Below are 115343 nucleotides of genomic sequence, written 5' to 3' on the forward strand. Positions count from 1 at the left end.
ATATTTGAGGTGTACGGATGGACCTCTTCGACCGAAATAATAAGAAAAGTCGTGAACATAATTAGGAGCTGTTTCGAGTGCCGTACCGTCTATTACCAGATCGGATAGATCTGCGAAAAATTCACCGCTTTTGCTGATTCCCTGTAGATCTATTCTTAAATAACCGGGTCGATCTATTTCAAGAAGATTAACTACAGGTACAATTGTCCAGTCCTTACTCGATAAATTGACCGGATAACTTTTGCCTGCTATTGTTACCTGTATCTTGGTATCGGGTGCAAATGCTTTGGCTCTGAGCGAAAGGTTTATTTTGCCCTTTTGATTCATTCTGAACCAAGAGGATATAACCGTCTTCAGGCCTTTCCAGTTCGATACTCCATTATCTGAGATTTCGGCACCATCTACATGTTGAGTGATATACGCATTGCCTCCCAATGGAATGTTAATAGGAGCCGCTAGAGTAGTAAAGGCAGATAAGAATAGTAATACAGCTCCAAGGCTTAAATTTCGGATAAAATTAAGTTTGTTTTTTGTGTTCATTATAGTATAAGGTTTAAAGTTTAAGTTCGCAGAACTATTTATTATTTTGACAAGCAAAACAGCGATAGCTTATTATGCCTTTAAAATGTATCATTAAATATTTCTATTTACTTAATGGTAAAGATAGTAGTTTTAGAAATACCGATTCAATAGCTTCTTCTAATTATTTTCATGTGATGCAGCATTTCACTTATTTTGCATCTATCATTTATTACATTAACTTAAAAAATGAAAATACCTATGAAATTAAAACAAATCTTATCCTATCTGTTATTCGCATTAATCATTGGATTTACTTTTACGGCTTGCGATAGTGATGATGCTGACAGTCCAGTAGTGAGTGAATGGGAATTCACCGGATTTACTTTTAATGTACAAACTACGGATCCTAGCCTGAAGCAAAGTATACTTGATCTGCTTAAAAACTCTTCGTGGTCATCTGTCGGAACTTATACTTTTAAAGAAAATGGTACTTGTACGAGCCGTTTGACTCCTTGGTGTGGGACAGGTATGGAATATCCAAAGGATTTCTTTACTGAAGGAACATATAAATTGAAAGGTGACAGCATTTATTTAGACGGGCGTAATGTTGCCTATCAGTTTTTTAAAGGCGATAGCCTTTATGCTTATGGATTCGGAAATAAACAAGAAATTGCCGAATACCTGAAGATTGATGTTGCGAAGATTATTCGTGCCGAGACCATGCTTGTATATAAAAAAGTGAAGTGAAATACTGCAAATACGATTTGCTTTATCTGATAAATAAAAAGCTGCTCTTTACGGGAGCAGCTTTTGTTATATAATTTAGTTTTTATCATTCGATTATTTATCGCCAACCAATGCACCCGAAATACACCAGTAACTACGACTCGATCCTTCGGGGTCACCTACCGGAATAGCTACTTTAAGTTGATGTTCGCCTGCTTTAATGTCCCCAATGTGAACATAAACCGGATAGCTAACCATTCCCGGACACCATCCCGAACGGCTAAGATCGGAAGACGAAAGTCCATTCGAGAAATTACCCGAAGCAGGATTCAGTTCTCGGTAGCTGCCGCAGTCTTCACGCCATGGAGTATAAGCTATGATGCGGTTATTATCCAGAAAAAGTTCGTTCAGCTTAGGGTTAAACTCATCGCCGCCGCCCCAGCCTCCATGACCGGTAGAGATGTAACGAATGTAAGCATTTTTCAGATCGGTATCGGTCTTGAAAGTAACAGTCAGCGAATCGTTACGAAACATTCCTTCGGGATAAGCCTGTCCTGCCATTTCCATAATATTTACTGTTGCAAATAATGGATACACTTCTTTTGGTTCTTTCTTTTCGTTTGGATAATATTTGATTTTAAGAGAAACATTATGTCCTTTTTCCGCATAATTTCCGATCCAAGTACCTACCCATACTTCGCCTTTCAATTCTTTGGCGTAATCGGTAATCTCTTGCTTGAATACTACCGAGTCGGGCCAATTATAATCGGCAACTTGTATATGATTAAATCCTTTGACACCAAAAGACGTATAAAAGCGCATCAATTCGAGAGGAGGTAGGTAATCGTTGGTCACTGTCATCCCTTCGTACTTTGTACCCTGCTTGTCGGTATATTGAGGAAGTGCCTCTTTTCCTTTCAACAGACCATCTAAGAAAGATTGTTTGCGGTTAGTTGGTACAATAAATACCGATCCCGTGCGGTCGTATGCATCACCTTCGGAATGCTGAGATAGTTCTGCGAAAATAGAGTAGTCCGCATTATCGGCAGGCAATGTAACCTTTTTCAGTACAATAGAACCGTTGGCAAACTGAAGTACTTCTGTTGTATTTACATCATTCGGTTTAGGAATGTCTCTAAAGTAAATGCTTTGCTTATCGAATACATTTACCGATATTACTTTGCTTTGCTGTATCTTGTAATTATAAGCAGGAGCAGATAACTGAGAGCCCGTAAGAGAGGGGAGTAGGTTTGTTTCCTCTTTCAGAAGCTCTACTTTTGTGGCTTTTTCTTCACGTTGTCCGTTGCGTACAATTTTCAGAACAACACCTTCGGGTATAGCCGTACCCGGTTGCATCGAACCCATAACGCCCAATTCGGTAGTATACCATATTTCGAGCCTATTTGAGTTGATACTTGCTGTTACTTTTTTACAATTATATCCTGCTATTTTTTCGGTTTCAGGTTGAGGGGTAAGACCTTCATTGATTGTGAAAGTTCGTATTGTATAAATGGTTTCTCCACCATTTAATTGAGCAACTTTTATTTCTTTATTATTGATATAATCGAGATAAATGTTCTGAATCACATCATCTTTTTCCTGACGGGTAGATGTTGAGTTAATCCTTGCAACATTGTCGGATATCTCCATCACCGTTGTCAGCGTAGAATCGGGTTTATTATTAAAACTGATTTGGTACGTAATTCGTACGGTTTTAAAATCTTTTTTATCTTTAGCTTCTATTTGAATAACGAGACTTAGAAGCAGTAAGAGTAACAGGCTTTTTTTCATTAGATTTAATTGAATGAGAGTTCTAGTTATTTATACAAAAATATGAATATTCTATTGACGATAAAAAGAAATTGTATAACAATTCTAATACAATAATCCAGTACTATGAAGAAATTTTGTTTTATTTTCGGTTTACTTGTCTTGGCTGTCATTAAATTATCGGCTCAAGATAATGATCTTACCTCCAAATCGTTTTTTAATGTGGGTTTGTGGTATAGATTATCTACCAATGGCGAATTAACTGATTCGACTACCAATAATGTTTCTCTGGCTTTGGTTTCGAGTATCAATAAAAATACCAATGGGTTTTCGTTTTCACTTTTTAATATCGTGAGATCGTCGATGAAGGGCGTACAAGTTGGTCTGTATAATGAAACGCAAGCTTTGTCGGGTTTGCAGCTTGGGGGATTTAATAAAGCGAAAGTAATGCGAGGGATGCAAATTGGTGTAGGTAATGGTACCATGTCCGGCAACGGAGTACAAATAGGCTTTTTTAATGGAGCTCAGCAAATGTCAGGTGTACAAGTGGGATTTTTTAATGAGTCAAAGAAAATATCAGGTGTGCAAATAGGTCTTGTAAATAGTGCCGAGCATAACGATTTTCCGGTTGGGCTCATTAATATCATAAACGATGGGGAAATAGCTGTTGGGCTTACTGTAGATGATATGGCTGTTACTTTGGCTTCTTTTCGTTCGGGCGGTAAATATTTGTATGGAATTGTTGGATTAGGATATAATTTCGATTCGCCTCATCATCATATGGTATTAGAAGGTGGTCTGGGTTTGCATATACCTTTTTCCGGAAAATTTAGATTCAACACAGAATTAATTGCTGATGTGATGAGTAAAACAAATATTAAAGTAAATTGGGGGGGCGAGAAAGATGACAAAGATGATGACTATGATTATAAAGAAGCTTATCGTTATGCAATTCGCTTTATGCCATCCTATAAGATAAGTCGCAAAATAGAGGTTTTTGGAGGACCTTCAATTAATTATCTTACGACCCGTTCATTAGATAATGAGGCTTTGTTTCCTACGCATCGTATCTGGAAAAAGTTTGATTCTTCTTCTTTTAAACAGATCTATTGGGGATGGACATTTGGTTTGCAATATAAATTGTGATAGTGAGGATATGAAAAGTAAACGGTATTATTAGAAGCATAATCGCGATTGTTTTTTATACTTTTGTTTTTAATTAAAATAGTTTTATCTTTGTCCTTGTAAAATAACTCTTTACGCAAATAATGACAGCAGAATTAACAACCATATTTTTTTACAATACCTTAAAATTTAACTATTTGAGTTTGGATATGTGTGTTGAAATGTTAGAGAGAGAGAGAGAGAGAGAGAGAGAGAGAGAGAGAGAGAGAGAGAGTAATATATAATCCCTCCTCGTATTTAAAATATTACTTTTCCCTAAAATATTCAAGTAAAATTATTTTTTCATCATATGCATTGCTTCTTTTTGACGCAATGTTTTCCCTTTTTGAATATTCCTCAATTAAATTTAATAATCTTAGTGTTGCCGATAAAGCCTTTCGTGTAGGGAGTTTCTTTATTTGTTGTCGTTTAAAACCGTCACGATTAAAGGCTTGTCTATGGCAAAACTATATCTGGCAGTGGTGTGTAGTGATTACATGCTACTGCCTTTTTTATGTTTATAGACCAACATTAACTAATATATTACTTATAAATTAAAAACGATGATGATGAGTAAAAGGTTTTTTTTATTGATTCTGATTTCAGCTTTATTTAGCACTCTCTATGCTCAGGTGGGTGTTAATACTGAAAGTCCTAATGCATTAACAGAACTCGATGTTCGGAATATTGTAAATGGCACAGATACGATTCCCAAAGGAATTGTAATCCCTCGTTTGCGTACTATTCAGAGAGACCAGATCGATATTTCTGATGTGAATTTAGGGAATGGTGTAATGATTTATAATATCGATGAAGATTGTTATAATTATTACAATAAAATAGAGGGCGAATGGAAAAGTATCTGTGGTAAAATAGGTAAAGCAACCTTTACTATCGACTGTTCAGCTCTGAAAGTAGTCGGTGAATACAAAAACGGACAGGAATTGGGAGGAGCCAACTATCTCTCCATTGCAGTTACGGTAACTAAACCCGGAACATACTCAATTACAGCAACAGTAACCGATCCGGTCAATGAAAATGGATATTATTTCACAGCTTCGGGCGAATTTCTATCTAATGGAACATATACTATAATGGTTCCGGGTATGGGAACACCTATCAATTATACAACTCCTAACTTCGATAATTTTACGGTCGCTCTTAATGGAGTTCGTGCCAATGGAGATGATAGTGCCTGTACATTTAATGTGGAAGTGAAAAATTCGGCAATAAGACCTCGCTATACAATGAACTGCTCGGGAACTAAAGTATACGGTGAGTATTATGAAGATGTACAGCTTGATGCATCCAATTATATTGAAGTTGTACTTAATGTCGAGCCAACTTCGTATGGAGCTACTTACGAAATAGAAACGAGTGAGGTAGATGGTATAAAATTCAAAGGCAGCGGAATATTAAATGCTTCACCTCAGGTGGTGAGGTTGTATGGTGAAGGCACTCCCTATAGTACCAATGATAAGCGATTATATATCAAGTCGAACAGCGAGTCTTCTACTGCTACATGTGTGGCTACAGTATATATTATCATTCCTCAAAAAAGGGTAATGACTATCGGAACAAGTGCTGATTACGGATATAATTTAGGACGTGTGGGATCGGCTTCCAATACAATGTTGACAGACTTGAATAACTTCGGTCCCTATCCGCATAGCATTATAAGATATTCCGGTTTTAAGAATGCCGGAACAGCGTATGACAGTAACCGAAAAACATCGGGTAATAATACCGGATCTATTGTGACTTTTTGGGATGCCGATTTAGCTTCCGCATCGAGTGATGCCATGTTTAGTAATTATTTACTCGGTACAAATGGTTATACCAAAGTCGATATCGTTACAATCGGTTATGCTTGGAATGGTATAAATGACAATAAAGCACAGGCTCTTGTTGATTTTCTCAATGCCGGAGGAATTGTTCTAATGTTTTGTGAAGAACCGGCATCCAATAGAACATTCTTGAGAAAATTATTTAATAAATCAGATATCGATATCTCAGCCGGAGGCCCTCCGGGATCTATTTATAGATATGCTAGTATTACCGATCCTATATTAAACGGTCCTTTTGGGAATTTGACGGGATTGACTTGGGGAGAGGATGCATCTACAACCTATTATGCTACCAATCTGCCTTTGGAGGAGGTTACTCTTTATTCATCTAATCAGAATATATCCGGAGCGGGGGCATCCTCTACTTTGGTTGAGAACTCTGCTACAGCATTCCGACACAATACACTTCCCTTTGTTTGGGTTGGAGACGGAGGTTTTAATTCCAATAATACATCTACGGCAGCATCAACCATTTGTCCTTTTAAATTGACTTCAAAAACAATCAGCGGACAGGTTTATGCAAACTTTCCTTCGTATCGTGCCCGATTTGGCCCTACTGCGGCAACACAGACATGGAATGTTTATAATGCTATATTTACGGCAAATTCTATGGCATGGTGTATAAAAAGAGCTGAAGAGTTGAAAAGAGCTCAAAAAGAGCAATAATAAATAGAATATATTTTTGCAAAATAGAGCCACGCAACAATTGTATTGCGTGGCTTTACTTTTTTCACGAAAACATATTGCCTTTGTATCTTTAGAATACCTTTCCTCATGATTTACTAAAGTCAGTAGGCAGTACAATTGGTTTTATCTTTTTATCTTTTCCTCATTGGCACACTCTCTGAATTCGGAAGGACTCATACCAAACTTCTCTTTAAACAATTGCGAAAAAGTATTCCTATTCTTAAATCCCGCTTCAGTATATACTTCTTTGATCAGTATATTGTCTTCATTTAATAATAAATCTCGCGCATAATCAATTCTGAAATTATTGATAAACTCATTGAAACTCATATTAGCATTATTTGATATAGCATCGATGATATACTGTCTGTTTGTTCCCAGTTCTTTAGCTAATGATTCGCGCGAGATCGCCGAATCTGTATATTGCCTGGATGTTTGCAGATATTCAATAATTCGTAAATAGAGAGTCTGTTCAGTATTTTCTGATATTTCTTCTTGTGATGCTTCCTCTTTCCTGTTTATTACAAAAGGTATAGTAGATGATTGATTCTTCTGTTGTTTAAATAAGAGTTGGTTTTTTTTCTTTAATTTTCTGTTGGTTACCACAAAATAGATGAGGAGAATGGCAGAGATAAAAATAATGATACTGGTGCTTATTGCTATAATTCTGACTTTCGACTCGCTATTTTCTTTGGCTTGCTGTGCTTTGTCTACTTCAAAAGTAGCCCATAAAGAACTGACTTCTTTATCGGTATTTGCTCGGTTTATGGAGTCGGTAAAGTGTAGCTGATCTTTAAGTGCGGAGTTGGCTTCTTTATAATTACCCAGCTTTTCATTAATTAGAGCCTCCCATTTAGGGGTATTCTTATAATCTGGAGTCAAAGCAAAAGGAATTGCCAGTTCCTTATTTTTATTCAAATATTCCATTGCTTTAGCATAGTCTCCTTTTTGATAGTTATAAACCATATTTACCCAGTTTTTTTGAGCTAAAAACTGGTCTCTTGCATTGTCCGGATAGCCTAATATTTTTGCCTTTGGAAAAATTGCTTCCAGTTTTCCGAGCATTACTAGTGCTTGTTCAAATTTTTTTGTTGATGAATAAGCAACCGATGTCATTGCATAAAAGTCTATCAAAGCCAGATTATAGAAATTTGATCCAAGTTCGGGTTGAAATTTATCGGGAATATTGTGGGTATATGAGAGGATTGAGTCACAATATACCAAGCTGTTTTGAAAATCACCCAGTATATAATAGCTTTCTGCAATTTCCGAAGCAATACATACTTTCAGTTCAAATGCAAGTTTGTGTGTATTTGCTTGATTTAGACCTGTCTTTCCGGACTCGATTGCCTGTTTGTGATTACCTGTAGTTCTGTAGATTTGTACCAATCTCAGATATGTCCAGAGGTTATCATTGAGTTTTCTAATCGAATTATATTCGATATTCTGTTTTAGCGTATGAATAGCAAGTTCTGAATAGCTATTATTAGAGCACCAAGCAACAAAATGTCCTCGTAGTGAATTGATGAGTAGCGTAACGTCTTCATGACTGTTTAAGTATTGATTATCAGATTTCTTGAAATAATAATATATACTATCCAGATTATTGGGGGATGTATCTTTATACATGTATTTGTACATGAGTATCTGATATTCTTCTCCAAATAATTTTTTCTGATTGAAGAACTCAGCCATAGCATCATATTCACGTGATTTATTAGCCATTGTCATCATCGAGATTTTCAGTTTCTGATCAAGTTTTAATAAATTCTTATTACATGAGTCTATCTTGGATATTAAAGCTTCCTTCATTTGAAGTACATCTTGAGACTGGGCAACAATAGAGAATGGTATAAATGATAAGAAAAACAAGGTTAAGATTAAACCTCTTTTTGTTTTGATATTCATAATAACTAAACTTTGTTTGCTTTTTTGTTGGTTCGATACAAAATTATCCCAATTACCTCTCTTTTCCCTAAAAATTTATTCTTATTAAGGATTTTTGCGTATAGATGACATGGTTTTGCATATGAATGACATCTGTTTGAGTAATATGAAATATTTTTGTGCCTGGTTTTCTTGGGCTTATGTTTTAGTCTGGGGATAAACGATAAACGACACTAATTTAGACAACATTATAAAAGGGAAGTAATTAATCGCTGCTAAACAAAATATCTTCTTTGTGGTATATTAATTAACAATTAGGCATATTGTTAATCCGTTTAGCGCTTAATCTGCAAAATAAATTTACTGACTTATGCACCATATTATATCGGAAATGCCTTGTATTACTTTATTGGATTATTGTTTAGGGATATTTCTTTATTGTTGTCGTTCCCCATTTTCCCTCAAATCCAATAAGCTGCAATTGTATTATATGCAGCAAGGTTCAGAGATTGCACTTTGCTGTATACCGGTATAACTTAACTAACTAACATGAAATGATAATGAAAAAAAAGCTTTTAATCTTGATAGGACTTTTTGCCTTTAGCTTACTACAGGCACAAGTAGGTATCAATACAACGGTTCCCTACACAAAAAGTGTATTCCATATTGATGGAAAAGGTAATAACGTATCGGCGGGCACTGTTTCTCCAGCTGAAGCTGCCGATGATATTGTTATTGATAGCAAGGGCAATATGGGGGTTGGAGCTGTTAATCCTACAACGAAGTTGCATATAGATGCCACACAAGGAAGTCTCAAAGCTATTCGAATTGCCGATGGGTCGGAAGGCCCCAATCAGTATTTGTTTTCTGATTTTGAGGGAAAGGTTACTTGGAAGCCTAAACCGATGCCTCAAGGAGTAGTTTACTATACGAAAACGCCCCAAACGTTTACGAAAGGTGTTTTTACGAAAGCACTTGTAGAGGTAAATTCCGAGAACAACACTGATATCATTATACCTTATGAGGGGAGTTATATAATAACAGTACGTTGGTGGGGGTCAGTATCTATTGCGGAGAATACTACTACAGGAGAATATCGAATTGTGCCCGGAGAATTGGAATTGCATCGAAAACGGAATGGAATCTCTACTCTAGTCGATAATACTGTAATATACACACCTGTTCAAGATCAAGGGGCAACCGGCAGTTCTCGTATGACATTCACAACAAGTTTGTTTGCATCTGGCTTAGAAGCCGGAGATATTCTGGAGGTATATGTAAGACCAACCGGACCTAATGATTGGACTGTTGGAGCTGGGCTGACTTCGGATCAACAGGGTATGGTTGTTTATTACCCCAGTATTATGGTGTATAATATTTAAAAAAAAAAAGCTGATGATGAAGAAAAATATAATATTACAAGTTTGTATATGGATGGTTGTGATGTCCGTATTTTCACAAGTTTCTATCAATACACAAAACCCAAAAGGAGTTTTTTATATAGATGCCTCTGCAGATAATAATAGTGCTTCTGCAGACCGATTCGGAAATGATGTAATGGTTGATACTAACGGTTCGCTTGTAATAGGGCAGAATACTGCTACTCCTGCGGGTAAGGCGAAGGTTGACATAACTTCTTCGGAGCCTTACGGGGCTATGCGTTTTCAGGATGGGAACGAAGCCGAAGGTATGGTATTATTTGGAGACAAAGATGGATATGCAAGTTGGGGAATGATGAAAGGAAGTGGAGGATATATGGAATCTGTTGTAGCCCCGATAGGAATTATGGCGTCAAGAGTAAACTATCCATTGTGGTTTACTTTGTATAGAAACTACATTCCTGTTTTAGACGATGGTAATTATTTGGTAATGATTCGTTCTGCAATGACTTATACAGGAACTCCTATTCGAATGAGCGGTTATTTCTATTTATGTAAAAATGATCCGAATCCGGCTACCTCTGCTATAGATACTTATGAGTTTTATACAAATGTAATTGATAAACAAAAATTTTCAGTCTATACTGTACTTCGGGCAATAAATGTAAAAGCTGATGATAAACTGTATGTGGTTACAAGTCCTCAATCTGTAGGTATCTCATGGATTATGGATTTGTCTGCAACACAGGTGTTTGTGTATCGTGTATAATCATAAAAAATAAAAACGATGAATAAAATTTTATTAATACTGTTAAGTATAAGCTGTGGGTCTGTATTGGTTTATGGGCAAATTGGTATTAATACAGAATTTCCTTTGGGCATATTTCATGTAGATGGTGGGCGAGATAACACATCACTTATCCCCTCTGAAACACAGGAAGCAAATGATGTTGTAGTAACAGCTGCCGGTAATTTGGGCATAGGCACAAAAGCTCCTATTGTTAAAGTTGATTTAAAAAAAGATCCGTTATCAACAGTGTCGTCGCTTCGTATTCAAGATATCTCGGGGTTGTTGGAGAATAAAGTGCTAGAGTCTGGTACTGACGGAATAGCTTTCTGGTCGCAGCAACCTCCATCTATCACGAAAACATATGCGGCTATACCGGCCCAAAAGTTTATAACTCGTGTGCGTGCTCGTCTAGTAACAGACTCTGATATGGTAATACCTCAGAATGGAAAATATTTGCTCACATTGCGCTGGTGGTCATATTATAGATGGGATAATAGTCCATCTAAAAAGGTAAGTATATATGTGTACGTAGTTAAGCGCGGGAAAACAGGGGATCTGGATCAAATTGAATATTATTTGTTGGCAAATCAGAATCAGGTAATAACTTTTACAACCTCTCTGTATTTGGGAGATTGCATAGCGGGCGAAATAATAGATGTTGAGATATTTCCCTCTATCGGAGGTTCTGGTGGAGATGGGCAAGTCCATTATGAACTGTATGGTAACGCTACTCGTCCCGATCTGATGCCTCAAGTTATTTTATATTCTATTTAAGCTAAATTTTAACAAAAAAAAGGAACAAGGTCACATTAAGTTATCGTATAGTGTGACCTTATTTTAGTGCGTAGATAGAATGGAGAGGATTTGCTCTCATAAATTTATATTACTCTTATTTTAACGATAAAATTGAACTTTGACTTTTTATAAATTTTAGGTTAAATAGTTCTTTAATCTAATAATATTCATATCTTTGCAAAGTATGAATGCGAGATATTTAGTATAAATGACAACAAAATTAACAAACATAATTACTGATAATAATCTAAATTTTAACTATTTAGGTTTGGTTATGTGCGTTGAAATATTAGAGAGAGAGAGAGAGAGAGAGAGAGAGAGAGAGAGAGAGAGAGAGTAATATCTAATCCCTTCTCGTATTTAAAATACTACTTATTTTTTAAATTTTCAGGCAGAGTTATCTGTCTTTTTCTATTATTGTGTTTAAAGTACGCTATGTATTATTCTTTAGAACATTTTCCCCATAAATATATGGATAGTTGTTTAGGCAAACGCTTTCGTTCAGCCGGTTTGTTTTGTTGTTGTCGTTCAAAATCGGCACGAAACATCCGTTTACCTATGTCACAACTATGTCCGCAGTAGCATGTAGTGATTACATGCTGCTGCTTTTTATTTTCGAACTAACTAATATCGAACTAACTAAATAATAAATGATGACGACAATGAAAAACTGTTTTTTCTTAATTTTTATTCTCCTGAGCATAGGCATATGCCAATCGCAGGTGGGGATTAATACGAAAAGCCCGTTTGGAGCTTTTCACATTGACCCTAATTCAAATACAGGAGGCACGTCATCATCGCCCACCAACGATAGCGATGATGTAATTGTTGATATGAAAGGTAATGTAGGAATCGGAACGGCCAATCCCACCGCATCTTTGGATTTGAGAGGAACTATTCGGATTAATGATGGCACACAAGGCAGTGGTAATATTTTCACTACCGACGGAACAGGATTAGGATATTGGGATTCCGAATTTAAGTTTAAGATCATAAGTGGCACTATCTCTAATGGAATTTTATTAGGAGTAGGCTGGTCTGTCGTTAGTTCTCAACCACTGACAATAACTGCCGGAAAATGGTTGCTGAGTGCGCGGATTGTGACCAAAAACTCAACCGAATCGAGCTATTATAAATGGGTGCAGATTTACGATAAAACCTCAGCCGTGGCAATCAATGCAGCAGGAGCACGCCCCTCATACGACAGCTCTTTGTACTGTGTTGTTCAAACAGCAGGGGTTGTAGAGGTTGCTGTGGGGCAGACTAAACAAATAGAGCTGCATGCACAAAATCACTCCTTATTTGCTTCCACTTCGGGTGGTATCGGAGGCTCATATCTGTATGCAATAAAATTGATGTAATAATAAAGAAAGAACAATGAAAATAAGAAAATATATAGCTGTTTGTTGTTTACTTGCGTTGCCTGTCTGCTTGTTGAGATCGCAATCGGTTACAATAAATAACAGTGCAAGCTCAGTGCTGCTAATAGATCCGTTGAAAAATACAAGTGGTATAACCGGAACAGCAGATGATGTAGTGATTTTATCGAATGGAAATGTAGGTATAGGTACTCATACGCCAACCACGAGACTCGATATCAGAGGAACCTTACGTATTGCCGATGGCACTCAAAGCGAAGGTGCATTTTTGGTATCGGATGAGAATGGAATAGGTACATGGTATGATTCTAACTTTATAGGTCGGAGAGTAGTCTGGGGAACAATTGTGCCGACAAAAAATCTGACAACAGCTTATCAGGATATAACCTCTGTACCATTAGATTTAACAGGAGGTCTGTGGATGATTGTTGCCAAAGCCGATGTCGTAGGTACGGTTTCGAGCACAACATTATCTACAGCCGAATATGTATGGCTCAAAATCGTACAGGAAACAACCGATGCTGGTGGCGCAAAAACATATACTGATGTGAGCGAAGGAGGACTGCCTTATTCTATTCGAAAAGGTGTATATCAGAAATATTACAGCACGCCTATGGTACAAGGTTTTATATCTATTCCCGTAGAGGGACTTGCTCAAAAACAACGGAAGTATTTTGTTCAGATTAAAAGTCCGTCCTCTACTTACCTGAGCCCGCAACTAACGTCCGATCTTACAGGTGCATATTTTTATGCGATTAAACTCCAATAAAGGGTTATTTACCTGAAGTTGATAATAATTGAAACGCATATATTAATTATACATATTATAAAATATAGACATAGCCTTATGTTAAAATATCGAATTTCGTATCTAAGCATTATTATATCACTTATAATAACATTGCCATCTTATTCTCAGATAGGTATAAATACAGAGAATCCCAAATATCTGCTTCATGTCGATGGAGCAAAAAATAATCCGACCTCGGGTGTTGTATCCGCTTCACAATTATTGGATGATGTAATTGTGGATAATAACGGAAATGTAGGTTTGGGAGCTATCCCGATGAGTTCCGTAAAGCTCGAAGTCAATGGTGCGCTTTTTCTTGCAGGTACTAGTTTAGAACCGGAGATGAGGCTGATATCCAATGCCAATGGCTATGCAACATGGAAATCAATTGATAATTTGCTGAAACCGATAGAGGCAGTAGCAAAAGGATTGCTTTATGGCGATCCGACCGGGTTGGCAGATCCGAATGCTGCCGATCCGGCAAGAAGCTATACTTGGTCTGCAAGCCAGATTAATACTTGGACTAATCTGACACGCACATCAATAAAGGTTACTCCCGGAACATGGCTTGTTTATGCTTCTATGGGATTAACGGGTACTCCGAGTGCAATCGGTAATAACTTTTTTTGGATGCAATTGAGGAATAAAACTACCGGAGCTATTCTCGAAACTGTTGGTAATTTACATGAGTTTACCGGAGGAGGATGGGCGAAACCTCAGTTTATGAAGCTGATCGTGTTTTCTCAAAATGCAGAACTCGAAATATGGGCAGGTAATGAAGCAGCCGGTACCGTGAATAACAGATATGGAGGAAGTCATTTTGGTGCAATTAAAATATTGTGATTTACGATAGAACTGAATTGTTGATCTATTGCTTTAAGGGACAAATTATTTTTGTCCCTTAGATTAAATAATTGAAATTTGTGATAATTTGAAATTATTCATTACCTTCGTCTCTGTAAAATAACTCTTTACACTGAAAATGACAGTAAAATTAACAACCGTATATTCTGATAATAATCTAAAATTTAACTATTTAGGTTTGGATATGTGTGTCGAAATATTAGAGAGAGAGAGAGAGAGAGAGAGAGAGAGAGAGAGAGAGAGACTAATCCCTCCTCGTATTTAAGATATTACTTTTTATTAGAATTTTCAGGTGGACTTATCTGCCTTTTTTTATTATTGTGTTTAAAATACGCTATACTTTATTCCTTAAAATATTTCCCCAATAAATATATCAATAGTTGTTTAGGTAAACGGTTTCGTGCAGTCGTTTTGTTTTGTTGTTGTCGTTCAAAATCGGCACGAAACATCCGCTTACCCATGTCACAACTATGTCCGGCAGCAGCATGTAGTGATTACATACTGCTGCTTTTTCTAGTCAACAGTTTTATATTCAGCAACAAACACATATAAATAATTACGACAATGAAGAAAGTTTTTTTATTCATCTTTTGTTTATTATCCATCGGGCTAAGCGTAGCTCAAGTGGGTATAAACACCAAAGTACCTCTTTCGGGAAGCGTGCTGCATATCGATGGGGCAGGAGATAATACCTCGGCTTCTTCGGTGACAGTGGCTCAGGCATCAAATGATGTGATGATTGATGCAAAAGGCAACGTAGGCGTTGGTACAGTAGCCCCGTCTGCCAAATTGCATATTGTCACTACCGTAGCAACTCCCGCTATGCGCATTGCAGACGGCACCCAGGGATTAAATAAAATCTTGCGTACTGATGCCAATGGTAATGCTTCGTGGGTAACAGCTCCGACTACCGATGGAGCTATTTATAACATCACAGGTTCAACTACTACTTCTTACCCAAACGGCACATACAGCTTGTTAAAGGCAATTCCTATAAACAATACAGGGAATTTTCTGGTGACTATCAGATGGTGGGGAGTGTCCAGTTCAATGAATGCAGCTAAACAAACATCGGCTGTCTTTCATGTATTGCAAAGTTCTTCATCGGGAAATACGTGGAGTGCCGACAGTCCCAATGTGCAAGATCAGGTCGAATATTATGTGATGCCTCCCGGCGACACGGGGCGATTTTGTTTCAGTACATCACTCTTTGCCCGGGTTGTTGCCGGAACTTATCTCAAAGTATACATCCGAGTTGCTATCGGTGGCCCTTGGGTCATAGGTACGGCTTCTGCCGGGAGTGGAACATTGAATCCAAGTATTGTTATTTATAGAGTTTAAAGATTATGAAAAAATACATTCTTCTTTTTACAGCTTTGCTAACGGGGGCTGTTACTTCGGCACAAATCGGTATCAATACCGAAACGCCTCAAAAACTGTTCCATGTGGATGCCGCTCGAAATACATCGGGTGCAAACAATATTTCGGACGATATGATAATTGATGCTTCCGGTAATATGGGGTTGGGAACGCTTTCGCCTACCGCCAAACTGCATATTACAGGCGATGGTATAACTCCTGCTTTACGTATTGTAGACGGAACACAAGCTAATACGCGTATTTTACGTTCCGATGCTTCGGGTAATGCAACCTGGGCCGATCAACCTGCATCGGGTGGATTTATTTACAATGTTTTGGGAAGGATCAATTATCCCCGAGGTCGTGTATCATTGGTGAGAGCTATGCAGGTTGCCGATGCCGGCAATTATCTGGTAGTTGTGCGTTGGTGGGGTACAACTACAATCGCAGGGACTACTAATAGCGAAACCAGTGCTTATTTTTTTCTGGATCAGGGAACCGACGGATCAGCTAGCAGAGGTACAAATAAAGATGCCATTGAATACTATGTGCGTACCATAGCAAATAGTCCGTTTTGTTTTACAACCAGCCTTTATGCTACAGTTCCTGCCGGTAGTTGGCTCAAACTTTTTATACAGCCGTCTATCGGAGGTGATTCGTTTAACTGGACGGTTGGCACTGCTTCGACAACCAATTCGAACTGGAACCCTAGTATTATACTGTTTAAAATTTAAGTTATGAGAAAGTGTATTTTCTTTTTTATTATCATATCATCTTTTACCACTTTATTTGCTCAGGTAGGTGTTAATATTGCAAGTCCGACAGGAGTTTTACATATCGATCCCGGTAAAAATAGTCCCACAACGGTAACCGATGATGTGGTTATAAGTACTGCCGGTAATATCGGTTTAGGTACGCTCGCACCCGCAGCTAAAGTACATATAGCTGCACCTGTCGGCAATGTGGCTTTCAGAATGACGGATGGTTCGCAGACTGCCGACCGTATATTGATGTCGGATGCCAATGGCAATGCCTCATGGGGAGTTATAAAAGGGAGTGGAGGGTATGCGTTTAGAGTAACGGCTGCAAAAACATTCCCTAATGCATCGGGGGCACTTATGCCTCTGGAAGGTAGCAGTACACAAATAAATATAGTCAGTGCAGGAAACTATCTGATAACTATACGTTGGTGGGGAGCTACTTCGGCAATAGGTGGATCAGGGGCTGTAAGTGCTTACTTTTATCTCCGTAAGAATGGAACTAATGTTGATGCGATAGAATATTATGTTCCTGCAACGGCTAATACTCCTTTTACCTTCACTACGGTATTGATGGCTGCCAACTGTTTGCCCGGTAATTATTTACAGGTGTATGTTACCCCTTCGGTGGGTGGGCAAGCGTGGACTATTAATGGTAGTGGAATGATTAATCCTTCGATAGCAGTATTCAGAATGTAAAAAGAAATGTTATTTAACAATATTTTAAGTAGAAGCAATAAAAGGTCAGATTTTGTTAAAAGAATATGGCCTTTTGGTGTGTTTTAAATCTTAAAAAAGAGTTTATCGTTTGTTTTAATAATCTTTTTGTCTACATTTGCCCTCACGGAATAACTCTTTATCCTAAAAAATGACAACAGAATTAACTAATATTTCGGCTATTTTTAATCTGAATTTTAACAATTTGGATTTGCTTTATTGCTTTGAAATATTAGAGAGAGAGAGAGAGAGAGAGAGAGAGAGCATCTAATCCCTTTCCGCACATAAAATATTCTTTATTCCTGAAGTTTACAGGCAGAAAATTCTGTCTTTATTGTTTGTTGCATCTTATATGCTCATTTGTTTTGAAAAATTTCTCCCAAAAATATACTAATAGTTGCCTGGGTAAACAGTTTCGTGTAAACGGTTTATCTTGTTGTTGTCGTTCAAAATCGGCACGAAGCATTTGTTTACCTCTGTCACAACTATGTCCGACAGTAGTATGTAGCGATTACATGCTGCTGTTTTTCTCCGTCAGTATACGCAGGCTTACTCAAATAGCCTTTTTTATGAAGTATATCTTCCACATCCAATTGCAACATAAAATTTATAAAGACTTGCACAACAGATTTTTATTGAAAGAAACACTAATAACATGTATATAATAGATGAAAAAAAGAATCGTATTGAGAAGTAAGCTATTATGGATATTTAGTATATCGTCACTCTTGGCACAGGCACAGGTGGGGATAAATATTAAAACGCCCAATACCGGAACCTGGTTGCATGTAGATGCCAAAGGGAATACTTCGGGCTCCTTAAACACATCCGATGATGTCGTAATCACGAAGGATGGCAATATCGGTATAGGTACGCTGTCGCCCAAGGCGAGGCTCGATATTGTAACTACTGCAACTACTCCTTTTATGAGAATCGTGGATGGTAAGCAGGGGGCAAATAAAGTTCTTAGATCCGATAATGCAGGTAATGCTTCGTGGGTCAATATGCCTACAACGATGGGAGCCAACTATAATGTAACCGGATCACTGATCAGTTATGCAAATAATGCCTACACATTGGTTAAAGCAATTCCGGTATCGGGTGCCGGTTATTATCAGATTGGAGTTCGTTGGTGGGGAGTGAGTACTGCCTCTAATGGAAATAAATCGACGGCAGCTATATTTTATTTGGCCACATCAACTAATACGGCTAATAACTGGACGGCAGATCAGGCTAATGTCAAAGATCAAGCCGAAAAATATGTATATCTCGATAATGGTGAAACATTTTGTTTTGCCTTGCCTCTTTCTGCAAAAATTACTACAGAAACGTATCTGAAGCTTTATATCAGAGTAACAGTCGGGGGGCCTTGGCGTATCGGTACTGCAAGTACTACAAATGCCACCTGGAATCCGAGTATAGTTGTTTACCGTATATAATAGAAAACGAATGAAAAAATATGTATTCATAGCTGCAATCGTCTGTTTCGGTTGTCAGTTACAAGCACAAATAGGTATCAATACCGAATCGCCTCAGGGTGTTCTTCATGTTGATGCAAAAGGCAATACATCATCGTCAACCAATGTTTCGGATGATGTAATGGTTAATAAAAGTGGAAATATGGGGGTTGGTACAATTTCGCCTGCAACCAAGTTGCACATCGAAACTGCCGGTACGGGATTTCCGGCTATGCACTTATCCGATGGAACCGAAGGGCTTAACAAAGTTTTAGGCAGTAAAGATGCTAATGGAAATATGACTTGGCTTGCACCTCCCTATTCTTGGGCAAGAGCATTCTATCTAACGGGATCGAGATCTTTCCCGAATGGATCGGAATCTTTCTTATTCTCGACCCAAATACCCAAGGCCGGAACATACGTGGTGGTTCTTCGCTGGTGGGGAAGGGCAAATGTTTCCTATCCCATAATCAGCGCTTATCTGTATACACGTGAAGGAACAACCGGTACAGCCTCTTCTTCTGATATTGGTCGCGATGCTGTTGAGTATTATGTGAAATATCCGACTAATAATGGAGTGTTTTCGTTTACCACTATTTTTCGTGTTACAATATCTAAAGATAATAACTGGTTGAAGATGTACATTACGCCATCAACGCCTATAAGTCAAAGATATAATTGGATAATTGGAGGTAGTGGAACAGATCGTAACTATAACCCAAGTGTTTTGGTTTTTAAAATTTAAGTAGGATGAAACAATTTACAATAATACAACTATTTATATTATTATTTAGTTTTGGTTTGAATGCACAAGTCGGGATTAATATAGCCCAGCCAACAGGAGTTTTTTATATTGACCCGGGAATCAATAGCCCGTCGGTTACAGCAGACGATGTGGTTGTGGATGTCAACGGTAATCTGGGATTGGGTACAATATCTCCAACAGCTAAAATACATTTGAATGTTCCCACAGGAAGTACAGCCCTGCGTATTGTAGATGGTAATCAGGGCGAAGATCGCGTTTTGCTTTCGGATGTTGCCGGTTATGCCTCATGGGGAACTATGCCCGGTAGTGGTGGACAGCAGATTCAAATGATGACGGCAGCTACCTATAATGCAGGCGTTATAACTAAATTGCCCCTATCATCTAATACGCGATATAATTTGACTGCCGATGGAAATTATCTCGTATTTATTCGATTTTGGGCAAGGTCAACAGCTATTGGTGGTACAGGTTCCGTAAACGGATTTTTGTTTCTTTATAAAAATGGTGTTGAGGTAGATTCTCTGGAGCATTATGAACCGGTTTATAATACGTCTACCTATTTTACATTTAATACAGTTTTGCTGGCAGCTAATTGTAAAAAAGGAGATTATCTGGAGATAGGGCTTAGACCTCAGGTTGGAAACTGGACAACCGCGACAACTGCACATACCAGATGTACAATTGCATTTTTTATGATGTAATTATTTCACACAACTCATCTTTGAGTCTATTATAGCAAATGAGGGGCTGATAAGCCCTTCATTTATTTATCGAATGCTAAGATATTATCACTTCCCGATTCTTACTTCTTTCTGTAATTTATTTGTCTGTTAAAATATATTCTATATATTTGCCCCTGTAAAATAACTCTTTGCACTAATAATGACAATAAAATTAACAACCACATATCCTGATAGTGATCTAAATTTTAACTATTTAGGTTTGTCTATGTGCGTTGAAATATTAGAGAGAGAGAGAGAGAGAGAGAGAGAGAGAGAGAGAGTTAACTAGCAACCGTGCTGGTAATAAAAATATTTTAGGCGGATTATTCCGTCTTTTTTTGTTTCTGTGTGTTGTTGACACAGGATCTTTTCTGCAAAAATATTTCCCCAATAAATATATTACTGGTTGTGTCGGTAAACACTTTCGTGTCACCGATTTGTTTTTTTGTTGTCGTTCAAAATCAACACGAAACATTTGTTTACCTCTGTCACAACTATGTCCGGCAGTAGTGTGTAGCGATTACATGCTGCTGCTCTTTTTATTCAGTCAGCTAAAACAACTAACTATATTACAAATAACATAACAATGAAAAAAAAGTTTTTAATACTGCTTGGGATTTTTTGTGTAGGCTCGATTTATGCACAAGTAGGGGTGAATACCAAATCGCCTTTGGGAATTTTCCATATAGATGCATCGGGCAATAACTCGGCTATTCCTACGGCAGCCCAGTTAGCTGATGATATTATTGTAAAATCGGATGGAATGGGCGAAGTAGGTATAGGCATTGGAGCTATACCCGCAAAAGGAGCTTCTGTCGATTTAATATCTTCGAATAAAGGGCTTCAACTAAATGTTGTAGCATTAACCGGAACGGACGATTTGCTAACTGTACCCTCTCCGGTACGTGGGATGATAGTATATAATACCACCAACAATAGCCAATTATATCCCGGTATCTGTGTATTTAATGGTCAGACCAATAAGTGGGATCAGATGGCTTTTACCAAAGAGACCTTCGATGTGAAAATAGCCATTTCGTTACACGATGTTACCACTATCGGAGCAACGTCAGCAGTTATATCAGCTGGAGGATACGATGGGGTCTCTATTCCATTTGCACCCTTGGGTTCTACTACAGCAGGTATAAAGATAACTGAGGACGGAACTTATGCTTTTGCTTTAAATTTGATGGGGATGGTCAATACAACAGAAACAAGTGAAGTTCACATGTATTTGTTTATGATGCGCAAATCGGATATGGTTATCATGGATGCTGCTGCATTGGGTACGTTAGCGATGAATAATCCGCCGCAATACAAGCAGTCGGCTACCGCTATTTTATCTTCGATATTGAAAGCCGGTGATGAGTTAGACTTTTTGATTTGTCATAATATAGACACTCCTTATCCCTGGACGCTGTTTGGTGGAGCAGCTACTACTTTCGGCAGATACAATAAAACATCTTTAAGTTACTGGAAATTATGAAATATGCATATATTATAAGTGTCCTTTTTCTGATGAGTACGATATCTGTAGCTCAGATAGCCATCAATACCGATAAATTGGTGTCGGGAACTATTTTTCAGGTCGATCCATTAAATAACAGTACAAACAGCGGAACAGGGCTTGCCGATGACATGATTGTAACTCTCGATAATCAGACATCGACCTTTGGCTTGGGGTTAGGCAAGAAAGTATTACCAAATGCACAGCTCAATTTAGGATCGAACAAAAAAGCTTTGAAAATGAATGAGGTAAAGCTCCAATCATTGACCGATATTGTAACTGTGCCTAATCCCCGAGCCGGAATGGTGGTTTATAACACGACTGCCATAGCTTCGGAAGAGGTTGAAATAGGCTGGTGTTATTTCGATGGAGTAAAGTGGAACAGGATAATGGAATCAGAGAGAGAACCTACTTTGAAAAATGAATTCTCGATACCCTATCTGCCGGCGACAGATGTTATTATACCCGGCGTAAGTTATGCCGATGCTACTGCCGGTATCTATTCGGCGGCTATAAAGATGCCTTTTATGAACAGCGAAACAACCCAGATAAAAGCAAAAACTGATGGAACTTATGTGTTTGCCTTGCGTTTTTATTTCTATTCAACTGTTTCAGATCCGGCCGTGCCTGCTACTTATGATTCTCAAGCTTTATTGTATGTTTTTATGGTTTCTAAAACACAAAATAAAGTATTGGAAAAAGCTCTTTTGACGTTTCCTTTTATGCAAAAAGCTCGGAGGTATTATTCGTATCGCTTAGTAATGGGTACGCCTCTGAATAAGGATGAGGAGGTGGAGTTTTATATTGGTCGTGGGCAAGCACCCGACTTTGAAGATTGTCCTTTGAATATACGAGTATTGGATACAGGCGATGTGTCGGTAAAATCGGCAGCCAGAACAAGTCTGGTATTTTGGAAACTATAACGAAAAGAATGTATAACAATGAATAAAATATTTATAATATTAACGTTTTGGGGATGTTCTGTTTATGCATCATCACAAGTAGGCATCAATACCTTATTTCCGATAGGGAATTTTATAATAGATACTAACGGTGATAATATATCGGCTACGCCAACACCCGCACAATTAAAAAACGATGTAGTGTTCAGCAAATCTACCGATAATGAAGCCATATTAGGGGTAGGGGCTATGCCCTACAATAGTGCCCAATTGTATTTGAATTCGAACAATAAAGCATTAGGACTAAATAAAGTAACTCTTGCTAGTAGCTTTGATGTAGTAACAGTACCCAATCCTACCGATGGAATAGTTGTATATAACAAAGATGCAGCAATAGATGATGGAGTTTATTTCTTTTCCGATACTCAATGGGGCAAAATGGCTACTAATATATATGCAGGATCATTCATCAATCTGTTGAATTTATCATCGCCCGATGTTGTAACAAAGCCTATTACCCCCGCACAATTATCAGCAGAGTTGTATTCTTCTGGGGTAGAGCTGAAATTTGTAACCAAAGAAAATGGATCCATCGAGATTTTAGAAGACGGAGCATATTCCTTTAATATGCATTTGTCGGGATATGTATCAACAGGAAGTTCGGAGTTTGCTTACTATTATGTGTTTTTGGTCAACGATACCAATCATTCTGTTGTCGATTCCTATACTGTAGCTTTGCGTCCTAATAGCAATGCAGAGCAAACTGCATCCGTATTTTTAAATGCCAACTTTAAGAAAAACGATGTCGTGAAGATTTACGTTTGTCACGAAAGTGCAACTAATAGGGTTTGGTCTCTTAAAAGTTCTGCACCCGGAAGTAATAATTTGGTGCGTAGCTATATGGTTTTCTGGAAATTATAAGAAAGAAAAGTGTAATTTCGATAAAGCAGCATGTTTTATATCTTAGACAAAAAATATGTATTGTTGCAGGCTTCTTTTGCAAACTATTGGCTGTGCGAACTGATTAGCTAGGGGTATTAGTAATATTTTTTCAATAAAATTATTAACAAAACTTGCGAAGAATATATTTTTGATTACCTTTGCATCGCATTTAAGCAAAAGGGCAGTTACCAGAGTGGCCAAATGGGTCTGACTGTAACTCAGATAGCGTAAGCTTACGGTGGTTCGAATCCATCACTGCCCACTTTTGATGATGCAATTGCGGAAGTAGCTCAGTTGATAGAGCATCAGCCTTCCAAGCTGAGGGTCGAGGGTTTGAGCCCCTTCTTCCGCTCCAAGGAGCAAAAAGCGATTACGTTAAGTAGTCGCTTTTTTTATATATAAGATTGAGGTTATCTTTCATTTCGATTGTATCTTTGTCCGCCAAAGTATACAGATCAATCCTTGTTAGGTAGTTGAATGTATCTAATAATACATTTACGATTGTAGGGATGAGCTTATGTCTCTTCATCAGATATATGACAGAATCGTTGGTCTGTGCCCCTGTATCAAAGCCATAAAAAGGTCAGAGACCATAAATTATATTTAAAATTATTCTTAATGCAAATTAGAATAAAAAGTTTTACTATTAAACTGAATATGTGTATGAAAATTATTTCGTTTCTCGGTTCATTCGTGTTGTTATTTGTTTTTGGTTTTAATCTGCAAGCACAAACATCGAAAGTAGATCTGTCTGAATTTAGACTCAGCTACGATGAAATGTATAAAATAGCTAACCCTAATTTGCTGAAACACCGCATTTTTTATCAAGAACCCTCTCAGGGACCCGATGCTGTATGGTTTGATGCTGTAAAGAGAGGAAACTTGGAGGATATCAAAAAAATGGTAGCGGCAGGTCAGAACATCGAAGCAAAAGATACTGCCTCATTAGGGCAAACAGCCTTAGGATGGGCAGCCTTTATCGGTTATATGGATATTGTGGAATATTTAGTGGAACAAGGTGCAGATATCAGAGCAACAGACAAGGCCGATGTTTATAATACATTAAAATCGGCAGTATTGGGTAATAATGTAGAGGTTGTAAAATACCTTTATAATTTGCTGAAAGACGAATCGGACTGGGATGCGGTGGAGTCGGATGGAGAAACTCTATTTATGGTAGCGGCAGTAGATGGTCGGTTGGAAACGGTTAAATTTATATTGCAATTTAATCCCGATTTAAATGTCATAGCTCCTAAATTTAATGTAAGCCCATTAAGTGGAGCTTGCGATAGAGGTTTTGATGATGTAGCCCAATTGTTGATTGAAAAGGGAGCTATTAATCATAAAACAGGTAAATCGAGCTGTGAGTAATTATATAATATAAGCAACTTGGTTTGTAATGATCTATTTTCCGAGGATAGCCATATTGGGTCTGCCCTATAACAAAGTAATAAAAAAGGTCAGAGACCTCAAAATAGATAACAAAATATCCTAATGAAAGGAAATGGTATTCAGAATCTTACCGAAGGTAAGATATTCTCAACTCTTATACGATTGGCTTTACCCCTTATGGGGACAAGTTTCCTGCAAATGGCATATACCCTGATGGCTATGTCGTGGGTAGGGAGATTGGGGGCAGATGGAGCTTCCCATGTTGCCACAAAATCCGAAGCTGCCATCGGTGCTATCGGTATGCTGTTGTGGCTTACAGCATCGGTTGCTTATCTGGCGATGATAGGAGCTGAGGTGGCAGTGGGGCAATCTATCGGTGCAAAAAAGATGAAACAGGCAAAAATATACGCCTCTCATACATCTACCGTAGCATTGTATCTCGGTATAATCTGGTCGCTCATTTTGTTTGTGTTTGCCGAACAGATTTTATCATTCTTCAAACTGCCTGCTGATATAACTGAGGAAGCTGTGCTTTATTTACGGATAATGACCATTTGTTTACCGTTTCAGTTTCAGTCTTATAACCTGTCGGGAGTATATAATGGGGCGGGGCGTAGTTTTATCCCTTTTCGTAACAATGCCTGCGGATTGGTGCTGAATATGATTCTCGATCCTATACTTATGTTCGGTTTCGATATGGGATTGCATGGTGCAGCCGTGGGGAGTGTTATCTCGCAAATATTTGTATTCGGACTGTTTTTCTATCAGATCAAATCGGCTAACCGTATTTTGGGGAATTTTAGGTTTATCATAAAACCCCGTATGGTCTTTTTGAAGCGTGTTTTTTATCTCGGAACACCAGTTTCGTTGATGAATTCGTTATATGCCATCATTAACATGAATCTGGCACGGGTAGCAGCTATATATGGAGGACATTTGGGGTTGATGACTCAAACTACAGGTGGTCAAATTGAGGCTGTTACATGGAATACTTCGCAAGGTTTTTCTACGGCTTTAAGCGCTTTTATGGCTCAGAATTATGCAGCCAATAAAATAGAACGTGGTAAAAAAGCCTATTTCTACACCCTTCGTATAATGGTGTCGGTAGGTATTGTGGTGAGTGTTGCCTTTATCTTTTTCGGAGGCTCTATTTTCGGACTGATAGTTCCCCATCAGGATGCTATAGATGCCGGCTCGCAATACCTGATGGTAATGGGGCTTGTGCAGATTTTTATGATGCTTGAGCTTACTACACAGGGGATGTTTAATGGTATCGGCCGAACTGTAGAACCTGCCATCATAAGCGTTGTTTTCAATGCGTTGCGTATTCCTCTGGCTTATTATCTGGCATCCGAAATGGGAATTGTAGGTGTTTGGTGGGCAATTGCCATATCGAGTATCTGTAAAGGAATTATATTGCCATTATGGTTTTCGTTTCTTTATAAAAAGGTAAAGAAATAATATCGAGCCCATTTTTATTTGTTAAATAGATTATTATTTATCCGTTTTGTATAAAATAACGAACCTATCAACAGGAAGCTGATAGGTTGTCTTTTTGTTGTCGTTTAACTTTTCGGGTAATAAGGCTTACCTATGGCATAACTATGTCCGTGATGCGGTGCAAATAAATGCAATAAAAATATTTTTTGTGATTGTGCAAAAGTATTACATTATTATGTGTTTTGCAACATAAAATAAAAAAAAGAGAAAAATGTTAGTTTTTTAATGGCTTTGTAGGTTTGCTTATATGGATTGAAATGTTAAGAGAAAGAAAGAGAGAAGTGCATATGTTTATATAATTACATTCTTTAAAAAAAAAAATAATTCTCAGAAATTCTTTTTTGAGATCCATTTCTATGTCCATATACGGAGTTAACCTCAACTGCATTATACTTTTTTCTGTCGTTTGGGGAGATAAAAGTTATTATTATTTGATATTTAATGTTAAGTTAGGTTCTTATTATCCTGAAAAATACGTACTTTTGTCCTACCAAAAAAATATTTTTGTATATATAAAGCATTTTGAATACTTAAAACGACGATTAATCTTCACTGCTTTATATAACGTTTTTTCCTTGTTTTTATTGAACTATTGTTCTAATAAAGTTAGAATTATGAAAATTATTGTATGGAGATTTCTGTCTTCGACTTTTGGGTACTTTAATAAATTTGACATTTCGAGTTGGGTAAATATAAAACACTTTTTTGTTCTGTTCCATGCAGATAAGATATGTAGTGACGATCTGGTACCCAGTGAGGCGAATACTGCAACAAGCTTGCTTGAAAGCTCTTTAGATAGTGCAACCTCTGACTATTATAACCTTAATAATGACCTATATATGAGAAAACCTGCGATTGATATATCCCTTAATGAAAAATCTTCCAATAACTTATTATCCCGGATAATTCTATCCATATATCATCAATATCGGAAATACATTGTCTTCACTTATTCTTGTCGATACGAATCTTCTTTTTGTTGTCGTTTTGCCCCGTATTAGCTAAGACTAAGCTGCATTGTATGGTGTAGCAAAAAGTCGTGATTATTTCTTGCTACACTCCGTTATTTATAAAATATTTTTTGAAACAAAAACGATAATAATAGATGTGTTGCCGCGAATTTTTTTGAATTGTTTTTTCAGACAATCAAACAAAAGGATGGTAACAGATTTAACTAACATATACATAACAATGAAACAGTATTATATATTGGTTTTGACTTTATTTACTTCAATACCTTTTTATGCTCAGATAGGAATTAATACTGAATTCCCGAAAGCAACATTAGATGTTAAAGCGAGTCTCGTAACAAGCCATATAGCCGGAATGCAGGCTCCACGACTCACTCTGGCGGAGCTATCATCGAAAGGTAACTCGTTGTATGGAGCATCTCAAGTGGGTGTTATTATTTATATAACCAGTATCTCAGGTGGTGATAATAGCGGACAAAGAGCAAATATTACTGTGCCGGGTTATTACTATTTTGACGGAGCATCATGGCAAAAACTCGGAGCTTTTGACTCATCCGATATATCATCCGAAATAGTAGGAGATATCAAATACTCATTTAGCACAGGCGATCATGACGGATGGTATTTGCTGGATGGAAGAGCTGTTTCGGGACTATCGCCATCTGCGAAAATATCAGCAACTGAACTCGGATTTACAACTAACTTACCTGATACCCGAGACCGTGTTTTGCAAGGTAAAGCTGATTCCGAAGTGTTAGGAAATAAGGGTGGATCCAATACCTTGTCAATCGTTAAGGAAAACCTGCCTAATATATCTCTGCCCGGGACAATAAGTGGTACTTCGGGTAGTGGTGGAACTGCCCATACACATACCTTCAGTGGTGCTTCGGCCATCGGTGGAGTTGCCCATACACATGCTTTTACTGGAACTTCTGCTAATGGAGGTGCTGCCCATACACACACCTTTAGTGGTACTTCTGCTAATGGAGGAGCTGCCCATACGCATACCTTTAGTGGGACTTCTGCCAGTGCAGGTGCTCATACCCATACTTTTAATAACCCACCGAGACAAAATTCTTTGCATAGAGGAAACCCCAGTGCTTCAGCTATTAGCGTAGATTCTGATCAAACGAGATCAACTAGCTCTTCGGGCGCTCATACGCATACTTTTAGTGGGACTTCAGGTAGTAATGCTCATACTCATACTTTCAGTGGGGCTTCGACGAGCGAAAGCCATACGCATACTTTTAGTACTGGTTCAGCCAACACAACTCATGCACACACCTTTAGTGGGACTTCGTTAACAGGTGGAGCACATACTCATACTGTTACCGGAGCGGCAACAGTTCCAACAGGTGGATCTGGTACTGCTTTAGATAACAGATCTCCTTTTTTGACAGTAAATACTTTTGTTTATCTTGGATTGTAAAGAAAAAGGCAGGAAACAGCAGTATTAAATGTATAGAAGAATAAAAACGAAAGAGACTTATTGATAATGAAACAAATAAAAAGAAATTTCTTTAATATATTGCTTTTAGGCTGTATATTATTTACATATAACACCACTGTTTCGGGACAGGTTGGTATTAATACTTCAACCCCAAAATCAACTCTGGATATTACATCTCCGGGTTCGGCTACAACCGATGTCGCAGGGGTGCAGGGATCTCGCCTCGATCTGGCAGAACTTACAGCTAAAGGAAACACGCTGTATGGTGCCGACCAAACGGGAGCAATTATTTATATAACGAATGTTTCGGGAGGTAATAATACAGGACAGAGGTTAAACATTACTGCTCCGGGTTATTACTATTTCGATGGAGCATTATGGCAAAAATTAAATACTCCACAGCCTGTTGTTCGAGATGGCGATATAATGCAATCGTTTAAAGCATCTGATTATGACGGATGGTATTTGCTGGATGGAAGAGCTTTGTCGAGTTTGCCTGACAAAGCAAAAGCAGCAGCCGTAAGCCTCGGGTTTACTACTAATCTCCCGGATGCCAGAGACCGTGTTCTTAAAACAAAGGATACATCTGAGGGACTAGCCAGTATCGGTGGTACAAACTCGATGTCGATTACCAGAGCAAACCTTCCTGATATATCTTTATCTGGAAGTATAACAGGAACTCTGGCTTCGGCGGGAGCCCATACGCATACGGCAAGTTCTACCCTCGATGCCGGAGGAGCACATAACCATACAGTCAATGGTAATCTTGCTGCCGGAGGAGAGCATAGCCATATTACCAGCGGTAATCTTGCTGCCGGAGGTGCACATACCCATGCTTTCAGTGGAACACTTGCATCAGCAGGAACACATTTACACGATTTGTCTCCGGTAATATATGTAATGCCTGGTACTGCTAAGGATGTAGATAGAGGTTATGGTGCAGGTACGTTGTGGAGTTATATCGCTACCTCTACTTATACTACTAGCAGCTCGGGTAATCATAATCATACGATAAGTTCGACTCTTGCAGCCGGAGGAAGACATACGCATCCTGTTAGTGGAACTTTAGCTTCGGCCGATGGTCATACGCATGCTGTAACCGGAGCACTTGCTGCAGATGGAGCTCATGCACATGAGGTTACAGCTTCTTTAGCTTCTACCGGAGCCCATACGCATACGGCAAGCGGTAGTGTTACACTCCCGTTGGGTGGTGCTCAGGCAGCTATGGATAACAGATCTGCTTATTTGGTGGTGAATACTTTTATTTATCTCGGATTATAAACCGATAAAGTATATAAGGCGGTATATTATTTTGATAAGCAGTTAAATACTTCCTTTTATTTATTAAAGAAATAGTGTAAAATCATGAAACAAAGAAAACGAGTTCTTCTTACTCTAAAAATATTTTTAAGCCTGTTGATTCTGAATAATACCTCTGTTTGGGGACAGGCCGGTATCAATACATCGACACCTCATTCAACTTTGGATGTAACGGCAATAAAAAATGCAAGCCATATTGCCGGAATTATAGCTCCCCGTCTTACTTTAACTCAACTGGCCGATAAAGGCAATACGTTATATAAGGCCGATCAAAAAGGTACTATTATTTATATCACAGATATATCGGGTAATGGCAATACGGGACAGAGAGCCAATATTAAATCGGTTGGTTATTATTATTTTGATGGTGCGGAATGGATTGGCTTTGGCGTCTTTACCGCAGCACAGGCATCGGGCAGTATTAAAGAATCATTCAAAACTACAGACCATAACGGCTGGTATCTGTTGGATGGTAGAGCGGTTTCTAGCCTTCCTGCCAATATCCGTGCTATAGCTGTAAGCTTGGGGTTTTCATCAAATTTACCAAATGCAAAAGATAAGGTGTTGAAATCAAAAGCAGGCTCGGAGGTGTTAGGAAGTACCGGAGGTTCTAATACGCTGACTATTACTAAGGATAATTTACCCAATGTTTCCTTAGCAGGTACGTTTACAGGTACAGCTGCCAGCGGAGGAGCACATACACACAGCCTTAGTGCTACATCATCGAGTACAGCTCATACCCACTCGCTTAGTGCGACGTCGAGTAATACAGCACATACACACGGATTGAGTTTGACCTCTACCGATTCGTACCATACTCATAGCTTTACTGCTACTACGACTACCAATGGTGCTCACACTCACACTTATGTAATGCCTACCAGGGTCAATGGGTCATTTGCTGGTACATTCAATTCTCTTTATAACATGAAAGCTGAACAAACAGGCAGAGCGACCACCTCAGCCGGAGCACATACCCATACCTTTAGCGGAACTTCAGCCAGTGGTGGAGCAGCTCATAATCACACCGTAACAGGTACGGCAGCCAGTGGCGGTACGGCTCATAATCATACCGTAACCGGTACTGTTGCCAGTGATGGTGCAGAGCATACGCATACTTTCAGTGGTACTTCCGATAGCGGGGGAGCGGCACACACCCATACTATTAGTGGTACAGCATTAGTAGATACAGGAGGAACCAGTACTGCTTTGGACAACAGAGCAGCTTATATGGCAGTAAATACCTTTATCTATTTAGGGCAATAATATACAATGACTTTATATTGAACCTGCATATTCCAATATTCAAAAGAGCAGATAAATTCAGATTTGTCTGGTTTTTGGAATATTGAAATGAATCATTAGCTAGTTTCAATTTTGGAAAAAGAGCTTGATTCATGGTGAAAATGGATTCGAAATACATAATAATAAAATTTTTGTTGAAAATTTTAACAGGCTCTAATATTATTTCTATCTTTGCCCTTGTAAAATAACCCTTTACTCTAATAATGGTAGCGAAATTAACAGATTTTTATGTGTGCAATGATCTAAATTTTAACTATTTAGGTTTGGCTATGTGCGCTGAAATATTAGAGAGAGAGAGAGAGAGAGAGAGAGAGAGAGAGAGAGAGAGAGAGAGAGAGAGAGTTAACTAACAAGCGTCGTATTAGTAATAAAAATATTTCAGGCGGAATTTTCCGTCTTTTCTTTTTATTGTGTATAGTTGACTCATGGTCTTCCCTTCAACAAAATTTCCCCTATAAATATATTGATAGTTGTTTCGGTAAACGATTTCGTGTAATCGGTTTGTTTTTTGTTGTCGTTCAAAATCGGCACGAATCATCCGTTTACCTATGGCACAACTATGTCCGGCAGCGGTGTGTAGTGATTACATGCTGCTGCTTTTTATTATGCAACTCACTAACCGGAATATAAATTAAAACAATAAGCGAAAAATGAAAAAAAAACTGTTATTAGCTATTCTAGCCTTGTCGTTTGTCTTCCATGCAGAAGCTCAAGTCGGAATAAACACCATCAGCCCACATCAATCGGCAGCTATGGATATCGAAAGTACCAGTAAAGGACTGTTGATTCCGCGAATGACCACGTCCCAGAAAACGGCAATAATCAATCCGGCTTCGGGATTGCTTATATACGACACCACGCTTAGGTGTATTTCCCAGAATGCTGGTACTGCCGCATCACCGGCTTGGGTATGCTTATCTCAAAAAGATGCCCAGAATGGCTTCTTCTATATGCCTACAATTGCTATAGATGCCTCTACTGTAGTAACAGGTAAAACCATTGACCTGTATGACGAATATAAAAAACAGTTCACTGCTCCGGTAAAAAATCCTTCGGCTCCGGCAAATATTCCCTACTTTACGAATCGAACCGACCTCTATTATTACATCACTAATTACGATACATCTGTACTCGGCAATATATCAATCAATAATCAGGGAGTAATGACTTATGATGTGAAAGCCGAATCTGATTACGATTCTTTTATGACTGTAGTATTTGTTCTTAAGTAAACCTTATCTGCAAAAATGAAAAAAATAATTTATATACTTTTAATTGTATTCTTTTCTCAACCGGCTGCCTACGGGCAAAAAGAAACAAGCTGGTGGCACTTCGGATATAAAAGTGGTCTTAATTTCAATTCTCTCAGCAATGCGACTGCAGCAGACGGAACTGTTGTAGCCGATATGCCTGAGGCAATAGTTGGACCATTAGATACCAGGGAAGGGTGCTTTACAGTATCTACTTATGATGGTAAATTGCTGTTTTCATCCGATGGTAGTACTGTTTATGATAAAAACGGTAATGTAATGACAAACGGTACGGGATTGTTTGGGGACTTTTCGGCAACACAATCGGGTATTGCTATACCTAAGCCCGGAAGTCTTACCGAATATTATGTTATAACTGTACCTGCGATGGGTGGTACAGCTGGCTCCGATGGTTTGCGTTATTCGATTGTTGATATATCGAAAACAAATAATGGTAGCTTTGGTGCTGTAACTTCTAAGAATATTATTATCAAAGCCGGGTATGTATATGAAAATATATCAGCAGTACCTAATGCTAATGGTAAAGATTATTGGCTGATACACCGCAGTGATAAAACGTTTTATATTTATGCTGTCACTTCGACGGGAATAAATACAACTCCTCATTTTACTCTTGCAAGTGCTAATATATTCTTGGGAGGACCTCAGGGGGAAGTTATCATTTCCTCCGATTATAAAAAGATAGTTTCGGTGAACTGGGGCGGAAAACAGGTTATATCAGCAGATTTTAATCCCGCAACCGGAGTGATTTCTGATATAAGGACGCTGGAATGCCCTTATCAGACTTATGGAGGAACATTTTCTCCTAATGGAAAATACATTTATATCGGAACCGGATTTGAAAATGGCGGAAGGCTGTATTCAAATACATGGGATAATTTAAGGAGTGGGGCTACATTGATTTATTTAGCCAGTGGATTTGCGAATATAAGAGCTGCTATGGATAAAAGACTTTATGGAATTCAGTGTAGTATTGTTACTTCAGCCGAAATACCGACAAAAAATCTGGCAGTAGTAATGAACCCCGATGACGGAGGCAGTATTATTAAATATTTCCCTGATTATCTGAAGAATACAGCGGCTTTAGGTTTGCCTACGTTTGCTACAGGTTTTATCCGCATAATTCCCAAAGAGCAACCGTTTGCATGTGCTGCAAACAGGCGTACATATAGTGTTGAGGTCGATTTGTCGGGAGGAAATATTCCGAGTCGCTTAGAATGGAACTTTGGAGATGGTACTCCGGTCATTAATCAAGCTGTGTCTTCTACTCAAAGTAAATATTCGAAGGTACATTCGTATAATGATGCAGGTATGTACACTATAACCATAACTCCCTATAAAGGTGATGGAACAGCTTTACCTCCGATTACGATGTTGGCCAATATTGTTTATTGTTCTTTAAAAAGTAATAATATGACCCGATCAGACTTACATAACTCTAAGCAGATGATGCAATAAAATGCACATTTTAAGTACACACAATGAATTAATACTATTGAAATGAATAAAATTTTATCAATAATAGCATTCAGCCTGATGCTATACATACCTTCTGTATCGTCTCAGATAGCAGTGAATACCGACACACCCGATACTTCGGCGGCATTGGATATTACAGCCCATAACAATTACCGGGGCTTGCTGATTCCTCGAATGACTACCGCCCAAAAATTAGCAATTGCAAATCCTGCACCGGGACTATTGGTATATGATATCGATTATAATTGCATATCGCAATACAAAGATACCCCGTCTAATCCGGGAGTATTCGGTTGGACTTGCCAGACACTTTTCAACCGGCATTTCTTTTATATGCCATCTGTAAATATACCCACCTCAGATGGGTCGGGTAATCTCCTCGCAGGAATCCGGTCGGTTGACTTGTATAATATATATAAAACCAGATTTGATGCACCTGCAATTAAAAGTACGGGAGCTCCGGTGTCCATCCCTTATTTCAATAAAGAGCAATTATATTTTTATATAACCTATTGTGATCCATGTATTACAGTTACAGGAATCAGCGATGTAGGAGTTTTAAGTTACACGGTAAATTCACTACCCGATTATGATGCTTTTATGAATATTGTATTTTTGGTGCGATAAATCAGGCTACTGTAAGTATAATAAAGTGTATATATCCGTTTAGAGTATATCTAATTTCATTTATTATATAAGACAAAAAACACAGGCTGCCAAGCAGTAACCTGTGTTTTTATTTAATTTGTGGAATAAGCAAATCAGATTTCTTCAAATGCAAAATTGGCTGCCCTATTCAGTATATTGTTGAAGTCTAATCCTTTTTTATATTCAGTCAAACAGTTTTCGAGTAGTTTGTCGCTCAATATAAATTCGTCAGATACCACTTTACCCAGTGTATAACTCTTCAGTTTAAGATATTCGCCGTATTTATAATCTTGCGGAAAATCCTTAGGTACTTTCTTTAATTTTAAATCCTGATCTAACTCAAAGCCTTTTGCCTTTTTGACTGCTTTATCGAAAGAATCGCCATGATCGAGAATATCTTCTCTGATACTCTGTAAAACTTTGGGATCGGGCATATGAATACCTGTTGCTAAAAGATGTCCGCCAATATAATCCGAACCGGGAGCCTCTACATGAAAGTAGTATCCGGCCAATCCCGATTTTTTACCCTTAGGGCAAACATAAGCAGCCATATGCGTTTTATACGGCTCTTTGTTGGGCGAAAAACGTACATCTCGATAGATGCGGAAGGTACAATCTTTAGCATGCAGATTATTTATCAAAGGATCGAATTTAGAGATTCCCTCAATCAGCTTCTCTGTAAATTCGGCGAATTCTTTTTCAGCCTTTTTATATGCATCTTTGTTTGCCGTAAACCAGTCCCTGTTGTTATTTTCTTTCAGTTGAGTTAAGAATTCTACTATATTTTTCATGCTGTTGTATTGTTAAGTATATTGTATTATTCTGCACTTATATTTTGATCGCAGATGTAAAACAGAACAAAATCTCCAACCGTTTCGGCATCCACCAATATCCATCGGGCTTTGTCTTCTTTGGTTTTTGTTTGTATGATTTGTTTTCCGTCCGATGTAAAGTCCTGTACCTGTAATATTTTGAATCGTTTGTTGGTACAATCGTATAAACCGTAGGTGATGCTGTAGCTGAAATCGTCCCATTTTCTGATCTTTTTGTCAGCATCCTTTTTCTTGAATACATTCTTTATCTTATTCACATACGCCTCTTTGCTTTCGGTGGTCATATAGACCGTTTTTACAGTCGCATAGATACGACCTTCCTCCATCTTTACTGAGGTCGAATCAATATAATATTCCAAATGTTCGGTTACAGCCAGATCTTTCCATCCACTTTGTCCCCAAGCCATTACAGGAGCCAAAACTGCAATAATTAAAACGAATAATTGTTTCATATAAGTAGTTTATAAGTAAAAGAAAATATTTAATGACATAAGCAATAAAAAGTTCGCTGAACTTAAAGTTCTGAGATCTGTTTGTAAAGTAAAGATAGGTAAATTATTTATCTTCTTTATAAATAATCTTAGCAATAAAAAGACCTGCACCCTTAATGATTTTGTAACATATATGTCATGTTATTTTAACTATAAACAGCAAAAAACGTTTTATATTTGTAGTAACAAATTTAGATAGAAAATATGAAAAGAATAGCGGTATACTGTGGTTCGAGTTCAGGTTCGAACGAAATATTCAAGACTAAAGCCCTCACATTAGGTAAAGCTTTAGCAAAAAATAAAATAGAATTGGTGTATGGCGGAGCCAAAGTTGGCTTGATGGGTGCTGTTGCCGATGGAACACTCAATAACGGAGGTTTGGCGATAGGTGTATTGCCTCATTTTCTGGCAGAAAAAGAGTTGGAGCATAAGTCACTTACCGAGATTTATCTGGTAGATACTATGCACGAACGTAAATCTAAAATGGCTGAACTTTCAGATGGATTTATTGCCCTTCCCGGAGGTTTTGGAACGATGGAAGAATTGTTCGAAGTATTGACTTGGGCACAATTGTCGTTACACAAAAAGCCTGTAGCACTTTTGAATGTCGATGGATATTACGATGCTTTGCTTCAGTTTATAAAGGTGATGAATCGTGATGGATTTTTGAAGGAAGAATACTTGGATCTACTCATTGTAAGTAGCGATATCGATGATTTGTTGCTTCAAATGAAATCGTATGTTCCTTTGAAAAACGAAAAATGGTTCGTATCTAAATAAGGTTCCGTACTTTTATTACCTTGCTTCAATAATTAATTGGTTAGTCTGTCTCAAAAGGATAGGCTTTTTTTATTTCCCGTTTTACCTGTATTTTCAGCAGTAGGAGTTATTGTTGAGTGAGTGCTTCTATCTGTTTGAATATCGGAATCATAGACTTTCCTTTTTCGGACAAAATATATTCTATATGCAAAGGTTTTTCTTTCACTACAATTCGGGTCAATAAATCTTCATCTTCCAACTCTCTGAGTGCCGTGGTTAAAGATTGTTTATTAATACCTTCCATACTACGCATCAACGAGCTGAAACGGATAGCCCCTGATGTGGCAAGCCGAAAAATCTGAGGTTTCCACTTTCCCGAAAGCGACTTCAAAAGCCCTTCGGCAGGACAATTTGCATTGATATTGTTTTCAGTATCCATAGTCATATTTTTTTGACTTATTGCACAGGTTGAATAATCTAAAGACCTTTGTTCAAAGATAGTGAAATAGATATGATAAAAAATTTAATATGGCTCGTGGGGATACTATTTCTGTATTCCTGTAATACAACAAATGATAAGAATATGAATAAAAGTAATCCGTTAATGTGCGATCCGCAAACAGGAGTTTGTGAGATTCCCGATAAGAATACGCAAGAAAGCAGTATATTGAAGTCGCAAGTTTCAGATAATAGAGTAAAAGTACTTTATTTTACCGATCCTATATGTTCGGCATGTTGGGCAATAGAGCCTCAATTGAAAAAGCTGAGGTTAGAATATGGTAATCTTTTTACGATAGAATATTGTATGGGAGGTTTATTGCCATCGTGGGTCAATTACAACGGGGGAGGTATTCAAAACCCTGCCGATGTAGCCCATCACTGGGATGAAATAAGCGATTATTACCACATGCCTATCGATGGTAATGTATGGCTCGAAGACCCTTTATCGTCTTCTTATCCGCCTTCGATAGCCTTCAAGGCTGCGGAGATGCAAGACAAAGAGGCGGCAGCCCTCTTTATGAGAGTAATGCGTGAAATGTTGTTTTTGGAGAAAAAGAATATTGCCAAATGGGAGAATATTAGCATGGCTGCCCAAAGAGCAGGACTTGACAGTGAAAGGCTGAAGTATGATTATGATAATGGGGCACAACAATTGTTCGAGAAAGACCTCGAAACATCCCGTCAGTCGGGAGTAAGAGGCTTTCCTACCCTTGTGTTTTATAATGAGAATGAACAGCAGACTGTTGTTTATGGCGTAAAATCTTATGAAGCTTATGAGCAGGCTATACTCAAATTATATCCTCTGGCTGTAAAGCAAGTGTATTCGAAAGATGAATTGACTCTCATCACCTACTTTGGAAGTCTTACGGTAAAGGAACTGTTGGTATTATCCGACATAACGATATCCGAGGCCGAAAAGAAATTGCGAAAACTGGCAGAAGAGGGTAGGGCAGTCGAAATACAATCTCGTAAAGGAAGCTTGTGGAGGCTCAAAAAATGAATAATAAACACTAAAAATAATAACTATGGTATTACTGCAAATTAATTTCGGGTTTCCTGCCCAAATGATGGGAGAAGCTCTTACAAGCGGAGCAAAAGGTCTGGCGGAAAGTATTAATAACGAAGAAGGCTTTGTCTCGAAAATATGGATAGAAAATACCCAAACCGAAGAAAGTGGAGGTATCTATTTATTTAAAGATATGGCATCAGCTCAAAAATATGCTGCCATGCATCTAAAACGGGTCGAAGCAATGGGAGCTAAAGACATAGAGTGTAAATACTTCTCGGTCAACGAACCCCTGTCTCAAATCAATCACGGAATTTGATCGCTTCTTTCTGTTAATCTACTACTTTATATTTTATAAGAATGAGGCCGGCTCGTGAAGAGGCGGTCTCTTTTCTTTTTCTAGCACACGATTGTTGTACTTATTTAATTCTGATGACGGGTGAGAAGAAAGGAACATTTCTCCATCTGCCGTTCATCGGGTTAAGTTCGCGTTTTAGACCTCCTTGTACACCAAAATTATCGGTGATTTTAAATTCGACAGCACCACCGTAATGGGTATTGGGAATCATCCACGCATTGTCACCGCCAATATTATTGATGTTACTTCTGGCAGAATATTGTCCGAAACCAATAACGGCAAATCGGTCTGTAACCTGATATCTTAATGACGCATTTACCCCAAAGTCTTCAAAAGAACTTAAGTTGTAAAAATACCTTGCTCCGTATGCACCTACCGATGTTATGATATGTTCCGACAGCATATATTCGTAGTTGGCTCTTATCTGCGTAAGCGACCCCAGTGCAGGAAAAGAGGTGTGCGAACTGACTGTATTAATCCATCCTCCGTCCATTACAATATTTCGTTTATAAAAGCTATAATCATCTACATAAGGGTTGGTAATGGGTTTAGCACTGTAATTGCTTTTGGGACCGATATAAAATTTAGGAACGGATACTTTTATGTCCGCAGCTTCGGTGTCTTCGTTGATTCGATAGTCGGTTCTTTCGGATGTATTATTTACTGATGAATTTTTATCCAGAGGATGGCTTTTACTGCTAAGGTTATGGTTGTTAAGTAATTGTTTATTATTCTCTCTACTCAATCGGGTACTGTCTGTTTCGACGGATTGTCCGTAACATACACCGGATACAATGATAAATAAGATGATCAGTTGTGCTTTCATAAAGATCTTCATTTTGATTTTCGAATCTACTAATAAAAGACCGTATTCGGCTTGTTTTAGTGTTAAAAAAGCATACTTTCGATAAAAAGGACGGTTCTTAAATTTTAGATCTATTTGTTGTTTTATTTTTAATGTTGATTCTTCTACGCGTAATCAAAGATTACTTGTATTCCTTTTGCCCAAATCCGCAAAAGGAATCAAAAAGGCTTTGTGCTGCGTGGCTCACCTGTCTGACTTAAGCTTACAGGCTAAACTAAACCTACTGCCTTACGGCACGTTTAGTTTTACGCCCGTTTCGCTTGTCAGCCAACGGCTCCGCCACTGATGCACGCAAACAACTTTTGTCCGTCAGGCTCTACGACCTTGCCGATTGCACGGGGTACCCGCAGGATGAAAAAAGCGTTAAGAAACAAAAGGATATCAATAGTAAACGTTTTCTTTTGTTTTAGCTTTCGATTCCGTATCGGGTCGGGCAAAAGGCACAGTCTTGATCTTTTGTTTCGTTTTGTATCAAGACAAAATGAAAAACAAATCCGATAGGGTGCGTTAGGAAAAAATAAACCATAGAAAAAAAACATATAATCTCAGCAGGCTTCTATTTTTTTTAGAACAGAAATTTATCTATCAGATGAATTGTATAAAAACAACGAAAGTTATTACATGGATCAAGGATTTATTAAACTTAACCGCAAATTTTTCTCTCATAGAATGTGGGAAGCAGCCCGTACGTTTTCGGAGTGCGAAGCGTGGATCGACTTAATACAGTCGGCACGATTTGAGGCAACCGTAACCATTGAGCGTATCGGAGGTAGAGAAATAAAATATGGTAGAGGGCAATATCCGGCATCGAACCGATACTTAGCCCGAAAGTGGGGTTGGGGAGAGCAGAAGGTGAAAACGTTTATGAGGAAACTCAGAACCGAGAAAATGATTGAGGTCGAAAAATCGCAAGGCATGAATATCGTAACTCTCTGTAAATATGATGTCTATAATGGTCATAACTCAGATAATATCTCACCCGAAAGCCCATCTATGGTGTTGGTAATTAGAGAATTGTCTGATGTTAAAACCCAGCCCGTAACCCGGTCTTTAACCTGCGACCAACCCACGGATAACCCAAACTTTAAGAAAGAAAAGAAAGAAGAAGAAAGAATTACTATTTCCCCCTATAGTCCCCCAAGGGAGTATGAAAAGATGAATTTCGATTTTCTCGATACCCGATTGAGAGAACACTTCTTTCAGTGGCTCGATTACAAGACCAGCAAGGGGCAGATGTACAAAAATAGAAGGTCTATCGAGCTGTGCTATAAACGTTTGATTACAAAATCGCAGGGTGATTGCGGTGTGGCGGTTGCCATTATCGAGCAGTCTATGGCAAACAATTGGAATGGTTTATTTGATTTACAACAACACAAAGATGCAAATAGTAACAAACTTACGAACGGTTATCCAAAGCAGGCAGATTACACCGTCGACATGTAAACTCTCTGATGGCGAGATACACAACCGCAAACGAAAGTTTCTGAAAGCTGCAATGTCGGTCATTCCCGAATTTACGATTGACGAGTCTAACAGGCAGCTGGTTGCCGATCTTTTCAATTACTTCAATGGGATTGAAGGACGGTACGATCTCCACAGAGGACTTTGGCTCTACGGCGATATTGGTACAGGGAAAAGTTCGTTGATGCGAGTGTTTGCTGAATATCTACGGCTCGGTTTCAATGGCTTTAAGATTCATATTTGTGATGGAGTATCAAACGATTACAGTCGGTCGGGCAACTTAGACGAATACACTTACAATCAGTACGGATATATTGGCGAACCTGTGTGGATGTGCTTCGATGAACTGGGACGTGAGACCATTCCAGCCAATCATTTCGGAACAAAGCTTAACGTTATGCAGCATATTCTGCACATACGTTATTCGCTCTGGCAGTCGCAACGGCTTAAAACCTTCGTCACCACCAATTGCGATCCTCTTCAGATTGAAACCTTATATGGCGATTTTATTCGTGACCGTATCCGTGAAATGTTTAATGTCATTTTAATAGAAGGGAAATCGAGAAGACGATGACACAGAATTTGACTTATACTATATCTGAAAAATATTTAAATTGTAGATTGTTTTATACATAATCTATGCTATGGTTCAGTGTTACTATTATAAAATAGTATATTGTACCTGAATATCTGATGAAGTATTTCATCGAGAGAATGTCTTCTCTATTTTACTTCCAAAGTCGTGGATAGGTCTGAGACATTGCTCTGTATCCAATTTTATTACTTGACAAATAAAGACGTAGGAAATTGAAGTTCGAAATTGATACTCAAACACTGAAAGATATTGAAATATTAGACTCTCATAAGAGTAGCTTTTCAGTATTCAATATATTCAACCAGACACGTTGTGTTGGGGGGAAAGATCGTCTGTATACATATCTTAAAAACCCATTAATAAATAGTACCGAAATAAAGAAACGAAGCGATGCTATTGCATTTTTTCAAGAACTAGAGTTTACGTCCGATTTAGATATTGATAAAAACACTCTCGACTTTATAGAACATTATCTACTTCAAGAGGGTTATCCTACTAAGCCTCCCTCTATTATAAGAACTATAGAGAAGAGTTTGTATAATAAAATGAAATCGTCGAATAGCTATTATATAATAGAGAGAGGTGTCGATTATACAATCGATTTACTGAATAATTTGTATAATTTTTCAGTAAAGCTCAAAGGAACATATTGCCCCGAGCTTATAATGGAAGCCAATACACGTATTATAGAGACTTTTGGCTTACCGGAATTTAAGGAGATAACCCGAATAAAGGATATGAAAAAACTGGGTGCTCTTACTATTGCTAAATTCGATTATATATTTAGGTATACCCATAGAGATACCATTCGTTATTTTCTCGACCTTATTTATGACTATGATGTCTTTATTTCTGTTTCAGGCGTTGCTGCAGAAAGGGGATATTCATATTCGGAAATATTACCAAAAGATGATCATGTGATTGAATTAGAGGGGTTATTTCATCCTTCTATCCCTGATCCGGTAAGCAACCATGTAAATTTATCATTTGATAATAACCTATTGTTTATTACAGGTTCAAATATGGCAGGTAAATCATCTCTTCTTAAGGCTATGGCTATAGCGGTATATCTTGCACATATTGGATTTCCTATTCCTGCTGCCAAATCACGAATAAGTCTTTTGAACGGAATTTATACAACAATCAATATTTCCGACAATCTGAGTTTAGGTTACAGCCATTTTTATGCAGAAGTTTTGAGAATAAAGCATATAGCCGAACGGCTAACCCAAGAGACCAATATGCTTATTGTTTTTGATGAATTATTCAGAGGAACTAATGTTAAAGACGCCTATGAAGGATCTTTGGCAATTATATCAGCTTTTTCTGAAATAAAAGGGTGCTTTTTTGCTATCTCAACTCATATTATTGAAGTTGCGGAGAGTCTCTCGGAAAATCATTCTATACAATTTTTACAGATGGAAGTTTTGAATGATAAAGGCTTTCCTGAATACACTTACCTTTTGAAAAAAGGAATATCTGATGTGAGAATGGGCATGTATATTATTGGAAAAGAAAATGTAGTGCAAACTATTCAATCTATAAATAAAAGAACTACATAATAATAAATAGCCTCGGTTTTGTAATTTATTGATATCTCCTGGTATTACTTCTTATCCTTCAACATCTGCTCCAAGATATTTACTTTCTCTTGTTCTGCTTTTAGCATACGTTCATATAGCTCAATAATTTTATCTAATGGGTTGAATGAGCATTGGTAATTGACTGCATTTAATGTTGATGTATCGTTACTCGTAAAACTATTGGATATAATATTGAGTGCAGCATCTTCGCTGAAATTCTTGATAGCTTCTACCGAAACATTGAGTGCCTTTGCAATATTGTTTAGAAGATCGTCTTCCAATATATCTTTTTGCTCAATCTTTGAGATGGTTTGCTGCGATATTTGTAATTTATCGGCTAAATCTTCTTGTTTTACCCCAAGTATTTCACGCAAACGTTTTACGCTGTATCCGTCATTTCTCTTTTTTGTTTCGAAAGCTGTATTCATGTTCTATATCTTAGCGGTTCTTAAAATCATTTATTTTTCAAATATACAAAAATAACCGAAATCACGGAGCGTATTTTACTCTCCTTATTTGGTATTTTACAACACACCATATTATTTTACGCATCGGTACACTTCTATTTTTGTTTCAGAATTATCATAACACAATAATATATATTGGAAAAAATCTTACAGAAGCTTTACAGTTCAAAAGAATTTTCCGAAGTTTTGATGCTTCGGCAAAAAGTGGAAATTATTGCTGCAAAATTAGAATATCTGACAAGTATAGAGCCACAAACCGATGAGGATTACGAGAACCTTCCGTCGATTATAGAATACGTTAAACAGGCTATCGAACTCAATATCGAAATTGCAGCAATATATACACTCGATGTTTGGGAATAAGGTCGCAGACCTTTTTATTGCTTTGACTGTAGGGGGTGAACCTGCGTGTTAAAACAAGCGGCTAAAAGTTATTCGATGGTAAGTAAAAGATCCATAGCGGCTTGATCTTTTAATTTGTCTTTTATTCTTTTTCTGACCGAATTTATTGTGCTTTGGGAGACCTGTCCTTTTTTGATAAGCAGAATATCACCAGCCAGATTGTCTATCGTATACCATTGCTCTACCGATAAAGTTGCTTTTTCTTCGGGTGTTGCTGTTTGGTTGAAGTCGTTTATATTTCGTTTATATTTCAGGTAGATGGTGATTTGTTCTGCGGTTGCAGCTCCTTCAAATTCCCGTTGTTTTTTGGATATGTATTTTGTTCTTCTCTTATCTAAATAAGCAGGCGAGTAATTTCTCACAATTAAGTCAACAAAATAAGTCGAAATTATAAGCATTATGAATTGAATAATAAATACAGGATATAGAGGTTCTGAAGCTCCATAACGATATCCAAAGCTAATAATTGTGATAGGAAATGTAAATAAAAGCACAGGTAGCCATCCTTCACTGTATAATGGATCGCTAGGAGAAATTGAGCATATAGCTAATAGCCCCAATATATTATAAATAAACAATGCAACAGCACCTTTTTTTCGAATGTCCATTACCCCTCCATTTGTTGAATTAAAACGGCAATGCGGTCGTCTATCTCCTTTTCTATTCGTTGAGCCTCATTTCTGAAATCTTCGTCGCTTAACGATTCTACATTATTGATCAGATCTTCGGCTTGCATCCTCAGGTCGATAATCTCTCTGTCGCTATTTATGGTTTGTAAATCTTTACGGGTCACAATCGGTTTTTTAATGGAACAATATCTGCAAATATAAAGCTATTTTTCAATGTAAGAATACTTAATAACATACTAACTGTAGCTGGTAGATGTCTGGTTTAAATGAATATTCGTATTTTTGAAATGGATAACACTATATATTACTGAAAACTAAATCGAAATGTATGATATCTTTACAAAAGGAGCAGTACTCTAAATTATTGGAACCCATAAAAAGCATAACCAACAACAATCTTTTTGCCAGAGCAGTAGCCGAAAGGGTAGTGGAGGGCGAGATATTTGTGGATAACGTAGAAAATACGAAATCGTTTTATCTGCTTCATCCTTATGGGATGTCTCTGCTGTTCGGCGATTCTAAGAATGAGGTATTCAACCTAGCCTTTAAGAAATATGTGTTGAATGAAAATCGAAGCCGAAAGATAATTGAGTGGATGCAGGTATTCCCTGCCGATTGGGATGCCGTTTTACAAGATTTATTAAGAGATAATCTGGTCTCTCCATCTTCCGAAAGTACTTCCTCTCACGATATCGAGCAAAATGTGAGAGTTAACTTCAAGTTCAATAAAGAAAAATTTCTGAGAGGCAAACTCGCTAATAAAAAATCAGACCCCGCTGTCGAAATTCTCAGAACAGATAGAGAAGCATTTGAGAAAATGACAGGGACGGTTGTACCGCTTAATTTTTGGAATGATGCCGAAGATTTTATAAATAAAGGAGTTGCATTTAGTCTCTATTATGATGGTAAACTGGCGTCTACAGCCTTTTCGGCTTACCTTCACGACGATAAGCTGGAGTTGGGTATCGAAACTTATGACGAATTTAAAGGAAAAGGCTTAGCCTATAAAGCATGCTCGGCTCTTATCGAATATTGTATCGAAAATGGCTTTGAACCTGTTTGGGCATGTAAAAGAGATAATGTCGGCTCATATCAATTGGCTCAAAAGCTCGGTTTCGAAAATGTGAAAGAGATATCATATTATCGTTTGGGATTAAGTTAAAATATCGGGTTTGTTTTTTTTCTGAAATTGTAATCGTAAAACAGTAGTTTTCAATTTGTTTAGGCTAATCTGTTATAAAAAATGATAAAAGCATAAAATTGAAACTTATTATAAGGTTCTATTGTTTATAAGTAATATCGATAAGATCAGAGTTGCTGTCTTATCGCTATGAAAATGAATATGTGTATAATGCCAATAATCATATTCACAAACGATTGGCTTTACTTAATATTGGTTTTATGAAAAAGGTTTTATTTTTAAGTTTATTGCTTGTATTTGCAGTAACAGGTTTTACTTCATGTGGTGACGATGATGACGATGACGCTAGCTTTTTGGGTGCGAATGTTGAAGTAACGGTAACAAATGCGTTGGGAATGGTACAATCGGGTAAAACCGTTTATTTGTATAAAGATACCCCTGTTACAAGTTCGACTGTACCCGGAGATGCGAAAAAAATGATTGTAACCGATGCTAATGGTGTAGCAAAATTTAGTTTGAATCTTACCGAATTAAATATTCTGGAATCTCAAACCACTCTTTATTTTGCTGTTTTTTATACCGTTGGAAGTGAAACTCTTGTTGCAGGAAGCACAGGCGTAACAGTAAAACGAAACGAATCAAAGAAAATAGAGGTAAAAATACCTTTATAAAATTGTCCGACTATACTTAGTCAGTAACAGACGGTAGTAAACGTTGTCTTTTAAGGCCATAGCTATCAACCGTTGCTGCACTCAGATGGATAATAAAAAATAGGGCATAAACCTTAAAAGCACTTACAAAAACATTTGTAGGTGCTTTTTTCGTGAGAATGTGAGTGCTTGCCTCGAACGGAATTGAAAGTAATGGCTGACGATTATTTAATCTCTGCATTAAACTTCCATTTCTTTTCGTCTTCATCAAAAGCGATTGAAAACAGCATGGCTGAAGGCAAATGTAAGAATGAAAACTGAGCATTCAAAGCTATTCGTGCCCCTTCGATATTGGCAACATAAAAATTCCAATCCAGAATTTTGCAATAATCGTCATTCACCCTTTCCATATTCGAGCCTAGAATGGCTTCGTTAATATCTTCAATGGTATTGATAATACCCGAATTGTCTCGTTTTTCGGTCAACTCATTATATTTTTCCATATAATGTTTAGAAAGTTCTTCAAAGTCCATGTGTTGATAATTTTAAGAGGTTATTACTGATTAAAAGTACAAAAAAAATATTGAAAATAATACTCTTTTTTTAAGAATAAATAGTCTGCCTTTCTGATTTTGAATGTAGTGTATCTGCTTGATAGCTTCGAGTGAAAGCACAGAGAGGGGATGATTTGTTTGAACAGATAAATCTATTCTTCGGCTTAAACACAAATCTGAACTATAAGATGTTTTGCTGACTCTAAATTCATAAAAAGACAACGAATTTGAACTAAATAGTATCTCGGGATGTTAAATTGAAGTCGGAAATCGAAATGAATGCTAAAATATGTTGATATTTAAAAAGTTAACAGGGATTTATCTTTAACCGAAAATGTAAAAAAAGAGTATGAGTTATCCGAAGATGTTAAATTGTCTATGAACTGTTTCTGATCAAGAGTTTACGGAAATTAAATCTACTATACGATTCTGTTCTAGATGAATAATGAATTTGTTTTTCGGAATTCTCTCTTTTTTTACGTACTTTTGTTTTTTTATAGACAACGACAATAAATAACGACAATGAAAAGGATTATTTTATTTATCTTAGGTATTTCCTGTGTTGGATTCCTACAAGCACAGATAGGTGTTAATACGAATGAACCAAAAGTTAGTTTAGATGTATATGCGGGTTCTTTGGATGGTACTACTGCCGAAGGTTTATCAGCTCCCCGACTTACATTAGATCAATTGGCATCGAAAGATTCCAAATATCTGGCCGATCAAACCGGAGCTTTGGTTTATGTGACTGACGTAACAGGAACGGCTTCTGCTAAAACTCGAAATGTAATAGCCGTAGGTTATTATTATTTTGATGGAACTCTCTGGCAGACAATTGGTCCCGATAAAAGTTTAGGATTCTTTTATATGCCTTCTATTGTTTTGCCTACTGACACTTCCGATCCGTCTTATAACGTAAGTACGCAAACCTTTACAATTGATCTTTACGGAATTTATGCGGCTCAATTCGGGTTGACTAATTCAGGTTCATCAACAAAAAGTCCGGGAGCAAGCTCGTTGCCCATAGCAGCAAGCAATGCCTTGGAATATCTGATTACCTATTTCGATAATACGGTTTATCAAAATGTTGCACTGAGCAATGTGGGTGTGTTAACATATCAATTGCCTGCTGTAGTTACAGTTACAGATAAAACATTTATGAATATTTTATTTAAGGTAAAATAATTCTAGAGAATCGTTAATGATCTGATTTTAAATCATAACATGCTATAGCTGTTATTCTGCCAAAGTCATAAAAAGGTAATCTCCAAATAAACAATAATAGTTATGAAAATATTCTATACGCTGATTCTGTATCTATGTGCATTATCGGCATTTTCACAAACAAACGAAACTACTGTAAATACAAATGGGACATACTTGTTTCAGAAAGCAACATTTACCATCTCTAATTACAATACAAAGGCAGAAGTTAATACACGTGTTATAACCGACCCGTCGTTACTGGATGCTTCAGATTTGTTTTTTCAAAATGTGTTTTTGCAGGCTACAGTTAATGACGAAGTGTTGATGTCGTGTATGTTACCCGATGGAATCGAATATTTAGTAAAAGGTGGAACTGAATTGGTTCCGACTAAAGTTTTGCCACCTACCGACGAACGTGTTCGGAATAAAACTGCCGATAATAATCAGCCTTTGCAATTGGCACCCTATTCACTGTCAATCCAGAATAATACGTTGACGTTTACAGTTCGCTATTTATATGGAGATTCCAGATATAATTTCCCTTTGGAAGGTAAATTAGTAGTTACCTTGACTAAACAGAAATAACAATGAAGCAGCTATATTCAAAACTTATCTTTTTGTGCCTGTTTATATTCTCGATAGGACATGTAACAGCTCAGGATTGTTCCTCCAGTTTTACTGTGAGCACCGCGTCCACTCCGTCTACCTGTCAGGCTAACGGAACGGTAACGGTAACACTCAGCGGTGATCTGACCAATCTTTATAATATTCAATACGGATTAACCTCACCCACTACAGGTTTTACGATAAATCCACAGGAACATAATGTACTTACAAATATTCCTGCAGGTACTTATACAGTTACCGTGCGTGCATTTTGTAGCGTAAATGCAGGCTATGATGTGGTTAAAACTGTGACTAATGTAACCGTAGGTGGTAACTATAAGGTTCCTTCGGTTTCTTTTAATGCAACATCTTCGCGTAAGTCTTACGACGTATGTAATACAGGTATAATTGTACTAAATGTTACAGACGGTAGTGGAACTTTTACCTTTAATATAACATCGGCACCCGCCGGTGCAACAACAGGAGTTATCACCCCAACCAAGAGTGGTAGCCTGTATACATTTCCCGGACAAGATTATCCATCAGGAGATTACGTAGTAGAAATAGACGATGGTTGTTATCATTCGGTAGCTACCTTTACATTGGGGCAGGTTACCGGATTTCCTCCATTTGTATACTCTAATTATACGGGACCAAGACCTACCTTAACCGATAATACATGTAGTTCTCTCTATTGGTATACAGGCACGGTAAGTACCGGTAACCCCGATTATTACCGTTACTATGCCGATGGAATGTATGAGGTGGGAGCAGGTCCGGTGGGTTCTATGCCAACTGCTTGGACTGCCTGGATAGGAGCCAATCTTGTGTCATCCGGACTTTTGTTGGATATATCTCCAAATACTTATGCTGATTTTTATATTCCCAATAATATATCCGTGTACACTCGCCTCAAGGGATGTAGTGCAGCGTATACATCTTTCAATACTTATCTGAAGAAGCCTACTATGACTAATTCGGTAACCAACCGGGGATGTGAAAATTACACATATACCATAAGACCTTGGACCGATTATGATGGTCTGTTTTGCTATCCTGTTGCCATTAAGGTAACTAAGTCTATTGGTGGAGAAGTCGTATTTAATAATCCAAGCTGGTCATATTCTACAACCGGTCAGGTGGTAACTTTGGATTATAATACCAGTTATACGATAACAATGACCGATCCTAATGGTACAGTGGCTACAAGTTCTGTAAATACAAACAGAGATATGACCTTTACTACCAATCTTGTTAATTGTGATAATTATCAGCTCCAATATTATGCACCTTCGGGTACTACTTGCTGGCCTATTATGGTGACAATTACAGATGCGGGAGGTCAGGTAATATGTACCGATTCGGTAACAACAACCTCTGTACGTCAATCGTGCCCTTTATCTTTTGGGCAGACCTATACGTTTAAAGCGACCTACCCCAACTCAATACCTGAATATACATATACTACTACTAAAACAGTAGCTTCGGGTTTACCTACAACTGTTAATTTGACTCGTAATTATAGTAATGCGTGTATTGAAGATAACGGGTATTTTTATTCTACAGTATCAAGTGCTACACCTTGGCCTGTAGGAACTACGCTGACGATAACCGGCCCTCCGGGGTACACTACTCAAACTTATACGGCAACAGCTTCCAATTGGTATTATTATTGGCCGACAACAACTATACCTGCAGGGAATTATACGCTGACTGTCGATTTTGGTTGTGGTACGCCTATTTCTACTCAGATTACACAAAATGGGGTGTATAGTGGTAAAGCACTAAGCTATACTACCGAAAATACATGTTCGGGGATGAAGGTTACTCCTTCAGGCTTGATGACTTATCAGGGTGCTAACACAACTACGTATTACAGATTGACCAGTGGTCCTGTTGGTTTTGATAAAACGGTTAAATCTCCCGGAGGGTCGTTTATCTTCTCGGCTCCCGGAACTTATGTATTAGGTATTTTAAATACCAATGATGCTAATGCTTGTGTGATCAACACGAAAACGATTGTTTATACCGCCCCACCATTGGCTCTGAGCCAGACAGGAAGTAGTGCTTATGAATGTACCGATGGAGCTACAGGGGTAATCCTTTTGCAAGCCATAAACGGTGTAGCACCTTATACTTACCAGCTCTGGAACAAAGACAATACCGTTCAGATCAATATCCCCGAGATAGTCTCTTCCGGACAAGTACACTTTGATTACGGGGAAGCTGATTCTACCTATACAGCACGTATCATGGATCAGTGCGGCAATAGCTTCAGCCAACAGATCACTATGGCCAAGCTAAGCACCGCCCGTATCGTTTACGCCGAAGACAATAATGTTTGTACCGGAGATACTATTCAATTAAAATGTATCACACTCGGTAACACAGCTTATAACTGGACAGGTCCCAACGGATTCTCGACAACCGTGCAAAGCCCCAAGATAGCCGATGCAGATACAACTATGACAGGATGGTACAGAGTAACCGTTATGCCCGAATTTTGCGGTGACCCCGTACAGGATAGCGTTTATATCAATGTGTATAAACCATTGACTACAGGAGCGGTTACAGACAGCCAGACAGTATGTGTTCGTACAGTAGCCAATACTTTAAGCTGCGCCGTAAGAGGAGGTAGTGGAGTATACACCTATCAATGGCAATCCAGTACAAATGGTACAACAGGATGGACTAATATAGCAGGTGCAACGAGTGCCACATACACTCCTCCCACTCTTATTCAGTCGCGAACTACTTATTACCATGTAATAGTTACCGACCGATGCGGAATAGTTACCAGCAACAGTATGGCTGTGAACTTCAAGCCTTGTTACATTCCGGTTAATCCGAATATTCGATCAAGAGGCGGACGTTAAAATAGAGCTGAGTATGCAGATACTTTCTGCATCATGACATAATAAAAACCAAACAATCAGGGTGAAATACTAAATAGTATTTCACCCTGATTGTTTGATTTAGTATAAATGCAAATATTTAAGAGGGCTTTGTTGTAGCTTTAGCAAAATAAATGATATTATGTATGAATTACCGGTATTAACATATGAATAGCGAAAAAAATAGACTGTTATTTATGTCTTTTTGTTTTATTTAATTACTTTTGTGTCTTTATTTGGATAGATTTTAACTAACGACAACAACAATAACGACAACAAATGAAAAGGATTATTCTATTAATGCTGGGAATCTCTAGTATTGGTCTTGTACATGCGCAAATAGGAGTCAATTCAACCGATCCTAAGGTGACATTGGATATTCAAGCAGGTACAATTGATGCTACTACGGCAGAAGGCTTAACAGCTCCCCGGCTTACACTTGCACAATTGGCTGCAAAGGATGCCAAATATACTTCAGATCAAACCGGTACTATTGTTTATGTGACAAGCATGACGGGTACGGCAACAACAAAAACCCGAAATGTTATAGCCGCAGGTTATTATTATTTTGATGGAACTCTTTGGCAGGCTATGGCTCCAGATCCTGCTCTGAGATTTTTCTACATGCCATCGATTGTACTGCCAACTAATACCTCAGATCCATCTTACAATGCATCAACGCAGACATTCACTATCGATCTGTATCAGGCTTACTCTAATCAGTTCAAATTAACTAACTCCGCAAATACCTCCAAAAGCCCCGGAGCCACAGCATTACCCGTTTCGGCAAGCAATTCTCTGGAGTATTTTATTACTTATTACGATAATACGGTTTATCAAAATATTGCACTGACTAATACCGGCGTATTAACATATAAATTACCTGCAACTTTTACTATTTCCGAAAAAACATTTATGAATATTGTATTCAAGGTAAAATAGTAAGCTAAATAAGATAATAAAATTATGAAAATACTATATATATTGATGTTATGTTTGTATACTACTTCTATGTATTCACAAACCTCGAAAGGCATAAGTGGTAATGAAACGTATCTATTTGAAAAAGCAACATTTACTCTCTATAACTATAATTCTAAAGCAGAGGTCAATACACGAGTGATTACAGATCCCGGATCAGTGACTCCTGAAGATATATTTTTTCAGAATGTTTTCAGACGAGCAATTATTAATAACGGTTCATTGTTATATTGCACATTACCTGATGAAAAGGATTACGCCGTGAAAGATGATGGTGTTAAATTATCGGCACTTAAGGCACAAGTTCCTTTCAAGGATGAAAAGAAAGAACCTACCGTAGGTCGTGTTTTTTCCGGCCAATTAGAGCCTTACACAATGTCGGTTAACGGTGGTGTCTTGACAATTTCCGTAATGTATGTATACGGAGATTCGCGTTACCCTTATACGTTAGAAGGAAAATTAGTTCTTACTATGATTAAACAGAAATAACAATGAAACAATTCTATTTAAGGATAACTTGTCTGTTGCTCCTTATATTTTCAATAGGCAGCATAGCAGCTCAGACTTGTTCTTCAATTTTTACGGTAAGTACAACATCCACTCCCTCTACTTGCCAGGCAAACGGAACAATAACCGTAACTCTTAATGGTGATTTAACCAATCTTACTAATGTACAATATGGATTGACTACTTCTGCCGGTGCCGCAGTTATCAATCCGCAGGAAAACAATGTTCTGACAAATATTCCAGCGGGTAGCTATACGGTTAGTGTGCGTGCATTTTGTAAAGTGGATGAAAATTATAACGTTGTAAAAACAGTTGCCAATGTAATTGTAGGTGGTAACTATAAAGTACCTTCTGCCTCTTTCAATGCAGGTTCTTCGCGTAAATCATACAGTACTTGTAATACCGGTATTATTGCATTGAACGTGACTGATGGCAGTGGAACATTTACTTTTAACATCACTTCTGCACCTGCCGGTGTAACGCTTGGTGAGGTGGTACCTACTAAGTCGGGAACTCTTTATACGTTCCCTACTCAGGATTATCCTGCTGGTAATTATTCTGTACAAATTCAAGATGGTTGTTACACCTCTGTAGCTACTTTTACTTTGGGGCAGATCACAGGATTTCCTCCTATTGCTATTACTAATACTTCCTTTTATCCGACACTTGTCGATGGAGACTGTAGCTCTGTAAAAGTTAATCCAGGAACTGTGTCTAACAGTGATCCGGATTTTTATCGTTATTATACGGATGGAATGTATGAAATAGGTATCACTAAAGCAGGTGCGGCAATGCCAACCAATTGGTATTCATGGAAACCGGGTAGTGCCAGCCCTTATGTCTTAGACTTATCGCCATATAGTCTCTCTGATTTCTATGCATCCAACTCGATGGTAGTATATCTACGGGTAAAGGGATGTCCTAATTCTTATACCACTTCGTTGACAAATTTTAGACAGCCATACGCAACTACAAGTTATACCCGTAGGTGTGATGATTATTTGTTTAATTATAGACCTTGGACCGATTTCGATGGTAATTTGTGTTATCCTCTTTCTGTAGTTATAACCCAAACAACAAATCCGGGTGCAGGTACTGTTATATACACAGGTTCTTTACCGGCTGCCTCTGCTTCATCTTATAGTTCAATCGCTCTTCAATATGGTGTTGGCTATAATGTCGCGATAACTGATGCTGCCGGAAAAGCTCTGTCACCCATAGCACCAAACATAAGCAGATCGAATATGTCTTTGTCGTACTCGGATGTGCCATGTAGTACTACTTATAATTTGACGTATAGTTCTAATGAACCGTGTTATCCTATTGATGTGACTATCACAGAGGTTGCTACAGGTACTGTTATATATACGAATAGGCTTACCTCTACATCGTCTGCAACTACTGTGTTGGAGTATGGTAAATCCTATCGCTTCGATGCAGTATATGTGGGAACTGATCCTTTGCGCTCGTATACTTATACGATACCTATCAGGAATATCAATCAGCCTACTGCTTATAGAGTGTTGATTGATTCGCCTAATTCTTGTATTGAAGATTATGGTCGATTATATATTGCTTCAGTCGATGGAACTTATTTCCCTGCAGGTACTACTATGACTGTAACAGGTCCTGCGGGATATACGACACAAACATATACAGCTACCTCCCAGTCGTATTACTATTATTTTCCGTCGACTGCTTTGCCTGCGGGAACTTATACTTTGACCGTTAATAGTACTTGTCCCGGTGCTTTGCCGATAACGACTGTTGTAAATCTACCGGGAATATATAGCGGAAAGAACCTGGCATATACTACGCAGAATACTTGTGAAGGTACGAAAATTTTTCCTACAGGATCAATGACTTATCAGGGTAACAATACAACCACTTATTACAGGTTGACTAGCGGTCCTGCCGGTTATGATCAAACAGTAATTGGTCCCGGAGGATCATTTACCTTATCTACCCCCGGAACTTACACTTTAGGTATTTTAAATACAAACAGTGCTACGGGGTGTGTTATCAATACAAAAACAATAGTTTACACAGCTCCTCCATTGGCATTGGATAATACAGGTACAAGTGCTTATACATGTGTGGACGATGTGACAGGAATTATTATTGTAAAAGGAACCAACGGAGTAGCCCCTTATACGTATCAGTTATGGGATGAGGCTAATACGACAAAATTGGTTGCGACAGACTTGGTATCTTCAGATAGGGCAATTTTTAATTATGGAGATGCAGGAAAAACCTATACTGTGCGTGTTAAAGACCAGTGTGGTAATGAATTTAGCCAAAAGGTAACACTAGCTAGATTAAAGACTGCCCGTATTGTAAATGCCGATCCTAGTAGTATCTGTACAGGCGAAACAATTGTCTTGAAGTGTACAACATTGGGTACTACAGCTTATACGTGGACAGGTCCAAATGGTTATACTTCTACGGCTCAAAACCCTACTATCCCAAATGCTACGGCAGATATGACCGGATGGTATAAGGTTTCGGTTATGCCCGAATTTTGTGGAGAAGCTGTAAAAGACAGTGCATATGTTACCGTATACCCTCCATTGACAGCCGGTGCGGTTGCTGCTCAGGCAGTATGCGTACGTACTGCTGCAAGTGCATTGAGTGGCTCAATAACAGGTGGTAGTGGTACTTATACTTATCAATGGCAAACAAGTGTGGATGGTTCGACCGGCTGGATAGATATATCCGGAGCTACTGCCGCTAATTATACGCCTCCCGTAAAGATTCAATCGGGTGCTAATTATTACCGTGTAGTAGTAACCGACAGATGCGGGACTGTTAATGGCAATCCGATAACGGTAAATAGCACACCTTGTTATCTTCCGGTCAATCCAAATATCCGATCAAGAAGCGGGCGTTAAAATAGAGCTGAGTATGCAGATACTTTCTGCATCATGACATAACAAAAAACCAAACAATCAGGGTGAAATACTATTTAGTATTTCACCCTGATTGTTTGGTTTAGTATAAATGCAAATATTTAAGAGCTGTCTTTGTAGTAGTTTTTGTAAAATAAATGATATTATGTATGAATTATCAGTATTAACATATGAATAGCGAAAATAGCTGACTGTTATTTGTGTCTATTTGTTTTATTTAGTTACTTTTGTATCTTGATTGGGATATTTTTTTAACTAACGACAACGACAACAACAAATGAAAAGGATTATTCTATTAATGCTGGGAATCTCTAGTATTGGTCTTGTACATGCGCAAATAGGAGTCAATTCAACCGATCCTAAGGTGACATTGGATATTCAAGCAGGTACTATTGATGCTACTACGGCAGAAGGCTTAACAGCTCCCCGGCTTACACTTGCACAATTGGCTGCAAAGGATGCCAAATATACTTCAGATCAAACCGGTACTATTGTTTATGTGACAAGCATGACGGGTACGGCAACAACAAAAACCCGAAATGTTATAGCCGCAGGTTATTATTATTTTGATGGAACTCTTTGGCAGGCTATGGCTCCAGATCCTGCTCTGAGATTTTTCTACATGCCATCGATTGTACTGCCAACTAATACCTCAGATCCATCTTACAATGCATCAACGCAGACATTCACTATCGATCTGTATCAGGCTTACTCTAATCAGTTCAAATTGACTAACTCCGCAAATACCTCCAAAAGCCCCGGAGCCACAGCATTACCCGTTTCGGCAAGCAATTCTCTGGAGTATTTTATTACTTATTACGATAATACGGTTTATCAAAATATTGCACTGACTAATACCGGCGTATTAACATATAAGCTACCCGCAACTTTTACTATTTCCGAAAAAACATTTATGAATATTGTCTTTAAGGTAAAGTAATAAGCATACTACAACTAAACAATAATTAATTATGAAAAAACTATTTCATATAGGTTTGTTATGCCTATGTGCTTTATCTGCATACTCGCAAAAGGTGCATCACGATAAGACAAGTGGGACATACTTTTTTCAAAAAGCAACCCTTACGGTTTATAACGCTAACTCCAGATCAGTGGTTGATACCCGCACTATAAATGACCTTTCTACATTATCAAATGAGAAAGATGTATTCTTTGGAAGTGTATTTCGGGAAGCGAACATAAATGATGGACAGCTAACATCTTGCATGTTGTCCGACAGTATTAATTATATCGTAAAAGATTTAAACGAATTAATACCTGCCCCAATAGAAGCTTCTTCCAAAAAAACGGATCAAAGTATTCCAAAACCTAATTATCCGGTACAACTAACACCTTATTCGTTCTCAATTGAAGGTAATACACTCACATTTACTACCGGTTTTTTATATGGAAATTCTCAATATAGTTTTCCTTTAGAAGGTAAATTAGTCCTTACCATGACCAAACAAAAATAATCATGAAACAGCTATACTATACTATCGTTTTTCTTTGCTTATTTATATTTTCGGTCGTAAGCGTGACCGCTCAGACATGTTCGTCGACCTTCACAGTAAGTACAACATCTACTCCGTCTACTTGCCAGGCAAACGGAACAATAACCGTAACTCTTAACGGCGATGTAACCAATCTTTCCAATGTGCAATACGGGCTGACTACTTCTACCGGTGCTGCGGTTATCAATCCGCAGGAAAGTAATGTACTGACCAATATCCCTGCAGGTACCTACACCGTTAGTGTGCGTGCTTTTTGTCAGGTAGATGCCAATTACAACGTTGTAAAAACGGTAAGCAATGTAGTTGTGGGAGGTAACTATAAAGTGCCTTCAGCTTCTTTTAATGCTGCGAGTTCACGTAAATCATACGATGTGTGTAACACGGGTATTATTGTATTGAACGTAACGGATGGCAGTGGAACTTTTACTTTTAATCTTACATCTGCACCTGCCGGTGTAGCCACCGGTGTAATTACACCGACCAAGAGTGGAACAACATATACATTGCCCGGACAAAATTACCCTGCTGGAAACTATACTATCCAGATACAAGACGGTTGTTATACCTCAGTAGCTACTTTTACATTGGGGCAGGTAACCGGATATCCACCGCCCTATTATACGAACTCTACCGGATTTTATCCTATCTTAACGGATGGTGTTTGTAATCAGATTAAGCTTTATGCATCATCGGTTAGTAACTCCAATGCTGATTATTACCGTTATTATCAGGATGGAATGTATGAGATGGGGGCAGCAGCTGTAGGTAATATGCCTACTGTATGGACTCCGTGGACATCTGCAAATCTTGTATCCGGTGCTTATTTAACATTAGATATATCTCCATCTACTTATTCTAATTTTTATACGGCTAACAGTTTATCCGTGTATACTCGTCTCAAAGGTTGTCCAACAGGCTATACTTTTTATAATAGTAATTTTTATAATCCGATTATGAATAATAGCTATATTAGTAGAGACTGTAATAATTACGTATATAAAGTATCTCCTTATTCGGTCGGTTATTATAATATGATCTGTTATCCGGCTACGGTTTCGGTAACCAAAACAATCGGAGGAGCGGTAATATACAGTAATCCGAGTTGGTCATATGATGTGAATGGTATACCGGTTACTTTAGATTACGATACCAGTTATACAATAACTATAACTGGATCTAACGGAAAGGCTATAACATCTTCTGTAAATACAAATCGTAATATACTTTTTACTAATAATCTGATCGATTGTAGTACTTACAAGCTCCAATACGCCGTTCCGTCGGCTAATACTTGCTGGCCGGTTAATGTAACTATTAAAGATGCTACGGGCAAGGTTATCTGTACCGATGAGATTCTTAACTCTACCAGTTATCGTCCATCTTGTCCTTTGAATTACGGACAAACATATACTTTTACCGCTGTTTATGGCAATGGTTATACATATACTACTACTAAAAGTGTGGCATCAACTCTGCCTACAACGGTTAACTTCAGTCGTAGCTCCAGTAATGCATGTATTGAAGATAACGGGTATTTTTATACCAGTGTATCAAGTAATACACCTTGGCCTGCAGGTACTAAATTTACGATAACCGGTCCTGCCGGATATACTACTCAAACCTATACATCTACTAGTTCGGCTTGGTATTATTATTGGCCAACAGCAACGATTCCTGCCGGAAACTATACGCTGACAACCGATTATGGTTGTGGTACACCTGTGGTTACCCAACTTATACAAAGAGGTGTGTATAGTGGAAAGGCTTTGGCATATACCACCGAGAATACATGTGCTGGTATGAAGGTTACTCCCTCGGGATCTATGACTTACGAAAGTGCGAATATTACCACCTACTACCGTTTGACAAATGGACCGGCAGGTTACGACAAAACCGTAATCACTACCGGAGGCTCTTTTATCTTCTCGGCACCGGGAACTTATACGCTTGGTATTCTAAACACCAACAGTGCTACCGGATGTGTTATCAATACTAAAACGATTGTTTATACGGCTCCACCATTGGCATTGGACAATACAGGTACGAGTGCTTATGAATGTGTTGATAATGTGACCGGGATTATCCTCCTGAAAGCTATCAACGGAGTGGCACCTTACACCTATCAGTTATGGGATGAGGCTAATACAACTAAATTAGTTGCAACAGATTTGGTATCATCAGGTCAGGTGCATTTTAATTATGGAGAAGCTGAGCATACTTATACCGCACGTATTAAAGATCAGTGTGGTAATGAGTTCAGTCAAAAGGTAACTTTGGCTAAACTGAGTACAGCCCGTATTGTAAATGCTGATCCGAGCAGTGTCTGTACTGGTGAAACCATAGTATTGAAATGTACTACACTCGGTAATACTGCTTATAATTGGACAGGTCCTAACGGTTACACTTCTACTGCTCAAAATCCGACTATTCCCAATGCAACAGCAAGCATGTCGGGATGGTATAAGGTTTCGGTTATGCCCGAATTTTGCGGCGAAGCAGTGAAAGACAGTGCGTATGTTACCGTATATGCCCCGTTGACAGCAGGTACGGTTGCATTGCCACAGGCTGTATGCGTGCGTACTCCGGCAAATGCACTGAGTGGTGCAATAACAGGAGGTAGTGGTGCGTATACTTATCAATGGCAAACGAGTGCGAATGGTACAACAGGCTGGACAAATATTTCCGGAGCTACTGCCGCTAATTATATGCCTCCCGTAAAGATTCAATCGGGTGCGAATTATTATCGTGTAGTAGTAACCGACAGATGTGGAACTGTTAATGGTAATCCAATAACAGTAAACAGCACACCTTGTTACCTTCCGGTCAATCCGAGTATAAGATCAAAGTCTGAAAATTAAAGTATAATAAGGAAACCTTTTTTCATACTCATATTAATGAGTTCGTATTTTTAATTAAATAGTTTAAGAGGGTAGGATCTGCAGATCCTACCCTCTTTTAGGTATATAGTATTATGTAAATAATATTTTACTTTTTCCAATCTTGTTTTTGATCTGACTTGTAGCGCTTCATTTGTTCATTTATAGACTTATCAGCTTTCTTTTCTAGATCTGCAGGAATGATATACGTATTGCAATGAGTGATGCAGTAATTACAGTCGCGAACGCATTGTTCAGAGCAATGAGGATAATTGCATTCATCATAACCTAAAAGAGAGTTCACTACTGCACAAGAACAAAAAGAGGTAGTAATAAACATAACTAAAAATGCGATCATCAGATTTTTCATATTTATTGTAACCCAGTTATAGTTTTAGTAATCTTAAGAATCTCAGGTTTAGTCTGCTTTTTCCTGAATAAGTGTATAGGTTCCGGTGGGTGTAATTTCTATCCATTTACCTTCTATGGTTTTCGTGTTCTTAGTTCGATTGTTAATAAGTGTCAGAAGATAAGATACTTTCCGTTTGCGATATTGAATTTCAAAATAGAAATGCGACTTGCCAATAGGTACATTGATTTTTGTCTCCACTTCTTCAAGTTGGGTTGGTCTTGTATCTGTACCGTAGCTGTATCTGCTTTTATCTCCGTTGTAGTAAATTTCGTTGTTATAAATGCCAGATGGAACTTTAACTTCCACTCTGCTTGTGTCATACCACGTGAAAGCATTTTTGTCGCTACTTTCGAAAAACGATTGCTTATTGAGATTTAAGAACGGAAAAGTTGACATTTCCATAGGGCTACCTATATCAAAGTTATATGATCTGCTCCCTTTGGTTGTATATATAGAGTCCGAATCGTCTTTTTGTATTGAATATTCTATTTTATCGAAAGTATATCCCTGCGATTTTTTTTGCAGGATAGTAATTTCAGTCAGCTCATTACCCGATTTCAAAACTATGGTAAAATTGAAATCTTCACCGGTATTATTTTCCTCTACTATTACTTTTAACTGTGATGGAGTGTTGCGTACAATTCGGAAACCTTTGTCCTTCCATATGCTTTCCACTTTTCCTAGTCCGGTTAATTCAAGCTTCGTATTTTTTGTGACTTTTCCATCAGCAGTGTATACTTCCCCAAATATGTCCATATTGTCGTTCTTGTTTATTACGCCGGCAATTGTGATATCTTCGATATTTAGCGATATATCGGTTTCACCACCTTCACCTTCCATTTCTATCGACCTTACCGATGGTTTTATAGTTGGTTCATCATCATTACTACAGGCTGAAATTAGAAAAATACATAACAACAGGGCTATTACTTTGCGTTTGCTGTATTGATCCATGTCTTTAAAATATTATGAGTTATAGTTAATGTTTTATGTCTATAGTCGGTTATTATTACGTGTAATACCAAGTAAATAAAATTATCAAAAAAATAATGATTATAGAATAATATTAGTATCTATTTTAAACTTTTATATAATCTAATGAAAATGACAATAAAGAAAACAGTTATAAAACGTATGATGTGTAGAATAGAGTTAAGCTAAAATTCAAATTATACATCCGATAACAGGAAACAGGTTTGCTAGTTTAAAAGCATTGATTTTTAAAACATCATCCTCATATATTTTGTTGCCTGCATAATCAGTATCCCTCCCGGTTAGCCCCTCTCTTTTGATCTCATAGTTGTTGTTTATTGTTTAACTGTTATTGTTTTTCGTATAAAGTTGTTTGAAGTGTTTCTAATTTTTGTCCTCGTTCCATATTCTTCTTTTCCTGTTGAATGACATACAGAGCTAATTCTTCGATCTTTTGAAGAAGCTTTATTTGAAACTCATTCATATTAAGTCCTTCGGTTTGCATTTGTTGTTCACTTGGAATTTCTGGTAAATGTTTGTTTTCTGTAATAAACCCTTCAACTTCAGATAAAGGTTTTAAATCATACTCATTACTGAATACATGATCGTCTCTGGCGGTGATCTCTACTTTTACTTCTCTGGCTCGAACTGTTCCTGCAATATCCAATTCTCCTCTATGAAATTTCCCAATCTGCCGGGCATCATATATTGTAATCCGAATACATCCATTTGTCATAGCTCCTCCTCTATAGAAATCGATACTATTATTTATTCTTGCATAAAATTTATGCTCTATGTTGAATGATTTTAGTTTATCCAAAAGAATACCATTGGTTGCCTGTGTATAATAAGATTTAACATCCAAATAGCTTCTTTCACCCTCATTGTTACCTTCCTATAATCTGGATAAAACTGTTTTTAAAGTATAATCCGAAAGACTATTACTACTAGGTGTATTGCCACTTAACTCTCCTCTTATTGCCTGAGAGCCATTGTCATTCAATACATTTGCCCAAGCCTCTTTTTCCTTATTATTTGTGCTGCGAATGAACATTAGAGACAGACCAGTTTCAAAAGCATCAACCCCTTGGCTAAAGAATAATGAAGTTAAAATAAGAAATAAGATCTTTCGCATAATGGAATATAATAAATTTGGACAAATTTAATAATATCTTCTCGTTCTGTATCTTCCTACTTGATTACGTTTTAGTGAATATAAATTCATTATCTATTAACCTGATTAGATAATATCCGTAACATATTGTCATGTTCTTTGCAGCGTTAAAAAAAAAGAACTATGAATACACTTTTATTTATTTTATTAAATCTGATAAATCCTCTAACCGAAAGTAAAGTATCAAAATCTTTTACATTAGATTCTTTAGGAGCATGTCAAGGCATAACCTATCTAGACAGTAAAGTATATGCGTATGGAGACCGAGAAGTCGGCGTAATCAGAGAATATAAATTCAATACTGATACTTTGATTTTTACAGGTCGGGAGTGTCAATTTTCAATAGGAGGTAAGAATATCATTAAACACCCTACAGGTATTGCCTATAAAGATGGCAAAACATTTATCGGAAATAGTGTGCGTTTGCCGGAAAATAAAAATCATTGGATAGCAGAAATTTACCTTTTAGACTGGAATATTTTACTCAATGATAGAGTATTGGACAATGCTATTCTAAACAGAATAGAGGACGATCTGGCCATACAAGGGACTCGCCCCGAGTATGTGAAATTCAATAACAATTATTATATCGCAACTGCCGATTATGGCAATAACCGCAATGAGGTCAGATTATATAATCCAGAGCAACTCGCAAAAGCATCGAAAACAAGTGAAGAAGGCGTATTAGTCACAAGATTCAAATGCGGTCCATGGGTACAGAATCTGCATTGGATTGAAAAAGAAAATATACTCGTATTAGTCCAAAACCAAATAGAGGGGCGTAAATGGAGGTTGACCTTCTTAGATTTACCGGCTTCGATAAGTGCCGGAGAAGAACAAGTTTTAAAAGTGATTGATTTTGACAGGCAAGACGAACTCGAAGGCTTCTGCTTACTCAACGATATATCGGTAGCCTTGGCTACTACTTCATCAAGAAAAGACAACCTACATATTATAGATATAAAGTAATCATTCTAACAATCTGAATTAATAAAACAACTTATAACTAAATAACTAAAATGAAGAAAAAGCAAGTAATGTATCATTTGATCCTGTTTCTGACAGGGATATTTTACCTGAGTTCGCAAAGCCTTTCTGCAAACGAACTAAATGATAGGAAAGTAACAGGTATAGTAACGGACAAACTAGGAGAGCCACTGATAGGTACTGTTGTAACGATAAAAGGAACTTCCAAAGGTACAGCCTGTGATATAGATGGCAAATTCGAGCTACAGGTTGAAAACAAAAACTCGACACTGATATTCTCGTTGATTGGATATACATCAAAAGAAGTACAAATATCAGGAACTGATAACTTAACAATAATATTGGATGAGGATAACAAACTATTGGATGAAATAGTCGTTATCGGTTATCAAAGTATGCGTAGAAGCGATCTTACAGGAGCTGTGTCAAGTGTAAAAGCGGGAGAGCTAAATGCAACAGCACCTAATCTCGGACAAGGTCTGGTTGGTAAAGTAGCCGGTGTACAAATATCACAGACAAGCGGTGCTCCCTACGATGGTGTGAAAATAAGAGTTAGAGGTGTTGCGTCCATTAATGCCAGCTCCGATCCACTATATGTTATAGACGGCTATCCGTCTAACGGCGACCCATTTATTAACCCCGAAGATATAGAATCGATCGAAGTTCTTAAAGATGCCGCTTCGGCAGCCATTTATGGTTCGAGAGCAGCAGGCGGGGTGGTTTTGATTACCACAAAACGAGGAAAAGAAGGAAAGCCTAAAATTGAATTCGGTTACCAGATAGGAGTCAATCAACTGAGTAAGAAAATAGATATGCTCAACTCTCAGGAGTTTGCAGAATTGCTTGTTGACGGACGCAACAACACATACAAAGATATGATTATTAATGCCGGAAAATCGTGGGATGACTCTATGTATAGCCATGATAATGCTACCCGTACAAAAAATATTGGTAGTAGCAATTCTGGAGTTAAGATTCCCGATTTCTTGTATGATTTCAAAAATCAAAAAGTAATAAGCCCCGAGCAAGATACCGACTGGCAAGATGAATTATATAGAAATGCACTGACTACCAGATACAATCTGTCTATACTCGGAGGAGGAAAATCGGTACGTTATTTAGTAAATGCAGGCTACCAAGATGAAGAAGGTATCATCATCACCACCAGACAACGCCGTTTAAACTTAAGGGCTAATATCGACATTGATGTGAACGATAAACTTACAGTTGGTACTAATCTGGCTATGACTAATAACTGGAACAATGAGGTGGAAGAAGGTCGTTTCGACAAAGGTCCTATCTTAGGAGCTTTGGTATATGCCCCCATATTTAAAGCATACAACGAAGATGGCTCGTTTTCTAAGTTTGAAATGTCTAATTTATCATCAGAATACGGTTTTCAACAAATTGAAAATCCGTTGGCAATAGCGAGCGAAACTAAGATAAAACGTACGGCAGACAGACATACTTACAATATGTTCGGAGTATATAAAATTACGCCATATCTACAAGCTAAAGCTAATCTGGCGATGTATAACTACAATGAAAAATTTGAGCATTACAGACCTACTACTTTAAGTACAGGTACTAATGCCCCTTCGTCTGATGCCGCTATGGCTGCCGCTTTTGCACGGGTTGCCAATAAAAGGAATACCGACTATTTGGGAGAATTTACAGTCAACTTTGATAAGACGTTTGGCAAACAAAGGCTCAATGGTGTAGTAGGTTATTCGATGCAACGAAACCTGACAGATATAATAGATATTACTGCAAAAGGGTTTCAGGATGATTATATCCAAGAGATTACGGCAAAAGGTGCAGATCCGTCTAATTTTACGTTAAACAATGGCACTAAGAAATCGAATTGGAGTCTTTTATCGTATTTCTCAAGACTTAATTATAGCATTGACTCCAAGTATTTCTTAACTGCTTCATTCCGTGGAGATGGATGTTCGCTATTTGGCACACTCAATCGTTGGGGATATTTCCCTTCCGTTTCGGCAGGATGGAATGCTTCGGATGAGGCGTTTTATAAAAATATGTTGGGTAATTCGTCTACATTGCGTCTAAGAGCTAGCTGGGGATTGAGCGGAAACAATAATATTGGTAACTATAACTTTTTGCAAACCATGTCTAAACCGACTGGTGTTGTATTTGGTAACGGAACTATCAACACATCGATGTATCCCGGTGGATTTAAAGACAAAAATCTGGGATGGGAATCGACCTCTCAATTCAACTTCGGAGCCGACCTCGGACTTTTGAACGGAAGATTGTCTTTATCAGCCAATTATTTTATCAGTCATACTTTCAATTTATTGTTTGACCAACCTATCTCTGCTATTTCGGGTTCTACGTCTATGTTGACTAACCTTCCCGATTCAAAAATCCGCAATCAGGGTCTCGATCTTCAAGTAGACGGACGAATCATTTCTTCAAAAGATTTTGATTTGAATGCCAGTGGAAATATTCTGATCAATAAAAATAAGGTTATTGATATGGGGGGAGCCAGTACTATTATTACCAATGGAGCGGAAAGATCATACAAAACGCATATAACAATGGAGGGGCAACCTATAGGTATGTTTTATGGGTTCAAAGTAAAAGGTATGGTTACAGAAGCTGATATGGCAAATATTGCCAAGGATGATAAGTTTTACAATGCGGCGACCCAATCTTTCCCCGAAGGATATAAGCTACAAGGACCTGCCCGTTCTACGTCATCTACAACAAAATTAGCACCCGGCGATCTTTATTTTGAAGATACAAATAACGACGGTGTTGTAAATGACGAAGACAAAGCCATCATAGGATCGCCACATCCCGATTTTACATTCGGGTTCATGCTTAGTGCCAGATACAAAACATGGGATATAAGAACAGCCTTTAACGGCTCGGTAGGAAATGAGATTCTGGATGGACAGGATTATTATATTTTCAATATGGAAGGCTCAGGCAATCAGTACTCAGTTGTAAACGACAGATACCGAAATGCACAAAACCCCGGTAATGGCGAAGTTTACAGAGCAGCCAGAGGATCTACTCAAAGTAATAGTACACGCCTTTCTACATTTTATCTGCAAGACGGATCGTATTTGCGATGTACGAATGTCACAGTCGGTTATGCGTTTCCGGCAATTGCTAAAATAACCCGAAACAACATTGCAAATTTACGCCTTTATGCTTCTGCCAACAACCCGTTTACGATAACCAACTATTTGGGATATAACCCTGATGTTGACTATAATAACGGTGCTAACCTTACACCCGGTGTAGATTATGGAAAATACCCATTGGCAAAATCGTACAACTTCGGAGTTCAAGTTACTTTTTAATCAAATGTCTTAAAGCAATATGAATATGAAAATCAATTATATACATTCGCTCATTTTATTGAGCTTACTAACACTCTTTTCGTCATGCAGCGACTTCTTAAACGAAGAAGATCCTAACTCGACAGCATCAAATAAATACCTTAAAACCGAAAATGATGTAAGCAAAGCCCTTGCCGGAGTGTACCTTGCTATCAGACATAACGATTGTCTAGGCGAATCGAGCACCCTTTATACCGAAGAACGTTCGGACAATACCGGAAGAAATGATAATCAATCGAATGCCGGCGAACCGTTTCAGTTTAACGATTTTTCGTTACTGCCAAGCAATTCATATTTGAAAAAACACTATGTAGCACTTTATGATGCTGTTTCGAGAGCCAATTATGTGCTTACTTACATTGATCAGGCTAAAATAGAAAATGCGGATAACAGGAAGAAATACATTGCAGAGGCGAAATTCTTAAGAGCATTAGTCTACTTTCAATTGGTACGCAAATGGGGAGATGTGCCTTTGGCTACAACCTATTTTGAAACCTATCAGGATGTCAAAAACAATACATACAGAGAAAAACAAGAACTTGTTTATGCTCAAATAATAGCGGATCTGACAGATGCTTTGGATAGTAAATTGCCAAATATACAAAATGAAGCAGGTAAAGGACATACAAGCAAAGCTGCTATTAATGGATTATTAGGACAAGTGTATCTGACAATGGCTACTCGCTTCGAAAGCAACAAACAAGGGAATTTGCAAAATGCCAATAAGTACTTGTCGGACTGCTATGCAATGAGAACATTCGGATTACTTAAAGAGATCCCTTACGGAGATGTGTTTGACGTAAAAAAGAAAAGTACTTGCCCCGAAATAATTTTTCAGATAGTTTACAAACAAGGAGACAAAGATTATTCTTCGTCCATAGCAGCAAATAATCAGGCAGAGGGTGAGACTATCAATTCACAAAAGAAAGTGAAAGGTGGTGGAACTTTTGTAAAACCCGACTTAGTCAAAGAATACGAAGAAACAGATACCAGAAAGAGCTTCTCGGTAAAATATGCAGATAATGCGAATGCAAAATCATGGTTTATTACCAAATTCAGAGACACAAGCGATGCAGCCGGAACGCTTGGTTATGGTGGTAACGACTGGATTTTGATGCGTTATGCTGATATTATATTGATGCTTGCTGAGGTGAATATGTATTTAGGAAACGAGGCTCAGGCAATTTCTTATCTTAATCAGGTAAGAGAAAGAGCCGGCATACCTACTTATCAGGAAATGCAAAACGATGCTTTATATAAATCGAAATATCCGACTCTTAAACTTGCAATTCTACACGAACGTAGAGTAGAATTGGCATTTGAAAATCAAAGATGGTTCGATTTGCTTCGTTTTTTTAACAGTGACGAATTGGTTCAATATTTCAAAACAAAATCTCAGGATGATTATGGAGTATCGAGTCTTGCTAATTTTGGTAAAAAAGATTATTATTACCCCATTCCTTTTGATGAATGGAAATTAGACCCCGAGAAAATGTGGCAAAACGAAGGCTACTAAAATAGTGTAGTATGGCAGAGTTCCGCTAAGCCTCTGCCATACTATTTTTCAATAAGAATACGATGACTCAAAATAAAAAGCAGCTATATGTTTAAAACTAAAATTACCTTTACACTTCTTATATTCATATGTTTTACATCTGTTTTGTATGCTCAGAACAGATTTGCAGAAAGCTCTAAAGAGTTATTAAATCGTGACTCAAAGAAAGTCTTTGTGATCGCTCATCGTGGAGATTGGCGTAATGCTCCCGAAAATTCGTTACAAGCAATCAAAAACGTTATCGAGATGGGTGTAGACATTGTTGAAATCGACATCAAAATGACAAAAGACAAACAATTGATTGTTATGCACGATAAAGCCTTAGACAGAACAACCAATGGTAAAGGCTTAGTATCGGATTATAACTTGTCAGATATCCAAAACTTATACCTGAGAAACGGTGCAGGAGCAGTTACAGAACATCGTATACCGACATTGGAGGAGGCTCTGCGTTTATGTAAAGGTCAGATTTGGATAAACATAGATAAAGGTTACGAATATATGGCTGAGGTATATGATTTATTGGAAAAAACGGGAACTACCAATCAGGTAATCCTTAAATCGGGCACAGGTTATGAAGAGTTATTAAGTAAATACCGAAACATACTTAATAAGATAGTTTATATGCCTATAATAGATTTGAATAGTAAGGGTGCACAAACTCAAATAAATAAATTTGCAGATTATAAGCCTGTTGCAATTGAATGTGTATTCTCCGAAGAAAACACGGATGTGATAGATCTGATAGCCCAAATCAGTAAGAATGGGTCAAAAGTTTGGATCAATTCCCTTTGGGCAAGCTTGTGTGCAGGCAGGCACGACGATAAGGCGGTAGAACAAAACAAAGAAGATGAAACGTGGGGTTGGATGCTGAATCAGGGCGTTAAAATGATTCAGACCGACAGACCTAAAGAATTGTTACTGTACTTAAAGAATAAAGGATTACATGAATAAGCTACTATCCCTATTACTCATTCTAATACTATCAGCACAGGTATTTGCTTCTGATAACAGTAAATATGTGAACTTGTTTATTGGCACGGCAGGCGATAACGGGCAGGTAGATCCCGGAGCAGCAGTACCGTATGGTATGGTAAGGGCTTGTCCCGATTCTGATCCCAGAAGCCATAGCGGCTATGACTTTGATATTACTCGAATATCGGGATTCTCGATCAACAGGCTTTCGGGAGTTGGGTGTAGTGGTGCTGGCGGTAATATAAGTATAAAGCCGAGCAGATCTACCGATTCGCTGTTTATTGATAAATCATCCGAATTTGCTGTACCCGGCTATTATACAACAGGTTTGAGCAATGGAGTAAAAGCCGAACTCACGGCAACCCATAATGTCGTTATAGAGCGATTTACTTATAGTGCCGAATCCGATAAAAATATATCGGTTGACCTACGTTCGTCATTAACCAAACTCTTGGCAATGGAGTATCAGATTATTTCACCGACCGAAATAGTTGGTTATATACAAGCAGCTAATACTTGCGATAAGGGTGCGTATAAGCTATATTTTAACCTGATAGCAAATCAGGCTTGCTCTCTGTTATCCGAAGAAAACGGTGTACTTGATTTATCTTTTGGCGAAACTGCAGATAGACCTTTTGAGATGCGAATTGCCGTATCGCCCATCAGTATAGAGACTGCCAGAGCTGAAAATCAAAATATAACTGCATATAGCTTCGAGCAACTCAAAGAGCAAGCTAAATCTGTATGGCAGAAAAAATTGTCTGTAATAGATGTAGAAGGCAGCGAAGACAATAAAACGCTGTTCTACACATCTCTTTATCGTATATTCCTCAGTCCGGCTAATGTAACATCCCTGAACAGAGACTATTTAGGCACAGATGGAAATGTATACAAAGCGACCGATTTTTCGTATTATAGTTCCTGGTCTATATGGGATACTTACCGCACCAAATTTCCACTGCTTACTCTGATAGATGCTAATGCAATGTCCGATTTTTGCAACTCTCTTTGCAAACTTTATGTACACGGTAAGCAAGATTGGTCGACAGACCATGAATCTACACCATCTGTACGCACCGAACATACTGTTATTTTATTGCTTGATGCTTATATGAAAGGTATTAAACCGACATATATAAACGAGGCTTATGAAGGGTTGAAGAACGAGATTAATACTCTCAGAATGAAATCTCCCGATCAGAAAATAGAAGCCTGCAACGATCTCTGGGCGATGGCTAACCTTGCCAAGCTATTGGGACATGAGGAAGATTCTAAGCATTATAGCCAATTATCTCAAAGCCTCTTTACTGAAACATGGAATAAAGAATTTAAGAATATAGATTCCACTTTTTCGCAAATGAAAAACAATGGCTTGTATCAGGGTACACGCTGGCAATACAGATGGGCATCACCTCAATATCTGAATAAAATGATTGAAGAAGTTGGGGGTGAATCGATTTTAGCAGAACAGTTAGATACATTTTTCAAGAATAGTATGTACAATCAAGGGAATGAACCGGATATACAAGTTCCGTTCCTTTATAATAAGTTGGGACATCCTGTAAAGTCGCAGGTACTCGTTAAGCAGATTATTAACGATGATATGATTCATATATATGGAGGAAATGCCGCATATCCTGTACCATATTATGGCAAAGCTTTTAAACTATCACCTGAGGGATATATGCCCGAAATGGACGAGGATGATGGAACAATGAGTGCATGGTATATTTTTGCCTCCATAGGCTTATATCCACTTGTGGTTGGCGAACCTGTTTATGAAATAGTATCACCCAATTTCGATTCTATTACGCTTCATTTAGATAATGGTAAAGACTTTGTTATAAAAGCTATAAATAAGAAAAACGACAATAATTTTATTATAAAGAGTGTTTTTATTAATGGTAAGAAAGCCAATGATATGTCGGTCTCTCATCATGAAATAAGAAAAGGGGGAGAGCTTATACTAAATTACTGATTTATGCATTTATTATGAGTGAAATGGTTTTCGGTTCACAATTAAAGTAGCTCCACTCGATGGATCACCATTGTGTTAAGCAACATTGGAAAAACACTCAAATTATTTATTTTAAATGAGTGAGCTTTTCAATTTAGAGAAGAAACAATTTTGAAAAGCGACAATGTGAGTATTGTTACTAGTAGGAAAGTAAAGTACATGAATGAAATACATACAAAATATTTTTTCCTTTTTGCGGAAAGAACCTCGGTTTGCAATTATTGGCGACCCATTTAATAAATTTGTTTGAAGTAAATAACATTTTTCCAGTTTAATTATTATATTTGTTCACAGTGAGATTTACTACCGATAAAATAAGATGTTTTTTTATAAGAGTAAAATAATTAACCAAGAATACTATTACTAATAAGCATTTCTGCCTTTCCTTTTATCATGAACTTCGGTTTATATGTAATCCTTTAATTATCACAAAAGAAATGACGGTATTATTAGCACAAAATAATGTATATGTATATTTAAATCTAAATTTTAACTGTTTAGATTTGGCCAATTGTGCTAAAATATTAGAGAGAGAGAGAGAGAGAGAGAGAGAGAGAGAGAGAGAGAGAGAGAGAGAGAGAGAGAGAGAGAGAGCTATAAAATAAACTATTCTTTTCTTAGCAACAAATTTTCTGGAAACCTTGTTTTCGAGCAAAGCTTAATATTGCCTATTTATTTAAAACGATGCTTGACCATACCGATATAATCGGCTTGGTCTTTTTTACGTATACTCACTTCAATACTCACAACCAAACTTTTTTATACAATAATGTTTAACCTAAATCAATTAAAAACATGAACAACAAACTAAAAAAAAGGAAACAACGAGAATGTGGTTTCTTTAAAGTGCTAATTCTAATGATGGCAATGCTTGGCTTGGGGATGTCGACCCATGCACAAATAACCATCACAGGTACAGTACTGGACGAAAAGGACGAACCCATGATTGGGATTACAATTGCTGTTAAAAATTCAACAATTGGAACATCTACTGATATCGATGGTAAATACACTATAACCGTACCCAACGGTAATGCAGTGATAGTCTATTCATATATCGGTTACCAAAGACAAGAGATACCCGTAGGCTCACGCAAAGTAATAGACGTAAAGTTGAAAGAAAACACCGAATTACTGGATGAAGTTGTAGTAGTTGGTTTTGGTACACAGAAAAAAATAAATCTGACAGGATCAGTGGCTACTGTAGATAGCAAAATGCTGGAAAATAGACCTCTTACCAATGTGTCTGCAGGTTTAGCCGGATTATTACCAGGTGTTACCATTACTCAAAAAAGCGGATTGCCGGGTGGTGATGGAGGTACTATAAGGGTACGTGGTGTAGGAACTTTAAACAATGCCAACCCGATGGTACTTGTAGATGGAGTAGAAGCCACAATGGACAATATAGATCCTAATGACATCGAAACATTAACTGTTTTGAAAGATGCTGCAAGCTCGGCTATATTTGGAGCAAAAGCGGCAAATGGAGTTATTTTAATCACTACAAAGAAGGGAAAAGCAGGTAAGTCGCAAGTCAATTATTCCGGAAATTTTGGTTGGCAAACACCTACGGCACTGCCCAAGTATATACGATCGGCAGAATATGCTGAAATGTATAACGAAGCTCTTAAAAATGATGGTAAAAGCTTAAAATTTACAGAAGCTGAAATTCAAAAATTCAGAGATGGATCTGATCCTGATAATTTTGCAGATACCGATTGGCAAGACTTACTTTATCAAGGTTCGGGATTTCAGACTAATCATAGTGTGAACGTAAGCGGAGGTACAGACAAAGCCCGTTACATGACATCGGTAGGTTATCTTCAACAAGACGGTGTGATCAAATTAACAGGTAAGAAACAATACAATATACGAACCAACCTGGACATCAACCCAATCTCGAAACTTGATGTTGGCGTCAATCTATCTTATACTCGTATGGACTTAGAAGAAGCTACAAACTCGTATGTAGGAGGAGGGGCAGACCAGATTTTCAGACAAGTAAATCTAATTTCACCATGGATTCCCTATCGTAAATCGAACGGTGATTATGGAACAATAAGTGATGGTAACCCGATTGCATGGATAGATTTGGGACAGCAGATTTTGAAAAAAAGAGCATACTTCTTAGGAATAGGAACAATTAAGTACGAGTTTATAAAAGACCTGTCGTTAAAAGGAGTGTTCTCTTACAAAACATTCACCGAAGACCAAAACGAATTTATAAAAGATATTCAATACAATCCTTATAAATACCAAGGTCCAAACAAGATGCACCAACGAGACTATTCGAACGAAACAGTCGCAAGTGATATCTTCTTAAATTATAGTAAGAGCTTTAATCGTAATCATAATTTCATATTCTTAGGAGGCTTTCACTCCGAATATTACCACTACAAATATACATATGCCTATCGTGAAAATTTTCCTAGTAATAACCTGAGCGATTTAAACGGAGGTAGTACCGCAGGTATGAAAAACGAAGGATATACCAGAGAACTAGCTATGTTATCATGGTTTGGTCGCCTTAATTATGATTATGCAGGTAAATATTTACTCGAAGCTAACTTCCGTTACGATGGCTCATCTCGTTTTGCTGAAGCCAATCGTTGGGGATTTTTCCCTTCATTCTCGGGAGCATGGCGTATTTCGGAAGAAAGCTTCATGGAACCTCTAAGAACCTCTATTACGAATTTGAAGGTGAGAGCATCATGGGGTAAATTGGGTAACCAAGCAGCTTTAGACGATTATTACCCTACCATCCCTACCTTATCTCTAAAAGATCAGGATTATGCTTTCGGAGGTAAAATAGTACCCGGTGGAGCAACCATTTATGCCAAGAATCCAAACCTTAAATGGGAAGAAACACGCACATGGAACATCGGTCTTGATGTTGGTATTACTAGCGATCTTAATATTACCGTTGACTATTATGACAAACTAACATCGGATATCCTTATGAAAGTGCCTACACCTGACACATATGCTTTAGAAAACTTCTGGGACAATGTAGGTGAAGTATCCAATAAGGGGATCGAGTTTTCGGCACAGTATAATAAGCAATTGAAGAACGTAATGTTTTCTTTCGGTGGTAATATTGCATACAATAAAAACAAGATATTGAAACTTGCCGGACAAAACGAAATTATTGATGGAAAAGACATTAAACGAGTAGGAAGCTCTTTAAATAGTATTTATGGATATAAAACCGACGGTTTATACCAATCACAAGAAGATATAAACAATTGGCCGACAAATAACATACAAGGAACTGTAGTACCGGGTGACTTGCGTTACGTAGATGTATCGGGTGATGGAGTGCTGAATGCTGCCGACCGAGTGATAATAGGTTGTACCGATCCTAAATTTGTCTTTGGTTTTAATCTAGGAGCAACTTATAGAGGGTTCGATATGCTCCTATTCTTTCAAGGAACAGCAGGAGGTAAAGGATATATGGAATCAGAAGCTATTGGAGAGCTGAATGGAGATAACGGTAAACCTACCACCTTTTGGCGTAACCGATGGACTCCGGAAAATACAAATACGAATGTACCCCGTTTGAGTAGTCAGGGTAAAAGCGGACCTAGTATGCCCAGTGTAATATCTTCTTATTGGCTACAAGATGGTACTTATTTACGTTTGAAAAATCTACAATTAGGATACACACTTCCCGCAAAACTAACTCACAATATGCAAATATCTAAAGTCAGAGTATTTTATAGTGCTCAAAACCTGTTGACATTTACAAGCTTTGTAAAAGGCTGGGATCCTGAATCTCCGGTTGGAAGAGGTAGCCACTATCCTCAGGTGATGGTGAATTCATTTGGTATTAACGTTACATTTTAAGGAGGATTAAATCATGAAAAAATATATATTATTTTTAGTTTCGGTATTTGCTCTTACTTCTTGTTCGGATTTTCTTGACCGAGCGCCGGGTGATGCCCTTTCTCCAGGTACATTCTGGGAAACAGAAAACGATGCAAAACTGGCCTTGACCGGTTGTTACAGAGGTTTTGAGGATAGTTATGGTATTATGTATCGCGATTGTGGTTCCGATAATGCTTATAATTTTCACCGCCACGAAGGCTATCAAGCTATTGGAGATGGAACGATGTCTCCCGGTGACCCCGGTTCTACAGCTATCTTCTCTTTTGTTACTATTCGCAAGTGTAATGAGTTTCTAGAAAATATCGATCGGGTAAACTTCAGAACCGAAGGTTTAAAAACAAAGTATGTAGCCGAAGTTCGTTTTATCAGAGCATACCGTTATTTTTTACTGACTCAATGGTATGGCGATTCACCTTTGGTTACCAAAACTTTTGCGACTCCCGAAGAAGCCAGAGTTGGTCGAGATCCCAAAGCAACAGTAGAAGATTTTGTAATATCTGAGCTAAAAGAAATTACTCCCAGTCTTGTAGAAAAACATTCGTCCAGCGAAACAGGACGCATTCCCCAAGGTGCGGCACAAGCTTTGTTAATGCGCATGTATTTATTCAAAGGAATGTACAAGGAGGCCATTGAAGTAGCAAAAGCAATTCAAGGATACGACTTATTCCCTTCATACGAAGGTCTGTTTTTGATGGCAAACAGAGATACGAACTCAGAAGCAATACTTCAATACGAACATATCGAAAATAATCTTTCTATGGACTTAACCCCATTCCTTCCTAACAGTCAAGGAGGATGGTCGTCGGTAGTCCCTTTGCAATCATTAGTTGATAATTATGAAACCGCTGATGGTTTAACGATAGCCGAAGCTAAGGCAGCAGGCAAATATGACGATACCAATCCTTACGTAAACAGGGATCCCCGCTTAAGACAGACTCTAATTTATCCCGGACAACTTTGGGAAGGAGAGATATTCAGTTCTGTTGTTTCAGGAAATGCAGATCATCCGACTAAAGAGAACAATTCAACTAAATCGGGTTATAATTTCAAGAAGTATTTCAATAATTTGGAACAATTCCCTTCCGGATTTTGGAATACGGGGCGAAGCATTATGATTTTCAGATATGCCGAAGTTCTTCTGACATTAGCCGAAGCGAAAATAGAATTGAACCAATTAGATGCTGAAATGTATGATGCTTTAGATAGAGTCAGAACAAGAGCCGCAATGCCAGCCGTAGACAGAACCAAATACAATACACAAGATAAATTACGAGAATTAGTTCGTCGCGAACGTCGTTCCGAATTTGCTTTCGAGGGGCTAAGACGTTATGATATTATCCGTTGGGGACTTGCTCACCAAGTGATGAATGGAGATGCACTAGGTTGTCGTCAAGGGACTATTTTAGATGATGTTTTACCCAATGGGGACAGGAAAGTAAATTTGAATGGTGCTAACTTCTTTGTGGAAAAGAGAAAATTTGCAGACAAAAATATTTATTTGCCTATTCCTCAATCTTCAATCGATAAGAATAACAACTTATTACCTAATAATCCGGGATACTAATTTCTATTAAATATTTTTTTTAACCCTGTTTTAATACTAAAGCAGGGTTTGAAAATTTCAGAGGATGCATAGCTTCGAAAATAGAAATTATGAGAAAAATATTATTATTTACCCTTTTTTTATTTATGGAAATACAACCTTTACCTTGGAGTATTGGAAACTTGATTGACATACAATTTCAAATGTCCCTCAGAATTTTTGCGACCGAGATAGATGACTCCTCCACTACGGGGAAGATTTCCTGATCCGTTATTGCTTACTCTCAGGTAAATCGTTCCCGGACTGTCTGGGTGTACCGCTTCTGAATCCGAGTATTTGATACCATCGGTCGATAAAGTAAGCCACTTGTCACCTCCATTACCCTGACTTTCTATTTTTGCCGATACATAACCCGGGCTAAAAGTTAACTTGGTTTCCTGCCAGGATATGATTGGTTTTCGTTCTACCTTTACAGTCCGTACCAAGTTACCCACTATTATTCTCAAAGTACCGGTTGTAAATAGGCTGGTCAGATTGACTTTTACATCCATACCCTTAACCGTGCCATCAGGTACAATATTACCGGAAGAAATAGTCATGGAATTAGCCGGATTTACAGACATGGCTTCTATTTTTGTCAATGTTCCTGCAGGCGCATTGGTTGTGATGGTTCCTGCCGTCAGATTGTTCTGTGCGGCATTGGAATAAACATAGAACTCTGAATTGCTCATTCCAATATAATATTGTCCATTATCGCTAATTTCCATTGAACTCTGATCAATCACCAGCAATTCGGCCATGATATTAGACGGCGGTGCAACTATAGCATCTTGCGGCGTTTTATATCCGGCTATTTTTACGTTCTTTATTTTGAATTGGTACCATTTATTACGCGCAATACTCATTGGAGCATTATTACTGTCTTTAAATGCCAGACGGTAATAGCTTGTTTCACCATTGTACTTACCTTTGACTATCACGGAAGTTTCACCTACCGACGATTCGTAGATGTAAACAGGGTCTTTACCATTGGAAATACCACTGACCGGATCTGTAGGAAGCTGTGCAAAATAATTTACCTTATTCCCGACAACAATCGGAGCAGCTTCTGACAATCTTCCATATTGTTTAGCTCCGACGACTGTAAATCCCTCCAAAGTAAATCCTGTAGCAGTATTCTCTACTGTTACTTTGGCTACAATACGCTTAAGCTGTACCTTGTTTAGGGGTGTGCCGATAGTTGTTTGTTCATTGATACTGTTCAGATTTCTCGATGCACTCATAGGAAGATAACCTCCTGCATATGGAACAGTAACCTGTGGCGAACTTAGTTTCTGCGTATTCAGTATTGACAATGCTTGGCCATACGTCTTTCCGGATAGAGCGGCATTGATTATTGTTTTATCTAAATTCAGATTATCTGTTGCTCCGTCAAAAAACTTGGCAGGTGGATTGGTGATAATAATCAAACGCGATTTAGAATTAGTTTTGGTAAGTGGTACAGCCAGCTTACCATTTGATAGGATAGCGCGGGATACTTCGAAAAATACAGCATTATTATTGTCGCCCCGGAATACTAATATCCAGGGCATCGAACCTTGGAGGCTGTTCTCATCGGTCGCTGCGGCACGGGTAACCGGTTTTTCGAACTCCTCGGCATCGGTGAAAAGTTCTATCTGTGCCACACCATCGGAAGTTTCTTGGGGTGTAGTACCATCAGGCATATATTCGTCGTTGCAAGCCGCTAAAAAGAACAGTATAATTCCCACTTGCAAATAGCGGCTAATGATTCTTATCTGTTTCATTACTCTATTTTTTTAAATGTATTATTCATCCTTCACACATCTGATTGGAAAACCGTAACGAAGGCTTGCATACAATATTACTGACCTTCCTTGATCATTACTTATATACCAGGCATTACTTCTATCGTATTTGGAAGTAAACCAAAAGAACCCACGTAGCCCAGTGTATTGCAACTCTCCTCTAACATTGGGAACCGGGTATTTGTCGTGATCTAGACGCAGACCCGAAGCCGGTATAAACAGAGAAGCATTGTTATACGGATTAAAATATAATTGACCGATATAAGCCAGTTCGGCATCACTACCCACCACAGATGCAGCTACGCCATTGTGGCTTGTCCGAATTTGCCTGCGGTCGAAAAAACCATCGGCATAATAGCCCCACAGGATATTATCGTTACTTTCTTCTTCGCCATCACGAGGGTTTAACCATAAAGATTGACGCACCTCCGAATTGTTTGCATTGGGAGAGTTGTCGAAATCACCCGGATTACCATCTCTAGGGCGTCGATATCCAGCAGGCGAACACTCCCATTTGGCTTTATTATCTTCCCAAAAACCTACAGGATCTTGTCCCTTTCCCATCCAATCTTGCGGCAAGAAGATATCAGGATACCAAGCATAGGTGCGACCAAATTGAATATAATATCCTCCTTGAGTAGGATACTCTGTGAATACGTATTTAGAATTAGTTTCGTTACCCACTCTGCCAGATTGTCTATTTGGGTCTGTCAGATTGTAGGGGCTAAACCTTTTAGCCATTGTACGTCTACCTTTCAATGAGCTTTGCCCGGTGGGCTTATCTGTATCTCTCATCAAATAATCGGCACCTTCGCCTTGTCTAACATATATTTTAGCTATACCTCCGGTGTATTTCACGGTAATGGTAGCATAACGAGCCGGTGCAGCCGCAGTGGGAGTATACTTGGATGTCATACCCACTCTAAAATAAATACGCCCTTTTCCATAAACCTCCTTCTCTCCATTATGTACCGGATAGTCTTCGGCGTTGCCGGGAGAATCGGTACCTATATTTTTATTATCGCTGGGCACTTTGCTTAGTATCACAAAACTGCCTTTCTTCCTGGGATCGTCTACTTCTGCACTCCACTCTCCTACATGATCCGAATAAATAATGCGTTCGCCGACTTCATTGCTACGGTGGAATGTACCCACCCATGGAAATATATTAAAAGGTTGGGGTTGATATTTAACTTCGGTATCAACAATAATTTCACGTCTCAAACCACCTGCATTGAGATATATTCGGCGAACATCATTGTTTGTTTGGTTTACACTGAGTGTGGCAATGTCCATATAGCCTTCCCCTGTTTGCGGATTGTAATGAAACATAGATGTATCGAAACCACCTGCCAGATCATCAAAATAGTCATTGACATTGAAAGAAGTATTTCCGGTTGTTCCGATAAAACCTTTGTCTTCGATCTTAACTGACTTTTGATCGGTCCAGAAATAAATCCTTGAAGATGTTACCCCGGTGATCGACACTTTAGCTGTAGAAGTATTCAACTGCCTTTTACCCATATCACCCTGTACTGTCTGTACAGTCCAATCAGCAACTATTAGATCCATCGCTGTTGATGAACTCCATGCTATCTCAGGGGTCGGGTTTCCCGGACCTTTTACCTCTATGATACGAACCTCATAATTATGATTTCGTAAAACATCGCGAGTCGTTGTCTTGTCGGATGTCATCATATCGAGCCTGTAATAAGAAAGTGCATTATCCCAAGTTACGCCATCTTTGCTGTAATATCCACCAATGACCAATCCTGTGGCATCCAGACGATTCTTGGAGAGGTCGGTTGCTTCTGCTTCGAGTGTATAAATCTGGTTGGCTAACGAAATCTCATCATCGGTAGTATATTTAAGAGGACCTACCCAGTTTGCAGGTGCTACAGGGATAGTGGGTTTATTTACAAGGAGATTCGCGGGAGTAGTAAATACCAAAGCACTCCTGTCAGGAACAACGTGCCCGTTATCCTTCACATTATAAAGGTAGACCTCTGCCAGCCTAAAGTTATCCCTTGGTTTTTTACCCGAGACAGCATCGTTTTCGGCTACTACCACATCTATCTTAGCTACCATACGTAATATAGGAATACTGCTTACACTTGTAGTGGAAGAGGTTATTAGCTGCGGAGCCTCCATCTCTCCCCACATGGGAAAGGGAGTGAACACACCAGTATTGGATGCATTCCATTTATGCCCGGATGCTTTATTGGCAAACTCCAGCATTTTGAGCATCTCGTCTTTAGGTGCTTGCCCCCATTCTACCGAGCTAATCAGTTTCATTACTTCATCGTGAGCATTAGTTATGATTACAAAACGTTGTTTGTAATCTTTTATCCTCATTGTGGCATGAAATGTCTGTTTAGGAGTTCCTGCACCTGAGATAAGTTTACCTTCTGCATAATAATCGAAGTATTCGCTATTATCGGGGTTAACTTTGAATACCAGAATATCGATTTTTTGAATCATATTTTCCTGTGCATTGCCCGACAGCTCACCCAAAGCTTGTCTGGTGACAGGTATATTGTCCACTGGTACGGATACATGGAAGCTTACCGCTACCTCATCCACGTTTGTAGGTCCAACGATGTCGGTATTATTATCAACACATCCTCCCAAAGAGGACGTCAATAAGATAATCAGCAGGTAATTATATATTGATTTCATATATTTTCTATTTAATATTACACTATCGCCACTTTATATCAATTGGGTTCTATTTCATAATCTGTATCGTGGTCGCTCCAGTATTGTATATCTACCTTTACATTCATATCGGTATCATAAATCAGGATGATATCGAAAGTATGCGTGGTTTTAAAATCCACATTCGGATATTTATCCAGTATAAGCTTTATTAAATCATTCGGTAAGCCGCTGTTTCCGGGATATAAATCTCTTTTTTCCGTTTCATCCCATAGAACTAATCTGGGTCGGTTTTCTTTGTATAATTTCAGTACCCTGAGAGATGAAAACAAATCGGGTATTTCACCTTTAAGACTCATCGGAGCAACGTAGCTGAAGTCTTTGCCGGGAGCCGGTTTATTGAGAAATGTCTCATTGCCGTTGCGATCGGTAATAGTATTGAAATACGCATGCCCTGTTTTAGGCAGCCCTTTTACAGTAACATTGATCGTATTGGTATTTTGTTCGAGAGGTATCGCTACAATCTGCGATTTGTCGCCCGATATAGGCACATTTTCTATATTTCCGTAAAGTATGAGAGGTATAGCAGATGTTATATATCCCTCCACAGGAATATCCAGTCGTAGGATATCCAGATGATTTAGCGGATTGCTAATTTTTTCATTCGAATTGTAGGAAGCCACATCGAATATTTCGGATTGATTGAACCAGACAATAAATTCATATTTATCAGGAGGTAGTTCTATATTCAATGGATAGTTCCTGTATAATTCAGGGTTTTGAAATGGAATGGTCTTTATATAATCCCCGTTTTTATCGAAGATATACAGATAAGCCACTTTCAGTTCGGCAGGATCAAAACTGCGTTCGCCTTGAGGTGTATCGTAGGTAAAAACAACCTGAAAGCTATGTAACTCAGGCGGACAGTCCGAAAGGTCGTCCCTGATACAAGAAGATACCATTGACGCGAGTATCAGCAGTTTTAATAAAGTATATCTATAGGTTCTCATCGGACTACGTTTTAGTAATTCTTTTTTTTAAAATTCACATATAATTTTTAGAAATAAGAGGGAGGAGTTTTAATCCTCCCTCTACTCCCTCTCCACACAACAACTAACTAACAAACTACTTACAGGCTTTTATTATAAAATTAAGGCTCCAAATCATAATCATCAGTAACCACATTCCAGAACAAGATATCTACTTCATATTTTATATCAGTTTCTGTGTCAGGCGGTGTTTGGGGATCTAATGGGGGTACATCAGGACGACCTGGACCAAAGATACTGGTAATGCGGCAGCGGTAGTAATCGTTTCGGAATACGTCCCATTTCTTGCTCGTTACAGGATAGCCATTAAAATACCCTTGTTTGTTGAGGAACATATCGTAATAGCAATATCCGTTTGTATATTCAGCGGGTTTAATACTGCCCGGATTGGCGTTTTTAAAAGCTGTAGCAGTATTTTCATCCAGAAAATAATATCTATAGCCATTTTGAAGTATAACAGTCCAGAAGGTTTTTGGAGTTAAATTTGGGTTGGCTACTTCTACGAACTCTGATCCATTTTTTTGTGTTACTTTATTAGGTACAAAAGTCGCACGTATTGTGGCACGGGTGATTTCTTCTTTCCAGTGGTTTACAGACGTATTTTCGGTAGTATAAAGGGTGTTGAGGTCTTTTACTAATGGAACATTCGCCTCATTGACCTTCACATATCCGTCACCGGGAGCATCGGGAGTATTCACTGCATTGATAAAATCTGTTGATAACCACGAATGGGGTAGGTAATTGGGATCCGAACCATCAGCTTTGGGAACCAGGAAGAATTTTGTATTGATATTGTTTATTGCAAAAGCAAGATTATCAATTTTACCGGGCCCATTAATTGTCATCGTTGATGATTTTTCGACGGTTACTTTAGCCACAAGTCTTTTTACAGGTATTTTCACTGTGTTATTTGTTCCATAATCCGGATCTCCTTGAGGTTTGAGTTCACTGGTTACTCCGTTGGCACTGAACATGGCAACCCCATCTCCTGTCACAAGCTGACCCATAGTCAACGAATGTACATTGTCGTTGAAATTAGCTAAGCTGGTATTCTTTAGCCCTTGAGCAAATGTTGTGGGTAAGTTAATCCCGATAAATACTGTTTTAGCCCCTGTAGTGGTACCGATGGTCGCTTTGGCTTTCCAAACGTCTGCGTTGCCACCTCCCGGAATTTGTTGCACAAAATCAGATGCAGCCAGTGCCTGATGCTTAGACATCATGCCGGTATTTGAATTGAAGATATATACATCGACCGTATTAACAGCTGTTTCTAACAGAGAAGCATTATTGTCCTCGGTTGTTGCTGCTCTTGTTACCACATCTCCTTTTGGAAAGGAGAATGAAACGTCCAGATAGGTTGGTTGGCCTTTATCTTCACCTCCCGAGTTTGTATTTTCATTGTTCTCGTCACTGCAACTGTATAATCCGGCAGCAAAAAGCAATGTTGCGATTAAAAATGCTTTGGTTTTCATAATGAATTCTTTTTTTAATTAATACATGTTTTGATTAATAAATAATTTGTACGGATACTATTTTAATTGTCTTTACTTTCGAGCCACAGCTTATATTGCGAAAGGTTATCTAGAGCCTCTCTTAAACCTGTCTGCGAGGCTTTTTCAAAGTAGTGTAAGGCACTTTGATAATCACCCTTGTGGAATAGTGCCACCGCCATGTTGTTCCAACCCTCCGGTTTGTCGGTATGCTGCAACCCGGTTATGGGATTGTCGAACGAGCCGGTTTCGATATCCGAAGTCAGGCTGTTGAATAGAGCTACCGCATCTTCAGGGTATAATCTCACAGCTATATTGAAAGTCTCTTTAAACTCTTTACTTCCTTTTTCATAGCTGTTAGCCACCATAAACATCTCATTGAGACTAAGCTGTTGAGGTTTTACATTTATCAAAGCTTTTGATTGGTTGATGTCCAATCCGCGGACAGTGTAAAATATATCGTAGCTGTTTCGCCGCAAACCAGGGAAATCAGTTTCGAGAAGATTACGATAAATAGCTCCACTTCGGAGGTTCTTTAAAGCGGCTTTACGTTTGTTTATATCGTTGGTATTGTCTATAATCTGCAATATGTCATTCCGGTAGGAGTAATCCGATTGGCTTATCAGGGTTCTCAGTCCTTGCCAGTCTTCTCCTTTCCAGTTTGTTGTGATCAGATTTTGAGGCAGATTATGTTTGTTTATTAGATAAGCCATAAAAGTGTTAGCACGTTTCTCGGATAGCAACATATTGTATGCAGCGTCTCCATCGGGAGAAGCATATCCGGTAACAACTATTTTATCCAATACGATATTAGGATCATTTTTTATTTCAGAAATAATCCGATCCACTTCTTTCAGAACAGCATCATTATTCTTGAAATTTCGGTCTATATCGGATTTGCTGATAGCATAATCCAAGCTTGCCGAGTAAGAGTCGGCACGGTGTTTTACAGCTTCCACGGCTGGAATAAGATAGGCTAATTCAAACTGTGGAGTATAAGGTGGTGGAAGTTCTAATTTTTGTCCCGGATGTGTGATGTTTCCCTTATCTGCACAGTTACAACCGGTTACCGACTCTATAAAAACCAACTCACTGCTTCGCATCCATGAAGAGTAATCTGCATCAATTGAATAAGAGAACTGTTGGGATTTGCCATTGTTGCGTTTAACGATGCCCGCTGTATTTTCGGGATAACTGTAGTTACCGAAACCTATAGCACGCTGATTGACTTTATTACGTGTACTTCCATTAATAATCAGAGGTTCGAACTCCATTTGATCGGTTCCGTCCAATGACCTGATTACTGGGGTTATAGTAAACATATCATTTGCTGCCACCTTTAACTTATCCAAGATGATATCGGCATTTACAATCACCTTGTTATTCTGTTTGGCATAAGTGGAAACTTCAACTGATACTTCTCCTTTGTATATTTTTTTTGCTATACCCGGTTGGATTATCAGCGCCACTAGGGTTATGATTAAAATATTCTTTTTCATTGTTTTCGTATTTTACCGTAAATAATAAATAAGGGAGATACCGGCTTTTGTGGGGCCAAAATAATTTTTGTCATCCGATTTTATTTTTTTACCACATTCCTCACAAGGGTATTTATCGAAATGTGTGCGTATATATCCCATTCCAAGGGTCGCCTCTATGCTCCAGCGTTTACTGAGTATCCATTGATGTCCCACACTGATACCACCTCCATAGAAGTAGCCTTCGTAGCGGTAATCTTGCAAAGATTTATACATTCCGAATGGTAATTTTATTTTTGCCATATTGTATTCGCCACCAAGCAGGTGAACCCCTACAAATGTGCCATTAAATGTTTCACAAAACCACCATCTGAATTCGGGCTGTATCAGGTAATGTTTTAATTTCTTATTATCACTGAATTCCCAGGGATTATACCCTCCATACAACTCCAGGCTGGTTTTGTCGCTTAGCCCTATTTCAAAAGCCAGATTCGGCGTGGCCGTAGCACCATAGAGCAGGTTGGTTTTTAATGAAGCTTTTTGTGCGTAAGTTGTCAGTGACATCAGAAGCAGGACTAAAAGAAGCACTAATGCTTTTTTCTTTGTGTTTGCTTTTGTCTTATTCATTTGAATTTGTTTTTTTGTATATTATAATCAGTCTTTTCCGTATGGTATATTTCGCTTTTTATATTGCAAATAAAACATGATTTATTTTGTTTGGTTTTACCAAATCGTATATTTAAAATAGGTGAATTGTAAAAGTTTATATTTATTTTTATGACAAAATGTAAATCAATTACGAATAGGTTCAACTGTCTGATTATGAATGTTTAATTGGAGAGTATTTGGGTTTTATTTTTAATTTATTAGAAGAGAAAAAATAAAATATGCGATCTTTTTTATCTGTTCGGAAAGTAAATTTAAGGAACAAATTAGATCTTGGCGTATTGTAAATTAATAGTCAAAAATGTAAATCAAAAACGCCAGTGTTAAATTTACTTTTTGGATATCTTTATTTGTTTATTTTCGTGATATTTGTGTATAAAGTAACTGCTAGTTCAGTTTGATAGAGTAGTGTATTCAACTAAAATGGTCCAGATAGTTTATGGATTTAGAAAATGTTTTAGCCATAGTTGTTTATTCGGTTCCGGTATATTCATCGATAACCGGTGCCTTGTTGATGATGCTTACATACCGCGACTGTATAAGTTACTCCGAAAGCAGAATTAAATTTCTGTTGATATTTTATTATATATTCGCCTCCTTTATTTGGTTGGGTACTATCGCATTTCATTTCAGCCAGTCTTTGTTTATTTACCTGAACCCATTTTTTTATCTTTCTCTACTTCTTGCCTCTGTTACATTATACCATTTTATCTTTTATTTGACGGCTACCCAAAAAGATAAGCATTTCTCGATGTGGCATTACTTGCCTCCCCTAGTTATTTTTCTAATCATTTTCATCTGGTCTTTTTTTATTCCTTATGATGTGCAGTATGCTATCGTCTCTGGTAACGATACTGTTGTTCCCGAATACAAGTATTACTCGATGTTTTATATATCGAAGCATGCTTTGCGTATTATTTATCTGAGTGTATATATTTTTCTTAGTGTACGCAGGCTCTATTTCTATTCCAGAGTAGTTATCAACTATTATGGGGCGGAATATAAAAAATACATTTTTTGGCTATGGTACATTCTGGGATTAAGCATAATATTGATATTAGTAAGCATCATCACCGCTTTATCTCCTTATACACATATTCATAAATTCCTCAGCAATATTTTCATTGTATTGGTGATAGCTACGGCACATGCCGTATTGGTATACAATATTATCCGGCGTAATTATTACCTCATATTTTCAGAAAAAAAAATTTCTATTCAACAAAGCGGTCCAGAGCAAAATGCAGATATAGGTTTACCCGCATCAAAAAAGGCAAATCTTCCGAGAAGACCTTATACACGACATCATAAGCAGTTTAAAATAAGCGAATTTACAATGGGTGGCGGACTGAGAAAAAAACAATTTGAACAGTATTTCAAGGAATATAAGCCTTTCCTGAATCCTGATTTTCGCATTACTGACTTGATAGAACCTTTCGGAGTTAATCGTACCTATATATCACGCTTTGTAAACACTGAATATGGGATGAATTTCAGTCGTTATGTAAACCGTTACAGACTGCAGAGGCTCGAAGTGCTGATGTCTCTACCTTCAGGCAAAGGGAAAAGTCTTCAGGATTTACTTAAATTGGCCGGTTTTGGTAGCTACCGTAGTTATATGAGAGCCAAACTTATAGAGGATGAAGAAGCAAATAAAAAGAAGAGAAAAAGATAATGGAAACGAGAGAAGTTATTTCAATAATAAATTTTAGTGGACCGTTTATTACTGCATTGTTTTGCCTAGTTCTCATTATAGTCCGCTACAGTCAAAGGGACGAGTATACCCGTACCATCCTTTTAAGGTTGTTAATGATATATTATACAACGATTATCTGTGTTAGTTTTGCATCCTTCTCGTTTGTTTATTTGCGTCCGGTATATGTGTTGATTAATTCACTCTCTATGCTGTCTATCCTGTATTCGATAGTCATTATATTTCATATCATCCACTTGGTAACGGCTACGGGAAAACCAAAACCTTTTTCGTTTATACATTATCTCACACCAGCTGTTGTTACCTTAGTACAGTATTATTGGTCATATTATTTTATATTGAAAACTGATCCGGTAATTATTTATAGTAGTTATTGGTTTCTTGCTGTTTCATCTTTTAAACTGGGTATTTGGATTGTCTATGGAACTGTTTACTCTCTGTCTGGTTTACAGAGGATTATCAGGTATAAAGAAATCATCATGAATTATTCGGCCGATGAAGACCGTTCTTCAATGAGGTGGCTTTATACGGTTATTATATGTACAATTGCATTGATACCACCCACATTTTTATATGTTTTTCTAAGAAATGAAGTTGTTTTGGTATCTATCTTTTCCTTAATGACTAATTTTATACTGCAACTGCAATTGGTTGTGCTAGCATATAATATGTTTACCGAAAATTATGTGATCATGTACCCGGTAGGAAGTAATCCGGAAACAGAAAATACTGTTTTAGTCAAAATCGATAAGAACCATTTTGAACAGTTTATGCGGGAGAAAAAGCCCTATCTAAATCCGGGACTTCGAATTACCGACCTCATGCGTGAGTTGTGTACCAACCGTAGTTATCTTTCGGGCTATATCAATAAGACTTATTCTATGAGCTTCAGTCGCTATATTAATACCTGTCGGTTAAGAGAGTTGAAACGTATGCAAAACGATCCTAAACTATCTGCTTATGACAGTGAATCACTCATTATTAAAGCCGGATTTAGAAGTATAAGAGGTTACCAGCGGTTTATAAAACAAGAAAAAGCAAATGTATAGATGGATTAAATACCATTTTTTATACCCTATTACCAAGATTATAAGCTACTCCGCCTATAAGGGCATAAAAATAAGTTTTTCATTTGATGAAAGGCTATACCACAAACCCGAAAGAATTTATACGTATCAATTGCAAAAAATAGGCTCAGAACTAATTCTAATGACAACTGTTTTATAAAGATATACAAAATAGCAGGAACTATGTGTTATTATAATAGTATGTCAAAGAAAGCCAAAGAACTGGCAGTTCGATACGGTCGTAAAACAGATATAATTGAAATAGTAAAAGAGATTATCGAAGAACAGTCCCGGGTTAATGCGTTCTCTAATCCTGCCTATCCGATCATAACTAGCGACGACGAAATACAAGCCCTAAACTGGGGTTTAATACCCTTCTGGGTAAAGCCCAAAGAAGATACAGAGAAAGGCAGGGATGAAGCAGAAAAAGACGCTTTTTCCATTCGCAAAGGCACTTATAATGCAAGAAGCGAAACGATATTCGAAAGACCATCATTCAGGACACCCATCTTAAGCCGTCGATGTTTAATTCCGAGTACAGGATATTTCGAGTATCATCACAATAATGATAAAACTAAAACTCCTTATCTTATCTATCTGCCAGATGAAGAGGTGTTTTCGATGGCTGGTGTGTATGATAGTTGGATAAGCCCGAAAACAGGGAAAGTATATAATACCTTTTCAATGATAACGACCCAAGCCAACGAGCTGACCTATGAAATACACAATGGAGGAAAGAATCCACACCGAATGCCTGTGATAATAAATAAACAAGATGAAGAAAAGTGGTTAGATCCGAAGTTGAATAAGCTCGATATCCAAAGTATGCTAAAACCTTTTGAAGCTTCCCTGATGGATGCTTATGCAGTTGACCGAAATTTGTTTCTAAATGGAAACCCACATAACCCAAGTATAATGGAACGGGTGTAAATTAATTTGCTAAACTTGCCCCGACTTATTTACATACTTAATAGGCACTTTGGATTCTTTTGTATTGAATGGAAGTGCTTATTATCTTTGCAACATGAAGCCACTCATAACAGGAAAAACCTACAACATGCAATTATTTTACAACCCGGATCGGATTGAAGCCATGTACTTAAAATATTACACTGATCTTTTTGGTGAAGAGTATGAATCTGTTTTTATTACTTCAGATGGCAGACTCTTTGAAATCGGGAGTGTGGAGAAATGGGATTGATGGAATTTAAAGCTATTTCTACAGTAGGTTTATTTAATAATTACCTAAATGAGAATCTCTAGCTCAATAATCTAATTTTGAAGTATAAGTTTTACAAAGTAGTAGTTGCTTTAACTCGGTCTTGTGGTATTAAGTTTGGCGTATAGTTTCAACGGAAACAAAAAAGCACCTACAATATTACTTGTAAGTGCTTTATGATTTCAGTCGGGATGACACGATTCGAACGTGCGACCACACGCCCCCCAGACGTGTACTCTAACCGGGCTGAGCTACATCCCGAAATCGGATGCGAAAATACTACAATAATATATTATTTCCAAGTTTTATTTTAACTTAGTAGAAAAATAAGATTATCTAGTATCAGCAAGCGATCATATCTTTCTGTATAATATAGACTTAAATAAAAATATATAATATGGCTAAAAATACAATCTTCAAATATAAAAAATGGAGTCTTTTATTTTCGATATGTATTATCTTTTCGATAAGCCAGATTGGAGCTAAAGGGTTTCTGAGAACCGACGGAACGAAGATTGTAAATGACAATAGCGAAATACTTCTGCGTGGGATAGGTCTTGGCGGATGGGTACTCCAAGAACCTTATATGCTGCAATTATCGGGACTTGCTAAAAATCAGACAGATATTAAACGCAAGATATATGATTTGATAGGGAAGGAGAGAACGTCCGAATTTTATGCTGCATGGGTGAAGAATGGCATTCGGAAAGCCGATATTGATTCGCTTGCTAAATGGGGATTCAATAGTATCCGTCTGCCGATGCATTATAATTTATATACTCTTCCTATCGAAAAAGAACCGATAAAAGGCGAAAATACATGGATCGAAAGTGGCTTTGCTCTTACTGACTCTATTCTCAACTGGTGTAAAGCTAATGAAATGTACCTGATACTCGACCTGCATGCTGCTCCGGGCGGACAGGGCAATGATCTGGCTATATCCGATGCTTCGGACGTGAAACTGTGGAACAGCGCTCAAAATAAAGCGAAAACCATTGCTCTGTGGCGTAAGCTTGCCGAACGCTATAAGAACGAAGAATGGATAGGTGGTTATGATATTCTCAACGAACCTAATTGGGGATTTCAGGACTCCGAAGATATGAATGGTAACCGGGAGGAATTGAATGCTCCATTGCGTCAACTATATATAGATATAACTAAAGCCATAAGAGAGGTTGACCAAAAGCATTTTATTGTGATTTCTGGTAACGCTTGGGGAAATAACTATAATGGAATATTTCCGTTATGGGATGATAATATGGTAATCAGTTTCCATAAATACTGGACGTATAACGACGATCAGTCGATAGCTAAATTTCTGGAATACCGAAAGCAATACAATGCTCCTCTTTGGATGAGTGAATCGGGCGAAAACTCGAATACGTGGCATACCAATGCCATTAAATTATTCGAACAAAACGATATTGGCTGGTGCTGGTGGACATATAAGAAAATGGGATTCAACTGCATGATGGAGATACCCACAAATTCCGAATACGAAAAAATAAAAGCTTATTGGAAAGGGGAGGGCACAAAACCAACTTCCGATGAGGCTTATAAAGGACTGATGCAACTGGCATACGATTATAAAGTGGAAAATACCCTGTTCAAAAAAGACTTTACGGATGCTCTGTTCAGAAAGGTAAAGACAACTGCTACCAAACCATTCAATAATTATTTGTTTAAAGAAAGAACTCCGCTGGTAATTAATGCTTCCGATTTTGATTTAGGGCGCAACGGCTATGCATATTTCGATAAAGATACTGTCGATTATTGGGTGTCGAGCGGTGTTAAAGGATATGGCAACAAAGGGCGTGTGTACAGAAATGACGGGGTGGATATCATGCCATCGGACGATCCTCGATCCAACGGGTATTGCCTATTTAGTATAGAACCCGACGAATGGGTACAATATACTATCAGCGTAAGAAAGCAGGGGAATTGTACTATAAACATCATAACTAAAGCTGTGGATGGAGCAGGAATGATTTATCTGACAGTTAACGGAAGAAAAACCAAGACGTTTACAACCTCAGACAATACAACCGACTGGAGTATCTTGGAGGTGAAAAATGTGAATCTAAAAAAAGGAATCAATACCATCAAGCTACATTTTATAAAGGGAGGTTTTAAAATAAGCCGAATCGAAATAAAGCGGTAATCTTATTCAATATCGAGTACCATCATAATATTGCATCGTTCGTAGACCGAATTACTTACGGTTACCTCTTCGAAGCCTAGTTTGTGATATAATATGATGGAAGATTCGAGACGGGTATTTCCTTCAAGGAAGACTCGTTTTATACCTCTCTCTTTGGCATATTGTATGAGAGCTTCACCTAATTTGCGTCCCAATCCCAAACCCTGTGCCTGCGGGCTTACTGCCATTTTAGCCATTTCGAATGTTTGGTCTTCGGGATGGGCTATCAGGGCACAACAACCAACTACTTTACCGTTCATAATTGCCAGAAATATCTGTCCCCCTTTATTTAATATATACTCTTCTATATTGTTGAGAGTATATACATCTGATTCTTCGAGACGGAAATATCTAGTAATCCATTCCGTATTTAAAAGAATAAAAGCTTCTTTATATTCGGGTTTGTACAGTTCTATTCGAATAGTGTCCATATTATATAAACTTAGTGATTAAGTAACAATCTTATTATCTTTATAAAATCGATGAAGAAAATAAAACGGAGCAACCGGGGTTACAATAGTTTGGTAATAATAAAAGCGAATAAAAATATTACAGCAAACCCAAATCCTAAGCTAGTCATTTGCTGATCGTCTTTTCTTCCTGTCAGGTGTTTTATGGTAATATCTTTTTTTCTTAAAATTTTATAGAAAAGTAGCCTTATGACAGCACCGATAACACATATGAAGCCTAGTTTATCCATATCGCAAATATATATAGAAATTAATTTATACTATTATGAAAATAAAATCAATTATACTGTCTATTATCTGTTTACCAATTATTCAGGTTTCTGGACAAGAGAAGTTGTTAACAAAACAAATTAAAGTTGCAGAAGTGATTGATTTTGAGAAAAATATTAATGATATGGTTACGTTCTTTGATCAAAATGTGAGTCTGTCAAAAGATTTCTATCCTTTGGCCGATAAATATGTAACCACCCATAAACCCATTATCGCTTATCGGGATGCATTGGTTTACCTACCAATGTATGCCGAATATTTTTATACTGCCAAAGATTCTATTGTGAGGCTAGTGTCGTATAATTGGGAAAAAGATCGTTTCGGGAATGTTTTTAAAAAGCAGATAATGTGGGAGGATGAAAGTCGAAAAATTGAAACCTATAATAAAGAGTACGACCGGATAAAACATATGTTATTTGAATCTTTTGGAAACCCAATATCATCAGATCTTTCTCCTCAGTTAACAGAAGGTGTAAATGGAAAATTTTATACAAGAGAAAGCATCTGGGAAACAGAAGACTACTATGCTGATTTACAAATGATGTTTGGGGGGATAACTTATCGAATAAGATTTAAACTCTATTGGAAAAACTAGGATTTTTTTATGATATATGAGTTCTGTAGTTAGTTATTAAGGTTTCAGACCGAAGATTAATTTCGGTATTGGTCGATTATAAATAAGTAGTGTTGGTAAGTGTATTAGTAAGGTTATCGATGTTAGCTTGTGTGAAACCATAATAGCAGATCAGGTTTTAAGGTAAATCAATTATTTTAGATATTAAAACTGTGAGTTTCATTAAATATTTTCTTTTATTAAAAATATAGTTTTGAGACTTTAAGAGTAAAATTAAGAATGGACTAGCGATAATGATGGTTTGTCGAGTTTTTACGAAAGGCTTTTAAAGTCGGAAGTCGAAAATGCTCAATTGAAAACTCAGGTAAAAGACCAGAAGAAAGAAAATCAGGAATAAAAAAATAACAAGAAATAATTAATCGATTTACTATTCTGGATAATATAAAAGGGAGAGGCTTGTAAGTCTGTGTCTTTTTGTTTAGTAATGAGGGGGCGAGAAAACTATTTATCGAATAAATTGTTTTTAATAAAAAACAATTAGACAATTATGGTCAAGAAATTATTAACCTTACTGATCGTAACATCTGCCGTTGTTCCTCAGTATCATTCCATAGAGGCCTGTACAGGTATTACTCTGACGGCAAAAGACAATACTCGCATTCTGGCACGGACAATAGAATGGGGAGGTAGTGAATTAAATAGCCAATATGTTATTGTGCCACGTGGTTATAAACAAAATTCTTATACGCCCGCAGGAACTTCTTCCGGCATGGAGTTTACCGCACGTTATGGCTATGTGGGTTTAGCTGTGGAACAAAAGGAATTTGTGGCGGAAGGGCTAAACGAAGTTGGTTTATCTGCCGGATTATTTTATTTCCCCGGATATGGAAAGTATGAAGATTACAGTTCGGCTCACACTACATCAAGCATTGCCGATTTGCAGTTAGTATCATGGATGTTAGGGAATTTTAGAACCGTTGATGAGGTTAAAAATGCAATTAAGGATATCCATGTTATAGGTATTGATCCGCGTGCTTCGACTGTACATTGGCGTATTGCCGATATTTCCGGTCGTCAATTGGTACTGGAGATTGTGGATGGTCAACCGTATTTCTATGAGAATGAACTGGGTGTATTGACTAACTCACCGGGTTTTGAATGGCAAATAACAAACCTCAACAACTATGTTAACCTCTTTCCTGGTTCAGCAGAACCTAAATTGCTTGGAAATATACAGCTTATGGCTTTTGGATCGGGCAGTGGTTTTTTAGGTATACCGGGCGATGTAACTCCTCCCTCACGTTTTGTTCGTGCGGCTTTCTATCAATCGACAGCACCTCAACAAGCTACTGCAAAGGAAACCGTCTTGCAGAGTTTTCAGATATTGAATAACTTTGATATACCTGTGGGTATTGAATTTCCTTTGGGGCAAGTTCCTGCCAATATACCGAGTGCTACTCAGTGGACTGCGTCTACGGATATGGCAAACCGTATCATCTATTACCGTACGATGTACAACAGTGCTATTCGTAGTATCGACTTGAAAGATATCGATTTTAATAGTGTTAAATACCGTGCCGTACCTCTCGATGAGATAAAACAACAACCTGTAATATCAGTGAAGATTAATTGATGGGGTACTTTCTGTTATGTATATATGGGATAAAAAAAGAAAGAGATACAAATTACATTGTATCTCTTTCTTTTTTTATCCTTTGTAATCTTGTTGCGGATTTCTGTTGAAGAGTCTTGTCTTTGCCAGCTGCTCGTATTCTGTACCCGGACGACCGTAGTTGGCATACGGATAGATGCTAATACCTCCACGTGGCGTAAATACACCAATAACTTCGATGTATCGAGGATCCATCAACTTGATAAGGTCTTTCATAATGATATTCATACAATCTTCATGAAAAGCCCCGTGATTGCGGAAACTGAAAAGATATAGTTTCAGACTTTTGCTTTCCACCATATTTATTTCGGGGATATAATTGATATGGATAGTTGCAAAATCGGGCTGTCCTGTAATCGGGCATAGGCTTGTAAATTCGGGACAATTGAATGCTACCCAATAATCGTTTTCGGGGTGCTTGTTGGTAAAAGCTTCCAGTACTTCGGGAGCATAATTGTCTTTATATTCGGTTTTACCTCCCAATAGCGAAAGGTTTTCCAATTGTTTATCTTGATGCATAATCTTTCTTTTTTGATAATTTCTTTCGAAATGTATTTACTCTACTTTTAGAGTTTTATATGATTGAAAATAAAGGTTCTCCTTTTACCAGTGCAACCTTTGGGTGATTTGTATTTTGCCTTGGTGTAAAATGAAACAAGGCATTAAGGTCTTAGTCGGTAAAGCATTGAGGGCCTGCCATTCCTCCCGTATATTTCAATACTACGTTCTTTTTATAATACACATATTGACACCCATCGTTAAATTCCTTGATCTGAGGAACAGTTAACAAGGGAGTAGGGAAGATGAGATACGAATATTTACCCAATCCGCTTCTGGCAAAACCCACTTCGGTTTGATCTCCATTCTGAAGCGATATGCAGTTTGCCATTTGCATCATATTTTTAATCCCACTGAATGTCATCGGATCCCAACCAATAACCTTTAGCAGATTATACAATGTATCCGAATCGTATTCTATGTCCCAGTCGCCATCAACCAATATAGGGTCGCCCTTAGGATTCTTTTTAAATATCTGCAGGTCTATCCCTTCTACGGTATGAAGGATATCATCCTTCGTTCTGATTTCCAGAGATACAATAAAATCTTTAGGAATCGATTTATTGAATTCATTTGCCAGATTCTCGATTTCGACAGACCTTTCCTCATAATTTTGTATAAGTTCGGCTTTGCTGCTCATGGGCATCGAATAAACTTTCAGCATGATTGCTTTAATCGTATCGTTAGCCAGATCGTAATCGTGTTTGGCTTCGGCAAGAGCCTTAGGGGAAAACTTAAGATTCAGTGCATCGAATATCAAGTCTGTTTTAGTACTTTGTGCCATGCATGTAATGCTAAAGCAGAATATACCGAATGCGAGCAGAATTTTTTTCATTTATTATGAGTGATATTTTAATATAAAGGCTGGGATTCCAAAGAAACAAAAAAATCAGAGATTTTGTTTTCTAACCTTTAAATAATTTTCTAAACCTTGTTTACGTAACTGGCATGACGGGCATTCGCCACAACCATCGGCAGGTACTCCATTGTAGCAGGTAAGCGTTTCGTTTCTGATGAGGTCAAAAACGCCCAGTTCGTCCGATAGTTTCCATACGGCTGTTTTATCTCTCCACATGAGTGGGGTATGTATCTGAAAATGTTCATCCATTGCCAGATTGATACTTGTATTGGCAGACATGATAAACGTATCCCTGCAATCGGGGTAACCGCTGTAATCGGCTTCCGAAACTCCCGTAACAATATGACGGATGCCGTGGCTGCGTGCAATTACTGCCGCAAAGGTAAGAAACAAGAGGTTACGTCCCGGAACAAAAGTGTTTGGGTAAGCATCCGCAGGTTTTTCCTTATCCATTGTTACCGAATTATCGGTCAGTGAATTGGTCGATAGATGACTGATGATAGAAGCATCCAGCTTTTGGAAGGGTACTCCTGCACGTTGTGCAATTCCTTCGGCAATTTCAACTTCTTGCGAATGGCGTTGTCCGTATGTAAAACAGAGTGTACGGACTGATGCGAAATGTTTCAATGCCCAAAACAGGCATGTGGTGGAGTCTTGGCCACCCGAAAATAAGACTAGGGCAGATTCTTTTGATTTCATTTTTTAATTACTTTGTTTTTTACGTGGTTTATCCTAAGCTACACGGAAAAGGCTGTTCCTCTTCGTCCGACAAAGATAATTATAAGCATGTGATAAACAAAAAAGCTAGCCCTTGTTTGGGCTAACTCTTATTCTTTTTTATAGATGAAGTTTATATCTTTTCGGAGATATTCTTGTTGTCAAGATAAGAAAACGAGCCAACGTTTTTAATCGTAAATCTCAGTAATCTCTTTGATCCCCCCACGATTAAACAGGAGACGAAACTTCCTGAAATACAGATTCTCGTGTCCTTGACATCGTAGTATAAAATGAAGGGCATACACCTTTTCGCTTGTCATTTTTATATATCCGTCCTGCTCGTCGGGAATGTAAATAGGAATATACTCATTATCCATTTTCTGTATAAAATGGGTGAGGTTGAATCGGGTGACATCATTTATACCGACAAACTGATAGCCCTTATACCTGTTGATAGATGATGAGGATAAGTTTACCAGCTTTTTGTAGAGGATAATCTGTTCGTTGTAAATCTTGTTTTCGGCTTCTACCAAAGGAGTTCTTTTGCGTATACTCATTATTTCGGCAGGTACTTTCGATTCGATGGCGAAGTCGAAAGCCTCTTTAGTCCAGCCTATTTTTTTGTTTTGTATCTCAAGTTCTCGTTTTGTATCAAAATACTTTTTACCCAATTGAGTACTGAAGTAGTATCGCATCAGGTCTTTTATTCTGTCTTTGAATACATAGCTTATCACAAGGGCAAAAAACAGCGGTGTTGTAAAATTACCATAATGCAATTGTGCCGAAAACGATACAACGGTGGCAAAAATCATAGATGTGGCAGCCGCTATTCCATAATAGAATTGTTCGGCTAAGGCTCCATCTTTTCTCTTTTTAGTATACAGAAAGAGGTCGCTTTCTATAAATTTTTTGAGGATTCCCCTTCTCATTACCACCAGATAGTTTGTAGATGTGTCCGTGGTATCGAGCAGCGAATATCCTTTTTCTTTTTTGTATTGATTCTCAGAATTGACTAATTCCAAGAGTGAATTTTTAACTTTTGTATATACAAGCCTGTTCTCAAGTCCTCTCATCATTCTGAAAGTCTGCTGTTGAACGATATTGCCAATAAAGTCATCGCCAAACATAAAGTATTGCCGTTCGTCTTCGGTGACCGACGAATTGTTGACTATGGTTTCGAGCTTGCGGTAGTGGCGGGTAATAGATGTCATGTCGTGAATATATTCACGTACTAACTCTGCTACCTTATTTTCATCTTTCTCTTCTATAATAAAATAGGCTCTGTCGCGTGAGGCACTTTTAAATATAGACGAAAACATCTTGATCTGGAACGTATAATTTGAGAGGTTTTCTTCCGAAGTGGTATCGACCAGAAGGTTCTCAAAAGCTCTTTCCAATCTGCTTAGCGGGCTGTTCTCCGAAGCATAAATATCCTTTAACCGATAGATGGGTGTGATAAGCCTCACATTAGACTGTGTATCTTTATAGAACTGTTCTTTGGAATAGGTCGAACGGTTTATATCGAGGCTATTGGGTACAAACATCCACGTGTTGATACTGAATTCGTTTATATCATTTTCTGCTGATTTTCGGGTGGCTATAAATGATATTTTAAATTCAAAAGAAAACTTGTCGTGTATCTTTACCTTTACATCAATCATTCAGGCTTTCCAGTTTTTATATGGATTCTTTACCAACTGCGAGTTATAGTAGCGAACATCGCCCGTTACTTCTTGTCCCAGCCAAGATGGCTTTTCGAACTTCTCGTCTTCTGACTTAAGTTCTATCTCGGCCATTATAAGCCCTTCGTTATCGCCGTGAAACTCGTCAACTTCGTAGGTGTGTATTCCTGCTTGAATGAGGTAACGCACTTTATCGATCACTCCCGGATCGCAAAGTTTCATTAACTGATCGGCATCTTCTACCGAGATCTCTTTTTCCCATTCGAAACGGCTCAATCCCGAATCGTTACCTGCCCCTTTGATTGTAATAAATCCCTTATCGCCCTTTATGCGTATGCGTACCGCACGCCCTTCGGTGTTACAAGCCATATAGCCTTGCGTAACCCGTTCAGATTGGTAGGCTTCGGATTTAAAATCGCCTGTGATGAGAAATTTACGTTCTATTTCGATATTCGGCATAGTTTAGGGTGTCTTTTTTCTACTTAAAAAAATAGTAATTGAACAACTTGCTTAAAACCAGGTTGTTCAATTATATCTATCGGTTGTTTTATACAAACGCAACAAAAGGTCGGTGACCCTTATTGTATAATTTGCTTGATAGCTCCCATTTCGGGGAAGAATATCACTTTGATTGGCAGTTTGTTATTATCGAACATCTTGGGTATGAGTACCTCTTGTTTTCCGTATTGCACTACGTCCACTTCTTTATTAACCCAAGTTTTGTTTGCAAACTCAATTTGTAAAGATGCTTTGGCAGGTATATTATATATGATGCCTTTTGCAAATTTCTCGTCCCAAGCTTTTTGATCTTTAGGACTTAGTATAGCAGGCTCGCCTGCGGGTTCCTTGTTGATCAGCGTAAGAGTAACGGGTGCACCTGCCATATTGTTACCGTCCACAAAACCCAATTTAGATGAGAATCTGAATACAACCTGATCGTTTAAATCGCTAGTGGTAGGCAATACCGTAAATGTTTTGCTGATATTTTCTACCGTTTCGCTTCCTGTAAACATCGAAGTTAAAGCCTTTTCTTGTAAGTCGAGACGCTCCATAACCAGTTTATAAGCATTACCATCGGGTGGCATATTGTCGGCTTCGCCAGTTAATATATTGTTTCGGGTTTCGCGAAGCAAGAATATTTGTTTCGAAATCAGTTCGGCTTGTTTGGCTTTAGAGCCTGCACGCAATGTTTCCTCCGAAAGAAACGAGTTAGGGTTGGGTAGGGGTTTATTGCCTTCGTCCGCAGCAGAATTCGTAGCTTCATCCGCAGGTGAAAATTGTGCATCGGCATTAATGGCACAAATAAGACCATCTTTGGTAAGTGTAACAAAGGGGGCAGTTGTGCCGCTTCTGAATTCTACCAGATAGCTTTTTTCTTTATCGGGTACCCCTCCTGTAGACGCTGTTAAGCCGGTCATGGTATATACCGTTTCGTCCTGAATGATGGGGTTTGATATATTGAGGTATCTTTCTGCATATTCGTAAAATTCGCCTGCCTTACGCACTGTTTTAGTCGCATCGGCTTTAATCAATATCGTCGTTTTGGGGAGCGAGTATGCAACTCCAAAGTCATTGCTTTTTACAGCACTCATTTTTACTGTATTCTGAGCGGGTAAAGCACTAGCTAATAGCAATGATAATAGTCCTATATAATATTGTTTCATATCTGTATTTTCTGAATTTGTACCGAATACAAATCTAATAAAATTATTTTAGGCTTCTATATTTTTAGCCTGGATATCTGTATAAAGCAACAAAGACCGGCATTTATCTGAATGTCGGTCTTTCTCTTACGTATCTACTTTATGTGTCCTGTTATCTCTTTATAACATTGCCTTTACTGTCGAATACTATATTACGATGGCGATCATAACCTTTGTTACTTTCGAATTTTATACCAACCGAATAAGTTATCGATCCGTTTTGAACTTTTTTGTTTGCACCTAAAACCTGTGCGTTTTTGTAGTTCTTTTTTACATAGTCAGTGGCAAATGAAGGAATATCTTTTATCAGCATATCTTCTTTCGATGATATTAAAGTGCCGTTAGTCGAAATATCCAACTCTACTTCTCTGCCCTCGTATCTGAATTCGGCTTCGTAATAACCTTTCTTCGATTTATCTTCCCACTCAACATGGGTTGCTTTGGGATAATGTTTCGAAACATATGCTTTTACATTGGCAGGGACATTTTCAGGTAGAATGTCTTTTGCCTGTATTGTAAATGAGGCTATTGCCATTATTAATAAAAAAAATACTTTTTTCATATTAGCTATTTTAAATTAGTGGTTTTTTAGGTCTGAGACCTGTTTGTTTTATCTTGTCAAGTATTCAGTACAACGGATGGTTGTATTGATCTTATATTACATACTCATGGTTATTTATTTGTCACAGGAGTTTGCTCTATCTTTACATTATATCCATCGGTTCCGGCAGTAACTTCAAAGATGGTTAAACCGAATGTACCTACGCTCGAAATGAGATGGTTGAAAATTTCACTCATAATGCGTTCGTATTCAGACCAAGCTGTAGTACTTGTGAATGCATATACTTCTATAGGAAGTCCCTGGCTGGTAGGAGCCAGTTGTCGAACAATAAGCGTCATCTCCTGATGTATCTCGGGGTTGTTCCGCAAATACCAGGTTGCATAGCGTATATACAGGTCACAATTGGTTATCTGGAAACCTTTTATGAGCGAATTATTATCGATATTCAATTGCTCGTTTTGACTTGCATATTGCTTACGTTTGCTTTTTATATAAGAACTTAATACTTCACTTTTTTCGAATTCATCCAGTTCTTTATCAGTAAGTGTTCTTATATCAGATTGTTTGATGCTGAACGATCGTTTTATACGACGTCCTCCACTTTCCTGCATTCCTCTCCAGTTTTGGAACGAATCGGATATGAGTGCATAGGTAGGTATTGTCGTGATGGTTTTATCGAAGTTGCGAACTTTAACCGTAGTCAGGTTTATTTCGAGAACGTCGCCATCTGCTCCGTACTTGTTCATGGTAATCCAGTCTCCAATCATTACCATCTGATTTGTAGATATTTGTATACTGCTTACAAAGCCCATGATGGTGTCTTTAAACATCAACATCAGTACAGCTGAGGCAGCTCCCATTGCCGTAAAAAATACGGTTGCCGATTTGCCGGTAAGTATCGAAAATATAGCTACTGCACCGAAAATGTAGCAGATAATTTGTATTACCTGCAGATAACTCTTCATCGGCTTGTTGTGGAATGTCGGTTTTTCGTGAATCACATTGGCAAACGATTTTATAATTGCCATTAATATCCATATAACCAAAAAAACCATGTATATATCGGTTATTTTGAGTGTTGGTTTTATGAACATTCTATAATCAACGAATATGGTGGGGATAGCATTTATGATAAATGTATAGGGTACGCTCAGTGCCAAAAAGTGAGGTAACCTGTTTTTCTCAGCATGCTTGAAAAACGAAAGTTTAGTGATTTTTTCTATTTTCTTAAAGGCAAATGAAAGTGCAATGCGTACTACCTTTTGTAGTACATATACTATAACGACAGCGGCAGCGAGTACAATGATGAGATTGACCAAATCAATCCATCTTTCCGATACCCCCATGTTTTTAAGAAAGTCGTGCGTAAAATGGGTTACAAAATTTGCGGAGGTTGTAAATTCAGATTCATCAATAATTTGATCCATACTGTATGAGTTTATTTGGTTATTAACCCAAAGTTAAGGGTTATATATCGCTTTTTGTAACTTTTAGACAAATTTATGCAGAGAATCTGTAGTAAATCTGTAGTTTGAGTTCGATAAAACTACTTATTGGTAATAAAAAGATTTTTTCGAATTTCTGCTGCGGAAAAAGAATAGTATCAGTGTATGCTACTTGCGTGAGGAGTAAAGAGGTATATCGAAATCGGAAAATGATCTTTTGATTTTATAAATAAATATTTGATAGACTTTAAATTAGCTGTTAAGGAAAAAAAAGGGAATACTTATTGCTGTGATTCATCTAATTGTAGTACTTTTGTAAGCTTAAAAGTTTTAAGCATTCAAGTATGAAAAGCGTAAAGGTAAGGGATAAAGAGTTCGAATTATTTATCTCAGAAGCAGAGATATTAAAGTCTGTAGATAGAATAGCTGAGCAGATGAACAAAGATCTGGATGGAAAAGATCCTCTGTTTGTTTGTATATTAAATGGTTCTTTTATGTTTGCTGCCGAACTGATGAAACGTGTAACCGTACCCAGCGAGATTTCGTTTGTGCGTATGGCATCGTATCAGGGAACTAAATCGTCGGGCAAGATAAAGGAAATTTATGGACTCGAAGAAGATATTAAAGACCGTACTATTGTTATTATCGAAGATATCGTAGATACAGGGCATACCATGTCTTTGATACTCGATCAATTGGCGTGTGACGGACCCAAAGAAATCAAAGTAGCCACTTTGCTGTTTAAACCTGAGGCTTTGAAGTGTGAAGTTAAAATCGACTACGTAGCTTTGGAAATACCGAGTGATTTTATCGTCGGTTTTGGTCTTGATTATGACGGATACGGTCGTAATCTACCTGATATTTATAAAATAAAGTAGGAGACAGATCTTTGTATCTGAATGAATGGTGAACAGACCGATTCACTCCTGCATCAACTAATAAAAGGGTCTCAGACCCCAAACCATAAACGATAGAGTAATGTTGAATATTGTAATTTTTGGAGCTCCCGGCTCAGGAAAAGGCACACAAAGCACAAATCTTATAGAGAAGTATAAACTGGCTCACATTTCTACAGGAGATGTATTGCGTGCCGAAAAAGCCGCAGGAACAGAGCTAGGTAAACTGGCTGACAGCTATATGTCGAAAGGTCAATTGATACCTGACGAACTTATGATAGATATCTTGGCTAGTGTTTTCGATCAAAAAACAAAAAGCGGCGAATGCAAAGGTGTTATCTTTGACGGATTTCCGCGTACCATTCCTCAAGGAACAGCATTGAACGAAATGTTGGAGAAAAGAGGACAAAAAATATCAGCCGTTGTAAGTCTTGATGTTCCCGAAGAGGAGTTGATCGAACGCCTTTTGAACAGAGGAAAGCAAACCGGTCGTAACGATGATAATTATGAAACAATAAAAGCTCGTTTGGATGTGTATTACAATCAAACTACACCACTCAAAGAGCTTTATGAGAAAGATGGCAAATTGTATTCTGTAGAAGGAGTTGGTTCTGTAGAAGATATTTTTGCTCGTATTTCGTCTGTGATAGATAAAGTAAATTAAGAAAAATATAGAGTTTTTGAAGCCAGGAATTGAGTTTTGAATATACACATCAAACTCGGTTCTTGGTTTCGAATCTTTTAAGCAATAGTATGATTTTGTGCAGCATTATTTTGATATACGCATCCATTGTACTATACTTGCTAAACTAATAAATAGGTCTTAGACCTTAGAAGAAAGGATAATATGTCTGATACAAATTTCGTAGATTACGTAAAAATATACTGTCGCTCGGGAAAGGGCGGAAGAGGTTCTACCCACTTTCGACGCGAAAAATACATTCCGATGGGAGGCCCGGATGGTGGCGACGGTGGCGATGGGGGACATATAATCCTGCGTGGCAATCGTAACTATTGGACGTTGTTGCACTTAAAATTTAAACGACATCTGCTTGCCGGACACGGTGGCGGAGGATCAGGTAAATTATGCTCGGGTAAGAAAGGTGAAACTATTATTATAGATGTGCCTTGCGGAACTGTTGCATATGACGCCGAAACTGGTGACTATTTGTGTGATATAACCGAAGACGGACAAGAAATAATCTTGTTGAAAGGTGGTAAAGGTGGACGTGGTAATAATCACTTCAAAACACCTACCAATCAGGCTCCACGCTATGCACAACCAGGCGAACCGTTTCAGGAACGCCGCGTTGTATTGGAACTGAAAGTACTTGCCGATGTTGGATTGGTTGGATTCCCTAATGCCGGAAAATCAACGCTTTTATCGGTAATGACAACGGCTAAACCGAAGATAGCAAATTATGCATTTACTACGCTTGAGCCTAATTTAGGTATCGTAAGTTATCGCGATCATCGCTCGTTTGTGATGGCTGATATCCCCGGTATCATAGAAGGTGCAAGTGATGGTAAAGGATTGGGACTTCGTTTCTTACGCCACATTGAGCGTAACTCGCTGCTGCTTTTCCTTATTGCTGCCGATGCCGATGATATTCATGAAGAATACCGCATTCTGTTGAATGAATTGGCAAAGTATAATCCCGAATTGTTGGATAAACGTCGAGTATTGGCAATTTCTAAATCTGATATGTTGGATGAGGAATTGACTGAAGCATTGAGTGCCGATCTTCCGGATGTACCTCATGTCTTTATCTCGTCTTTTACAAGTTTAAATCTTCAGAAATTGAAAGATTTGCTTTGGGCAGAACTTAATAAGGACGGTGAATATATTAAAGCTGCTGATAATGTAATTGTTCACAGAAAGCTTGATATCAAAGCCATTGAATTGGATGAGGACGAAGAATTTGATTTCGAGGATGAAGAGGACGATTATGAAGAAGAATGGGATGAGGATGAAGATCCCGACTTCGATGCCGACTTTTATTACCGAGAAGGAGAAGAAGATGATACTGTTAAATAATGGTTCCTCCATTCGATAATTTATAAAATATAGATGGTAAGCCATAAAGCATATTCAAACTTATTGCAATTTGAGAGTCTTAATACTTTTGACTCTCTTTTGCATTTTTCAACGACTATTGATGGCGGAGTAAGTACCGGTAATTATACTTCTTTCAATTTGGGGATGTATTCGGGTGATGATTTGCAGGATGTTGCGGAAAACAGAAGCCGGTTGGCTTCAATGCTCAGCATACCTTCTGAAAATCTATTATTTCCTTACCAGACTCATGGAGATTCGGTTTGCATCATTGACAAAAAGTTTACCTCTAAAAGTAAGGATGAGCAGCTACAATTATTGAATGGTGTAGATGCTCTGATAACTAATCAGATAGGAGTTTGTATAGGAGTTGGAACAGCCGACTGTGTACCTATTCTGATTTTTGATCCGAAAAATAAAGTTTTTGCTGCAATACATGCAGGATGGAGAGGTACTGTTGCAAAATTAGGCCCTAAGGTGGTTGAAATTATGAAAACTAAATTCAACAGTGATCCATCGGATTTACAGGTTGGAATAGCTCCTTCTATTTCTCCTGATTACTTTGAAGTAGGAGACGAAGTGGTCGACCAGTTTGCTCATGCCGGTTTTTTAATTGATGATATAGGATATTATAATTTTGAAACAAGTAAGTTTCATATTGATTTATGGTTTGCAAATGAGCTGTTGTTGAGTCAGGCAGGTGTTCGTTTCGACAATATTGAGGTTGCAGGTCTGTGCACTTATTATCATAGCGATCAGTTTTTCTCAGCTCGCAGACAAGGCATTCAATCAGGTCGAATGATAACCGGAGGAGTTTTAATCCGTTGATAATTAGCTTTTGTCTTTTTCGTGATTTACTGATCTATAATAGTATTTTAATTTAAGAATAGGGTGTTTCTCTGTTATAGAATAGTATTTTATTGGTGATTTTTATATTCAAAATAAACTTTACAGGTAAGTAGTAACTTTATAAAACGATGATACTCTTTTAATGTAGCGGAAGTCAATTTCTATTTGTGAAAATTCATTTTATCACAAAACTGCATTATCTTTGGTATATCAAATATTAATAAAAAATAGATTAAAAGTAATATGGGAAAAATTCTATCATTGGCAATAATGATTTGTCTGTCAACAAATCTTTTTAGTCAAGTTCAGAATCAAGCCGAGCCGGTAGTAGGAACTTGGGAAGGCGAAGAAGTTTTTGTAGAAAAAATAGATTCTACGGAGAGCCATATTTCGGCTGCTTATATTCAACTTGAGCCTCAGGTTCTGGCTGATATAGATTGGTTGAATTATTATCCATTGGATGAACAGCAAAGTTTGCGTGATGATAAAAATCGTTTCGTATTAATGTGGATGTCAGGATCTCCAACCGTAAAAATCGGTATGGATGACCGCATCGTTACTTTTCAAGGAGGAGAACCTTGGGTATTGATGGCATATATGATGGGTTGGACTAAATATTCGTTAGAACATAATTATTCGGCTGATCCTGTAGAATGTACGACTGCTGCTGTAACCAATGCTGTGAATTTCTATAATAGAAACCGCAAGTCGTTAGCTAAGAACAAAGAGGTCGAAAAGTATGCGAAAATGGTTAAGAATGATTCGTTGAAAAAGTATATCAGTGATGTTTTGTCTCAGCCTGTTGCTGAGTGAAATTAAAACTGCTTAGATATAATAAAGGCATTTAACTAAACGTTAAGTGCCTTTATTTTTTTAATTATTCGAGTAGATAGGTATGAATATATATTATTTATTAATGTGAATCAGTATTGAAATATACGTTCTATTGATTTTTTCACTACACACAATCAAAGATTTACTATATTTATGTTTACTAAAGTAACTTAATGGTCGTAGACCTTCATCTAAATAAAAAACTATGTCGACTACATCTCAAACTAAAATTCGTTTTGGAGTCATCGGAACCGGCTCTATAGTAGATAATGTATTGAGGGCTGCTCATCTAGATCCCCGTTTCGAGCTTACGGCAATTTATTCACGTACTCAGGAGTCGGCGGATGCTTTTGCCCAGAAGCATGGTATATCTCATACTTTTGTTTCGCTCGAAGAAATGGCACAAAGTCCGTTGATTGATGCTGTATATATTGCATCTCCTAATTCTTTGCATTCCTCACAAAGCATTCAGTTTATGAAACATGGTAAGCATGTCTTATGTGAAAAACCTTTTGCTTCGAATGTTAGAGAAACAAAAGCGATGATTGCTGCCTCTAAAGAGTATAACGTTACTTTGATGGAGGCGATGAAACCGACTCTTACTCCCAATTTTAAGGCTGTAATGGAAAATATTTCAGCTTTAGGGACAATCAGGCGTTATTTTGCCAGTTACTGCCAATATTCGTCTCGTTATGACAGCTTGAAGGAGGGAATTGTTTTGAATGCGTTTAATCCTGCCCTGTCGAATGGAGCGGTTGTCGATATAGGTGTATACACTATATATCCGATGGTTGTACTTTTTGGACGTCCTAAAAAGATCAGTGCTACGGGTATATTATTGTCGACAGGTGTAGACGGACAGGGGGCGGTAAATTTCGAATATGAGAATATGAATGCAACGATTCTTTATTCTAAGATTGCCGATTCGCAATTGTCGACCGAAATTCAGGGAGAAGAAGGTTTGATTTCGCTCGACAGAATCAATACTATCAGGGATGTTCGGATTTGTATTAAAAATAAGGAAGAGCAGCATATAAGCCATTTTGACTATGATCAAGAGTATCTTCATGAGATTGCCGAATTTATAGACCTTGTGCAATCGGGTAGGAGAGAGTCTGTTATAAACAGTCACGAAAATTCTTTGATAACTATGGAAATTCTTGATGAGATCAGAAAACAATTGGGAGTTGTGTTTCCTGCCGATAATGAATTTTGAAGTAGAGGCTATTTAATTAAAATAGATTGCAGGGTAGGCTATATGCTTATCCTGTTTTTTGTGGATTTTGTTGAAATAAGATTTCGATACCTATTTCGATTCAGTAAATAGGTATTAGTGAATGTCAGAACCGATTCTTTACGACTAAGATTCCTTTGCTTCAGATTATTTTTGTTATTTTTGTAAAGATCAAAAAAATATCTGTTTTTCTATTTTTTGTTGAAACTAAACGAACATAAAAAACTAATTATAAACTGATAAACATGGCAACTCCATCATTTAAGTATCAGGATACATTTCCAATGGGTAAAGATACTACCGAGTATTATCTGCTATCTAAGGATTATGTTTCTACCGCTACCTTTGAAGGTCAGGAAGTTTTGAAAGTAGCACCCGAAGCTTTGACTCTCTTGGCTCAACATGCATTTCACGATGTTGAATTTTTGTTACGTCCCGAGCATCAGGCACAGGTGGCAAAAATATTATCCGATCCTCAGGCTAGTGATAATGATAAATTTGTGGCACTCACTTTTCTTCGCAATGCTGAGATATCGGCACGTGGTATTCTACCATTCTGTCAAGATACAGGAACTGCCATAATTGTCGGTAAAAAGGGGCAAAATGTATGGACCGGCAGTAACGACGAAGAAGCGTTATCGAAAGGTGTATACAATACATTTGTGGAAGATAATTTGAGATATTCTCAAAATGCTCCTCTGAATATGTATGATGAAGTAAATACAGGATGTAATCTGCCTGCTCAGATCGATTTGTATGCTACGAAAGGTGATGAATATAAATTTTTATTTATAGCTAAAGGTGGAGGTTCTGCCAATAAAACATATTTATATCAGGAAACTAAAGCATTGCTTACTCCCGGTAAATTGGAGGCTTTTCTGATCGAAAAGATGAAATCGTTGGGTACTGCGGCATGTCCTCCTTATCATATTGCATTTGCAATAGGTGGAACTTCGGCCGAGAGTAATCTGAAAACTGTAAAACTGGCATCTACTAAATATTACGATAATTTGCCAACTGAGGGTAACGAAGGCGGACAAGCGTTCCGTGATCTCGAAATGGAAGCTAAATTGCTGAAAGCTGCACAGGAACTTGGTTTAGGAGCACAATTCGGCGGTAAATATTTTGCTCATGATGTGCGTGTAATCCGTTTGCCTCGACACGGAGCTTCTTGTCCTGTGGGTATGGGAGTTTCTTGTTCGGCTGACCGTAATATCAAAGGTAAAATCAATAAAGAAGGTATCTGGTTGGAAAAAATGGAGGATAATCCTTCACGTTTAATTCCTGCCGAATATCAAAAAGCAGGCGAAGCAGGTGGTGTGAAAATTGACCTGAATCGTCCTATGCCCGAAATATTGGCTGAGCTTAGTAAATATCCTGTTTCTACACGCTTGTCATTAACTGGAACCATTATCGTAGGACGTGATATCGCCCATGCTAAATTGCAAGAACGTTTGGATAAAGGTGAGGGTATGCCTCAATACATCAAAGATCATCCGATTTATTATGCAGGACCTGCTAAAACACCTAAGGGGTATGCTAGTGGTTCGATGGGACCAACTACTGCGGGTCGTATGGATTCGTATGTGGATGCTTTCCAAGCTGCGGGTGGTAGTCTTATTATGATTGCAAAAGGTAACCGTAGCCAACAGGTAACTGATGCGTGTCACAAGCATGGAGGCTTCTATTTGGGAAGTATCGGTGGACCTGCTGCGATATTGGCTCAAACTAATATCAAGAGCCTAGAATGTGTTGAATATCCTGAATTAGGTATGGAAGCTATCTGGAAAATAGAGGTGGAAGATTTCCCTGCATTTATTCTTGTGGATGATAAAGGAAATGATTTCTTCAAACAATTGAAACCTAATACGGGTTGCAGTTCGATGTAAGCATTGAAAAATATATATAATTAAAAAATACCGCAGTAAGGCTCGTCCTCGCTGCGGTATTTTTTATGAATGGCATCCTTCAAGAATACTCACACTATCTCTGCCTAGTTGCTTGCATCCCCAGTGAAAAAGGTATTCTATAAAAGGAATCAACTCTTTGCCGGTTTCCGTTAAGCGGTATTCGACCTTAGGGGGTACTTGCGGATATACCTTTCGATGAATAAGGTTGTCGGCTTCCAGTTCGCGTAAGGTTTGGGTAAGCATCTTAGTACTTATGTCTGCCATGTCTTTAGCCAGCTCATTGTATCGCATTACTTCACTCTGACTTAACCTCCAAAGAAGACGTCCTTTATATTTACCTCCGACTCGCTGAAAGGCATAATCGACAGCACAAATATCTTTATTTTCATTTATTTTAAATTTCATTTCCTTATTTATTTGTTGATAATCAATATTAGAAACTTTTTGGTCTGTATGATACAATAAAGTACATACTTGACACAAATATACTATATAATTACTTTTGTAAGGAAATTTAACAATAACAAAACATGAAACAAAAATTAATGGGGATGCTATTCTCGGCTATCTTCTGGAGCTTTTTGCTCTCAAATGCACAGGCTATGACAATAGAAGGAAAGGGATTTCAACAAATGAAAATTGGCGACATCGAAGCTGTTGTATTATCGGATGGGTATATACGGATATCTCCTATACAGCCATCTATGGCTCCTGATGTTACAAGTAAGCAATTAAGTGACTTTCTGAAGGGAAATAGCAACGATACACAGTCAATTGATTTGGCTATGAATATATTATTGTTGAAGAAAGGCGATAAATTTATTTTATTTGATTCAGGATCGGGCAGCGATATGGGGCCTACAGGTGGATGGTTGAAAGATAATCTGGCAATAATAGGTGTCTCTCCCGAACAGATTACGGATATTGTAGTTACACATGCTCATATCGACCACGTTGCAGGTCTTTTAGATTCAAACGGAAAAAGTATATATCCGAATGCCGATATTTATATGACCCAAATAGAGTATGATTTCTGGATGAGTGAAAATCCCGATTTTTCGAGATCTAAATCAAAGGATACTGCCATGGTGGCAACTATGCTTAAATATATTCGGAATATACTCACTACGCTGAAGCCGCAAATAAAATTAGTCGCTGATAAAGATATTCTTCTGGATTGTATAGAGGTGGAGCTTGCTCCGGGGCATACTCCGGGTCATATTATTTCTACTATTTTTTCGAATAACGAGAAATTAGTAGCCATGGCAGATATAGTACATGCCAGTAATATTTTGTTTGCCAATCCCCAATGGGGAACAAGTTTCGATACTGACTTTGAATTGGGTATAAAAACCCGATTGACTGTATTGAAGAAATTGAGCTCTGAGAATGCTTTGATATTTGGTTACCATCAACCTTATCCTGGAATTGGGCACATCAGACAAATTACTAATGATAGCTACAAATGGGTGCCGGTAGATTTTGCTACACCTCAGTTAAGAGATTAATATTTTAGATTCTTTAAAGAGGATTGATTCAGTATAATAGCGATTTTTATCTGAGAAAAATATATTTAAAAAGCAGGAATCTTTCGTGTAAGGATTCCTGCTTTTGATTAATTGAATACAGTTGTTACCTTAATTAAAGGCTTATAGCTCTAATCGCAATAACTATAAGTTAAAGTCTGAAATTTAACTAAATTATGGCTTATTTATGTGAACGTTTCTTTAATGCTGTTGTTTAAATAATATATGAATCTTTAAAAAGAGATATTATGGAAGCCAGGAAGAGACGTAAAACATTTACCATTATTGGTGTTTGCTTAGCTATTTTCTCTTTATTCTTTTTTTTACAGGTTGATGGATTGAGAGATAACGGTAATATGGAGCTGGCAAATCTTTATTGGTTATTCGGGATTCTGACTATAATTACAGGATCGTTGTTTGTGTTGTTCGGTTTTTTAAAAGGTCATCATCATGAATCTAATACTTCAGAATAAGATTCGTTGAGACTAAACTATAAAATCTAAGAAATTGTTCGATATGAAGGGTGAATAATTTCTTAGATTTTTTATTTTGATCATTATAACAGCAATAATTTGTGCAGTATATTTTAAGGCGAAGTGATATCGTTTATCCTGAACGCATATAAGCTTCCTGTACTTCCTACAGACAGAAAAGTCGCACTATTGGGCGAAGTTGTATTGCGTATCACTTTACCTGCCAGCAAGTAATAATCTTTTTTTACAGACGAATTATTCGTTATAAATATTTTACCATTTACACTCGATCCCGGTGAGGTGTTTATATCATTAAGTAAGGCTGCCGATACAGCTCCTTGTGTGTCGGGTGACAATGCAGATGAAGGTAATGTGGAATCATCGGCGAAGCCAAAAGTCATCCACGAAAAATCGGCAACAGTTCCGTTCCCTAAAATATTGAGTGATACAAATACAATCCATTTTCCCGGATATAACGATATTTTTGAATTTGTATTTATATAATTTGTATAGGTATTGGCTATATTAATGCCACTGCCCATCACTCCTTTTTCGGTTCCCGGTACATAAGCTTGCCAGTATGCAGTTCCTGTGGCATCGCTTGTCAAAACATACTTATCGACCTGATAACCGTCTCTGATCGAAAACCCCTTTACGGGAGATATGGGAGTTCCTGTTGTTACAATATCAAGTTTTACGGTCGGGGTAGTTGTTCCTATCCCTACGTTGCCCGATTTGTCTATAACAATATCTTCTTTTGTTTGAGATGCAGTTGGTGTACCCGAAGTCGCATTGTCCTTTGCCGGATCTATGTAGAGTAGTATATTTGAGGTAGCTATATTGTCGGTTTGAATTCCGATCTGCGAAAAAACCGTAAGAGGGATTATCAGTAATAATGCCAATAAAAATAAATATTTCATTTTAGTTTTTTGTTTAATGATTATCTTATGACAACGTGTAGGATGATGTTGCAAAATATATATTTATGGATGCAGATGATTTACTGGAGTGGCATAGCAATAATCCGATTCTCGGCATGTGCCGGATTGGCTGTTGTCAGTACCCTGCCTGCAAGGTTGAGATTATTCGGATAGGCAGCATTTACTAATTTCAGATAATAAGTTTTAATACCATTTGTTCGGTTATTAATAATTATAAATCCGGAAACTATGCTTGCAGTTCTGAAGTTCACATTAGAAGATATTAAGCTTCCGGTAGTTGCAGTACCATTGAGTGATCCTTCAATATCTTTTGATACTCCCGCTCCGTTTGCGGGATATAATGTACCATCTCCCGATAGGCTGTTATCGGAAAAGGTAAGCCTGAAGAAAGATCTTTCCTGATACGAAGTTCCGTAACTACCCGAGGCCGGATCTACTCTTTGGTCTACCATAACCACCCAACGTCCTTTAGGTAGTTTTATATAAGCATAAGCATACATATTTGCATATATGAGAGATGGCGATATACTGGGGATGGTATAGTTTATAGTTCTTGTATAAACTCCCCGTATAAGAGGAATTTCGCCAGGATACCCCCAATAGGCATTGCCCGAAGCGTCAGATAATAATATTTTTGTATTTCCTTCTGTGCCATCCTCGAGACGGAATGCAGGTTTTGATGTTCCCGAAGGTCTGACCCAAATATCTAATTTATAAGAAGGAGTAGTATGCCCGATTGCAATATTTCCTGCTGGAGAGATCATTACATCATCAATCGTTTGGTCACTAGCCGGAGCTTCTGTTGCATTATTATTGCCTTTAGCATCTATATGTAAAACTCCCGATTGAGGGTTGGAGGTATTTAGACCCACTTGTGCTGAAGAGTTTATGGTTATGCACAAAAAAAAGAATATCCATTTATAAATTGAGTTCATATCTACACTTTAATTTTGATTCTTTGTTGATCAATATATATTTCAATAAACAGAGATGC

At 37.8% G+C, this 115343-nt stretch carries 100 protein-coding genes and 3 tRNA genes (1 of these 103 cut by a window edge); 69 read left to right on the forward strand and 34 right to left on the reverse strand.

The features are described 5' to 3' along the window. Positions 1-540 carry the beginning of a DUF3472 domain-containing protein gene (locus G7050_RS12525; RefSeq protein ID WP_166115869.1) on the reverse strand. Its footprint begins 765 nt before the window's first position, so the window shows 540 of its 1305 coding nt (coding positions 1-540); it begins with the start codon at positions 538-540; its stop codon lies off the left edge, out of view. Between the two features lie 240 nt (positions 541-780). Here G7050_RS12525 and G7050_RS12530 point away from each other — a divergent pair, with 240 nt between their 5' ends. Next, positions 781-1269, forward strand: a complete 489-nt coding sequence (locus tag G7050_RS12530) for a hypothetical protein (RefSeq protein WP_166115871.1) — start codon at positions 781-783, stop codon at positions 1267-1269. A gap of 93 nt (positions 1270-1362) precedes the next feature. Here G7050_RS12530 and G7050_RS12535 read toward each other — a convergent pair whose 3' ends face one another. Next, positions 1363-3039 carry a PNGase F N-terminal domain-containing protein gene (locus G7050_RS12535; protein ID WP_166115873.1) on the reverse strand — a complete coding sequence of 559 codons (1677 nt, stop codon included), beginning with the start codon at positions 3037-3039 and terminating at the stop codon, positions 1363-1365. Between the two features lie 105 nt (positions 3040-3144). Between G7050_RS12535 and G7050_RS12540 the strand changes: the two genes are divergently transcribed. Next, positions 3145-4164: an LA_2272 family surface repeat-containing protein gene (locus G7050_RS12540; RefSeq protein ID WP_166115875.1), complete on the forward strand. Its 1020-nt coding sequence runs from the start codon at positions 3145-3147 to the stop codon at positions 4162-4164. A gap of 587 nt (positions 4165-4751) precedes the next feature. Then, on the forward strand, positions 4752-6695 hold the full coding sequence (locus G7050_RS12545; protein ID WP_166115877.1) for a hypothetical protein: 1944 nt from the start codon (positions 4752-4754) through the stop codon (positions 6693-6695). A 144-nt stretch (positions 6696-6839) separates the two neighbouring features. Here G7050_RS12545 and G7050_RS12550 read toward each other — a convergent pair whose 3' ends face one another. Then, entirely contained in the window at positions 6840-8624 is a 1785-nt protein-coding gene (locus G7050_RS12550) for a helix-turn-helix domain-containing protein (protein WP_166115879.1), read from the reverse strand. A 539-nt stretch (positions 8625-9163) separates the two neighbouring features. Here G7050_RS12550 and G7050_RS12555 point away from each other — a divergent pair. The 25 genes from G7050_RS12555 (at position 9164) to G7050_RS12675 (ending at position 35045) form a co-directional block, all read left to right on the forward strand. Further along, positions 9164-9985, forward strand: coding sequence for a hypothetical protein (locus G7050_RS12555; protein WP_166115881.1), 822 nt, complete (start codon positions 9164-9166; stop codon positions 9983-9985). 13 nt (positions 9986-9998) lie between these two features. Beyond that, positions 9999-10751, forward strand: a complete 753-nt coding sequence (locus G7050_RS12560; RefSeq protein ID WP_166115883.1) for a hypothetical protein — start codon at positions 9999-10001, stop codon at positions 10749-10751. Between the two features lie 18 nt (positions 10752-10769). Continuing rightward, positions 10770-11546 (forward strand): hypothetical protein, encoded by a 777-nt coding sequence (locus G7050_RS12565; RefSeq protein WP_166115885.1) that lies wholly within the window; start codon positions 10770-10772, stop codon positions 11544-11546. Positions 11547-12229: 683 nt separating this feature from the next. Then, positions 12230-12928 (forward strand): hypothetical protein, encoded by a 699-nt coding sequence (locus G7050_RS12570; RefSeq protein ID WP_166115887.1) that lies wholly within the window; start codon positions 12230-12232, stop codon positions 12926-12928. A gap of 16 nt (positions 12929-12944) precedes the next feature. Then, complete coding sequence (locus G7050_RS12575; protein ID WP_166115889.1) at positions 12945-13715, forward strand: hypothetical protein; 771 nt, start codon at positions 12945-12947, stop codon at positions 13713-13715. Positions 13716-13793: 78 nt separating this feature from the next. Beyond that, the gene (locus G7050_RS12580; protein ID WP_166115891.1) at positions 13794-14579 is read left to right on the forward strand and encodes a hypothetical protein; all 786 of its coding nucleotides are present in this window, start codon (positions 13794-13796) and stop codon (positions 14577-14579) included. Between the two features lie 585 nt (positions 14580-15164). Next, on the forward strand, positions 15165-15941 hold the full coding sequence (locus G7050_RS12585; protein WP_166115893.1) for a hypothetical protein: 777 nt from the start codon (positions 15165-15167) through the stop codon (positions 15939-15941). 5 nt (positions 15942-15946) lie between these two features. Further along, positions 15947-16693, forward strand: coding sequence for a hypothetical protein (locus G7050_RS12590; protein ID WP_166115895.1), 747 nt, complete (start codon positions 15947-15949; stop codon positions 16691-16693). Positions 16694-16696: 3 nt separating this feature from the next. Continuing rightward, entirely contained in the window at positions 16697-17416 is a 720-nt protein-coding gene (locus tag G7050_RS12595; RefSeq protein WP_166115897.1) for a hypothetical protein, read from the forward strand. A gap of 686 nt (positions 17417-18102) precedes the next feature. Continuing rightward, the gene (locus G7050_RS12600; RefSeq protein WP_166115899.1) at positions 18103-18873 is read left to right on the forward strand and encodes a hypothetical protein; all 771 of its coding nucleotides are present in this window, start codon (positions 18103-18105) and stop codon (positions 18871-18873) included. Between the two features lie 10 nt (positions 18874-18883). Beyond that, entirely contained in the window at positions 18884-19636 is a 753-nt protein-coding gene (locus G7050_RS12605; RefSeq protein ID WP_166115901.1) for a hypothetical protein, read from the forward strand. A 5-nt stretch (positions 19637-19641) separates the two neighbouring features. Further along, positions 19642-20358, forward strand: coding sequence for a hypothetical protein (locus G7050_RS12610; protein WP_166115903.1), 717 nt, complete (start codon positions 19642-19644; stop codon positions 20356-20358). Positions 20359-20965: 607 nt separating this feature from the next. Continuing rightward, positions 20966-21865 (forward strand): hypothetical protein, encoded by a 900-nt coding sequence (locus G7050_RS12615; protein ID WP_166115905.1) that lies wholly within the window; start codon positions 20966-20968, stop codon positions 21863-21865. Positions 21866-21897: 32 nt separating this feature from the next. Next, positions 21898-22809, forward strand: coding sequence for a hypothetical protein (locus G7050_RS12620; protein WP_166115907.1), 912 nt, complete (start codon positions 21898-21900; stop codon positions 22807-22809). An 18-nt stretch (positions 22810-22827) separates the two neighbouring features. Continuing rightward, positions 22828-23709, forward strand: a complete 882-nt coding sequence (locus tag G7050_RS12625; RefSeq protein ID WP_166115909.1) for a hypothetical protein — start codon at positions 22828-22830, stop codon at positions 23707-23709. Positions 23710-23909: 200 nt separating this feature from the next. After that, positions 23910-23992: transfer RNA gene (locus G7050_RS12630), tRNA-Tyr, on the forward strand. Positions 23993-24009: 17 nt separating this feature from the next. Continuing rightward, positions 24010-24085: transfer RNA gene (locus tag G7050_RS12635), tRNA-Gly, on the forward strand. A 308-nt stretch (positions 24086-24393) separates the two neighbouring features. Further along, positions 24394-25101: an ankyrin repeat domain-containing protein gene (locus G7050_RS12640; RefSeq protein ID WP_166115911.1), complete on the forward strand. Its 708-nt coding sequence runs from the start codon at positions 24394-24396 to the stop codon at positions 25099-25101. Positions 25102-25224: 123 nt separating this feature from the next. Further along, positions 25225-26583 carry an MATE family efflux transporter gene (locus G7050_RS12645; protein ID WP_166115913.1) on the forward strand — a complete coding sequence of 453 codons (1359 nt, stop codon included), beginning with the start codon at positions 25225-25227 and terminating at the stop codon, positions 26581-26583. A gap of 1230 nt (positions 26584-27813) precedes the next feature. After that, entirely contained in the window at positions 27814-29022 is a 1209-nt protein-coding gene (locus G7050_RS12650) for a hypothetical protein (RefSeq protein ID WP_166115915.1), read from the forward strand. A gap of 66 nt (positions 29023-29088) precedes the next feature. Beyond that, positions 29089-30324 (forward strand): hypothetical protein, encoded by a 1236-nt coding sequence (locus G7050_RS12655; protein WP_166115917.1) that lies wholly within the window; start codon positions 29089-29091, stop codon positions 30322-30324. Positions 30325-30408: 84 nt separating this feature from the next. Further along, positions 30409-31629 carry a hypothetical protein gene (locus tag G7050_RS12660; RefSeq protein WP_166115919.1) on the forward strand — a complete coding sequence of 407 codons (1221 nt, stop codon included), beginning with the start codon at positions 30409-30411 and terminating at the stop codon, positions 31627-31629. 689 nt (positions 31630-32318) lie between these two features. Then, positions 32319-32900 carry a hypothetical protein gene (locus tag G7050_RS12665; protein WP_166115921.1) on the forward strand — a complete coding sequence of 194 codons (582 nt, stop codon included), beginning with the start codon at positions 32319-32321 and terminating at the stop codon, positions 32898-32900. A 15-nt stretch (positions 32901-32915) separates the two neighbouring features. Beyond that, positions 32916-34397, forward strand: coding sequence for a hypothetical protein (locus G7050_RS12670; protein ID WP_166115923.1), 1482 nt, complete (start codon positions 32916-32918; stop codon positions 34395-34397). A gap of 42 nt (positions 34398-34439) precedes the next feature. Continuing rightward, positions 34440-35045, forward strand: a complete 606-nt coding sequence (locus tag G7050_RS12675; RefSeq protein ID WP_166115925.1) for a hypothetical protein — start codon at positions 34440-34442, stop codon at positions 35043-35045. 134 nt (positions 35046-35179) lie between these two features. On the opposite strand, the gene G7050_RS12680 is transcribed toward G7050_RS12675, so the two are convergent. Both G7050_RS12680 and G7050_RS12685 read right to left on the reverse strand, forming a co-directional pair. Further along, the gene (locus tag G7050_RS12680) at positions 35180-35857 is read right to left on the reverse strand and encodes a DUF2461 domain-containing protein (protein WP_166115927.1); all 678 of its coding nucleotides are present in this window, start codon (positions 35855-35857) and stop codon (positions 35180-35182) included. A gap of 26 nt (positions 35858-35883) precedes the next feature. Next, entirely contained in the window at positions 35884-36351 is a 468-nt protein-coding gene (locus G7050_RS12685) for a surface-adhesin E family protein (protein WP_166115929.1), read from the reverse strand. Positions 36352-36594: 243 nt separating this feature from the next. On the opposite strand from G7050_RS12685, the gene G7050_RS12690 reads away from it, so the two are divergent. Further along, positions 36595-37170: a TIGR00730 family Rossman fold protein gene (locus G7050_RS12690; RefSeq protein ID WP_166115931.1), complete on the forward strand. Its 576-nt coding sequence runs from the start codon at positions 36595-36597 to the stop codon at positions 37168-37170. A gap of 106 nt (positions 37171-37276) precedes the next feature. Here G7050_RS12690 and G7050_RS12695 read toward each other — a convergent pair whose 3' ends face one another. Next, positions 37277-37588 (reverse strand): helix-turn-helix domain-containing protein, encoded by a 312-nt coding sequence (locus G7050_RS12695; protein WP_221412803.1) that lies wholly within the window; start codon positions 37586-37588, stop codon positions 37277-37279. Positions 37589-37660: 72 nt separating this feature from the next. On the opposite strand from G7050_RS12695, the gene G7050_RS12700 reads away from it, so the two are divergent. Together G7050_RS12700 and G7050_RS12705 are read left to right on the forward strand one after the other, a co-directional pair. Then, complete coding sequence (locus G7050_RS12700) at positions 37661-38650, forward strand: DsbA family protein (RefSeq protein ID WP_221412804.1); 990 nt, start codon at positions 37661-37663, stop codon at positions 38648-38650. Between the two features lie 25 nt (positions 38651-38675). Further along, entirely contained in the window at positions 38676-38975 is a 300-nt protein-coding gene (locus tag G7050_RS12705; RefSeq protein ID WP_166115935.1) for a monooxygenase, read from the forward strand. A 100-nt stretch (positions 38976-39075) separates the two neighbouring features. Here G7050_RS12705 and G7050_RS12710 read toward each other — a convergent pair whose 3' ends face one another. Then, complete coding sequence (locus tag G7050_RS12710) at positions 39076-39840, reverse strand: hypothetical protein (protein WP_166115937.1); 765 nt, start codon at positions 39838-39840, stop codon at positions 39076-39078. Between the two features lie 660 nt (positions 39841-40500). Between G7050_RS12710 and G7050_RS12715 the strand changes: the two genes are divergently transcribed. The 3 genes from G7050_RS12715 to G7050_RS12725 all read left to right on the forward strand — a co-directional run bounded on the left by G7050_RS12715 (position 40501) and on the right by G7050_RS12725 (position 43497). Beyond that, complete coding sequence (locus tag G7050_RS12715) at positions 40501-41322, forward strand: hypothetical protein (protein ID WP_166115939.1); 822 nt, start codon at positions 40501-40503, stop codon at positions 41320-41322. Beyond that, positions 41258-41914 (forward strand): hypothetical protein, encoded by a 657-nt coding sequence (locus G7050_RS12720; protein WP_166115959.1) that lies wholly within the window; start codon positions 41258-41260, stop codon positions 41912-41914. Before G7050_RS12715 ends, G7050_RS12720 begins: the two co-directional genes overlap by 65 nt. A gap of 233 nt (positions 41915-42147) precedes the next feature. After that, entirely contained in the window at positions 42148-43497 is a 1350-nt protein-coding gene (locus G7050_RS12725) for a hypothetical protein (protein WP_166115962.1), read from the forward strand. 44 nt (positions 43498-43541) lie between these two features. On the opposite strand, the gene G7050_RS12730 is transcribed toward G7050_RS12725, so the two are convergent. Then, positions 43542-43946 (reverse strand): helix-turn-helix transcriptional regulator, encoded by a 405-nt coding sequence (locus G7050_RS12730; protein ID WP_166115964.1) that lies wholly within the window; start codon positions 43944-43946, stop codon positions 43542-43544. A gap of 174 nt (positions 43947-44120) precedes the next feature. Between G7050_RS12730 and G7050_RS12735 the strand changes: the two genes are divergently transcribed. After that, positions 44121-44348: a hypothetical protein gene (locus G7050_RS12735; protein ID WP_166115967.1), complete on the forward strand. Its 228-nt coding sequence runs from the start codon at positions 44121-44123 to the stop codon at positions 44346-44348. 68 nt (positions 44349-44416) lie between these two features. Here G7050_RS12735 and G7050_RS12740 read toward each other — a convergent pair whose 3' ends face one another. Both G7050_RS12740 and G7050_RS12745 read right to left on the reverse strand, forming a co-directional pair. Continuing rightward, positions 44417-44995, reverse strand: coding sequence for a hypothetical protein (locus G7050_RS12740; protein ID WP_166115970.1), 579 nt, complete (start codon positions 44993-44995; stop codon positions 44417-44419). Then, a complete protein-coding gene (locus G7050_RS12745; protein WP_166115972.1) occupies positions 44995-45180 on the reverse strand; it encodes a hypothetical protein in 186 nt (61 codons plus the stop codon). Before G7050_RS12745 ends, G7050_RS12740 begins: the two co-directional genes overlap by 1 nt. Before the next feature lie 164 nt (positions 45181-45344). Here G7050_RS12745 and G7050_RS12750 point away from each other — a divergent pair, with 164 nt between their 5' ends. Both G7050_RS12750 and G7050_RS12755 read left to right on the forward strand, forming a co-directional pair. After that, a complete protein-coding gene (locus G7050_RS12750; protein WP_166115975.1) occupies positions 45345-46178 on the forward strand; it encodes a GNAT family N-acetyltransferase in 834 nt (277 codons plus the stop codon). 239 nt (positions 46179-46417) lie between these two features. Beyond that, entirely contained in the window at positions 46418-46828 is a 411-nt protein-coding gene (locus G7050_RS12755) for a hypothetical protein (protein ID WP_166115977.1), read from the forward strand. Between the two features lie 203 nt (positions 46829-47031). Here the strand turns inward: G7050_RS12755 and G7050_RS12760 are convergent, their stop codons facing one another. Continuing rightward, positions 47032-47340: a hypothetical protein gene (locus G7050_RS12760; RefSeq protein ID WP_166115979.1), complete on the reverse strand. Its 309-nt coding sequence runs from the start codon at positions 47338-47340 to the stop codon at positions 47032-47034. Positions 47341-47883: 543 nt separating this feature from the next. Here G7050_RS12760 and G7050_RS12765 point away from each other — a divergent pair. The 9 genes from G7050_RS12765 to G7050_RS12805 all read left to right on the forward strand — a co-directional run bounded on the left by G7050_RS12765 (position 47884) and on the right by G7050_RS12805 (position 60836). Next, complete coding sequence (locus G7050_RS12765; protein WP_166115982.1) at positions 47884-48546, forward strand: hypothetical protein; 663 nt, start codon at positions 47884-47886, stop codon at positions 48544-48546. A gap of 102 nt (positions 48547-48648) precedes the next feature. Beyond that, positions 48649-49152 (forward strand): hypothetical protein, encoded by a 504-nt coding sequence (locus tag G7050_RS12770; RefSeq protein WP_166115984.1) that lies wholly within the window; start codon positions 48649-48651, stop codon positions 49150-49152. Positions 49153-49154: 2 nt separating this feature from the next. Next, a complete protein-coding gene (locus tag G7050_RS12775) occupies positions 49155-52049 on the forward strand; it encodes a hypothetical protein (RefSeq protein ID WP_166115986.1) in 2895 nt (964 codons plus the stop codon). Positions 52050-52346: 297 nt separating this feature from the next. Then, positions 52347-53009 carry a hypothetical protein gene (locus G7050_RS12780; RefSeq protein WP_166115988.1) on the forward strand — a complete coding sequence of 221 codons (663 nt, stop codon included), beginning with the start codon at positions 52347-52349 and terminating at the stop codon, positions 53007-53009. 24 nt (positions 53010-53033) lie between these two features. Continuing rightward, positions 53034-53537 carry a hypothetical protein gene (locus G7050_RS12785; protein WP_166115990.1) on the forward strand — a complete coding sequence of 168 codons (504 nt, stop codon included), beginning with the start codon at positions 53034-53036 and terminating at the stop codon, positions 53535-53537. Between the two features lie 2 nt (positions 53538-53539). After that, the gene (locus G7050_RS12790) at positions 53540-56446 is read left to right on the forward strand and encodes a hypothetical protein (protein WP_166115993.1); all 2907 of its coding nucleotides are present in this window, start codon (positions 53540-53542) and stop codon (positions 56444-56446) included. 295 nt (positions 56447-56741) lie between these two features. Further along, complete coding sequence (locus G7050_RS12795) at positions 56742-57404, forward strand: hypothetical protein (RefSeq protein WP_166115988.1); 663 nt, start codon at positions 56742-56744, stop codon at positions 57402-57404. Positions 57405-57435: 31 nt separating this feature from the next. Next, the gene (locus tag G7050_RS12800; RefSeq protein WP_166115995.1) at positions 57436-57939 is read left to right on the forward strand and encodes a hypothetical protein; all 504 of its coding nucleotides are present in this window, start codon (positions 57436-57438) and stop codon (positions 57937-57939) included. Between the two features lie 2 nt (positions 57940-57941). Beyond that, positions 57942-60836 carry a hypothetical protein gene (locus G7050_RS12805; RefSeq protein WP_166115997.1) on the forward strand — a complete coding sequence of 965 codons (2895 nt, stop codon included), beginning with the start codon at positions 57942-57944 and terminating at the stop codon, positions 60834-60836. 436 nt (positions 60837-61272) lie between these two features. Here G7050_RS12805 and G7050_RS12810 read toward each other — a convergent pair whose 3' ends face one another. The 3 genes from G7050_RS12810 to G7050_RS12820 form a co-directional block, all read right to left on the reverse strand. Further along, entirely contained in the window at positions 61273-62220 is a 948-nt protein-coding gene (locus G7050_RS12810) for a hypothetical protein (protein ID WP_166116000.1), read from the reverse strand. Positions 62221-62587: 367 nt separating this feature from the next. Further along, positions 62588-63103: a hypothetical protein gene (locus G7050_RS12815; protein ID WP_166116002.1), complete on the reverse strand. Its 516-nt coding sequence runs from the start codon at positions 63101-63103 to the stop codon at positions 62588-62590. A 30-nt stretch (positions 63104-63133) separates the two neighbouring features. Further along, positions 63134-63373 carry a hypothetical protein gene (locus tag G7050_RS12820; protein ID WP_166116006.1) on the reverse strand — a complete coding sequence of 80 codons (240 nt, stop codon included), beginning with the start codon at positions 63371-63373 and terminating at the stop codon, positions 63134-63136. 162 nt (positions 63374-63535) lie between these two features. Between G7050_RS12820 and G7050_RS12825 the strand changes: the two genes are divergently transcribed. The 7 genes from G7050_RS12825 to G7050_RS12855 all read left to right on the forward strand — a co-directional run bounded on the left by G7050_RS12825 (position 63536) and on the right by G7050_RS12855 (position 77772). Continuing rightward, complete coding sequence (locus tag G7050_RS12825) at positions 63536-64381, forward strand: hypothetical protein (RefSeq protein ID WP_166116008.1); 846 nt, start codon at positions 63536-63538, stop codon at positions 64379-64381. 50 nt (positions 64382-64431) lie between these two features. Further along, positions 64432-67734, forward strand: coding sequence for a TonB-dependent receptor (locus G7050_RS12830; protein WP_166116010.1), 3303 nt, complete (start codon positions 64432-64434; stop codon positions 67732-67734). Between the two features lie 25 nt (positions 67735-67759). After that, a complete protein-coding gene (locus tag G7050_RS12835; protein ID WP_166116012.1) occupies positions 67760-69289 on the forward strand; it encodes a RagB/SusD family nutrient uptake outer membrane protein in 1530 nt (509 codons plus the stop codon). A gap of 87 nt (positions 69290-69376) precedes the next feature. After that, complete coding sequence (locus tag G7050_RS12840; RefSeq protein WP_166116015.1) at positions 69377-70282, forward strand: glycerophosphodiester phosphodiesterase family protein; 906 nt, start codon at positions 69377-69379, stop codon at positions 70280-70282. After that, positions 70275-72281: a glycoside hydrolase domain-containing protein gene (locus tag G7050_RS12845; RefSeq protein ID WP_255499144.1), complete on the forward strand. Its 2007-nt coding sequence runs from the start codon at positions 70275-70277 to the stop codon at positions 72279-72281. Before G7050_RS12840 ends, G7050_RS12845 begins: the two co-directional genes overlap by 8 nt. Before the next feature lie 834 nt (positions 72282-73115). Further along, positions 73116-76166, forward strand: coding sequence for a TonB-dependent receptor (locus G7050_RS12850; RefSeq protein WP_166116017.1), 3051 nt, complete (start codon positions 73116-73118; stop codon positions 76164-76166). Positions 76167-76179: 13 nt separating this feature from the next. Next, on the forward strand, positions 76180-77772 hold the full coding sequence (locus tag G7050_RS12855; protein ID WP_166116019.1) for a RagB/SusD family nutrient uptake outer membrane protein: 1593 nt from the start codon (positions 76180-76182) through the stop codon (positions 77770-77772). A 140-nt stretch (positions 77773-77912) separates the two neighbouring features. On the opposite strand, the gene G7050_RS12860 is transcribed toward G7050_RS12855, so the two are convergent. The 6 genes from G7050_RS12860 to G7050_RS12885 form a co-directional block, all read right to left on the reverse strand. Beyond that, on the reverse strand, positions 77913-79556 hold the full coding sequence (locus tag G7050_RS12860; RefSeq protein WP_166116022.1) for a hypothetical protein: 1644 nt from the start codon (positions 79554-79556) through the stop codon (positions 77913-77915). Positions 79557-79577: 21 nt separating this feature from the next. Then, on the reverse strand, positions 79578-82256 hold the full coding sequence (locus G7050_RS12865) for a hypothetical protein (protein ID WP_166116024.1): 2679 nt from the start codon (positions 82254-82256) through the stop codon (positions 79578-79580). Positions 82257-82294: 38 nt separating this feature from the next. Further along, positions 82295-83245, reverse strand: a complete 951-nt coding sequence (locus tag G7050_RS12870; protein ID WP_166116026.1) for a FimB/Mfa2 family fimbrial subunit — start codon at positions 83243-83245, stop codon at positions 82295-82297. A gap of 140 nt (positions 83246-83385) precedes the next feature. Next, the gene (locus tag G7050_RS12875) at positions 83386-84756 is read right to left on the reverse strand and encodes an Mfa1 family fimbria major subunit (protein WP_166116028.1); all 1371 of its coding nucleotides are present in this window, start codon (positions 84754-84756) and stop codon (positions 83386-83388) included. A gap of 62 nt (positions 84757-84818) precedes the next feature. Beyond that, positions 84819-86273, reverse strand: a complete 1455-nt coding sequence (locus G7050_RS12880; RefSeq protein ID WP_166116030.1) for a DUF3868 domain-containing protein — start codon at positions 86271-86273, stop codon at positions 84819-84821. Between the two features lie 12 nt (positions 86274-86285). Next, positions 86286-86879, reverse strand: a complete 594-nt coding sequence (locus G7050_RS12885; protein ID WP_166116033.1) for a DUF3575 domain-containing protein — start codon at positions 86877-86879, stop codon at positions 86286-86288. A gap of 478 nt (positions 86880-87357) precedes the next feature. Here G7050_RS12885 and G7050_RS12890 point away from each other — a divergent pair, with 478 nt between their 5' ends. The 4 genes from G7050_RS12890 to G7050_RS12905 all read left to right on the forward strand — a co-directional run bounded on the left by G7050_RS12890 (position 87358) and on the right by G7050_RS12905 (position 90900). Then, positions 87358-88593 carry an AraC family transcriptional regulator gene (locus G7050_RS12890; protein ID WP_166116035.1) on the forward strand — a complete coding sequence of 412 codons (1236 nt, stop codon included), beginning with the start codon at positions 87358-87360 and terminating at the stop codon, positions 88591-88593. 134 nt (positions 88594-88727) lie between these two features. Further along, the gene (locus G7050_RS12895) at positions 88728-89681 is read left to right on the forward strand and encodes a helix-turn-helix transcriptional regulator (RefSeq protein ID WP_166116038.1); all 954 of its coding nucleotides are present in this window, start codon (positions 88728-88730) and stop codon (positions 89679-89681) included. A 201-nt stretch (positions 89682-89882) separates the two neighbouring features. After that, entirely contained in the window at positions 89883-90629 is a 747-nt protein-coding gene (locus tag G7050_RS12900) for an SOS response-associated peptidase (protein ID WP_166116041.1), read from the forward strand. 94 nt (positions 90630-90723) lie between these two features. Next, entirely contained in the window at positions 90724-90900 is a 177-nt protein-coding gene (locus G7050_RS12905; protein WP_166116043.1) for a hypothetical protein, read from the forward strand. A 204-nt stretch (positions 90901-91104) separates the two neighbouring features. Here G7050_RS12905 and G7050_RS12910 read toward each other — a convergent pair. Then, positions 91105-91179, reverse strand: a tRNA-Pro gene (locus tag G7050_RS12910). A gap of 136 nt (positions 91180-91315) precedes the next feature. Here G7050_RS12910 and G7050_RS12915 point away from each other — a divergent pair. Then, positions 91316-93079 carry a cellulase family glycosylhydrolase gene (locus tag G7050_RS12915; protein WP_166116046.1) on the forward strand — a complete coding sequence of 588 codons (1764 nt, stop codon included), beginning with the start codon at positions 91316-91318 and terminating at the stop codon, positions 93077-93079. Between the two features lie 2 nt (positions 93080-93081). Here the strand turns inward: G7050_RS12915 and G7050_RS12920 are convergent, their stop codons facing one another. After that, positions 93082-93549, reverse strand: a complete 468-nt coding sequence (locus G7050_RS12920; protein ID WP_166116048.1) for a GNAT family N-acetyltransferase — start codon at positions 93547-93549, stop codon at positions 93082-93084. A gap of 80 nt (positions 93550-93629) precedes the next feature. Continuing rightward, positions 93630-93818, reverse strand: a complete 189-nt coding sequence (locus tag G7050_RS12925) for a hypothetical protein (protein WP_166116050.1) — start codon at positions 93816-93818, stop codon at positions 93630-93632. A 35-nt stretch (positions 93819-93853) separates the two neighbouring features. Between G7050_RS12925 and G7050_RS12930 the strand changes: the two genes are divergently transcribed. After that, the gene (locus G7050_RS12930; RefSeq protein WP_166116052.1) at positions 93854-94453 is read left to right on the forward strand and encodes a hypothetical protein; all 600 of its coding nucleotides are present in this window, start codon (positions 93854-93856) and stop codon (positions 94451-94453) included. 526 nt (positions 94454-94979) lie between these two features. Then, positions 94980-96065, forward strand: a complete 1086-nt coding sequence (locus tag G7050_RS12935) for a linear amide C-N hydrolase (RefSeq protein WP_166116055.1) — start codon at positions 94980-94982, stop codon at positions 96063-96065. Between the two features lie 75 nt (positions 96066-96140). On the opposite strand, the gene queF is transcribed toward G7050_RS12935, so the two are convergent. The 8 genes from queF to G7050_RS12975 form a co-directional block, all read right to left on the reverse strand. After that, positions 96141-96623, reverse strand: a complete 483-nt coding sequence (gene queF / locus G7050_RS12940) for a preQ(1) synthase (RefSeq protein WP_166116057.1) — start codon at positions 96621-96623, stop codon at positions 96141-96143. Positions 96624-96774: 151 nt separating this feature from the next. Beyond that, positions 96775-97497 carry a hypothetical protein gene (locus G7050_RS12945; RefSeq protein WP_166116059.1) on the reverse strand — a complete coding sequence of 241 codons (723 nt, stop codon included), beginning with the start codon at positions 97495-97497 and terminating at the stop codon, positions 96775-96777. A 54-nt stretch (positions 97498-97551) separates the two neighbouring features. Continuing rightward, positions 97552-98220, reverse strand: coding sequence for a 7-cyano-7-deazaguanine synthase QueC (gene queC / locus G7050_RS12950; protein WP_166116061.1), 669 nt, complete (start codon positions 98218-98220; stop codon positions 97552-97554). A gap of 206 nt (positions 98221-98426) precedes the next feature. Continuing rightward, positions 98427-99899: a hypothetical protein gene (locus G7050_RS12955; protein WP_166116063.1), complete on the reverse strand. Its 1473-nt coding sequence runs from the start codon at positions 99897-99899 to the stop codon at positions 98427-98429. After that, entirely contained in the window at positions 99900-100379 is a 480-nt protein-coding gene (locus G7050_RS12960) for a CYTH domain-containing protein (protein WP_166116065.1), read from the reverse strand. Between the two features lie 119 nt (positions 100380-100498). Further along, the gene (locus G7050_RS12965) at positions 100499-101584 is read right to left on the reverse strand and encodes a DUF4831 family protein (RefSeq protein ID WP_166116067.1); all 1086 of its coding nucleotides are present in this window, start codon (positions 101582-101584) and stop codon (positions 100499-100501) included. Positions 101585-101735: 151 nt separating this feature from the next. Continuing rightward, positions 101736-102185: a PepSY-like domain-containing protein gene (locus G7050_RS12970; protein ID WP_166116070.1), complete on the reverse strand. Its 450-nt coding sequence runs from the start codon at positions 102183-102185 to the stop codon at positions 101736-101738. 110 nt (positions 102186-102295) lie between these two features. Next, on the reverse strand, positions 102296-103612 hold the full coding sequence (locus tag G7050_RS12975) for a mechanosensitive ion channel family protein (RefSeq protein WP_166116072.1): 1317 nt from the start codon (positions 103610-103612) through the stop codon (positions 102296-102298). A 362-nt stretch (positions 103613-103974) separates the two neighbouring features. On the opposite strand from G7050_RS12975, the gene hpt reads away from it, so the two are divergent. From hpt to G7050_RS13010, 7 genes are all read left to right on the forward strand, one after another. After that, positions 103975-104508 carry a hypoxanthine phosphoribosyltransferase gene (gene hpt / locus G7050_RS12980; RefSeq protein ID WP_166116074.1) on the forward strand — a complete coding sequence of 178 codons (534 nt, stop codon included), beginning with the start codon at positions 103975-103977 and terminating at the stop codon, positions 104506-104508. A gap of 100 nt (positions 104509-104608) precedes the next feature. After that, positions 104609-105190 carry an adenylate kinase gene (locus tag G7050_RS12985; protein WP_166116077.1) on the forward strand — a complete coding sequence of 194 codons (582 nt, stop codon included), beginning with the start codon at positions 104609-104611 and terminating at the stop codon, positions 105188-105190. A 183-nt stretch (positions 105191-105373) separates the two neighbouring features. Next, positions 105374-106564 carry a GTPase ObgE gene (obgE, locus tag G7050_RS12990; protein WP_166116079.1) on the forward strand — a complete coding sequence of 397 codons (1191 nt, stop codon included), beginning with the start codon at positions 105374-105376 and terminating at the stop codon, positions 106562-106564. Positions 106565-106597: 33 nt separating this feature from the next. Continuing rightward, positions 106598-107410, forward strand: a complete 813-nt coding sequence (gene pgeF / locus G7050_RS12995) for a peptidoglycan editing factor PgeF (RefSeq protein WP_166116082.1) — start codon at positions 106598-106600, stop codon at positions 107408-107410. Between the two features lie 264 nt (positions 107411-107674). Then, entirely contained in the window at positions 107675-108244 is a 570-nt protein-coding gene (locus G7050_RS13000; RefSeq protein WP_166116084.1) for a hypothetical protein, read from the forward strand. Positions 108245-108470: 226 nt separating this feature from the next. Beyond that, positions 108471-109481 (forward strand): Gfo/Idh/MocA family protein, encoded by a 1011-nt coding sequence (locus G7050_RS13005; RefSeq protein ID WP_166116086.1) that lies wholly within the window; start codon positions 108471-108473, stop codon positions 109479-109481. A 263-nt stretch (positions 109482-109744) separates the two neighbouring features. Then, the gene (locus tag G7050_RS13010; protein ID WP_166116089.1) at positions 109745-111388 is read left to right on the forward strand and encodes a fumarate hydratase; all 1644 of its coding nucleotides are present in this window, start codon (positions 109745-109747) and stop codon (positions 111386-111388) included. A gap of 63 nt (positions 111389-111451) precedes the next feature. Here the strand turns inward: G7050_RS13010 and G7050_RS13015 are convergent, their stop codons facing one another. Further along, positions 111452-111814 carry a helix-turn-helix domain-containing protein gene (locus tag G7050_RS13015; RefSeq protein ID WP_166116091.1) on the reverse strand — a complete coding sequence of 121 codons (363 nt, stop codon included), beginning with the start codon at positions 111812-111814 and terminating at the stop codon, positions 111452-111454. 125 nt (positions 111815-111939) lie between these two features. On the opposite strand from G7050_RS13015, the gene G7050_RS13020 reads away from it, so the two are divergent. Next, positions 111940-112917, forward strand: coding sequence for an MBL fold metallo-hydrolase (locus tag G7050_RS13020; protein WP_166116094.1), 978 nt, complete (start codon positions 111940-111942; stop codon positions 112915-112917). A gap of 266 nt (positions 112918-113183) precedes the next feature. After that, positions 113184-113408: a hypothetical protein gene (locus tag G7050_RS13025; RefSeq protein ID WP_166116096.1), complete on the forward strand. Its 225-nt coding sequence runs from the start codon at positions 113184-113186 to the stop codon at positions 113406-113408. Between the two features lie 113 nt (positions 113409-113521). On the opposite strand, the gene G7050_RS13030 is transcribed toward G7050_RS13025, so the two are convergent. After that, a complete protein-coding gene (locus tag G7050_RS13030; protein WP_166116098.1) occupies positions 113522-114328 on the reverse strand; it encodes a hypothetical protein in 807 nt (268 codons plus the stop codon). A gap of 80 nt (positions 114329-114408) precedes the next feature. Further along, positions 114409-115284, reverse strand: a complete 876-nt coding sequence (locus tag G7050_RS13035; protein WP_166116100.1) for a hypothetical protein — start codon at positions 115282-115284, stop codon at positions 114409-114411. Positions 115285-115343 lie beyond the last annotated feature (59 nt).

This window comes from Dysgonomonas sp. HDW5A (assembly GCF_011299555.1).
Classification (GTDB): Bacteria; Bacteroidota; Bacteroidia; order Bacteroidales; family Dysgonomonadaceae; genus Dysgonomonas_A.

Coding starts and splice junctions, on each gene's coding strand:
- G7050_RS12530 (WP_166115871.1), top strand. CDS start 781: ATGAAATTAAAACAAATCTTATCCTATCTGTTATTCGCATTAATCATT.
- G7050_RS12535 (WP_166115873.1), bottom strand. CDS start 3,039: ATGAAAAAAAGCCTGTTACTCTTACTGCTTCTAAGTCTCGTTATTCAA.
- G7050_RS12540 (WP_166115875.1), top strand. CDS start 3,145: ATGAAGAAATTTTGTTTTATTTTCGGTTTACTTGTCTTGGCTGTCATT.
- G7050_RS12545 (WP_166115877.1), top strand. CDS start 4,752: ATGAGTAAAAGGTTTTTTTTATTGATTCTGATTTCAGCTTTATTTAGC.
- G7050_RS12550 (WP_166115879.1), bottom strand. CDS start 8,624: ATGAATATCAAAACAAAAAGAGGTTTAATCTTAACCTTGTTTTTCTTA.
- G7050_RS12555 (WP_166115881.1), top strand. CDS start 9,164: ATGAAAAAAAAGCTTTTAATCTTGATAGGACTTTTTGCCTTTAGCTTA.
- G7050_RS12560 (WP_166115883.1), top strand. CDS start 9,999: ATGATGAAGAAAAATATAATATTACAAGTTTGTATATGGATGGTTGTG.
- G7050_RS12565 (WP_166115885.1), top strand. CDS start 10,770: ATGAATAAAATTTTATTAATACTGTTAAGTATAAGCTGTGGGTCTGTA.
- G7050_RS12570 (WP_166115887.1), top strand. CDS start 12,230: ATGAAAAACTGTTTTTTCTTAATTTTTATTCTCCTGAGCATAGGCATA.
- G7050_RS12575 (WP_166115889.1), top strand. CDS start 12,945: ATGAAAATAAGAAAATATATAGCTGTTTGTTGTTTACTTGCGTTGCCT.
- G7050_RS12580 (WP_166115891.1), top strand. CDS start 13,794: ATGTTAAAATATCGAATTTCGTATCTAAGCATTATTATATCACTTATA.
- G7050_RS12585 (WP_166115893.1), top strand. CDS start 15,165: ATGAAGAAAGTTTTTTTATTCATCTTTTGTTTATTATCCATCGGGCTA.
- G7050_RS12590 (WP_166115895.1), top strand. CDS start 15,947: ATGAAAAAATACATTCTTCTTTTTACAGCTTTGCTAACGGGGGCTGTT.
- G7050_RS12595 (WP_166115897.1), top strand. CDS start 16,697: ATGAGAAAGTGTATTTTCTTTTTTATTATCATATCATCTTTTACCACT.
- G7050_RS12600 (WP_166115899.1), top strand. CDS start 18,103: ATGAAAAAAAGAATCGTATTGAGAAGTAAGCTATTATGGATATTTAGT.
- G7050_RS12605 (WP_166115901.1), top strand. CDS start 18,884: ATGAAAAAATATGTATTCATAGCTGCAATCGTCTGTTTCGGTTGTCAG.
- G7050_RS12610 (WP_166115903.1), top strand. CDS start 19,642: ATGAAACAATTTACAATAATACAACTATTTATATTATTATTTAGTTTT.
- G7050_RS12615 (WP_166115905.1), top strand. CDS start 20,966: ATGAAAAAAAAGTTTTTAATACTGCTTGGGATTTTTTGTGTAGGCTCG.
- G7050_RS12620 (WP_166115907.1), top strand. CDS start 21,898: ATGAGTACGATATCTGTAGCTCAGATAGCCATCAATACCGATAAATTG.
- G7050_RS12625 (WP_166115909.1), top strand. CDS start 22,828: ATGAATAAAATATTTATAATATTAACGTTTTGGGGATGTTCTGTTTAT.
- G7050_RS12640 (WP_166115911.1), top strand. CDS start 24,394: ATGAAAATTATTTCGTTTCTCGGTTCATTCGTGTTGTTATTTGTTTTT.
- G7050_RS12645 (WP_166115913.1), top strand. CDS start 25,225: ATGAAAGGAAATGGTATTCAGAATCTTACCGAAGGTAAGATATTCTCA.
- G7050_RS12650 (WP_166115915.1), top strand. CDS start 27,814: ATGAAACAGTATTATATATTGGTTTTGACTTTATTTACTTCAATACCT.
- G7050_RS12655 (WP_166115917.1), top strand. CDS start 29,089: ATGAAACAAATAAAAAGAAATTTCTTTAATATATTGCTTTTAGGCTGT.
- G7050_RS12660 (WP_166115919.1), top strand. CDS start 30,409: ATGAAACAAAGAAAACGAGTTCTTCTTACTCTAAAAATATTTTTAAGC.
- G7050_RS12665 (WP_166115921.1), top strand. CDS start 32,319: ATGAAAAAAAAACTGTTATTAGCTATTCTAGCCTTGTCGTTTGTCTTC.
- G7050_RS12670 (WP_166115923.1), top strand. CDS start 32,916: ATGAAAAAAATAATTTATATACTTTTAATTGTATTCTTTTCTCAACCG.
- G7050_RS12675 (WP_166115925.1), top strand. CDS start 34,440: ATGAATAAAATTTTATCAATAATAGCATTCAGCCTGATGCTATACATA.
- G7050_RS12680 (WP_166115927.1), bottom strand. CDS start 35,857: ATGAAAAATATAGTAGAATTCTTAACTCAACTGAAAGAAAATAACAAC.
- G7050_RS12685 (WP_166115929.1), bottom strand. CDS start 36,351: ATGAAACAATTATTCGTTTTAATTATTGCAGTTTTGGCTCCTGTAATG.
- G7050_RS12690 (WP_166115931.1), top strand. CDS start 36,595: ATGAAAAGAATAGCGGTATACTGTGGTTCGAGTTCAGGTTCGAACGAA.
- G7050_RS12695 (WP_221412803.1), bottom strand. CDS start 37,588: ATGGATACTGAAAACAATATCAATGCAAATTGTCCTGCCGAAGGGCTT.
- G7050_RS12700 (WP_221412804.1), top strand. CDS start 37,661: ATGATAAAAAATTTAATATGGCTCGTGGGGATACTATTTCTGTATTCC.
- G7050_RS12705 (WP_166115935.1), top strand. CDS start 38,676: ATGGTATTACTGCAAATTAATTTCGGGTTTCCTGCCCAAATGATGGGA.
- G7050_RS12710 (WP_166115937.1), bottom strand. CDS start 39,840: ATGAAAGCACAACTGATCATCTTATTTATCATTGTATCCGGTGTATGT.
- G7050_RS12715 (WP_166115939.1), top strand. CDS start 40,501: ATGGATCAAGGATTTATTAAACTTAACCGCAAATTTTTCTCTCATAGA.
- G7050_RS12720 (WP_166115959.1), top strand. CDS start 41,258: ATGCAAATAGTAACAAACTTACGAACGGTTATCCAAAGCAGGCAGATT.
- G7050_RS12730 (WP_166115964.1), bottom strand. CDS start 43,946: ATGAATACAGCTTTCGAAACAAAAAAGAGAAATGACGGATACAGCGTA.
- G7050_RS12740 (WP_166115970.1), bottom strand. CDS start 44,995: ATGGACATTCGAAAAAAAGGTGCTGTTGCATTGTTTATTTATAATATA.
- G7050_RS12750 (WP_166115975.1), top strand. CDS start 45,345: ATGATATCTTTACAAAAGGAGCAGTACTCTAAATTATTGGAACCCATA.
- G7050_RS12755 (WP_166115977.1), top strand. CDS start 46,418: ATGAAAAAGGTTTTATTTTTAAGTTTATTGCTTGTATTTGCAGTAACA.
- G7050_RS12760 (WP_166115979.1), bottom strand. CDS start 47,340: ATGGACTTTGAAGAACTTTCTAAACATTATATGGAAAAATATAATGAG.
- G7050_RS12765 (WP_166115982.1), top strand. CDS start 47,884: ATGAAAAGGATTATTTTATTTATCTTAGGTATTTCCTGTGTTGGATTC.
- G7050_RS12770 (WP_166115984.1), top strand. CDS start 48,649: ATGAAAATATTCTATACGCTGATTCTGTATCTATGTGCATTATCGGCA.
- G7050_RS12775 (WP_166115986.1), top strand. CDS start 49,155: ATGAAGCAGCTATATTCAAAACTTATCTTTTTGTGCCTGTTTATATTC.
- G7050_RS12780 (WP_166115988.1), top strand. CDS start 52,347: ATGAAAAGGATTATTCTATTAATGCTGGGAATCTCTAGTATTGGTCTT.
- G7050_RS12785 (WP_166115990.1), top strand. CDS start 53,034: ATGAAAATACTATATATATTGATGTTATGTTTGTATACTACTTCTATG.
- G7050_RS12790 (WP_166115993.1), top strand. CDS start 53,540: ATGAAACAATTCTATTTAAGGATAACTTGTCTGTTGCTCCTTATATTT.
- G7050_RS12795 (WP_166115988.1), top strand. CDS start 56,742: ATGAAAAGGATTATTCTATTAATGCTGGGAATCTCTAGTATTGGTCTT.
- G7050_RS12800 (WP_166115995.1), top strand. CDS start 57,436: ATGAAAAAACTATTTCATATAGGTTTGTTATGCCTATGTGCTTTATCT.
- G7050_RS12805 (WP_166115997.1), top strand. CDS start 57,942: ATGAAACAGCTATACTATACTATCGTTTTTCTTTGCTTATTTATATTT.
- G7050_RS12810 (WP_166116000.1), bottom strand. CDS start 62,220: ATGGATCAATACAGCAAACGCAAAGTAATAGCCCTGTTGTTATGTATT.
- G7050_RS12820 (WP_166116006.1), bottom strand. CDS start 63,373: ATGCGAAAGATCTTATTTCTTATTTTAACTTCATTATTCTTTAGCCAA.
- G7050_RS12825 (WP_166116008.1), top strand. CDS start 63,536: ATGAATACACTTTTATTTATTTTATTAAATCTGATAAATCCTCTAACC.
- G7050_RS12830 (WP_166116010.1), top strand. CDS start 64,432: ATGAAGAAAAAGCAAGTAATGTATCATTTGATCCTGTTTCTGACAGGG.
- G7050_RS12835 (WP_166116012.1), top strand. CDS start 67,760: ATGAAAATCAATTATATACATTCGCTCATTTTATTGAGCTTACTAACA.
- G7050_RS12840 (WP_166116015.1), top strand. CDS start 69,377: ATGTTTAAAACTAAAATTACCTTTACACTTCTTATATTCATATGTTTT.
- G7050_RS12845 (WP_255499144.1), top strand. CDS start 70,275: ATGAATAAGCTACTATCCCTATTACTCATTCTAATACTATCAGCACAG.
- G7050_RS12850 (WP_166116017.1), top strand. CDS start 73,116: ATGAACAACAAACTAAAAAAAAGGAAACAACGAGAATGTGGTTTCTTT.
- G7050_RS12855 (WP_166116019.1), top strand. CDS start 76,180: ATGAAAAAATATATATTATTTTTAGTTTCGGTATTTGCTCTTACTTCT.
- G7050_RS12860 (WP_166116022.1), bottom strand. CDS start 79,556: ATGAAACAGATAAGAATCATTAGCCGCTATTTGCAAGTGGGAATTATA.
- G7050_RS12865 (WP_166116024.1), bottom strand. CDS start 82,256: ATGAAATCAATATATAATTACCTGCTGATTATCTTATTGACGTCCTCT.
- G7050_RS12870 (WP_166116026.1), bottom strand. CDS start 83,245: ATGAGAACCTATAGATATACTTTATTAAAACTGCTGATACTCGCGTCA.
- G7050_RS12875 (WP_166116028.1), bottom strand. CDS start 84,756: ATGAAAACCAAAGCATTTTTAATCGCAACATTGCTTTTTGCTGCCGGA.
- G7050_RS12880 (WP_166116030.1), bottom strand. CDS start 86,273: ATGAAAAAGAATATTTTAATCATAACCCTAGTGGCGCTGATAATCCAA.
- G7050_RS12885 (WP_166116033.1), bottom strand. CDS start 86,879: ATGAATAAGACAAAAGCAAACACAAAGAAAAAAGCATTAGTGCTTCTT.
- G7050_RS12890 (WP_166116035.1), top strand. CDS start 87,358: ATGGATTTAGAAAATGTTTTAGCCATAGTTGTTTATTCGGTTCCGGTA.
- G7050_RS12895 (WP_166116038.1), top strand. CDS start 88,728: ATGATATATTATACAACGATTATCTGTGTTAGTTTTGCATCCTTCTCG.
- G7050_RS12900 (WP_166116041.1), top strand. CDS start 89,883: ATGTGTTATTATAATAGTATGTCAAAGAAAGCCAAAGAACTGGCAGTT.
- G7050_RS12905 (WP_166116043.1), top strand. CDS start 90,724: ATGAAGCCACTCATAACAGGAAAAACCTACAACATGCAATTATTTTAC.
- G7050_RS12915 (WP_166116046.1), top strand. CDS start 91,316: ATGGCTAAAAATACAATCTTCAAATATAAAAAATGGAGTCTTTTATTT.
- G7050_RS12920 (WP_166116048.1), bottom strand. CDS start 93,549: ATGGACACTATTCGAATAGAACTGTACAAACCCGAATATAAAGAAGCT.
- G7050_RS12925 (WP_166116050.1), bottom strand. CDS start 93,818: ATGGATAAACTAGGCTTCATATGTGTTATCGGTGCTGTCATAAGGCTA.
- G7050_RS12930 (WP_166116052.1), top strand. CDS start 93,854: ATGAAAATAAAATCAATTATACTGTCTATTATCTGTTTACCAATTATT.
- G7050_RS12935 (WP_166116055.1), top strand. CDS start 94,980: ATGGTCAAGAAATTATTAACCTTACTGATCGTAACATCTGCCGTTGTT.
- queF (WP_166116057.1), bottom strand. CDS start 96,623: ATGCATCAAGATAAACAATTGGAAAACCTTTCGCTATTGGGAGGTAAA.
- G7050_RS12945 (WP_166116059.1), bottom strand. CDS start 97,497: ATGAAAAAAATTCTGCTCGCATTCGGTATATTCTGCTTTAGCATTACA.
- queC (WP_166116061.1), bottom strand. CDS start 98,220: ATGAAATCAAAAGAATCTGCCCTAGTCTTATTTTCGGGTGGCCAAGAC.
- G7050_RS12955 (WP_166116063.1), bottom strand. CDS start 99,899: ATGATTGATGTAAAGGTAAAGATACACGACAAGTTTTCTTTTGAATTT.
- G7050_RS12960 (WP_166116065.1), bottom strand. CDS start 100,379: ATGCCGAATATCGAAATAGAACGTAAATTTCTCATCACAGGCGATTTT.
- G7050_RS12965 (WP_166116067.1), bottom strand. CDS start 101,584: ATGAAACAATATTATATAGGACTATTATCATTGCTATTAGCTAGTGCT.
- G7050_RS12970 (WP_166116070.1), bottom strand. CDS start 102,185: ATGAAAAAAGTATTTTTTTTATTAATAATGGCAATAGCCTCATTTACA.
- G7050_RS12975 (WP_166116072.1), bottom strand. CDS start 103,612: ATGGATCAAATTATTGATGAATCTGAATTTACAACCTCCGCAAATTTT.
- hpt (WP_166116074.1), top strand. CDS start 103,975: ATGAAAAGCGTAAAGGTAAGGGATAAAGAGTTCGAATTATTTATCTCA.
- G7050_RS12985 (WP_166116077.1), top strand. CDS start 104,609: ATGTTGAATATTGTAATTTTTGGAGCTCCCGGCTCAGGAAAAGGCACA.
- obgE (WP_166116079.1), top strand. CDS start 105,374: ATGTCTGATACAAATTTCGTAGATTACGTAAAAATATACTGTCGCTCG.
- pgeF (WP_166116082.1), top strand. CDS start 106,598: ATGGTAAGCCATAAAGCATATTCAAACTTATTGCAATTTGAGAGTCTT.
- G7050_RS13000 (WP_166116084.1), top strand. CDS start 107,675: ATGGGAAAAATTCTATCATTGGCAATAATGATTTGTCTGTCAACAAAT.
- G7050_RS13005 (WP_166116086.1), top strand. CDS start 108,471: ATGTCGACTACATCTCAAACTAAAATTCGTTTTGGAGTCATCGGAACC.
- G7050_RS13010 (WP_166116089.1), top strand. CDS start 109,745: ATGGCAACTCCATCATTTAAGTATCAGGATACATTTCCAATGGGTAAA.
- G7050_RS13015 (WP_166116091.1), bottom strand. CDS start 111,814: ATGAAATTTAAAATAAATGAAAATAAAGATATTTGTGCTGTCGATTAT.
- G7050_RS13020 (WP_166116094.1), top strand. CDS start 111,940: ATGAAACAAAAATTAATGGGGATGCTATTCTCGGCTATCTTCTGGAGC.
- G7050_RS13025 (WP_166116096.1), top strand. CDS start 113,184: ATGGAAGCCAGGAAGAGACGTAAAACATTTACCATTATTGGTGTTTGC.
- G7050_RS13030 (WP_166116098.1), bottom strand. CDS start 114,328: ATGAAATATTTATTTTTATTGGCATTATTACTGATAATCCCTCTTACG.
- G7050_RS13035 (WP_166116100.1), bottom strand. CDS start 115,284: ATGAACTCAATTTATAAATGGATATTCTTTTTTTTGTGCATAACCATA.